The sequence below is a fragment of the Roseivirga spongicola genome, from assembly GCF_034376045.1.
Taxonomy (GTDB): Bacteria; Bacteroidota; Bacteroidia; order Cytophagales; family Cyclobacteriaceae; genus Roseivirga; species Roseivirga spongicola.
This window is the reverse complement of sequence record NZ_CP139724.1, coordinates 519,043-634,385: the sequence shown is the minus strand read 5'-3', so window position 1 is coordinate 634,385 and position 115,343 is coordinate 519,043. Positions and strand designations below refer to the sequence as shown.

At 40.0% G+C, this 115,343-nt stretch carries 106 protein-coding genes and 2 tRNA genes (2 of these 108 only partly in view); 53 read left to right on the top strand and 55 right to left on the bottom strand.

The window, feature by feature from the left end; all coding sequences use genetic code 11:
- The 4 genes from T7867_RS02850 to T7867_RS02835 form a co-directional block, all read left to right on the top strand.
- On the top strand, positions 1–569 hold the 3' portion of the coding sequence (locus T7867_RS02850) for an alpha/beta hydrolase (RefSeq protein ID WP_068215563.1). Its footprint begins 424 nt before the window's first position; 569 of the gene's 993 nt are visible here — the last part of the coding sequence; the start codon falls outside the window, past its left edge; it ends in the stop codon at positions 567–569.
- The gene (locus T7867_RS02845; RefSeq protein WP_068215559.1) at positions 569–1,267 is read left to right on the top strand and encodes an SDR family oxidoreductase; all 699 of its coding nucleotides are present in this window, start codon (positions 569–571) and stop codon (positions 1,265–1,267) included. The genes T7867_RS02850 and T7867_RS02845 overlap by 1 nt, the downstream gene beginning before the upstream one ends.
- A gap of 78 nt (positions 1,268–1,345) precedes the next feature.
- A complete protein-coding gene (locus T7867_RS02840) occupies positions 1,346–1,825 on the top strand; it encodes a hypothetical protein (RefSeq protein ID WP_068215557.1) in 480 nt (159 codons plus the stop codon).
- A gap of 67 nt (positions 1,826–1,892) precedes the next feature.
- Positions 1,893–2,393 (top strand): hypothetical protein, encoded by a 501-nt coding sequence (locus T7867_RS02835; RefSeq protein ID WP_068215556.1) that lies wholly within the window; start codon positions 1,893–1,895, stop codon positions 2,391–2,393.
- Between the two features lie 517 nt (positions 2,394–2,910).
- On the opposite strand, the gene T7867_RS02830 is transcribed toward T7867_RS02835, so the two are convergent.
- Positions 2,911–4,395: a bifunctional metallophosphatase/5'-nucleotidase gene (locus tag T7867_RS02830; protein ID WP_084375527.1), complete on the bottom strand. Its 1,485-nt coding sequence runs from the start codon at positions 4,393–4,395 to the stop codon at positions 2,911–2,913.
- A 157-nt stretch (positions 4,396–4,552) separates the two neighbouring features.
- Between T7867_RS02830 and T7867_RS02825 the strand changes: the two genes are divergently transcribed.
- Entirely contained in the window at positions 4,553–6,172 is a 1,620-nt protein-coding gene (locus T7867_RS02825; protein WP_068215552.1) for a fibronectin type III domain-containing protein, read from the top strand.
- Here the strand turns inward: T7867_RS02825 and T7867_RS02820 are convergent.
- Both T7867_RS02820 and T7867_RS02815 read right to left on the bottom strand, forming a co-directional pair.
- A complete protein-coding gene (locus tag T7867_RS02820; protein ID WP_068215551.1) occupies positions 6,153–9,182 on the bottom strand; it encodes a DNA polymerase III subunit alpha in 3,030 nt (1,009 codons plus the stop codon). The two genes, T7867_RS02825 and T7867_RS02820, sit on opposite strands and share 20 nt — an antisense overlap.
- A 2-nt stretch (positions 9,183–9,184) precedes the next feature.
- A complete protein-coding gene (locus tag T7867_RS02815) occupies positions 9,185–9,760 on the bottom strand; it encodes a 2'-5' RNA ligase family protein (RefSeq protein WP_068215549.1) in 576 nt (191 codons plus the stop codon).
- Positions 9,761–9,847: 87 nt separating this feature from the next.
- On the opposite strand from T7867_RS02815, the gene dinB reads away from it, so the two are divergent.
- The gene (gene dinB / locus T7867_RS02810; protein WP_068215546.1) at positions 9,848–11,059 is read left to right on the top strand and encodes a DNA polymerase IV; all 1,212 of its coding nucleotides are present in this window, start codon (positions 9,848–9,850) and stop codon (positions 11,057–11,059) included.
- Between the two features lie 2 nt (positions 11,060–11,061).
- Here dinB and T7867_RS02805 read toward each other — a convergent pair whose 3' ends face one another.
- Both T7867_RS02805 and T7867_RS02800 read right to left on the bottom strand, forming a co-directional pair.
- Positions 11,062–11,367, bottom strand: a complete 306-nt coding sequence (locus T7867_RS02805; RefSeq protein WP_157717466.1) for a hypothetical protein — start codon at positions 11,365–11,367, stop codon at positions 11,062–11,064.
- A gap of 404 nt (positions 11,368–11,771) precedes the next feature.
- Positions 11,772–12,326, bottom strand: a complete 555-nt coding sequence (locus tag T7867_RS02800) for a thioredoxin family protein (RefSeq protein ID WP_068215540.1) — start codon at positions 12,324–12,326, stop codon at positions 11,772–11,774.
- Positions 12,327–12,612: 286 nt separating this feature from the next.
- Between T7867_RS02800 and T7867_RS02795 the strand changes: the two genes are divergently transcribed.
- Positions 12,613–12,918, top strand: coding sequence for a helix-turn-helix domain-containing protein (locus T7867_RS02795; RefSeq protein WP_068215539.1), 306 nt, complete (start codon positions 12,613–12,615; stop codon positions 12,916–12,918).
- A 2-nt stretch (positions 12,919–12,920) separates the two neighbouring features.
- Positions 12,921–14,198, top strand: coding sequence for a type II toxin-antitoxin system HipA family toxin (locus T7867_RS02790; RefSeq protein WP_068215538.1), 1,278 nt, complete (start codon positions 12,921–12,923; stop codon positions 14,196–14,198).
- Between the two features lie 51 nt (positions 14,199–14,249).
- Here T7867_RS02790 and T7867_RS02785 read toward each other — a convergent pair whose 3' ends face one another.
- The 4 genes from T7867_RS02785 to T7867_RS02770 form a co-directional block, all read right to left on the bottom strand.
- Positions 14,250–14,468 (bottom strand): redoxin domain-containing protein, encoded by a 219-nt coding sequence (locus T7867_RS02785; protein WP_084375525.1) that lies wholly within the window; start codon positions 14,466–14,468, stop codon positions 14,250–14,252.
- Positions 14,469–14,561: 93 nt separating this feature from the next.
- The gene (locus T7867_RS02780) at positions 14,562–15,353 is read right to left on the bottom strand and encodes a phospholipase D-like domain-containing protein (RefSeq protein ID WP_068215537.1); all 792 of its coding nucleotides are present in this window, start codon (positions 15,351–15,353) and stop codon (positions 14,562–14,564) included.
- Positions 15,354–15,450: 97 nt separating this feature from the next.
- Entirely contained in the window at positions 15,451–16,806 is a 1,356-nt protein-coding gene (gene mgtE, locus T7867_RS02775) for a magnesium transporter (RefSeq protein ID WP_068215536.1), read from the bottom strand.
- A gap of 80 nt (positions 16,807–16,886) precedes the next feature.
- On the bottom strand, positions 16,887–17,834 hold the full coding sequence (locus tag T7867_RS02770) for a succinylglutamate desuccinylase/aspartoacylase family protein (RefSeq protein ID WP_317038742.1): 948 nt from the start codon (positions 17,832–17,834) through the stop codon (positions 16,887–16,889).
- Between the two features lie 377 nt (positions 17,835–18,211).
- On the opposite strand from T7867_RS02770, the gene T7867_RS02765 reads away from it, so the two are divergent.
- A complete protein-coding gene (locus tag T7867_RS02765; protein WP_068218380.1) occupies positions 18,212–19,354 on the top strand; it encodes a cytochrome-c peroxidase in 1,143 nt (380 codons plus the stop codon).
- Positions 19,355–19,484: 130 nt separating this feature from the next.
- Here the strand turns inward: T7867_RS02765 and T7867_RS02760 are convergent, their stop codons facing one another.
- The 3 genes from T7867_RS02760 to T7867_RS02750 all read right to left on the bottom strand — a co-directional run bounded on the left by T7867_RS02760 (position 19,485) and on the right by T7867_RS02750 (position 23,404).
- Positions 19,485–22,052: an ATP-dependent Clp protease ATP-binding subunit gene (locus tag T7867_RS02760; protein ID WP_068215532.1), complete on the bottom strand. Its 2,568-nt coding sequence runs from the start codon at positions 22,050–22,052 to the stop codon at positions 19,485–19,487.
- A gap of 105 nt (positions 22,053–22,157) precedes the next feature.
- Complete coding sequence (locus tag T7867_RS02755) at positions 22,158–22,781, bottom strand: WbqC family protein (protein ID WP_322299812.1); 624 nt, start codon at positions 22,779–22,781, stop codon at positions 22,158–22,160.
- Positions 22,781–23,404, bottom strand: a complete 624-nt coding sequence (locus T7867_RS02750; RefSeq protein ID WP_288339466.1) for an L-threonylcarbamoyladenylate synthase — start codon at positions 23,402–23,404, stop codon at positions 22,781–22,783. The genes T7867_RS02755 and T7867_RS02750 overlap by 1 nt, the downstream gene beginning before the upstream one ends.
- Before the next feature lie 51 nt (positions 23,405–23,455).
- On the opposite strand from T7867_RS02750, the gene mltG reads away from it, so the two are divergent.
- The 6 genes from mltG to pfkA all read left to right on the top strand — a co-directional run bounded on the left by mltG (position 23,456) and on the right by pfkA (position 27,205).
- Complete coding sequence (mltG, locus tag T7867_RS02745) at positions 23,456–24,490, top strand: endolytic transglycosylase MltG (protein ID WP_273277370.1); 1,035 nt, start codon at positions 23,456–23,458, stop codon at positions 24,488–24,490.
- Position 24,491: 1 nt separating this feature from the next.
- Complete coding sequence (locus T7867_RS02740) at positions 24,492–24,899, top strand: acyl-CoA thioesterase (protein ID WP_273277372.1); 408 nt, start codon at positions 24,492–24,494, stop codon at positions 24,897–24,899.
- The gene (locus tag T7867_RS02735; protein WP_273277374.1) at positions 24,896–25,846 is read left to right on the top strand and encodes a YihY/virulence factor BrkB family protein; all 951 of its coding nucleotides are present in this window, start codon (positions 24,896–24,898) and stop codon (positions 25,844–25,846) included. Before T7867_RS02740 ends, T7867_RS02735 begins: the two co-directional genes overlap by 4 nt.
- Positions 25,847–25,911: 65 nt before the next feature.
- Positions 25,912–25,996, top strand: a tRNA-Ser gene (locus tag T7867_RS02730).
- 8 nt (positions 25,997–26,004) lie between these two features.
- Positions 26,005–26,076 (top strand) — tRNA-Glu (locus tag T7867_RS02725).
- Between the two features lie 145 nt (positions 26,077–26,221).
- Positions 26,222–27,205 (top strand): 6-phosphofructokinase, encoded by a 984-nt coding sequence (gene pfkA / locus T7867_RS02720; RefSeq protein WP_068215522.1) that lies wholly within the window; start codon positions 26,222–26,224, stop codon positions 27,203–27,205.
- On the opposite strand, the gene T7867_RS02715 is transcribed toward pfkA, so the two are convergent.
- Entirely contained in the window at positions 27,202–27,591 is a 390-nt protein-coding gene (locus T7867_RS02715; RefSeq protein ID WP_322299811.1) for a DUF1801 domain-containing protein, read from the bottom strand. The genes pfkA and T7867_RS02715 overlap by 4 nt on opposite strands.
- Positions 27,592–27,594: 3 nt before the next feature.
- Positions 27,595–28,164: a DUF4287 domain-containing protein gene (locus T7867_RS02710; protein WP_068215519.1), complete on the bottom strand. Its 570-nt coding sequence runs from the start codon at positions 28,162–28,164 to the stop codon at positions 27,595–27,597.
- Positions 28,165–28,258: 94 nt separating this feature from the next.
- On the opposite strand from T7867_RS02710, the gene T7867_RS02705 reads away from it, so the two are divergent.
- Positions 28,259–29,359: a DegT/DnrJ/EryC1/StrS family aminotransferase gene (locus T7867_RS02705; RefSeq protein WP_157717465.1), complete on the top strand. Its 1,101-nt coding sequence runs from the start codon at positions 28,259–28,261 to the stop codon at positions 29,357–29,359.
- Positions 29,360–29,415: 56 nt separating this feature from the next.
- Here the strand turns inward: T7867_RS02705 and T7867_RS02700 are convergent, their stop codons facing one another.
- Together T7867_RS02700 and T7867_RS02695 are read right to left on the bottom strand one after the other, a co-directional pair.
- A complete protein-coding gene (locus T7867_RS02700; RefSeq protein WP_157717464.1) occupies positions 29,416–32,103 on the bottom strand; it encodes a TonB-dependent receptor in 2,688 nt (895 codons plus the stop codon).
- Positions 32,104–32,130: 27 nt separating this feature from the next.
- Entirely contained in the window at positions 32,131–32,991 is an 861-nt protein-coding gene (locus T7867_RS02695; RefSeq protein ID WP_068215514.1) for a GLPGLI family protein, read from the bottom strand.
- A 125-nt stretch (positions 32,992–33,116) separates the two neighbouring features.
- Between T7867_RS02695 and T7867_RS02690 the strand changes: the two genes are divergently transcribed.
- The 9 genes from T7867_RS02690 to T7867_RS02650 all read left to right on the top strand — a co-directional run bounded on the left by T7867_RS02690 (position 33,117) and on the right by T7867_RS02650 (position 45,334).
- Positions 33,117–34,721 (top strand): sensor histidine kinase, encoded by a 1,605-nt coding sequence (locus tag T7867_RS02690; protein ID WP_157717463.1) that lies wholly within the window; start codon positions 33,117–33,119, stop codon positions 34,719–34,721.
- Positions 34,708–35,385 (top strand): response regulator transcription factor, encoded by a 678-nt coding sequence (locus tag T7867_RS02685; RefSeq protein WP_068215509.1) that lies wholly within the window; start codon positions 34,708–34,710, stop codon positions 35,383–35,385. The genes T7867_RS02690 and T7867_RS02685 overlap by 14 nt, the downstream gene beginning before the upstream one ends.
- 107 nt (positions 35,386–35,492) lie before the next feature.
- Positions 35,493–36,032, top strand: a complete 540-nt coding sequence (locus T7867_RS02680; protein ID WP_157717462.1) for a hypothetical protein — start codon at positions 35,493–35,495, stop codon at positions 36,030–36,032.
- Between the two features lie 81 nt (positions 36,033–36,113).
- Positions 36,114–38,519 (top strand): TonB-dependent receptor plug domain-containing protein, encoded by a 2,406-nt coding sequence (locus tag T7867_RS02675; RefSeq protein ID WP_068215507.1) that lies wholly within the window; start codon positions 36,114–36,116, stop codon positions 38,517–38,519.
- 355 nt (positions 38,520–38,874) lie between these two features.
- Positions 38,875–41,769 carry a carboxypeptidase-like regulatory domain-containing protein gene (locus T7867_RS02670; RefSeq protein WP_068215506.1) on the top strand — a complete coding sequence of 965 codons (2,895 nt, stop codon included), beginning with the start codon at positions 38,875–38,877 and terminating at the stop codon, positions 41,767–41,769.
- Between the two features lie 17 nt (positions 41,770–41,786).
- Positions 41,787–42,620, top strand: a complete 834-nt coding sequence (locus tag T7867_RS02665) for a fimbrial biogenesis chaperone (protein ID WP_157717460.1) — start codon at positions 41,787–41,789, stop codon at positions 42,618–42,620.
- Positions 42,621–42,774: 154 nt separating this feature from the next.
- The gene (locus T7867_RS02660; protein ID WP_068215501.1) at positions 42,775–43,368 is read left to right on the top strand and encodes a hypothetical protein; all 594 of its coding nucleotides are present in this window, start codon (positions 42,775–42,777) and stop codon (positions 43,366–43,368) included.
- 125 nt (positions 43,369–43,493) lie between these two features.
- The gene (locus tag T7867_RS02655) at positions 43,494–44,048 is read left to right on the top strand and encodes a hypothetical protein (protein ID WP_068215499.1); all 555 of its coding nucleotides are present in this window, start codon (positions 43,494–43,496) and stop codon (positions 44,046–44,048) included.
- A gap of 233 nt (positions 44,049–44,281) precedes the next feature.
- Positions 44,282–45,334: a M42 family metallopeptidase gene (locus T7867_RS02650; protein ID WP_068215495.1), complete on the top strand. Its 1,053-nt coding sequence runs from the start codon at positions 44,282–44,284 to the stop codon at positions 45,332–45,334.
- Here the strand turns inward: T7867_RS02650 and T7867_RS02645 are convergent.
- The 6 genes from T7867_RS02645 to T7867_RS02620 form a co-directional block, all read right to left on the bottom strand.
- Positions 45,331–45,669, bottom strand: a complete 339-nt coding sequence (locus tag T7867_RS02645; RefSeq protein ID WP_068215493.1) for a DUF5615 family PIN-like protein — start codon at positions 45,667–45,669, stop codon at positions 45,331–45,333. The genes T7867_RS02650 and T7867_RS02645 overlap by 4 nt on opposite strands.
- Complete coding sequence (locus T7867_RS02640) at positions 45,666–45,887, bottom strand: DUF433 domain-containing protein (protein WP_068215489.1); 222 nt, start codon at positions 45,885–45,887, stop codon at positions 45,666–45,668. The genes T7867_RS02645 and T7867_RS02640 overlap by 4 nt, the downstream gene beginning before the upstream one ends.
- A 105-nt stretch (positions 45,888–45,992) precedes the next feature.
- Positions 45,993–46,367 carry a fluoride efflux transporter CrcB gene (crcB, locus tag T7867_RS02635; protein ID WP_068215488.1) on the bottom strand — a complete coding sequence of 125 codons (375 nt, stop codon included), beginning with the start codon at positions 46,365–46,367 and terminating at the stop codon, positions 45,993–45,995.
- Positions 46,364–46,804: a hypothetical protein gene (locus T7867_RS02630; protein WP_068215486.1), complete on the bottom strand. Its 441-nt coding sequence runs from the start codon at positions 46,802–46,804 to the stop codon at positions 46,364–46,366. Before T7867_RS02630 ends, crcB begins: the two co-directional genes overlap by 4 nt.
- The gene (locus tag T7867_RS02625; RefSeq protein ID WP_068215484.1) at positions 46,801–47,400 is read right to left on the bottom strand and encodes an acyl carrier protein phosphodiesterase; all 600 of its coding nucleotides are present in this window, start codon (positions 47,398–47,400) and stop codon (positions 46,801–46,803) included. Before T7867_RS02625 ends, T7867_RS02630 begins: the two co-directional genes overlap by 4 nt.
- 18 nt (positions 47,401–47,418) lie before the next feature.
- A complete protein-coding gene (locus T7867_RS02620) occupies positions 47,419–49,899 on the bottom strand; it encodes a DUF5916 domain-containing protein (protein ID WP_068215482.1) in 2,481 nt (826 codons plus the stop codon).
- A gap of 226 nt (positions 49,900–50,125) precedes the next feature.
- On the opposite strand from T7867_RS02620, the gene T7867_RS02615 reads away from it, so the two are divergent.
- Positions 50,126–50,872 (top strand): class I SAM-dependent methyltransferase, encoded by a 747-nt coding sequence (locus tag T7867_RS02615; RefSeq protein WP_221405958.1) that lies wholly within the window; start codon positions 50,126–50,128, stop codon positions 50,870–50,872.
- Between the two features lie 74 nt (positions 50,873–50,946).
- Here T7867_RS02615 and T7867_RS02610 read toward each other — a convergent pair whose 3' ends face one another.
- The gene (locus T7867_RS02610; RefSeq protein WP_068215480.1) at positions 50,947–52,731 is read right to left on the bottom strand and encodes an ABC transporter ATP-binding protein; all 1,785 of its coding nucleotides are present in this window, start codon (positions 52,729–52,731) and stop codon (positions 50,947–50,949) included.
- A 140-nt stretch (positions 52,732–52,871) separates the two neighbouring features.
- On the opposite strand from T7867_RS02610, the gene T7867_RS02605 reads away from it, so the two are divergent.
- The 7 genes from T7867_RS02605 to coaE all read left to right on the top strand — a co-directional run bounded on the left by T7867_RS02605 (position 52,872) and on the right by coaE (position 57,971).
- Positions 52,872–53,975: a Glu/Leu/Phe/Val family dehydrogenase gene (locus tag T7867_RS02605; RefSeq protein WP_068218375.1), complete on the top strand. Its 1,104-nt coding sequence runs from the start codon at positions 52,872–52,874 to the stop codon at positions 53,973–53,975.
- A 63-nt stretch (positions 53,976–54,038) separates the two neighbouring features.
- On the top strand, positions 54,039–55,217 hold the full coding sequence (gene nusB / locus T7867_RS02600; protein WP_068215478.1) for a transcription antitermination factor NusB: 1,179 nt from the start codon (positions 54,039–54,041) through the stop codon (positions 55,215–55,217).
- Between the two features lies 1 nt (position 55,218).
- Entirely contained in the window at positions 55,219–55,524 is a 306-nt protein-coding gene (locus T7867_RS02595) for a YtxH domain-containing protein (protein ID WP_068215477.1), read from the top strand.
- An 11-nt stretch (positions 55,525–55,535) separates the two neighbouring features.
- Positions 55,536–56,066 carry a DUF1573 domain-containing protein gene (locus tag T7867_RS02590; RefSeq protein WP_322299810.1) on the top strand — a complete coding sequence of 177 codons (531 nt, stop codon included), beginning with the start codon at positions 55,536–55,538 and terminating at the stop codon, positions 56,064–56,066.
- A gap of 6 nt (positions 56,067–56,072) precedes the next feature.
- Positions 56,073–56,393: a preprotein translocase subunit YajC gene (gene yajC, locus T7867_RS02585; RefSeq protein WP_068215474.1), complete on the top strand. Its 321-nt coding sequence runs from the start codon at positions 56,073–56,075 to the stop codon at positions 56,391–56,393.
- A gap of 2 nt (positions 56,394–56,395) precedes the next feature.
- Positions 56,396–57,364, top strand: a complete 969-nt coding sequence (locus T7867_RS02580; RefSeq protein WP_322299809.1) for a YbbR-like domain-containing protein — start codon at positions 56,396–56,398, stop codon at positions 57,362–57,364.
- Positions 57,357–57,971, top strand: a complete 615-nt coding sequence (coaE, locus tag T7867_RS02575; protein WP_273515754.1) for a dephospho-CoA kinase — start codon at positions 57,357–57,359, stop codon at positions 57,969–57,971. The genes T7867_RS02580 and coaE overlap by 8 nt, the downstream gene beginning before the upstream one ends.
- On the opposite strand, the gene T7867_RS02570 is transcribed toward coaE, so the two are convergent.
- Both T7867_RS02570 and T7867_RS02565 read right to left on the bottom strand, forming a co-directional pair.
- Positions 57,945–58,208, bottom strand: a complete 264-nt coding sequence (locus T7867_RS02570) for a hypothetical protein (protein WP_068215471.1) — start codon at positions 58,206–58,208, stop codon at positions 57,945–57,947. The two genes, coaE and T7867_RS02570, sit on opposite strands and share 27 nt — an antisense overlap.
- 30 nt (positions 58,209–58,238) lie before the next feature.
- A complete protein-coding gene (locus T7867_RS02565; RefSeq protein WP_068215469.1) occupies positions 58,239–58,616 on the bottom strand; it encodes a hypothetical protein in 378 nt (125 codons plus the stop codon).
- A gap of 255 nt (positions 58,617–58,871) precedes the next feature.
- Between T7867_RS02565 and T7867_RS02560 the strand changes: the two genes are divergently transcribed.
- The 5 genes from T7867_RS02560 (at position 58,872) to T7867_RS02540 (ending at position 66,001) form a co-directional block, all read left to right on the top strand.
- Positions 58,872–59,666: a pentapeptide repeat-containing protein gene (locus T7867_RS02560; protein ID WP_322299808.1), complete on the top strand. Its 795-nt coding sequence runs from the start codon at positions 58,872–58,874 to the stop codon at positions 59,664–59,666.
- A gap of 174 nt (positions 59,667–59,840) precedes the next feature.
- Entirely contained in the window at positions 59,841–61,322 is a 1,482-nt protein-coding gene (locus T7867_RS02555) for a xylulokinase (RefSeq protein WP_322299807.1), read from the top strand.
- Positions 61,323–61,333: 11 nt separating this feature from the next.
- Positions 61,334–62,659: a xylose isomerase gene (gene xylA / locus T7867_RS02550; protein ID WP_273515757.1), complete on the top strand. Its 1,326-nt coding sequence runs from the start codon at positions 61,334–61,336 to the stop codon at positions 62,657–62,659.
- A gap of 87 nt (positions 62,660–62,746) precedes the next feature.
- Positions 62,747–64,168 (top strand): sugar porter family MFS transporter, encoded by a 1,422-nt coding sequence (locus T7867_RS02545; RefSeq protein ID WP_089082256.1) that lies wholly within the window; start codon positions 62,747–62,749, stop codon positions 64,166–64,168.
- A gap of 171 nt (positions 64,169–64,339) precedes the next feature.
- Positions 64,340–66,001: a sodium:solute symporter gene (locus T7867_RS02540; RefSeq protein ID WP_068215461.1), complete on the top strand. Its 1,662-nt coding sequence runs from the start codon at positions 64,340–64,342 to the stop codon at positions 65,999–66,001.
- 71 nt (positions 66,002–66,072) lie between these two features.
- On the opposite strand, the gene T7867_RS02535 is transcribed toward T7867_RS02540, so the two are convergent.
- Positions 66,073–66,609 (bottom strand): YceI family protein, encoded by a 537-nt coding sequence (locus T7867_RS02535; RefSeq protein WP_068215459.1) that lies wholly within the window; start codon positions 66,607–66,609, stop codon positions 66,073–66,075.
- 201 nt (positions 66,610–66,810) lie between these two features.
- On the opposite strand from T7867_RS02535, the gene T7867_RS02530 reads away from it, so the two are divergent.
- Positions 66,811–70,020, top strand: a complete 3,210-nt coding sequence (locus tag T7867_RS02530) for a PAS domain S-box protein (RefSeq protein ID WP_068215457.1) — start codon at positions 66,811–66,813, stop codon at positions 70,018–70,020.
- Here T7867_RS02530 and T7867_RS02525 read toward each other — a convergent pair.
- Both T7867_RS02525 and T7867_RS02520 read right to left on the bottom strand, forming a co-directional pair.
- Positions 70,017–70,502 carry a GAF domain-containing protein gene (locus T7867_RS02525; protein ID WP_068215455.1) on the bottom strand — a complete coding sequence of 162 codons (486 nt, stop codon included), beginning with the start codon at positions 70,500–70,502 and terminating at the stop codon, positions 70,017–70,019. The two genes, T7867_RS02530 and T7867_RS02525, sit on opposite strands and share 4 nt — an antisense overlap.
- A 54-nt stretch (positions 70,503–70,556) precedes the next feature.
- On the bottom strand, positions 70,557–71,771 hold the full coding sequence (locus T7867_RS02520; RefSeq protein WP_157717459.1) for a hybrid sensor histidine kinase/response regulator: 1,215 nt from the start codon (positions 71,769–71,771) through the stop codon (positions 70,557–70,559).
- 67 nt (positions 71,772–71,838) lie between these two features.
- On the opposite strand from T7867_RS02520, the gene T7867_RS02515 reads away from it, so the two are divergent.
- A complete protein-coding gene (locus tag T7867_RS02515; protein ID WP_068215451.1) occupies positions 71,839–72,936 on the top strand; it encodes a response regulator in 1,098 nt (365 codons plus the stop codon).
- 8 nt (positions 72,937–72,944) lie between these two features.
- Here the strand turns inward: T7867_RS02515 and T7867_RS02510 are convergent, their stop codons facing one another.
- From T7867_RS02510 to T7867_RS02495, 4 genes are read right to left on the bottom strand one after another with little or no spacing between them, the layout of a single operon-like run.
- Positions 72,945–74,246 carry a glycosyltransferase family 2 protein gene (locus tag T7867_RS02510; RefSeq protein ID WP_068215448.1) on the bottom strand — a complete coding sequence of 434 codons (1,302 nt, stop codon included), beginning with the start codon at positions 74,244–74,246 and terminating at the stop codon, positions 72,945–72,947.
- A complete protein-coding gene (locus T7867_RS02505; protein WP_068215444.1) occupies positions 74,246–75,718 on the bottom strand; it encodes a TackOD1 domain-containing metal-binding protein in 1,473 nt (490 codons plus the stop codon). The genes T7867_RS02510 and T7867_RS02505 overlap by 1 nt, the downstream gene beginning before the upstream one ends.
- Positions 75,718–76,752 (bottom strand): HlyD family secretion protein, encoded by a 1,035-nt coding sequence (locus tag T7867_RS02500; protein WP_068215442.1) that lies wholly within the window; start codon positions 76,750–76,752, stop codon positions 75,718–75,720. Before T7867_RS02500 ends, T7867_RS02505 begins: the two co-directional genes overlap by 1 nt.
- 8 nt (positions 76,753–76,760) lie before the next feature.
- Entirely contained in the window at positions 76,761–79,025 is a 2,265-nt protein-coding gene (locus T7867_RS02495) for a LysM peptidoglycan-binding domain-containing protein (protein ID WP_084375522.1), read from the bottom strand.
- Positions 79,026–79,461: 436 nt separating this feature from the next.
- Between T7867_RS02495 and T7867_RS02490 the strand changes: the two genes are divergently transcribed.
- Positions 79,462–81,504, top strand: a complete 2,043-nt coding sequence (locus T7867_RS02490; protein ID WP_068215439.1) for an LVIVD repeat-containing protein — start codon at positions 79,462–79,464, stop codon at positions 81,502–81,504.
- Between the two features lie 318 nt (positions 81,505–81,822).
- Complete coding sequence (locus tag T7867_RS02485) at positions 81,823–83,160, top strand: tyrosine-type recombinase/integrase (protein ID WP_084375521.1); 1,338 nt, start codon at positions 81,823–81,825, stop codon at positions 83,158–83,160.
- Position 83,161: 1 nt separating this feature from the next.
- Here T7867_RS02485 and T7867_RS02480 read toward each other — a convergent pair whose 3' ends face one another.
- From T7867_RS02480 to T7867_RS02470, 3 genes are all read right to left on the bottom strand, one after another.
- Complete coding sequence (locus tag T7867_RS02480) at positions 83,162–83,965, bottom strand: hypothetical protein (RefSeq protein ID WP_068215435.1); 804 nt, start codon at positions 83,963–83,965, stop codon at positions 83,162–83,164.
- 77 nt (positions 83,966–84,042) lie between these two features.
- On the bottom strand, positions 84,043–84,390 hold the full coding sequence (locus T7867_RS02475; RefSeq protein ID WP_068215433.1) for a hypothetical protein: 348 nt from the start codon (positions 84,388–84,390) through the stop codon (positions 84,043–84,045).
- 53 nt (positions 84,391–84,443) lie between these two features.
- Positions 84,444–84,806 (bottom strand): hypothetical protein, encoded by a 363-nt coding sequence (locus T7867_RS02470; RefSeq protein WP_068215431.1) that lies wholly within the window; start codon positions 84,804–84,806, stop codon positions 84,444–84,446.
- 218 nt (positions 84,807–85,024) lie between these two features.
- On the opposite strand from T7867_RS02470, the gene T7867_RS02465 reads away from it, so the two are divergent.
- On the top strand, positions 85,025–86,131 hold the full coding sequence (locus T7867_RS02465; protein ID WP_068215429.1) for a Fic family protein: 1,107 nt from the start codon (positions 85,025–85,027) through the stop codon (positions 86,129–86,131).
- A 397-nt stretch (positions 86,132–86,528) separates the two neighbouring features.
- Here the strand turns inward: T7867_RS02465 and T7867_RS02460 are convergent, their stop codons facing one another.
- The 15 genes from T7867_RS02460 to T7867_RS02390 form a co-directional block, all read right to left on the bottom strand.
- A complete protein-coding gene (locus T7867_RS02460; RefSeq protein WP_068215427.1) occupies positions 86,529–88,538 on the bottom strand; it encodes a copper-translocating P-type ATPase in 2,010 nt (669 codons plus the stop codon).
- 5 nt (positions 88,539–88,543) lie between these two features.
- On the bottom strand, positions 88,544–89,764 hold the full coding sequence (locus T7867_RS02455) for a permease (protein WP_068215426.1): 1,221 nt from the start codon (positions 89,762–89,764) through the stop codon (positions 88,544–88,546).
- Between the two features lie 10 nt (positions 89,765–89,774).
- Entirely contained in the window at positions 89,775–90,362 is a 588-nt protein-coding gene (locus T7867_RS02450; RefSeq protein WP_089082255.1) for a DUF2911 domain-containing protein, read from the bottom strand.
- 10 nt (positions 90,363–90,372) lie between these two features.
- Complete coding sequence (locus T7867_RS02445; RefSeq protein ID WP_068215424.1) at positions 90,373–91,059, bottom strand: hypothetical protein; 687 nt, start codon at positions 91,057–91,059, stop codon at positions 90,373–90,375.
- A gap of 8 nt (positions 91,060–91,067) precedes the next feature.
- Positions 91,068–91,562: a YybH family protein gene (locus tag T7867_RS02440; protein ID WP_068215423.1), complete on the bottom strand. Its 495-nt coding sequence runs from the start codon at positions 91,560–91,562 to the stop codon at positions 91,068–91,070.
- An 18-nt stretch (positions 91,563–91,580) separates the two neighbouring features.
- Positions 91,581–92,024, bottom strand: coding sequence for a heme-binding domain-containing protein (locus T7867_RS02435; RefSeq protein WP_068215421.1), 444 nt, complete (start codon positions 92,022–92,024; stop codon positions 91,581–91,583).
- 2 nt (positions 92,025–92,026) lie between these two features.
- Positions 92,027–92,599, bottom strand: a complete 573-nt coding sequence (locus T7867_RS02430) for a DUF3347 domain-containing protein (RefSeq protein ID WP_322299806.1) — start codon at positions 92,597–92,599, stop codon at positions 92,027–92,029.
- Positions 92,600–92,628: 29 nt separating this feature from the next.
- The gene (locus tag T7867_RS02425; RefSeq protein ID WP_322299805.1) at positions 92,629–94,452 is read right to left on the bottom strand and encodes an efflux RND transporter periplasmic adaptor subunit; all 1,824 of its coding nucleotides are present in this window, start codon (positions 94,450–94,452) and stop codon (positions 92,629–92,631) included.
- A 2-nt stretch (positions 94,453–94,454) separates the two neighbouring features.
- On the bottom strand, positions 94,455–95,699 hold the full coding sequence (locus T7867_RS02420; protein ID WP_273275715.1) for a TolC family protein: 1,245 nt from the start codon (positions 95,697–95,699) through the stop codon (positions 94,455–94,457).
- Positions 95,696–99,514 (bottom strand): efflux RND transporter permease subunit, encoded by a 3,819-nt coding sequence (locus T7867_RS02415; RefSeq protein ID WP_273275717.1) that lies wholly within the window; start codon positions 99,512–99,514, stop codon positions 95,696–95,698. The genes T7867_RS02420 and T7867_RS02415 overlap by 4 nt, the downstream gene beginning before the upstream one ends.
- A 113-nt stretch (positions 99,515–99,627) precedes the next feature.
- The gene (locus T7867_RS02410; protein WP_322299804.1) at positions 99,628–100,047 is read right to left on the bottom strand and encodes an HYC_CC_PP family protein; all 420 of its coding nucleotides are present in this window, start codon (positions 100,045–100,047) and stop codon (positions 99,628–99,630) included.
- A gap of 95 nt (positions 100,048–100,142) precedes the next feature.
- Positions 100,143–100,358, bottom strand: coding sequence for a heavy-metal-associated domain-containing protein (locus T7867_RS02405; RefSeq protein WP_273275721.1), 216 nt, complete (start codon positions 100,356–100,358; stop codon positions 100,143–100,145).
- Positions 100,359–100,389: 31 nt separating this feature from the next.
- A complete protein-coding gene (locus tag T7867_RS02400) occupies positions 100,390–102,633 on the bottom strand; it encodes a heavy metal translocating P-type ATPase (RefSeq protein ID WP_322299803.1) in 2,244 nt (747 codons plus the stop codon).
- Between the two features lie 95 nt (positions 102,634–102,728).
- Positions 102,729–103,283: a helix-turn-helix domain-containing protein gene (locus T7867_RS02395; protein ID WP_322299802.1), complete on the bottom strand. Its 555-nt coding sequence runs from the start codon at positions 103,281–103,283 to the stop codon at positions 102,729–102,731.
- A 345-nt stretch (positions 103,284–103,628) separates the two neighbouring features.
- Complete coding sequence (locus tag T7867_RS02390) at positions 103,629–104,309, bottom strand: hypothetical protein (RefSeq protein WP_322299801.1); 681 nt, start codon at positions 104,307–104,309, stop codon at positions 103,629–103,631.
- Positions 104,310–104,379: 70 nt separating this feature from the next.
- Here T7867_RS02390 and T7867_RS02385 point away from each other — a divergent pair, with 70 nt between their 5' ends.
- Positions 104,380–105,252: a hypothetical protein gene (locus T7867_RS02385; protein ID WP_322299800.1), complete on the top strand. Its 873-nt coding sequence runs from the start codon at positions 104,380–104,382 to the stop codon at positions 105,250–105,252.
- 850 nt (positions 105,253–106,102) lie between these two features.
- Complete coding sequence (locus T7867_RS02380) at positions 106,103–107,071, top strand: hypothetical protein (RefSeq protein ID WP_322299799.1); 969 nt, start codon at positions 106,103–106,105, stop codon at positions 107,069–107,071.
- 2 nt (positions 107,072–107,073) lie between these two features.
- On the opposite strand, the gene T7867_RS02375 is transcribed toward T7867_RS02380, so the two are convergent.
- Positions 107,074–107,628, bottom strand: coding sequence for a hypothetical protein (locus tag T7867_RS02375; protein ID WP_322299798.1), 555 nt, complete (start codon positions 107,626–107,628; stop codon positions 107,074–107,076).
- A 395-nt stretch (positions 107,629–108,023) separates the two neighbouring features.
- On the opposite strand from T7867_RS02375, the gene T7867_RS02370 reads away from it, so the two are divergent.
- The 7 genes from T7867_RS02370 to T7867_RS02340 all read left to right on the top strand — a co-directional run bounded on the left by T7867_RS02370 (position 108,024) and on the right by T7867_RS02340 (position 111,794).
- Positions 108,024–108,263, top strand: a complete 240-nt coding sequence (locus tag T7867_RS02370) for a helix-turn-helix domain-containing protein (RefSeq protein WP_322299797.1) — start codon at positions 108,024–108,026, stop codon at positions 108,261–108,263.
- Between the two features lie 176 nt (positions 108,264–108,439).
- A complete protein-coding gene (locus T7867_RS02365; protein WP_322299796.1) occupies positions 108,440–108,793 on the top strand; it encodes a hypothetical protein in 354 nt (117 codons plus the stop codon).
- A 220-nt stretch (positions 108,794–109,013) separates the two neighbouring features.
- The gene (locus T7867_RS02360; RefSeq protein ID WP_322299795.1) at positions 109,014–109,454 is read left to right on the top strand and encodes a single-stranded DNA-binding protein; all 441 of its coding nucleotides are present in this window, start codon (positions 109,014–109,016) and stop codon (positions 109,452–109,454) included.
- A gap of 51 nt (positions 109,455–109,505) precedes the next feature.
- Positions 109,506–110,411: an ArdC family protein gene (locus T7867_RS02355; RefSeq protein ID WP_068215384.1), complete on the top strand. Its 906-nt coding sequence runs from the start codon at positions 109,506–109,508 to the stop codon at positions 110,409–110,411.
- Positions 110,412–110,413: 2 nt separating this feature from the next.
- Complete coding sequence (locus T7867_RS02350) at positions 110,414–111,148, top strand: N-6 DNA methylase (RefSeq protein WP_273275741.1); 735 nt, start codon at positions 110,414–110,416, stop codon at positions 111,146–111,148.
- Between the two features lie 24 nt (positions 111,149–111,172).
- Complete coding sequence (locus tag T7867_RS02345) at positions 111,173–111,340, top strand: hypothetical protein (RefSeq protein ID WP_157717456.1); 168 nt, start codon at positions 111,173–111,175, stop codon at positions 111,338–111,340.
- Positions 111,324–111,794 (top strand): JAB domain-containing protein, encoded by a 471-nt coding sequence (locus tag T7867_RS02340; RefSeq protein ID WP_322299794.1) that lies wholly within the window; start codon positions 111,324–111,326, stop codon positions 111,792–111,794. Before T7867_RS02345 ends, T7867_RS02340 begins: the two co-directional genes overlap by 17 nt.
- 41 nt (positions 111,795–111,835) lie before the next feature.
- On the opposite strand, the gene T7867_RS02335 is transcribed toward T7867_RS02340, so the two are convergent.
- Together T7867_RS02335 and T7867_RS02330 are read right to left on the bottom strand one after the other, a co-directional pair.
- Positions 111,836–112,072: a hypothetical protein gene (locus T7867_RS02335; protein WP_068215378.1), complete on the bottom strand. Its 237-nt coding sequence runs from the start codon at positions 112,070–112,072 to the stop codon at positions 111,836–111,838.
- Between the two features lie 2 nt (positions 112,073–112,074).
- Positions 112,075–113,067 carry a hypothetical protein gene (locus T7867_RS02330; RefSeq protein WP_068215376.1) on the bottom strand — a complete coding sequence of 331 codons (993 nt, stop codon included), beginning with the start codon at positions 113,065–113,067 and terminating at the stop codon, positions 112,075–112,077.
- A gap of 712 nt (positions 113,068–113,779) precedes the next feature.
- Here T7867_RS02330 and T7867_RS02325 point away from each other — a divergent pair.
- Positions 113,780–114,826 carry a tyrosine-type recombinase/integrase gene (locus T7867_RS02325; RefSeq protein WP_068215375.1) on the top strand — a complete coding sequence of 349 codons (1,047 nt, stop codon included), beginning with the start codon at positions 113,780–113,782 and terminating at the stop codon, positions 114,824–114,826.
- Positions 114,827–115,085: 259 nt separating this feature from the next.
- On the opposite strand, the gene T7867_RS02320 is transcribed toward T7867_RS02325, so the two are convergent.
- Entirely contained in the window at positions 115,086–115,337 is a 252-nt protein-coding gene (locus T7867_RS02320) for a hypothetical protein (RefSeq protein ID WP_068215373.1), read from the bottom strand.
- On the bottom strand, positions 115,337–115,343 hold the end of the coding sequence (locus T7867_RS02315; protein WP_068215371.1) for a DUF2958 domain-containing protein. It continues 395 nt past the right edge of the window; the window shows 7 of its 402 coding nt (coding positions 396–402); its start codon lies off the right edge, out of view; the stop codon is at positions 115,337–115,339. Before T7867_RS02315 ends, T7867_RS02320 begins: the two co-directional genes overlap by 1 nt.

Genomic DNA, 115,343 nt, shown 5'->3' with positions numbered 1-115,343 from the left:
GAGGAATGGGAGTTTGTGCAAGTGGAGGCTATATGGCCGAGGCTGTAGGGCAAACAGATCAGTTTAAATCTTTTGCGGCAGTGGTTCCTTGGTTCAATACAGATGAGGTTGTTAATGCTTTTTATGGTGGAGAATCTGGAATTAAAGAACGAATTGAGAAAAGCAGAGCTGCAGTCAATAAATTTCAGGAAACTGGAGAAATGGAGTATCAGCTTACTATTTCAGATAGTGACCCAACAGCAGCAATGTATGGCCCTTTTGAATACTACCTAAACCCAAATATTGGACAGGTAGCGAATTGGTCGCACGATAAGTTTGCGGTAATGAGTTGGGAACCATGGCTAACTTACCGACCAGTTGGAGCAGCAAAATCCATCGATATACCTACACTAATCATTACTTCCGAAGGGGCCGCAACTCCAAAGGCCGATCAAGAGTTTTTCGAACTTTTACAAGGAGAAAAAGAGTTGGTGTGGCTAGAAGGTGGTCAGTTAGATTTCTACTACAAAGATGAGCAAGTGAATGCTTCTGTTGAGAAATTGGTTGAGCATTTTAGAAGAACACTTTAATGAAGAAATTAGCATTGGTCACAGGCTCTTACAGAGGCCTTGGACTTGAAACTGTAAAGCAATTACTCGAACTAGAGTATGAAGTAATTTTAACCAGTAGGTCTAAGGTTAAGGCTAAAGAAGCTTTAGCTTCACTCGAGCATTTTGGTAAGTACTTACACTTTCATGAGTTAGATGTTGCAGATCAAGCTAGTGTTGATGCATGTTTTGCTTGGGTGCAATCGTCTTTTGGAAGGTTAGATGTCCTTGTTAATAATGCGGGTATAAACTATGATACTTGGCATAATGCGATAGATGCCGATTTGCAAGAGGTGGCTCAAACGATGGATGCCAACTTTATGGGGGCTTGGCGAACAGCTAAAGCCGCCATACCTTTAATGAAGGCATACGGCTATGGCAGAATTGTGAATGTATCGAGTGGAGCGGGAGCTATTACAGAAATGGCTGGGGGAACGCCTGGATACAGTGCGTCTAAAGCTGCTATGAACGTGCTGACTATCAAGCTAGCTACCGACTTATCTGGCACGGGTATTTTGGTGAATTCTGTTTGCCCTGGTTGGGTAAGAACAGACATGGGAGGAGATGCAGCACCTAGGTCTGTAGAAGAGGGTGCCCAAGGAATTGTCTGGGCAGCTACGCTGCCTGATAGTAGCCCTTCTGGTGGTTTCTTTAGAGACGGGAATAGAGTAGAATGGTGAAGAATCCTTTTAAGCCAACCTGTCCCCTCTAATCATATATTAGTGGTAGCTGAGTAAATTGTGTCGCTATTATTGAATATGGAAGACTTCAAGATTGTATCGGAAGAGCTAAAGAAAAGGGCAGAGGTAGAAGAAAGTAAAGGAAATAAGACCTTAAGAAAACGCTTAAACTATACTGCCAATATTTATATAGCACTAGACGATAAGGGAGTGAAGCCAGCTGACCTTAACGACCAATTAAAAGAACTGAGAACGCTGCTTGATCGGCCCCTCCTAAAACCATCTGAAGTTACTCGCTATTACACCAAGCTTTTATCGGCAGTACAGAAGCAATTCGGATATGTTCCAGAAAAGTACCATCAGAATCAATGGATGGCCATAGGGATGGCAGCATTCGGAATGCCATTTGGAATTTTGTTTGGCTTCGCGCTAGATAATATGGCTTTTTTAGGAATAGGGCTACCGATAGGAATGCCGATCGGGATGGCAATTGGTATGCAAAAAGATAAGCAAGCCAAGGAGCAAGGGCTCCAGCTTCAGATCAGTTGTGACTTCTAACTAGCTGATAAATGTCAGTTAATATGTTTGGGGCAGTCTGTAAATTGGAACTGATTTCAATTCAGCCATGTCGAGTTTAAGAATAAGACCCAGATTCCGCGAGGAGCTTCCGTTGAGTATTTCTGAATACAAACTTCAATTGAGTAAGGCACTAGATGAAAGCTCGGAGTTCAGTGGTTTGGTTTCGGAACGATATGCAGTTATAAAGATTCCCCCGGCAGAAAGGCATTACTGGTCTCCGCAGTTGGCTTTGACCATTGAGCCCTATGAAGATAAAGAAGGTATCTTCATTAGGGGCTTGTACGGTCCTAAGCCCAGTGTTTGGGCAGTGTTTTTCATGTCATACGCAGCATTGGGGGTGCTGTCTCTCTTTGTGGGTGTTTTTGGCCTGTCGCAATTATTGTTGGAGAAGCCTGCGCCAATTTTATGGTTAATTCCGCTTTTTGCTCTAATAGCACTTTTACTCTACCTTGTTGCTCAGGCTGGTCAGAAAGTAGGCGCTGAACAAATGTTTAGAATACATCACTTTTATGAAGGGCTGTTTAGAGATAAGGTCAGAATTAGTTAGAAAGAAAAAAGCCCCTTGCGGGGCTTCTTACTTACCTTTTCGGTAATGATCCACAAGTATATCTCTCACTGAAACGCGCTGGTGATTGAAACTTTGTGAACTTCTCTCGTGAGATATGCCTGAACTAGTTTTAACCTTTTCATTTTGTGACATATCCACTTGATTAGACTTTAATGTCTCCATCTAGTTTACTTTACTAATAACCAAAATTCGCCTGCTAAGGCTTAACTCCATTTCTGCATCAAAACTATGCAATCGTTTGCACATACCAAAGCAACTCCAAGAAATTTAGAAAATTCAATCAGAAATTCTTGGGTTTATATATTCAGTACTCATAATGTTTGGACTACCCTACCTCTTCATAAGGTTTCTCCTGTTAATGGTGTTCTTGTCCAAAGCTAATTCTGAGGTGTTTAGCTGCTTTTAGGTACAAACTTCTGTTTTGTATTAAATTATCTCTAAATCTCTAACTGATACGCTGTTGCGAGCAATGTTTTAGAAAACGTTTGACGCTTTTTTAATTGCCTTGAGGTAGCTGTCTGAAGTAAGCCATAATAATATCTCTTACGTCATTTTTCACTTCCTTAAAACTGTCTGGGTTTTGAGATTGATTTTGATAATTCTTGAGAAATTCCAAATTCGCTTCACCTCCGCCCATTACAAACTGAGGTAGTGCCATCTTATAAGTTTTACTGGCAGATAGCTTTTCTCCTTTAATGTACCAGCCATCATTTCTCTTTTCTGCGTTGGCTAACTGTAAATAGCCGCCAATACCAATATTCGTAATTGTTCCTGTTTCCAATACTCTTTCAACTACATCTCCTTGCAGGTCTACTAATGAAATTCCACCACCAAACGGGAAAGATCGGAGAATGTCATATTCGGTAATGGTTCCAGTCAGAATATCGTCCAAGCGAATAGATCCTGAATTGAAAATGGCTAAGTCTGCCTCTGGCGCCACAAAAAGGAAAGATTCTGCAGTCATTATTGGGTAGTTGGTTGGCTTGTAGCGAATGCTACTTTCACGGCCGTCCAGAGTGTCTTTAGTAACCATCACTATTTCATCTGGTTGGTAGCCCATATTAGCCATGCTCTCGTTGCTGATGTTTACCCATTTGTCTACTACTTTTTTTACAGTAGGGTCTTCAGCTATGGTCTCATCAATACTTACCAATTCTGATTGGATGGTTGTTTTACCTGTAGCCTTATTGTAGCTCACTCTGTGTACATAAACGGTTTTTGCATTAGCATCGGCTTTGGTCATTATCACATCTCCGTACTGATGCTTCATGTTTACATGGTCATGGCCTCCTAAAATTAGGTCTAGCTCAGGTACGAAATAGGTGGCTAATGAGTCGTCCATGTCTTCCTCTAAATGAGTTATGCCAATGAATACTTCCGCTTCGTCTTTTAGCTTTTCATAAGTGGCTTTTACAGATTCATATTTGTCTGTGTAACTCACATATTCTTTTTTATTGAAGGGAACCGTAGAGCCAAAAAAGGCGATGTCAACACCATCTATTGAATAAATTACATGGTCAGGAAAGGGCTTTCCATTCTGTTCCCAAGGCACAATTTTTCCGTCTACCTTATGAAAGCAGTTTGTTGTAATCCACTGGAAATCTGATTCAGCAATTCTTTTCAGATGTTCATCTTCCTTAATGTCATATTCGTGATTACCAGGAACTACATAGTCTACGCCAAGGGCATTCATTACTTCAACCATCTGCTTTCCTGCAATTTTCTCTCCTTGGTAAGTGAGTGTGCCGATTAACGAAGGGCTTACAAAATCGCCAGAAAGGGTGGTGATTACATGCGGATTTTCTTCGAGAAGCCGATTTCTCAGTGTGGCTACACGTGCCATTCCGCCAGCTTTGCCGCCTTCTACAGGGGCTATTTCATATACATCGTTCATTTGTAGAATAATGAATTCTACGGGTTCATTTTGCTTGCATGAGAAAATGAAAAGAACAAGAAAACTAAGGCTTAATATCTTTTTCATAAGAGAGGTGTTTATGGCTGGAAAGTTAAGAAAGAAGGGCGGAAAAGCACTTCACAATGTCTTAACCATTTCAAAATATACTTGAGACAGTGCCGCATATCTCCATTATCTATCTTCGTAAAGTATTCTCTTTCGATCACTTTTTATTTTTAGAACCATGCCTCTTTCGTTTAGAAAGCTCTTTTTTACTGTTTTGCTAATTGCTCCGCTGTGTGCCTTTGCACAGAAAAAACCAACATTTTTGGTCTATCCGTTTCTACAAGATGCTCAACCAAACAGCATTGTTATCAAATGGGAAACATCGTTTGGTGAAGAGAGTGTGGTGGAATGGGGCGAGACCAACCGTTTAGGAAATAAAGCCAAGGGCAAGGCTGAAAGCATAAATTTTGGCGAGTCGAGAATTCATGAGGTGCAGCTTACTGGGCTTGAAAGGCTGACTACCTATTACTACCGAGTAATTACCGATGGGCTGAGATCAGATATTTATCAGTTCAAAACGCCTCCTTTTCCTAAAGACGATATTTCGTTCAATATGGTGGCTATGAGCGACATGCAAAGAGACCATAATGAGCCAGAAAAGTTTGCTGAAATGGTGAATGAAGGAGTGCTCAAATACATGAAAGATACTTATGGAGGTGAGGTGCCCGAGAATTTAGCCTTAGTTATGATTCCGGGCGATTTAGTGGTTACAGGTTCTGTTTATTCTCAGTGGCAAGAGCATTTTTTTAAACCTGCGAAAGATTTATTTACTCAAGTTCCAGTTTATCCGGTTTTGGGTAATCACGAACAGAACTCACTGTTTTACTTCAAGTATTTCAGCTTACCAGAAAATGGAACTGGGGCCTATGCTGAACATTGGTGGTTTAAAGATTACGGAAACACCAGAATTATTGGTTTAGATTCTAACGATGGTTACCGCGATATTGGTCAGCAATTGAGTTGGCTGAAAAATGTGCTGGCAGAAACAGCTAAGAATGACGACATCGATTTTGTTTTTGCTCAAATGCATCACCCACATAAGTCTGAGTTGTGGATTCCGGGCGAAACTGATTTCTCCGGAAAAATTGTAAAGATGCTAGAAGATTTTTCTACCGCAACAGGTAAGCCGAGTGTGCATTTCTTTGGTCATACTCATGGCTATTCTAGAGGGCAATCTAGAGACCATAAACACCTTTGGATAAATGTTGCTACTGCTGGTGGAGCTATTGATAATTGGGGCGAATTTGAAGGAAGGGACTACGATGAATTTACAGTTACAGAAGATGAATATGGTTTTGTAATGGTAGAGGTTGAAGGAAATGCAGACAATCCAAAATTCACAGTTAAGAGAATTAGCCGAGGTAATCAGGAAAATCCAAAAGACAATGTGCTCACAGATAGTGTAACTGTTTTTAGGTTGAGCGTTAAACCTCAGCAGCCTTCATTAAACTTCCCTTCTGAAAGCTCAAGTGTAAATCCACTTAATTTAACTTTGAAGGCTTCTCAATTCCAAAGCGATATGAGCGAAGCATTCCATGCGGCTAGTAATTGGCAAATTGCTGAGAATACAGGCTTTGAAAGAGTGGTTTTCGATAGTTGGAAGCAGCATGAAAACTGGTACTACAAAGAGAATAGACAAGAAGGGGATGATCTAACCGATGAAAAGGTAACTGAGAGATTAAAACCTAATACTACTTACTACGTGCGAGTTCGATACAGAGATCAAAACTTAAACTGGAGCGACTGGTCTGAAGTGGTGAGTTTTAAGACTTCAGAAACTAGCTCGAAACGCCCATAGTTGCATGCCTGGCTTCGGTGGCAAGCCTTGGGTCGTGAATGTACTGCAGCTTTCGCATGGCTGTAATTTCCATGCTGAGGAAGTCGAATTCTTCCACAATTTTTCCTTTGAGCTCATAAATACCCTTTCCTCTAAAAGGATACTTAGCAGCTATTGGGGGGAAATGAGTGGTGTCTATAAAATGCCCTTCTCGGTCTAGCCAAGTACCAAACTGCATACGCTTGCCGCCAGAAGTGTTGGTGTTTTTAATGTGGATGAGGTAACCAACCATTGTTACTTCCTTGTTTTTATGTAGCCCCATTTCTCGAACCATTACTTCTTCTTCAGGCCGATCTTTAAGCATATCGAAAGGGTTACCAAGCGGAAAACCAAGGAGTTCAATCTGATCGAAAGCGTCTTCTAGGTGGTCATAGCTGAGTTCGGGAATTTGGAAGCGCTTCACCCCAAAGTCGAAAAGCATTTTCTCAGGGCGTGATTTTTTGCCATTCCCCAACCTAAAGTGAGCGTCCCAAAGCAGCTCTTTTTTGCCAATGCCCGTAAAGCGAAAGGCATTGATGCGTATTAGTAGGCTGAGCTGATCTAGAGAAATGGGTACTCGTTTCATAAAGTTATCGAAGCTCATGAATACACCATTTTCAGAACGCTCTTCAAGTATAGCCTCCATGGTGCTGTGCTCTAATTCGCTAATAAAGGCAAAGCCCATAAATATGCTTTTGCCATAAATAGTGCAAAGCTGTTCGCTTTGGTTTACGCAAGGTGCCTGTATGTCGGCTCCATGCATAAAAGCTTCGTGAGCATAGAGTTCTACCCTATAAAATCCACCGCCATTATTAATAGTGGCTACCATATATTCTAGCGGATAATAGGCTTTGAGGTAGAGGCTTTGGTAGCTTTCTACGGCATAGCTGGCTGAGTGCCCCTTGGCAAAAGCATAGCCAGCAAAGCTTTCAATTTGTCGCCAAATGTCTTTTGCTAGCTCAAGTGAGTAGCCTTTTTTCTGGCAGTTGACAAAGTACTTTTCCTGAACCTTTTGAAACTCTGCGCGCGACCTGTATTTGCCAGACATGCCTCTTCTCAATACATCGGCTTCGGCTAGAGTGAGGTCGGCAAACATGTGGGCAACTTTTATTACATCTTCCTGATAAACCATTACGCCATAAGTTTCTGGCATAATTTCGCGCAGCTTAGGGTGAGCTTCGTTTCTTCTTTCAGGTTCGCGAAAGCGGAGAATATATTGGCGCATCATGCCCGATTTTGCTACTCCGGGCCTAATCACCGAACTGGCTGCCACTAAGCCCAAATACTCATCTACTCGGAGTTTTTTCAGCAACATCCGCATGGCGGGCGACTCCACATAAAAACAACCAATGGCTTTCCCTTCTTTAAGCATGGTTTTTACGCGTTCGTCTTTCTTGAATTTGGCGATGTTATGTATATCTATCGCTTCATCTTCAGGGTGGTTTCTAGCGATAATGTCTAGACTGTCTTTGATTTTGCCCAAGCCTCGTTGACTCAGAATATCGAACTTATAAAGGCCAATATCTTCAGCAATAATCATATCGAAATGGGTGGTAGGGAAACCCTTCGGGGGAAGATCTGTGGCGGTGTAATAATGAATGGGTTTCTCGGAAATGAGAATGCCTCCGGCATGAATGCTGAGGTGGCTAGGGAAGCCCTCGATGTACTTTCCGTAGCGAAGCACCAGCTTTTGGGTTTCGTCTAGCTGATTGTAGCTGGTGGCCTGAATATGTTCAATTTCATGGGCGGGTAGGCCAAGTACTTTTCCTAGTTCGCGGATAACTGCCCTAAACTGAAAAGTACTATAGGTAGCAAGGAGCGATACATTTCCGCCTTCTCCATGCTGAAATTCTTTAAAGATGAACTGCGTAATATCTTCTCGGTCTTTCCATGAGAAATCTATGTCGAAATCGGGTGGGTTTTGGCGATAGAGGTTGATGAATCGCTCGAAATACAAATCGAGCTCAATTGGGTCTACATCGGTAATGCGTAATAGGTAGGCGACAATGCTATTAGCGCCACTGCCTCGGCCAACGTAGAAATAGCCTTTCTCTCGAGCATATTTGCAGAGTTTCCAGTTAATGAGAAAGTAAGACATAAAGCCCTGCCGCCTGATTACATCCAACTCCGTTTTAATTCGGGTTCTAATTTTTTCAGATGGATTAGGGTATCGGTAGGGAAGCCCTTCTTCACAGAGCTTCTCCAGTTCTTGGTAGTCTTTCTCTGGCGATTCGGTAAAAGACTTGAGGTTCTTATTTAGGTTCTCTCCTTCAAAGTCGAAGTGAATGTGGCATTGACTAAGTAGCTCTTCCGTATTCTCAAGCATATAGAGGTGGGCGGAATAAACCTCCTTCAACTCCTCAGTCGGGTAGATGAAATCTCCCGGGTCGGCCTCTTCGGTTTTGGGTAGTTTACTCAACAAGGTGTTCTTGTCGATGGCCCTTAGCAGACGATGGGCATTGAAGTCGCGTTTCATAACTACACGTTCTCCTGTCTCCTTATCTATTTTACTGCGAAAAGTAGCAGTGGGCATGGCTACCAATTTCTGTTTATCCATTTGGTGAGGCGGGTAAACCAACTTGGGTAGGTCTTTGGGTTTTACTCCAATGAACTCTAATTTTTTTAGCTCAAAGCCTGTGTACTTGCTAAAAGGATAAACCACAAAAGCATGCTGAAATGCTGGAGCTCTCGGAGGAATTTCTTCCTTGCTGTGCAGATATTTCGACAAGTAATCATTCAGTTCTTTGAAGCCTTCATTGTTCTGCGCAATAGCTACAAAAAGCTGATCTGCCCCATTTCTAAAGTCTATTCCTAAAACCGGCTTAATCCCAAACCTAGGAGCTAGTCGGACAAAGTTGATGCTAGCGGCAGTGCTGTTAATATCGGTAAGGGCAAAAGTATTTACCTCTGCTTGCTGCATAATTTCAAGCAGTGATTTGGTATTTATAGTGCCGTATTTAAAGCTGTAATATGAGTGGGTGTTGAGGTACATAATCAATAAACTACAGCCCAATCTTCATTCTTAAGAGGTAAGTATAAGCTCTCATAATGGGAGTCACCTATTTGACTGTACAGAATGGCAATGTCGTTTACTCTAAATTTTTTAGAATAGACCTGTCTTTCAAATTCATAATATGCTTCCGAAAACTGCCTATGGCTAAGAGTTCTTCCTATAGTCATATGAGGAGAAAAGCGATAGCGACCTAGATATGAAATCGGTTTAATCATCTTAAGCTGTGTTGTGATGAGCCGTTGAAGGTTTGCTAAGTGAGAACTCTCTTCTATAGAGACAAAGAATGTGTTGCTCTCGAAAAAGAAATCATAATTGTTAAGGTGTAAGTCGAACGTGTAATAAGTAGAGAGTTCTTCTTTTAAGCGGTTTATAAATTTCTTGAGTTCTTTACCATCTAAAAACTCACGATTTAAAGTGATGTGAGCTGTTGATCCATAGCCCCCATACTCTCCATGCTTAAGCTTAAAACTTCTTTTAATAGCCTTAATGTCTTGACAAATCTGATTTTCAGGATTAATGACAATCAGGCAATAGTATATGGATGAATTCGAAATCAAAGCGCGTAAATTTTTATCTAAATTACTAATAAAAATAGTAAACTAAAATAATTAGATTTGGGTTCTAATTCTGTAACAACCTAAGCAGTGGAGAATACGATTTTACATCTGGATCTCGACACATTCTTTGTGTCGGTTGAGCGGTTATATGATAACCGTTTGGTAGGGAAGCCTATACTTATTGGTGGAAGTTCCGACAGGGGAGTTGTGGCTTCATGTAGCTATGAAGCACGAGCTTATGGTGTGCATTCTGCAATGCCCATGAAGCGAGCTAAGGAGCTGTGCCCCGATGCTATACAAATTAGAGGGAATTCGGGTGCTTACACTAAGCATTCTGAAGCCGTTACAGAAATTATTAAAGAAACTGTGCCTCTTTATGAAAAGACCTCCATTGATGAGTTTTATGCAGACCTTACGGGTTTAGATAAATTTTTCAGTAGCTATCAGATGGCTAAAGAGCTTAGGGTGCGAATAAAAAAGGAAACGGGTCTTCCTATATCTTTTGGTCTTTCTAGGAATAAAACGGTTTCGAAGGTGGCGACTGGAGAAGCAAAGCCCGATAATGAAATTAGGGTAGACAATGGCTTGGAAAAGCCCTTTTTAGCTCCCCTTTCTATTAGTAAAATTCCTATGGTGGGGCAAAAGACCCAACTGACTCTTTACAGTCTTGGTGTTAAAAAGATACAAACCATTCAGGAGATGCCTGTTGAGCTGATGGAAAAGGTGTTAGGTAAAAATGGTGTGAGCATCTGGAGAAAGGCTAATGGACTAGATAATTCTCCTGTTATACCATACAGCGAGCGTAAATCTATTTCTACAGAAAGAACTTTTGATAAAGATACTATTGATGTTCATAAACTGAAGGGTATTCTGTTGGCTATGGCAGAAAACTTAGCTTTTCAGTTGAGGAGGGGGCTTAAACTTACGGCTTGCGTAACGGTGAAGGTTCGTTATTCCGATTTCAATACTTACACCTTGCAATCGCGCATTCCTTACACTTCTGCAGACCATGTACTGATTCCTAAAACATTGGAACTCTTCAATAAGCTTTATAATAAGCGATTGTTGGTGCGCTTAATTGGGGTGCGCTTTAGTCATTTGGTGGAAGGAGGTTTGCAGATTAACCTTTTCGAAGACAATGAAGAGATTATCAACCTTTACCATGCCATGGATAAAATCCGTGACAAACATGGTGACCGGAGTGTGCTTAGGGCCTATGGTATGGAGGCAAAAACCATCAGCCGATTTAACCCTTTTAATGGAGAGCCGCCACCGTTGTTGGCGAATAGAAGGCGGTAAGATTAATCTACCTCAATGTAATCTTTAAAAACCTCTTGAACGTATTGAATATTAAGGGTAGTATTTTGGGTGTTTAGCAAAAAGTAGCCGCTAATATTTTCATCTGTATAGTGCTCCCAGTCAATAGGGTTATAGTGTCTTGCTGCGTAGAGGAGGTAGACCAGAAACCGCTTGGTTCTGTACCTAGGCTCCCCAATCCTAGGCTCTCCTAGAAAACCAAATGATGCTCGAGGGGATAGATTCAGTATGTGACCAGCAATTGATATGCATGTGTCAAGCACTCTTTTGGCATCAAAATCATTAGCCATTAGTCTAAATCTATTCTTGGAGTGTCTGTGGTTCTTTAAAAAGAATTTGACAATGAACATTTCACTGTCAAATTCATCTGCGTAAACAATATAGGTTCTATTGTATTTAGTTTTGAAACTAAACTGATGCCGGACGAACTGTTTTTCCTTCCGTTTTCCTGTGTGTGTAAATTCGTAAGGGTAAAGCAAGTATTAGAATGTATAAGGATAAGCCGAACTTCTATTGGCCTCTACTTCTCTTTGTGTGAGTTTTTTTAGAGTAAAAGTCTTAGAGTTCTTTGAAGCCTTGCTTGATGGGCTGTTTGTTCTACTAGATTTTTTACTCGTTACTGTTTTCATGGTAAACTGCTGTGCTATTTATAGTTACGCAAAGATAGTGTAATTGTTTGAATAAGGGGATGTTACTACTTCCACTTAATATTGCAGCCCAAGCTTGGGATTTGCGGAGCGGAAACTTCTTTGCCTTCCAATATTTCATCTAAAGCGGCTCGCAGGTCTTTGCCTGTAACTGGCTTGTCATTGCCAGGACGTGAATCATCTAACTGACCACGGTAAGCACATTTTAAATCTTTGTCGAATACGTAGAAATCTGGAGTACAGGCAGCATCATAAGCTTTGGCTACTTCTTGGGTTTCATCGTAAAGGTAAGGGAAGGTATAACCCACTTTTTCCGCTTCTTCCTTCATTAACTCAGGAGAGTCTTGCGGATAGTTCTCCACATCGTTTGAGCTGATGGCAATAACAGAAACTCCCTTGGCTTGATAATCTTTAGTTAGCGATACAATGGCCTCATCTACATGCTTTACAAAAGGGCAGTGATTGCAGATAAACATAATCACCGTTGCTTTGTCAGACTTCAGTTCATCCAGACTCACCGTTTTGCCAGAAACAGTATCAAGAAGAGTGAAATCAGGTGCCAGAGTGCCCAGCGGTAGCATATTAGAAGGAGTACGTGCCATGGGTTAGTTAATTTGGTAGTTGGTTGATTAGTTAATCAGTTAATGATGTGTATGGTTCAAGCGTTTTTAAAAAAAGTGGCTCAGGCAATGGGTTGTACCCATACTGTCAAGGTTCTTCTGAAGAATCGGATATTATTTTAAATATTAGGCAAAATTAATGAAGATGCAGTTGCTTACAACAATTGTATCGGATGGATAAACGCTCTAATCATGAGTACTAGTTTTTAATGATGTATTGAGTATTCATAAAATAGTATATTTGTATACTCATGTAATCATTATTGTTATGAAGACTCCAGTGTTAACACCTAAACTTGAAAGACTATTAGAGGGTGTTGGTGAACAGATAAAACTTGCCAGGCTTAGAAGAAAGCTAAGTAGTGAACAGGTAGCAGAGCGTGCCGGAATTAATAGAGGAACACTTGCTAAAATTGAGAATGGGTATCCTGGGACTTTAATTGGTAATCTTTTGAATGTACTCAAAGCTTTGGGATTAGAAAGTGACATTCTACACTTAGCAAGTGATGATGAATTGGGTAGAAAAATTCAAGATGCTAATCTTAATGTAAAAAACAGAGCCCCAAAACGATAAAAATGCCAGCTTCCACATACCATAGAGAAATTTTGGTTTATGCCGATTGGGAACCCTTGGGAGAGCCTCAATTCATGGGGGTATTGAGCTCTGATCGGGTACGGGGCAATGAAGTATTTTCATTTAGTTATCATCAAAACTGGCTGAGCAACCCGTATGCTCAGGTGATTGATCCTGACCTACAGCTTTTTGCAGGCCGGCAATACCTAGCAGAAGGTACTAAACCCAACTTTGGGGTATTTACAGATTCGTCACCGGATCGTTGGGGGCGCGTATTAATGCGCAGGAAGGAGGCGGCTATCGCCAGACAGGAGAAAAGGCCTTTCCAAACGCTCTTTGAAACGGATTATTTACTAGGGGTGTATGATGAGCATAGGATGGGAGCTTTGCGATTTAAGCTGTTAGATGATGGCCCTTTTTTAAGCGATGATAGAAATCTGGCATCTCCTCCATGGACTTCCATTCGACAATTAGAAGAGATCAGCTTAAAACTGGAAGAGGATGATGCGGTTGATGACCCTGATTATCTTAATTGGTTAAATATGCTGATAGCACCTGGTTCTTCCTTGGGGGGTGCCAGACCTAAGGCTAGTGTAGTCGATCCAAATGGACATTTGTGGATAGCTAAATTCCCCAGTAAATATGATGATGAGAATACGGGTGCATGGGAATGGGTAACCTATCAATTAGCAATTGAATCAGGGATCAACATGGCAGAAGCTCAGGCCAGAACATTTTCATCGCAGCATCATACATTCTTGGCCAAGAGGTTCGACAGAACAGGTCAGGGACAGAGACTGCACTTTGCTTCCGCCATGACTATGTTGGGGTATGCAGACGGGGCATCTCACCAAGAAGGGGTTAGCTACCTTGAATTGGTAGATTTTATTACTGCTTCAGGGGCAAAGGTTAAAGAAGATCTGGCGGAATTATGGAGAAGGATTGTTTTTAGTATTTGTGTTTCCAATACTGACGATCATCTGAGAAATCATGGTTTTATGTTGACAAATTCTGGCTGGATTTTATCTCCGGCCTATGATATCAACCCAGTAGAAACGGGCACCGGACTAAAATTGAACATCACTGAATACGATAATGCCCTAGATCTGGATTTGGCTATGGAAGTGATCCCTTATTTTAGGCTGAAGGAGAATGAGGCCAAGAAAATTATTGATCAAATCAAAGGGGCAGTAAGTAATTGGCGACTAAGGGCTGAAGAAATTGGCATATCGAGAAATGAAATTGAATTAAAGGCTAACGCCTTTAGGTTAGTGAACTAATAAAAATCATTGAGCAATATTTACTAAAGTTTCTGTTCCTTATTTTACTTCCTAAGAAACTCCCTTGGCTTGATAATCTTTAGCTAGTGATACAATGACCTCATCTACATGCTTTACAAAAGGGCAGTGATTGCAGATAAACATAATCACCGTTGCTTTGTCTGACTTCAGTTCGTCTAGACTCACCGTTTTACCGGAAACAGCATCAGGAAGTTTGAAATCGGGTGCCTGAGTGCCCAGCGGTAGCATATTTGAAGGAGTACGTGCCATGGGTTAGTTAATTGGGTAATTGGTTGATTAATTAATGGTCTGTTATACCAAATAGTTCGGATTTATATTCAAACATCAGATAAGACTGGTTCCCTAATTACTCTTATCCAAGTCCAAATCTTCGGGGTAGACAATATATTTTGAGGTTTCATTTTCCTTTTTCCAGACCCTCATTGATAGACCTGCTGACTTACCTTTCGAAGTGATTACTTTATCATCAACTAAGCCTAGTGATTTAATCTTTTGGTCAAAATCAGACTTAGAGATCCCAAGCTTCTTGGAAAGCTTTGTTGCAGATAGCTTGCCAGTAGGTAGGTTGTCTTCAATAATTACCCCATTCTCTTTTTTAAACTCTGGTTTCGAGATTCTAAACAAATGTGGCAACTCTTTGAATGGGTCGACTCCAATTTTAGTTTTACCTAAGAGCTTTCTTGAAATTAAATCTGCAGTATCCGTTGCTATTTCACCTAAACTCTCAATAGGGTTTCCAATGATTCCCTTATTATTATAGCCAATCTTAACTCCAAATTCAATATTATGAAGTATAGAATGAGAGTATAGATTCATGCTAGTTATAAGTATATCGAAATCATTTACATAAACTTTCGCATGAAGATTTTCATTGGATCTAATTTCAATATTGGGTAGTTCACAAAATAATTTCTGACTTTTTAGAGCGAAGTCTTTTTCCTGTACTGACCTACACAAAACCTTAACTTTCCAGTTACTTGAGTCTATTCGCTTTCTTAGGGCGTATTCAAATCTCTGATTAAGGTTTATATATGGTGTAAATAACCACAATTCCTTTTTTGACTCAATAATTAGTTTCTCTAGTTCATTCACTAGTTCATTTTGTGTGAAAAAGAAAACATCATCCCTTGCCATTCTAATACTTTTAGGTTTAAAATAACTCAAGCATAAATTAGCACTTTTGTCAGGTGAATCCTTTTACGTGCTCACTACTAATGTCAATTTAATTCCCTCACACCAAATAGTTCATCGCTGCACCGGCAAATGTTAGGGCTAGGAAGAAGCCTAGCATATCGGTAATAGTGGTTAGAATTGGACCTGAGGCTAAGGCAGGGTCGGTATTCATCTTCTTTAAGAAGAGAGGAATTGTACCCCCAATACTAACTGCGACAACGGTGTTAATTGCTAAAGCTCCTCCAACTACCAGGCCGAGATAAGCATTGCCCATGTAAATGTAAGCCGCTATACCAATCAAAATACCGAGCACGGTTCCGTTAATTAGTCCCACTTTAACTTCTTGCCAGAGTACACGAGCTAGTTCATAAGGCTTTACCAAGCCCAGCGAAAGCTCTCGCAAACTCACTGCTACGGCCTGATTTCCTGAGCAGCCACTCATGTCTGAGATTACTGGAAGGAAAACAGCTAATGCAATTACTTCTTCCAAAGTATCTTGATAAAAGGCGATAACACTGGCAGCTATAATATTGAGTAAGATGTTTACCGAAAGCCACGAAAGTCTCCTTTTCGACCTCAGCAAAACAGGCATAGAACGCAGCTCTTCACCACCAACAATACCTTGGGTTTCTAGTAATTCTAAGTTCGATCTTTCAGATTCGGCCTCTCTTAGATCTTTCCTAAGTACTATTCCTAAAAGCTGATCTTCACCATCTACAATGGGCACGCCAAAAAAGTCGTACTTATCGAAGAAGCTAATGAGGTCTTCCAAGCTTGCTTCAGGAGGCATAGAAAAGGCATTTCTAATCACAATGCTAGAAAGCTTGGTATTAGGGCGAGAGAGCAGTAAATCTCTCATTTGAAGCACACCTGCAAACCTGTTGTTATTAGTTACATAGATGTATTGCACATGATAGTCTTCATATTCTTCGGCTTTTTCTTGCAGGTGCTTAACGGTTTGTCCAACCGTCATGTCAGACTCAAAGGCCAGATACTCAGTGACCATTAACCCACCAGCAGACTCAGGATCATACTGAATCAGTCGCCTTACGTTTTCCGCTTCTGCCGGAAGCATTTCATCCAGGATGGCCTCCGCATCTGTAGAATCTAGCTCGGCAAGAATATCTACTTGGTCGTCACTATAAAGCTCATTTAGGATGGAAGCTGCTGTTTCAACTTCTGCGTTTTCAATGGCTTCAACTGCCTGGTTCTGTGGGATTCTCTCAAGGAGAGTGGCGGCATCTTCAGGGCTCAAAAGGTTGATTAAGGAGGCCTGGTCATCTTTTGAAAACCTATTGTAGGCATACACCAAGTCTTCAGTTTTTAGACGCTCTATTAAGTCGTGTAAGGCTGCTTCATTCTTGTCTTTAATGAGACCTAACAAATCTTCTAAAAGTGTCGCTTCCTTTTCCATCCTTCGTATTATTTTTTTCGCTTCCTGCTTTTTGTCTCGATTCTATGAGTCAAAAAAGCACATCCCTTTCAACCTAATGATTATTTGTTAACTCCTATGTGCATAATAGCATCGCCCTGATGCACAATTGGATTGTTGTTGAGCCCGATGACATAGCCGTTTGCGGGACTCTTAACTTTATGCTTGAACGAACCAAATGGCTCCGCTACGTAGCCGATGATTTGATTCTTTTCTATTAGCTCTCCCGATTTTACTTGAGATAAAAAGATACCTGAGTATTTAGCCCTTACCCAAGAGGAATGATATATAACTTGTGTTTTGTGCAGAGGTTCAGGAGCTCTTTCGCGCATGCCTAAATGTTTCATTACTCGCATAGCACCATTAACTCCTACCTGAATGGCATGTTCATCGAATCGGGTAGATTCACCTCCTTCGTATACCAAAATGTGCTTACCCATTCTAGCGGCTGTTTGCCTTAACGATTTTGATCTAAATGGTGAATTCAGAATAAATGGAGGCTCAAATGCTTCTGCAATCGCTCTGTTCTTAGGGTCCTTCATTACACACCTAATCTGCGGATAGTTAGTCCTTTCAGCACCACCTGTATGAAAATCTATACCCACATCTATTTTAGGAATGATGTTATTAGTGAGGTAATGGGCAACTCTGGCGGCCAAAGAGCCATTCTTGTTTCCAGGAAATGAGCGGTTTACGTCTTTTCCATCGGGCACGTATCGGCTAAAGTTGATGAAGCCAAACATGTTGATGATGGGGATGCAGATTACTGTTCCGATTTTAGGCTTGTGCTGATCTTTTTCAATGATTCGCCTTACAATTTCTACTCCATTTATCTCATCTCCATGAAGCCCACCGCTGAGCAATAAAGTTGGGCCATCTTCTACGGCTCGGGCTACAGTAATTTTCAAATTGATATCTGAATGGGAAGGTAAACGTGCAATATTCACATTGATTACTGCTTCTTCGCCAGGCATAACTGGCTTCCCGCTTATGATAAATGGTGCTCTCAATATTTATGGTAATAGTTCGGGATAAATCTACGCACAAAGCGCGAATGCGCTTAGTCCAATTTAACATTTCCTGCCTTTAGCTACTCGCAAACCATTGCATAGAGCGATTGAACTAGCAAGGAAAGGGGGAGTAGGTCAGATGTTTAATAGCTGTTTTTATCTGCTTGAAAATTTATTTGAAGATGGGGGTGGGGTTATTCCAAGTGAGCCGGATTTAAAGACAAACCCAGCGGTCTTAATGGCTTAATTTCTGTTGATTATGAGGAAAAACCGACCAAAGAAGGAGCGTTTATGCTAATTCTTAGTTACTCAGTTAACAATAATAAATGCGGTAAGATCTGTGGGTTTTAGTCAAAGTAGAACTAAAACTTATGTGGATGAGAAAGAAATGGATAATAATGCTTTTGGCCAGCGCATCAATGTTTGCTTGTCAGCAAGAAGGTGAAGATCTTGATCTAGATAGTGATTTTTCAGAGGTGATCAGCTTACCAGATGAGCCCTACAACTACTCCAATATAGACTTGCCAGCTCATTTTGTAACTAATGAGGTTAGAGCGATTGATAATACTCCTGTCGATAATCTGGTAACAGACGCTGGTGCTACCTTAGGGAGAGTGCTTTTTTATGATAAGGCTTTGAGTGCAAATAATACTGTAAGCTGTGCGTCTTGTCATGTTCAGTCTAGCGGATTTTCGGATAATAGAACCTTAAGTCTAGGCTTTGAAGGTGGAGAAACAGGAAGAAACAGCATGGGCTTAGCCAATGCGAGGTTCTATGATAACGGCCATTTTTTCTGGGACGAAAGAGCTGGTAGTTTGGAAGAACAAGTTTTGATGCCTATTCAAGATGAAGTAGAAATGGGACTGACTTTAGATGAACTGGTTTCGAAAATTCAAGATCAGACATTTTATGAGCCTCTTTTCCTGGAGGCTTTTGGAAGCGAATCGGTAACCACCGGCCGAGTTGCCAATGCGCTCGCTCAATTTGTTCGCTCCATGGTGTCATATCAATCTCAGTTTGACGAAGGTTTGGTCGCTGTAAATGGCAATGAAGAGATTGACTTTCCAAACTTTACGGAATTAGAAAACCTGGGCAAAGACCTTTTCTTTAGTGGGAGAACACAGTGTTCTGCTTGCCATGAAACAGTTACGTTTAGCGGAGATGAAGCACGTAACAACGGCCTAGATGCAATGAATATTGATTTAGGCTTGGGCGCTGTTACTGGCATTGTGCGCGACAATGGAAAGTTTAAAGTTAACTCTCTCAGGAACATTGCACTCACTGCTCCTTATATGCATGATGGAAGGTTTGAAACTTTAGAGGAGGTCCTCGGGTTTTATGACCGTGGAATTCAAGACAATCCCAACCTAGACCAAAGATTAAGGGTCAATAATGGTAATGTAAGGCGAATGAATTTGAACCCTCAAGAAAGAGCTGCTCTTGTAGCGTTTCTTAGAACACTTACTGATGTAGAATTTATCACTGATGTGAAGTTTTCAGATCCATTTAATGAAGAATGAATTTATAGTTAAATACTATATATTTTGGTTGAAGAATGAGGGCTCATAAGGAGTCCTCATCGTTTTTTGAGCATAAAAAAAGCCACGTCCGAAGTACGAACATGGCTCTGTATATCTGTGAAATAGGCTGCTATTCTGCAGAACCTTCTTCCTCTTCTTTCTTCTTAGAAGACTTTCTCTTTTTCTTGATCTTGATAGTCAGCTCTGTGGCATCTTTCGTGTGATCTGCCAAAAGTGTATCGCCTTCATTGATATCTCCTTTCAGAATCTCTTCAGCAATTTGGTCTTCCAAATATTTCTGAATGGCCCTGTTCAAAGGCCTTGCACCATACTGCGGGTCGAAACCTTTGTCTGCCAAGAAGTCTTTTGCAGCTTCAGTCAACTTAATTTCGTAACCCATTGCTTCAATTCTGCTCAATAGCTTCTTCAAAGAGATATCGATAATCTTATGAATATCTTCTCTAGAAAGTGAATTGAAGATGATTACATCATCAAGTCTGTTAAGGAACTCAGGGCTGAAGGTTTTCTTCAAGGCCTTCTGAATGGTGTCCTTAATCATAGCATCCTCATTGTCACGCTTCAGCTGTGTTGAGAACCCGATTCCTGTTCCGAAATCTTTCAGATCTCTTACACCAATATTTGAAGTCATGATAATGATGGTGTTTCTGAAGTCTACTCTTCTTCCAAGGCCATCGGTCAAAATACCATCATCCAAAACTTGGAGAAGTATGTTGAATACATCTGGGTGAGCTTTTTCAATCTCATCAAGAAGCACTACAGAGTAAGGCTTGCGTCTTACTTTTTCAGTAAGCTGACCGCCCTCTTCGTAACCAACATAGCCTGGAGGCGCTCCAACCAATCTCGATACCGAGAATTTCTCCATGTACTCACTCATATCAATTCTCACTAAAGAATCTTCTTTGTCGAATAGATAAGTAGCAAGCACTTTGGCTAATTCAGTTTTACCAACACCAGTCGGTCCAAGGAACACAAATGTTCCAATTGGCTTAGCTGGGTCTTTCAAACCAACTCTAGTTCGTTGAATGGCTTTGGTAAGTTTCTTAATCGCCTCTTCTTGGCCAATCACTTTACCGCTCAATTGCTCAGACATGCCTACCAACTTGGCTTGCTCTTTCTGAGCAACGCGTTTAGTAGGAATACCCGTCATCATAGCAATTACCTCAGCAACATTGTCTTCATCGACAACATATCGCTTCGATTTGCTTTCTTCTTCCCAACGAGCTTTCGCTTTGTCTAGCTGATCGATTAGCTTCTTCTCTTTATCTCTAAGTTGTGCAGCCTCTTCATACTTCTGACTCTTCACAACTCTGTTCTTTTCTTTCTTAATGTCCTCGATAGACTCTTCGAGCTTCACAATTTCTTCAGGAACGTGAATGTTGTTGATGTGAACTCTGGCTCCAGCCTCATCCAGAACATCAATAGCCTTATCTGGTAAGAATCTATCAGATATATATCTGTCAGATAAAGAAACACACGCTTTGATGGCCTCCTCAGTGTAATTTACATGGTGGTGGTCCTCATAACGCTCCTTAATGTTATCGAGAATCTGAATAGTTTCCTCAGGAGTGGTAGGGTCTACCATTACCTGCTGAAACCTTCTGGCCAAAGCACCATCTTTCTCAATGTACTGACGATACTCATCTAGGGTAGTAGCACCAATACATTGAATTTCGCCCCTAGCTAATGCTGGTTTGAACATATTAGAGGCGTCTAAAGAGCCTGATGCTCCGCCTGCTCCAACAATGGTGTGTAGCTCATCAATAAAGAGAATCACTTCTGGAGATTTTTCTAGCTCGTTCATTACGGCCTTCATTCTCTCTTCAAACTGACCTCTGTATTTTGTTCCTGCTACAAGCGAAGCTAAATCAAGAGTTACTACTCTCTTATTGAAGAGAACTCTAGATACCTTCTTCTGAATGATTCTCAGGGCAAGACCTTCAGCAATGGCTGACTTACCTACACCTGGTTCACCGATTAGAATAGGGTTGTTTTTCTTTCTTCTCGAAAGAATTTGGCCCACTCTCTCAATTTCTTTTTCACGACCTACAATTGGGTCGAGTTTATCTTCTTCTGCATACTTGGTAAGGTCTCTACCAAAGTTATCTAGTACAGGAGTTCTAGATTTCTCTGAACCTTTACCAGAAGATCTTTCAGAAGAACCTCCTCCAGAACCACCGCTGCTGAACATTCTTGAAGAATCATCATCAGGGTCTTCTGTATCTGAAGAAGCTATTGGGTTGTCAGTCTGATATTCCAACATTTCTTTCACTACTTCATAATTCACATCGAATTTCTCAAGAATCTGAGTGGCAATATTGTCTTCATCTCTTAAGATTGAAAGCAATAGGTGCTCAGTTCCGATTAATTGACTTTTGAAAATTTTAGCTTCTAGGTAAGTGATTTTCAAGACCTTTTCAGATTGTCTTGTCAGTGGAATGTTGGCCAAGTTTTTAACATTATGATTGGCCGTTCCTTTTGTAGCACGCTCAACTGCTTCTCTCAACTCCTCTAAAGAAGTTCCGAGTTTCTTGAGTATGCTCACTGCTACTCCTTCACCCTCACGTATCATCCCCAAAAGCAAGTGCTCTGTTCCTATATAGTCGTGGCCTAAGCGCAAGGCTTCTTCCCGACTCAAGGAGATCACTTCCTTTACTCTATTAGAAAATTTTGCTTCCATTTAACGCCTTTCTATTGGTCTAATGTTTGGCTATTAAACCTCAAATCAATATAACAAGATAAGCCCGAGATTTAATAGAAAACGCTTTCAAAAACCTATTGTTTCTTAGAATACACCTGATTTCTTTAAAACCACTAGGGAATCGGGTCCCATGCAAAACAATAAATCCAGAATGCTCATGTTAGGTACAAAGTCTTTGCCAAAAACCTGATAGTACGTTTCTGGCCGAAACCATGCCAGCTGTTCAGTTTCCTTTTTAGGATGAATAACCGACCTGTAATCAAAAATGTCTTTTGCTGGAGTTAAATCATACTTTTCAGTAAAATTTAATTTGTTCTGCAGCCCAAGCATTTTAAGACATAATGTCAGAAGCCTACTGTTTAGTTCAAAAATGGTTTCTGAAGGTTTGAATAATTCCTGGTGAATATAATCGGAATAGTAGTCAAAAAAGGGTGCCTTTCCATAGGCCGATTGAATAGATCTCCAATGGTTATTAACCCATTTTTGTCTGTGGTCTATTCTCATTTTTTGAATAGGGAGGCCACTATTAGCTGAGTGGAGAGGAACGGTCAGCCTTTGAATGTTATTCGCACCCAATATTTCACATCTGTTTCGGTAAGTTTGTTTTTCGAAACTTTCATGTGCTTCAATCCATATTTGGTTTGAATGAGCCAGAAGGGTAAAGTATGCTACCGAAGGCAAGTATTGTGATTCAATCAGAACATTCATTACAGATAGGCTTCAATATCTCCTAGGCCTTCTCGAATTACTTCGAAGTAATCGCCAGAACAGTCTACAACAGTAGAGGGAACGTTACTGCCATACCCTCCATCAATCACAACGTCTACTAAGTTTTCGTACTTCTCGTAGATCAGTTCAGGGTCGGTAGAATATTCAATTACTTCGTCCTCATCTCTTATAGAAGTGGTGATAATTGGTTTGCCAAGCCTCTTTACTAATTCTCTCGGAATGTTGTTGTCTGGAACCCTAATTCCAACAGTCTTTTTCTTGGCGTTCAGTGTTTTTGGTACGTTACTGTTGGCAGAAAGAATAAAGGTGAATGGGCCAGGTAGAGCCTTTTTCATCACTTTAAATACTGGGGTGCTCAGGTGTTTTGTGTATTCTGAAATCTCGCTCAAGTCATAACATATAATCGAAAGTGCATTAGGCTTGGTGTTTTTGATCTGGCAAACACGCTGAACAGCTTTGGAGTTACTAAAATCACAACCTATTCCATATACTGTGTCGGTAGGGTATATGATTACTCCACCATCTCTCAAAACCTCAACTATTTGGTCTAGTTTATGCGATTCTGGGTTTTCCGGATATAGTCGAATGTACTCTGCAGACATGAGATTTAAATAAAACCGAAGTTAGGACAAATTCACTATTTTTGTGCCCTTATGAAGAAAAGAAAGCGTTTCGTGTTGGTGATGGTCATTTTTTCAGTGTTGTTGACCTCGTTTTCGTTTTATTTCTATCAACTCTTTTACGGAGCCAATGTTTTGACGGAAGCTGAGCCAAGGGAGATACTTATAGATTATGACGACAACTTCGATTCTCTAAGAAATCACCTTTATAATGAGGGGATCATCGAAGATGCGCTTTCATTCAGCTTTGTAGCTAAGGTATTGAAATATCCAGATCTTGTTAAACCTGGGGTTTATCGATTAGATTCTAAAATGACAAACCTTGCGGCAATTAGAATGCTGAGGTCTGGCGACCAAACACCTGTGAATATCACCTTCAATAATGTGCGGTATAAATCTGACTTAACGGAGAAGATTACATCAGGGATAGGGTTGAAGCCTGCAGAATTTGAAGCCCTTTTGAATGATGATGTCTATCTGGAGCAGTATGGTTTTAACAGCGAAAATGTGATGGCTATGTTCATACCAAATACATATGAAGTGTATTGGACGGTTTCTGCTGAATCTCTTTTCGAGCGAATGAACAAAGAGTACACGGCATTTTGGACACCAGAAAAGAAAGCTAAGGCAGAAGAGTTAGGGTTAACTCCAGTGGAGGTGTCAGCTTTGGCCTCTATAGTTCAAGATGAAAGCATTATGACCGATGAAAAGCCAACCATTGCAGGACTATACTTGAACAGGCTCAATAAAAATATGTTGTTACAGGCAGATCCTACGGTGAAATACGCTTTAGGTGATTTTGCCATTCAGAGGGTTTTGACTGCCGATACAAAAGTAGATAGTCCTTATAATACTTACAGATATAGAGGTTTGCCTCCGGGGCCAATTAACCTCCCTTCCATAAGTTCTTTGAATGCGGTTCTCAATTACGAAGACCATTCTTATATTTATATGTGCGCCAAGGAAGACTTTTCTGGTTATCATAGATTTGCCAAAACATTGGCAGAACACAATCGCAATGCAAGACTCTTTCAACAAGCCTTAAACAACAGAAGAATCTACAGGTAATATGTATGTAGCCGAAACTCAAGTTCGAGTTAGATATGCTGAAACCGATCAGATGGGGTATGCATATTATGGCAACTATGCTACCTATTATGAGGTAGGTAGGGTTGAAGCGCTGCGTCAGCTGGGTTTTCAGTATAAGGAGATGGAAGAAAATGGCATTATGATGCCTGTTACTGACCTGAAGTGTAAGTTTCTTAAGCCTGCCAGATATGATGAGCTTATAACTATTCGCGTAATCATCAAAGCCCTTCCTTCGGTAAGGATGTATTTCTACTATGAAGTTTTAGATGCTGATGGTAATAAGCTGAATGAAGGCGAGACAACATTAGTGTTTATCAATATGTCTAGCAATAGACCTTGTAAAGCCCCAGAGTATCTGCTTAAGAAGCTGAGCCCTTATTTTGAATGAAGCATCGAATAATCAAATATGTAACGAGTCACCCTATCTTTTTAAGATTAGTGTCTTTTCTGCAGAAGATTAAGCTGGGAAAAGAAAAGGTAGGGCTGTATGATGCAACGGTTATTTTTATTCAAAAGATAGGTGACGATGAAATTCTAGGTAGGGCAAATGCAGTAGCCTTTAGTTTTACAATGGCTATTTTCCCCGCTATAATATTTCTCTTCACTTTGGTGCCATACATTCAGATGTTCTTCCCCGATGTCACAAATGAAGAGATAATTGGGTTCATGGAGAATTTGCTGCCTGCCAACCTTTACGCTGCTGCAGATACAACCATTCATGACATCATTAACAAACAAAGAGGGGGCTTACTTTCTTTTGGTTTTATTCTTACGCTCATACTTTCTACCAATGGTATGAGTTCGCTAATGGATGCTTTCAATGCGTGTTATAAGACCAAAGAAACGCGTGGGTTTCTGAAAATGCGTTTTATAGCCACTATGCTCATTGTTATTCTATCGCTCTCAGTGATAGTGTCTATAGCGCTATTGGTAGTGGGACAGCAATTATTGCAGGATAATAAAGTCAGAGAATTCATTCAGGATGTTATTTCTTTAGATCTAATCATTGTTTTACGGTTTGTAGTACTGTATTTGGTTTTCCAGATAGCAATTTCATTTATTTATTATTTCGCACCGGCAGTTCATGAGCGCTGGCATTTTTTTAGTGCTGGTTCTATTTTTTCTACTCTGGCTTGTTTGGCTGCTTTCTTCGGTTTTTCATTCTATATCAACAATTTCGGCACGTATAATAAGCTTTATGGGTCTATAGGAGCGCTAATTGTGCTCATGCTTTTGTTATTCATTCTGTCGCTTATTTTGCTAGTAGGCTTCGAGATGAATGCTGCTTTGGATAAGGCCAAATTCGAAAAATTAAAAACTGAAGATAATATTTGAGCGAACTTGCTTGCAAATAAAAAAGTTACACTTACCTTTGCAATCCCAAACGGGAGATCACATCCAGAGGAGTGGCAGAGTGGTCGAATGCGGCGGTCTTGAAAACCGTTGTACCGCGAGGTACCGGGGGTTCGAATCCCTCCTCCTCTGCAATATCTGGTCCGTTCGTCTAGGGGTTAGGACGCCAGGTTTTCATCCTGGTAACAGGGGTTCGATTCCCCTACGGACTACGAAAAGCTCAGCAGTTTTGCTGGGCTTTTTTCGTTTATAGCTTTTTCAAAGCTTGTCTTTCTTCAATCGATTGCATGTGATTCGGACTGATTGACTCTGCTACATCTAAGGGAATAGAGTAATTTTGGCTATACTTAACCAACTATGGCAACTGAGATTAAGAAAATTGGAGTCCTAACCAGTGGGGGAGATGCCCCAGGAATGAATGCAGCGGTTAGAGCTGTAGTTAGAGCTTCTATCTATTACGGAATCGATGTTTTTGGAATTTATAAAGGCTATGATGGTCTAATTAACGGAAACATGGAGCAGCTGTATGTAAGGTCAGTTTCCAATATCTTAAGCCGTGGAGGAACTTTCTTGCTTTCGGCTAGAAGCAAGGAGTTTAGAACGAAGGAAGGCCGAGCTAAGGCCTACGAAAACTTCAAAGCTAACGGCTTAGATGCTCTGGTGGTGATTGGTGGAGACGGTTCATTTACTGGTGCAGATATCTTCAGCCAAGAATTTGATGTGCCAGTTATCGGTATTCCAGGTACAATTGATAACGATCTTTCTGGTACAGATTTTACCATTGGCTACGATACTGCCTGTAATACAGCCAGAGAAGCCATTGATAAAATTAGAGACACTGCTTCTTCTCATGAGAGGCTTTTCTTTGTAGAGGTGATGGGCCGAGATGCTGGGTTTATTGCACTCAATTCTGCTATTGGTGGAGGTGCTGTGGCCATGATTGTTCCAGAGCATAACTGGAGTATTGATGCTTTAATTAGTAGGTTGAAGAAAGGTGCGGCCAACCAGAAGGCTTCCAATGTGGTGATAGTTGCTGAGGGCTGTCACTTAGGTAGTTCTTATGATATTGCCGAAAAGGTAAAAGAACATATTCCGCATTATGATATACGAGTAAGTGTTCTTGGGCACTTGCAACGTGGAGGTTCTCCAACTACTCTTGATAGAGTATTAGCCAGTAGAATGGGTGTTGCGGCTGTTGAGGGGCTTCGAGAAGGTCAATCTAAAGTAATGGTTGGGGTAATTAACAATAAGATTTCCTACACTCCGATTGGCGAGGCTATTAAGACTATTAAGCGATTGGATGATGATGAATTTAGAATAGCTAAAATTCTTTCAATCTAAGTTTTTTGGTCAATCTCCAAAGCCTCAAATAGTAGGGCACTCATTTTATCGAACTCTATTTCTTGAGGCTTCTTAAAGATCTTTGTTCTTACATACTTTCTTTTTCCAGTTTCCAAATAACCATCATGAGATAGTAGGTGACCCTGCATAAAACCGAACTGAACACCTTCAAAAGTTCCTCCCCATGGAACTGAACCTGGCCAAATGAAGCAGATGTTCCTTTTCAACCTAAAGAACGGAACATTATAACTTAGTTTTTCCTGAACTTCAGGAATACAATCATAAACTAGATTTCTAAGCACTTTGACTAGTTGCAGTTCTTCGTCTGGTATAAACTCAAAAAGATCGTCTAAGTCCTGAAAACCGATAGGCTGAAAACGGTTCATGGTTTAGCTATTAGCATCGTAGGCCTTTTGTAGCCATTCCTGAACTCCTTCTAGGTCTTCGAGTTGAGTAGCTTTTACTCTATGAGAAACCATTGAGTTCCAACTGCCCGCTGCTTCTACTTTTCCTTCGGGTTCCACACCCTTCAGGTTCAATCCAATATCTACTCTAGTTTTGGTGCTTGGCTGTAATAAAGCGAATTGCTTCCTTGGTGTGCGTAAACTGATATAAGTCTTTTTATAAGAGAATTCAACATCACCATCTATCGCTTCAAACATGGCTTTGGCTTTTTTGAATACCGGCATCATGTCCTCTTTTCCCTTAAGTAATTCATCATCTAAAGAGTCTTCAGATGAAGTCTTTGGAGCCATTAGTTCTGGCTTCAGGTATAGTTGAGCGATAGTGTTGGCGAAACCATGACTTACCCCATGGTCGCCTTTTAACACTTTCATGAGCTCTCCGTGCTTTTTAAAACCGGTAGCTTTTAAAGCAATGTGCCATTCTTCTAAAGACTTTCCAGTTTTTTCTGGCATGTTACTAATCATAGTTTTTAGTATTTCTTCTGGTGTGGCCATAGTGCTCTAATATTTGGATTGAATTTGAAGATAGTGAAGTGGTGTGCAACTCTCCACTTTCAGTGAGAAAATTAACTATCTTTCAAGCGTGAGAGTGCCATACTTAGATTTAAAAATCATACATGAATCGCTTCAAACGGAGCTTCAGACTATTTATTCGCAGGTAATAGATGAGTCTTATTTTGTCTATGGCAAGCAGGTGACTGAGTTTGAAAATCTTTTCTCAAATAAGCTCGGTATAAAATACTGTTACTCCACTGGCAACTGCACCGATGCACTTTTTATAGTGCTAAAGATGCTTGGGGTTGGTCCCGATGACGAGGTGATTGTTCCCGCTATGACATGGATAACAGATGCTGAAGTGGTTTCTAATTTGGGTGCTAAACCAGTTTTTGTAGATGTAGATTCAACAACTTATTGCTTAGATCCGAAGGCATTTGAACAAGCAATAACTCCACGCACAAAGGCTGTAATTCCTGTGCATCTTTATGGCCAATTGGCTGATATGGAGGCTATTTCGGAAATAGCAACTAGGCATAATTTTAAAGTGGTAGAAGATTGTGCTCAGGCACACTTTGCTAGTCATAAAGGAAGGTTTGCCGGTAGCTTTGGTGATGCCGCGGTTTTCAGTTTTTATCCCACCAAGAACTTAGGAGCACTTGGCGATGCTGGTGCTCTTGTTACCGACAATAAGGAACTTTATAAGGCCTGTAGAAAAATGGCCAACCATGGAGCTGCAGATAAGCACACGCATGAATTTCCTGGAATGAATAGCAGAATGGATACGCTTCAGGCAGCTGTACTTTCTTTAAAATTGAATTTCATTGACGAATGGAATGGGCAGAGAAACGAAATTGCTAAGAAGTACTCGGAGTCTTTGTCGGGCTGTGGCGATCTAGTTCTACCGAAAACAGCTGGGGGTAACAATCACGTTTTTCACATTTATAATGTGTTGACTTCAAGAAGAGATGAGTTGAAAAGCTTTCTCAATGAAAATGGCATTCAAACCCAAATTCACTACCCGAAGGCTCTTCCTTTTACTAAGGCTTATTTAGACTTCGGCCTTGAACCAACAGATTTTCCTGTTTCATTTAAACTTCAAGAAGAGGGACTTTCATTACCGATTTTCCCCGGAATGACTGATGATCAGCAGGAGTATGTGATTGATAAGGTAAGAACTTTTTTCGCTCGTTAATGAAATCTGCGAGCTTAACAGAGGTTTCCGTCAAGCTCGCAAAAGTACATTGGCTCCTACAAATCATACATGACTGTAAAAAGCCAGTAACGTTTCTGAATAAAGTATTCATAAGTGCTAATCAGACTTTCAGAAAACGAATCTCTTCTAATGCCTGTGGTGTTGAACAGGTTCATTCCTTCAACTTTGAACTCCCATGCTGAACCCTCTTTTCTATATCTTAACTCTGCATCCATCAAATCGAACTGTTGCGTAGGGTTTGTTTGAGATACATAGCTGTTGTATTCATAGTCTACTTCTAAAGAGAAGCCTTTCAGGAAGTTAAATTCTAGATTGGCAAAAGGTTGATGATTTTCAAATTTGCTGGAAGTGTTATTTCCTTCATAATTACTCAGAGAAACAGAGTAGCCGAAATCTAAGAATAGCTTTTTAAACAAGGTAGTACTGAGTTTGGCTTTGTAACTCTCCACAAAATTGATGTTCTCATTAGGGGTGTCGCTAATGATATTGTTGCTAATGCTTCTGCTCCAATTTGCATTAAGACTTGCTCTAAAGTCGTCAAAGCGCTTTTCTATATTGGCGTAGCCTGTTACGGCTTCGTTGGTAGTGTTAATATTGGTTGGGGTGTTTACTCTTTCTAGGTTATTGAATTCTACAATATTGGTAACATCATCTAGCCTTTTTGCATAGTTCAGCCCTCCATAAATATTGAGGAAGTTGTACATGTTAAAGTTGAAGTAGTTGATGTTTACTGTATGGTAAAGGCTATTCATCACGTTCACGTTTCCTCTAAAAAGTGAGTTGTAACTTCTTACAATAAGACCTTCGGCATAGTTCTGAATGTCGGTAAACTGAGCAGCTACATCGTAATTAAGTGTAAGTGAATGAGAGCTTCTGAAGTTATACTTTGCGTTTAGAGCAGGCAAAAGCATAGTTTTATCGAAGCCACCAATAAAGTTGTTTTGATCTGCATTTACCTGATACCTGTGTAGGTTTAGTGATGGAGTAAGTACAAGATCGTTGAACTTCGTTTTGTATAATAAGCCCACGTAGTAATCTTCAAACGTGTAGTCTACCATATTCATTAAATCAGTCTGATTGAATGTATTGGTAGTTCCATCGGCCAATCTTTCGAACATGCTTGAGGTCAGGCTCTGGCTAGAATATGTGTTTCCGACCTTCAGGTTGATGTGATTGGTCTTATTCAGTACACGATAGTAGTTGAGGGCAGCTTCTTGTTTATTGGTGGTTACCTCTTTTAGTTGAGTAAGGTCATACGGACTATTTCCTGTCATTGGAATAATTGAGGAGAAAGGCTGACCAGAATTAATAAGGTTATAAGTCGGGTCTTGAACCTCTCTCTGGTATGATCCTTCGAATGAAAAAATATTCTTCTCATTCTGTGCCCAAAATGCCCTCAGTTGTTGTTCAATGGAGTAGGGTTCCTGAGTGGTGTTTCCTTCAATGTCATTTGATTGATTGCCGAATGTAGAGTTCTGAGAACTGTAGTTTTGAATGTCTGCTATTCGGCCGAAGGCATTATAATCTACCTGCAAATTGGGGCTTGGAGTGTATTTTACCCCAGCTTTAAAGAGTCCGGAAGAGCTTTTTACTCTTTGCTCTGAGGTTAACACCTCTTGGTTGGCGTTAGGTTGAAGAATATAGGTTCTGTTGGAAATTGACCCCATGGTGTTATCTACACTAGACCCTATAGCAAAGCCAGAAATGTTCCATTTATTGCTTGGGGCGAAATTGTAATTAAGGGCAGCGAGCTCGTTTTTTAAACTTTGTGCATTGTTTCTTTCAGCCATAGGAATGCCTAATGAGTTGCTAGAAACCTGAAATGATGAGCCAGCTCCTCTAGCAAAACTTCCAAAGCCACCAGTAAACCTGAAATAGTCATTCATGGTAAATGCCAGTTGACCAACATTGTTGGCATCGGCAATCAGGTTGATGTTGGTTTTAGCATTATAAAAGAATGAATTAATGTGGCCTAAATACCTTTCTTCTGGGCCAGCGCCAGCTCTTATATCTCCAAAAAGTATGTTTTTCTTGTCTTCTTTAAGTTGAATGTTCAGTGCCAATTGCTCGCTGTTGTTTACACTGCTTAATGGACTGATGTTGTTGTAGTTTTGCAGTACTTGTACCTTGTCTACCACATTGGCTGGGAGGTTTTTAGTGGCTAGTTTTGTATCGCCTTCAAAGAACTCTTTGCCATCTACCAGCACCTTGTTAACTGATTTGCCTTGAATTTTTACACCACCATCTTCATCTACTTCAAAGCCTGGTAAGTCCTCCAAAACATCGCCTAGCTTGCGCTCATTGCCTTGGGTAAAAACCTCTGTTTTGTAAGTAATAGTGTCACCCTGAATGAGTACTGGCATTTCACTGACCACTTCCACATCTCCGAGGTTTTGGCTGTCTGCTGAAAGCTGAATGGAGAAAGGAACGGTATTGGTTTCTTTAGCTTCATAGAGTTGTTCAAAAGGCAGAAAGCCTACAAAGCTGACCTTGATGTTGTAGACTTTTCCCTTTTCTAATGGTATTCTAAAGCCTCCTTGTGGATTAGTTACGCTGAATCCGGCCATTTTTTTACTTAGGGTGTCAATGGCTAAGACATTGGCGTATTCTAAAACTGCGCCTTCTGAATCTCTGACTTCACCGCTAAAAATTACTTTTTCTTGAGCTAAACTCATGGTAGAGAAAGCAAGGCAAAGTGTTAAGAGTAGTATAAACCTTTTCATGTTGTGAGTTTTTGACCTTTGGACTAATTAATTGCCTCCTACTTTAATGCTGATGCCTCCTTTTCCATTGCTGAATTTTTCAGTCATTTCTGCGGTTTTGGCATCAATTTCTTCTCTCAATTCAGTACGGGTTACTTTCTTTCCTTTGGAAGGCCTTTTGATTTTTACCTCTTCTTCTGGGTTTAAAATTACCTTGGTGCAGGCGTAACTCATTTTGCCATCACTAACCTCAAGAATTAAACCTGGAAGTCCCCAGTATTCATCTGGTCCTTGAGAAACAGGAATTTGAGGGGTGTACCAAGCTTCTATTTTTATAGTGTCCATTTTAACCTCTGGCACCACTTCTTCATCGGTTTTCTCACCATCACTTTGGCTGTTGAATGAGATAGTTCGGCTTTCTCTCACATCTGTGAAAACTGCTTTGTAGGCTTGGTAATTGCCTATGGTTTTTTTTTCGTCTGTAAGCTCCCACTCTCTTTTACTTAGTGTGTCGTTTACTAAAAAAGGCTTGCTGAAAACCTCGGTTTCCTTCAGATAGAGATTCTCAGATGTGTTTTTGTAGGTGGTACTTCCTCCCCCTGCCATTCTTATTACTAAACCTCCTGCCGAAGCTGTTGCAGGTCCTCCATCTAGACTCTCAACTTCCGACCAAATAGATTCCTTAAGGTTGAATTTTAACTCATACTCTTTCTGGAATTGCTTTTTCATTTGCTCCTCTATTTGTGCTTGCATGGCGGGAGTCATCTGGTCGCTCTTAATAGAAAAGCCATTCATTTTCCTTGATGATTGATAGGTGGCAATACCCTGAAAGTTTTGGGCTGTTACGGAAATAAGGGTGGCTATCATTATTCCGATAGCTAGAACGAGTTGTCTTTTGAGATTTTTCATTGGAGTGATTTTAATACCCTACAAATCTGAATTGAATAGAGAAAACAATGAGTTAACCAGTGTTAACGTGTGTTAAGCTGCCAATCAACTGATGTTGAAGTCCGTATATTTGAAGCGTGAATGCATTGAAATTCAAGCGAATAATTTATGTGATAGCTGCTACCGCCATAGTTACTATTGGGGCGCAGGTGTACAGAAGTATTCAGAATTACCAGCTGAATAAGGAGCGTTTTGTTAATGATATGCAGCAGTCTTTAGATGTAAGCTTGGAGGCCTATTTTGCTGAAATAACCAAAGATCAACTGGGGCTTAAAGTGCAGAGACTAACTGGTAATACCGGGTCAAATCTTATGATTAGAGGTGCTTGGTCTACCAACAATGGAGCTCAAGATGTAGATAAAGTTGTGCATTATCTTAACAATAGAGATTCTATAAGAGGAGCTGTTCAAAAGATGGTAGACTCTAAATCTGTATTTGCTTTTGATACAGCCTTGAACCCCTCAATGATTGAGTCTATAAGCATTTCTAGTGTGGTGTCAGACTCCAGTTCTTTACCAGAAAACCATACATATTCCAAAAGCATGGAGATTGGCTTTACAGACTCTCTGAAAAGCCTAAAAGGCTTTGCTCAGAAAATAGTACTGTCTTTATCTGGCAAGGATATTAAGCTAGATACGCTAAACAACCTTCTAGAAGAGGAATTAGATAGACGGGATATGAAGGTGAGGCATGTATTGGTGTTGTTTACCAATAAACTCGGGCCGCTGGAGGTGAAGGTAGGGTTTGACGGTAATCAAATTATGGCTTTTAAAGAGGAGAGAGATACCGTCTATTCCGAACCAAACTTTAATAGCTCTGACTATCCGCTTACGGTTGAATCTAACAATACTTTTCTTTCGAAAGATCAGCGGATAGAACTCAGATTTGAGAATGCCTCACTCAATATTCTTAAACGAGGAGGGGTAGATTTACTCATTTCATTAATAATTACCATTGTGGTGATTGGGACCATGATGTATCTGTATGGAATTATAACTGAACAGAAACAATTGGCTGAGATTAAGAATGATTTAATCAGCAACATCACGCATGAATTCAAAACGCCAATAGCCACAATTTCAACGGCTATGGAGGGAATCTCCAACTTCAACCAAATGAATGATCCTGAAAAAACTGCTAAATATGTTGGAATCTCGCAGGGGCAATTGAAAAAGTTGAACGGAATGGTTGAAAAGCTGTTAGAAACAGCTTCACTAGATTCTAACGAGCTAGAAATAGCCAAAGAAGACGTAGAAGTAGTTGGCTTTACGCGTCAGATATTTGAGAAGTTTCATGTGATTAAGGGGAGTAAAAAACTCTCTTTTCAAACCGATTTAACAGAGCATTGGCTTGAGATAGATCCATTTCACATGGAAAATGCCATTGGTAACTTGGTAGATAATGCCATTAAATATGGAGGTGATGAAGTGCTCATTAGCTTGTCTAAAACCAAAGGGCAGTTAGTTTGGCAAGTAAAAGACAGTGGAGGTAAGATTGGTAAGCAGGAGCAGCAGCGCATTTTCGACAAGTTCTATCGAATACCTACCGGTAATGTGCATGATGTGAAAGGTTTTGGCATTGGCCTTTATTACACCAAAACTTTGGTAGAAAAGCACGGTGGTAAAGTTGGGCTTTCTGTGGAGCCTAATTCAACTCTTTTTTCAATTGAATTTAACGATGACAAAGCATAAAATTCTGTTGGCTGAAGATGAATTGGCCTTAGGGACTATTGTTAAGGAAAGTCTGGAGACCCGGGGCTTCGAGGTAGTTTTCTGTGCCGATGGAGAAGAGGCAAAGCTAAAGTACGAAGAGGAAGAACCAGAAATTTTGGTGCTCGATGTAATGATGCCAAAAAAAGATGGGTTCTCCTTGGTTAAAGAGATTAGAAGGAAAGATGATCGTATTCCTATCATCTTTCTGACGGCCAAAAGCCGTACTGAAGACGTTGTAGAAGGGTTCGGCTATGGGGCTAATGATTACCTCAAAAAGCCCTTCTCTATGGAAGAGCTCATTGTTCGTATCAAAGCATTAATTGACCGGAAAGGAACAAACGGAGCTTCTGAAACGGTGGGAATCGGGAAATACTCATTCAATTACTCTAGGCAGGTTTTGAGCTTCAATGGTACTGAAGAGTCTCTTACTCATCGTGAGGCACAATTACTGAATGAGCTTTACCTACATAAAAACGACCTTACAGAACGTACGCTCATTTTAAATACGCTCTGGGGAAGTGACGATTTCTTCAATGCCAGAAGTATGGACGTATTCATTACAAAGCTGAGAAAGAAGCTATCGAAAGATGATGCCATTCAGATACTTAATGTTCGGGGCTATGGCTATAAATTGGTCTGTTAAAAGGGTGCTTTAAATAATTCTTTCCGCAGGTTAAAGCAATAAACCTCCACCTGTCAGAGCAGTTGTAATTTATTGAACAGATGTTTTTACATTCGTAATGTTCCAAGATGAAGCAACGCTCGCGTAAAATATCATCCTTTCTTTTGCTAATGTGTTTTATAGCACCATTGGGGTTTACTTTTACCATTCTAAAAGTGAAACAATGGCAAGTAAGAGAGCAGATAGAGCGCGAAATTCTACAAGGAATGGACAAAGGTGAGCTTGTTCAGTTTACCTTCTCCAAAGCAGAGGCCGAGGCCCTAGACTGGGAGCATGAGCGGGAGTTTATGTACAACGGCCAGAGTTACGATGTTGTGGAGCAAGAAGAGGTTGGAGATTCTGTTACCTATTATGTTTGGTGGGATAAGGTTGAGACAAAAATCAAGAATAAACTGGCAGAGTTAGTAGCTATGGCAATGAACCAAGATGCCGATCAGCAACAAAATCAAAACCAACTCGAAAAACTTTTAAAATCGCTGCATTACAATGGTGGTGCCCCAGAAGAGCAACCTTTTATTTTTATAGAAAATAACTCGTTCAACGAGTATATCAATTCATATACATCTCTTCGTTGGGCTCCTCCAGTTCCTCCTCCATTATTTGTTTAAACATATTCTTACTACGTGTCTCTCAGTTCTTCTGAGTAGGCTCAAACACGTATTTTTTAATGTTTAAATAGATAATCTTAAATGAAGAAATTAATTTTTCTGCTCCTGTTTCTCATGAGTTTTTTCATGGCTCAGGCGCAGGTAATCACTGTTCTTGATCAAGAAAATGAAGCCCCATTAGAGTTGGTCATGATTGTCAGTGATAGAGATAATGTGGTGCTTACCACCAACGCTCGAGGTCAGGCCGATATCTCAGAATTTGGTGGCGCAGACTCCATTCAGATTCGAATGATTGGTTATGCCACCGTTACCATGAGTTACTATGAGCTAGAGAATCAAGGCTTTCAGGTTTACCTAGTGCCAAATTCTTTAGAGCTAGATCAATTTGTGGTTTCGGCTACAAAGTGGAATCAATCTAGTGCTGAGGTTCCGCAGAAAGTGATTTCAATTACTCCGAAAGACGTGGCATTCATGAACCCGCAGACTACCGCAGACTTACTTAGCGTATCCGGTCAGGTATATGTCCAAAAAAGTCAGCAGGGTGGAGGAAGTCCTATGATTCGCGGCTTTGCAACAAACCGGCTGCTTTACACTGTAGATGGTGTGCGCATGAATACCGCCATTTTCAGAGGAGGGAACATCCAAAACGTGATTTCTCTAGATGCTTTTGCTATTGAAAGCACCGAGATATCTTTTGGTCCGGGCTCCGTAATCTATGGAAGTGATGCCATTGGCGGTGTTATGAGTTTTCAAACGTTGAAGCCAAAACTCTCAGTTACCGATCAGTTAGAGGTAACTGGTAAGGCTAATATGCGCTATGCTACAGCCAATAAGGAGAAAACTGTTCATGCAGATTTTAACATTGGGTTAGACAAGTGGGCATTCGTAACCAGTTTTAGCGGGAATATTTTTGACGACTTACGCCAGGGCAGCAATGGCCCAGAAGATTACCTGAAGCCTTACGTAGTACAAAGGGGTGGGGGTGAGGATTTGGTGTTGGAAAATGAAGATCCGCGAGTACAGAATCCTAGTGGCTACACTCAATATAATATTATGCAGAAGGTTCGCTTTAAGCCGAACGAGAATTGGGATTTTCAGTATGGGTTCCACTATTCTCAAACTTCTAGTTACGGTAGGTATGATAGGCATAATAGAATGAGAAATGGACAGCCAAGGTATGGCGAATGGAGTTATGGCCCTCAGATTTGGATGATGAACAACCTTAATGTTTCTCATAACTCCAGTTCGGTCTTATTCGATGAGATGACTATAAGACTAGCTCAGCAACATTTTGAGGAAAGCCGCAGAGATAGAAGCCTTAATAGTACAGAAAGGGCAGTGAGGACAGAAGAGGTAGAGGCCTACTCAGCCAATCTAGATTTTATCAAATCGCTTAGCGCTAGAAGTAAACTGTTCTATGGTTTAGAATGGGTGTTGAACGATGTTACCTCAACAGGGATAGATCAAAACATCAGTACCGGAACATCGCAGCCTGGTCCTTCTAGATATCCGCAAGCAGATTGGGCGTCATACGCAGCCTATGTTACTCAAGAGTATAAAGCTTCTGAGATTTTGACATTGCAGGCTGGGCTCAGGTACAATCAGTTTACGTTAGATGCATCTTTCGACACTAGTTTTTACCCCTTTCCTTTTGAAACGGCAAACCTTAATGAAGGTGCACTAACAGGAAGTTTTGGAGCAGTATTAATGCCTTCTTCTTCGTGGGTGATCAATGCCAATTTAGCTACGGGGTTTAGGTCGCCAAATGTTGATGATGTAGGGAAGGTATTCGATTCTGAACCTGGTTCAGTGGTGGTGCCAAACCCTGACTTGGAAGCTGAAACGGCTTACAATGCAGACTTTGGAATAGCTAAGGTGTTTTCTGATGTGCTAAAGGTTGAGCTGACAGGCTTTTATACCTACTTGAATAACGCAATGGTAAGAAGAGACTTTCAGTTGAATGGCATGGATGAGATAATGTATGATGGTGAGCTCAGTAGAGTTCAGGCTATTCAGAATGCAGCAAATGCCACAGTTTATGGCTTTCAAGTGGGGGCAGAATTGAAATTGCCTGCTGGTTTTAGTTTTTCAACCATGTATAATTATCAACATGGTGAGGAAGAGCTAGACAATGGAGATAAAAGCCCGATGAGGCATGCAGCACCTGCTTTTGGTGTTAGTAGGCTAAATTATTCTGCTTACAAATGGAGGCTTAGCTTATATGCAGATTATCATGCGGAGGTATCTTTTGAAGATTTGCCAGAAGATGAAAAGGGGAAAACCGAGATTTATGCAGCCGATGCCAATGGAAATCCGTATGCTCCTTCGTGGTATACTTTAAACTTTAAAGCCCAATATTTACTGAGTAACACTTTTACGGTAACTACTGGCGTTGAGAATATAACAGATCAAAGGTATAGGCCATATACTTCAGGTATTTCTGGAGCAGGGGTCAATTTTATAATAGCATTAAAGGCTAATTTCTAGTCAATTCTGAGCTCATCTGGACGTTGTTCGGGTGGGCTCTCTTTTTTTCAAAAAAATGCTCTGTTTTACACGTAGTTCAGAGGCATAATTTTGAATCTGACCACAGATTTTGAGTTCAAAATTCTTCGGGTTGTCAAGTTTTTTGACAGCAGCTATGTGTTTTTAAATACATGAATAAGTAAGTTCTTACTAAAAATTGTCCGTTTGCACTTAAAATGCTCGGAATTACAATAAAATCGCCTCTTATCCATTAGGATGTTTTCTTACATTCTATTTATATTTGGATACCTAACACCAGAAGAACTAACTTATTTTGACTACGTGTAGCCCCAGACATAGGAGGTCATTCTCCTTTATGGTTAGCGCTAGCTGTATACTTCTTTGTCTGATATTTGCTCAAGCTAAAATTCAGGCGCAAGAAATTGCAGCGAGTGGGCTCACTCTCCAATTTATCAAATCCCAAACTAGTGGTTCTGTAGATGAGGTTGCCTCCAACGTTCTGAAGGTGGTTAATCGCACAGGTCGCAGATCGGTCTTTAAGATAGAAATAGCTACTCCTCCCAATTGGTCTAGAGTTCGTGCAGAAGATAGAATGTACAATGTGGCCAATAACGATAGCCTCTTTATTCCCATAAGAGTAGTGCCAGAGAAATCGGCAACAGGAAATGTCAATTATTTTATTAATGCTACTGCCTTAACAGGAAATGGAGTTCCGTTGGCTTCAACTCCATGGTCTATGCAAGTGGTTAAGGTGTCTAGGTGGTACGCTTCGCTGGTTAAATCGGAAGTTTATTTTCCGGCAGACAAAAAGGAGGCTCAATTTCAGCTTAAGTTGAGAAATGATGGGAATTCGGCCGAAGACGTTGTGGTTTTGTTCAACCCGAATGTGAAGGTCAAAATTTTAGACAATCAAGGCAATCCATTTGCAGACAATGCATTGCCTCTTAAGCTTCCCGTAGATATAGATACTACGCTAACTTTTACCGCTCAGCTTGACGAAGAGGCTAAGAAGGAAAATTTCTTTACTGCAGGGGCTATTGATTCAGAAGAAACAAATCAATCCGAATACAAAGTAAATATTCAAGTTAAAGATGTAGCTGGACAAAGGGCTAGCTGGGGAGGAAGAGTAGATTTTAAAAGGCTAGAACAAGAGCACAAGTTTAAGTCTGAGTATGGCGAATCTAGCATTCCCATCAACGTAGAGTTTAACACATACAATGTTTTGTCTCAATTTACAAATTTCAGTCTAGATCTCAGCGGGGAGGCCGATCTTGGAGAAGATCGCTTCCTTCGCTATTACTATCAGACTATAATTTCTAGTAATAGCATTGCTGGTACGCAGTTTTTGGGCTCCTATCGCTTTGCAGAATACAGAACACCAAAGTATGCCGTATCGGCAGGAGATATTGGCCAGAATATGGAGTTGTTACTCAATGGTACTGGTGTTAAAGGCTCTTATTACTTCGATAAACTGGGAGTTTCTGCCATCTATGTAACCAGGCCGCAAAATGGCAATGTAAACAATGACTTGAGCAGTATTGGAGGTTCGGTTCGCTATAGAGTTATGCAAGGCCTAAATGCTACAGCAGAGATAGTAAACCAAGACGATGAGTTCAATCAGGTAAATAGAAACTTAGCTACCTTCAGAGCTAATTACAGGTTGCCAAACCAAAGTATTTTAGATGTTAAGCTGGGGTACTCCATGGAAGATCATCAGCCAGTGAGTGGAGATGCCTTTAAGACCCCAGGTTTTGGTGCCACAGCCCGCTATACTGGCAGAATTCAAGGGGTAAGTATTTCTGCTCAAGGCCGATATAATTCGCCAAACTACTCTTCACAGTTTAGAGGTTCAACGGACTTTAACACCAATGCACGATACAATTTAACTGATAGTAAATTCTTAGGATTAAGGGTGAATATGAACAGCCGAAACCCTGAGATATATAGTAAAGGGATACTTTTTCCGAGACGTTATTTTGCCAGAAATTCTTTTGAAGGACAATTTGGTTGGTCTACAGAAAATGGAAATTTTGTGCTTTATCCTCGCTTTCAGTACGATGAAGTATTAGATCTAAGAACCACAACAACAGGTATGGGGCTGAGCTTTGCTACCAATAAAACGCAAGAGGCCAAGCTTTATACTAGGTTCTTTTCGGGCTTTACTAAAGCGCTAGATTATGAGAACAAGCCCTACATGGTGGCGAGATGGGAAAACACTTTACGCTACAAGAACCTGAATCTTTCTGCAAGATATTATTACGGCCCTTTTAATGTATTAGACAATCTGAGGGTGGTAGAAGATGGCATTAATCCTCAATCTTTATTCCTCAGCGCTTTTGCCCAGCTTAATTTCACTAAGGCTCGTGTATCGGTTCGGCCTATGGTAACAATGGCATACGAGTCGGTTCTGGCTAGGTGGAGAATGAATATGTCTCCTCAAGTTACCTACTTCTCTAAGAATGGTCTTGAGTTTAACATGACGGTAGAATACTTCAGTATAAAACAAGGGGAGAGTCCGTTGGCTAGTGTCAATGAGTTTGGTACTCAAGCGTTCAACCCTTTCAACCAGAGCAATGCGTTTCTGCGCTTAGGGCTTAAAAAGCAGTTCAACATTAAAAAGCCTGGTAAGAAGTCGCACGACTTGGAGGTGGTGGTCTTTAAAGACTTGAATGGAAACAATAAGAGAGATCAGGGAGAGGAGTTTGAGAAAAATGTAATTGTTAGAGTGAATGGGCAGGCGCTGATGACAAACGAGGAAGGTGTGGTTTACTTCAGAAACCTTCCGGAAGGCAAGTACTTGGTAGAAAATGAATTGTTAACCAATGCTGAAGGCTGGTTTAAGTCTAAGGGCATTGAGGTTGACATGAACTCTGACCAAGCAGTTTATATCCCGCTGAAGAGAGGCGTGCAGATTGTTGGAAATATACTACTGCAGAAGGCACAATATTCAGCTTTAGGAGAAGGAGGGATGAAGCTGAATGGTATTCGTGTAACGGCTACTGATGGTAGTGGAGAAACTTATACCAGCTTGACAGATCTCTCTGGTCAGTTCAGGCTCTATGTTCCTTTCGGTACTTACACCATAAGAGTAAATGAGCAGGCTATAGATAGTCAGTTTGAGTTTGCCCAGTCGTCTTACACCTTAGATGTAAATAATTTAGGAGGAAACTACCAGTTGGCTTTCTACCTGATTGAAAAGAGAAGGCAGCTGAATATCAAGAAGTTTGATAACAACAACGATAATAAGTAATAACGATCAACATAAGAATGAAAATTAATTATCAACACAATCGAACGAGGGGGGCAGCAGTAATTGTACTGCTGATGTTCCTATCATTTTTTGATGCTTTCGGTCAGAAAATCTCCACTTCGCCAACACGGTTGAACTACAAGGTAAGCCCGGGTGGGTCCTCGACTGGACTGATTACGGTGACGAACAATGCCGAACGTAGACAAACCTTTACGGTAGACTTTGGAGACTTTGATGCTTCACGTGCAGGTAAGAGTAAATTCCTTTCTAAAGGAGAGATGGCTCGATCTTGTGCAGATTGGTTAAGTGCCACACCGGCTTTATTTGAATTAGATCCGGGAGAGTCGCAACAAATTAGAGTTGTGATGGATGTTCCCCAAGATTCTACTGCTTTAATGGCTCGCTGGGCTGTAGCCTATATTAGGCTTAGCGAAGAGAGACAAGGGCAGCAAGAAACTGGTGATGGTCTAATTGTAAATTTAAATCAGGCGTATCGTTTTGGCGTTTATGTTTTCCAAACGCCTCCCAATGCTGTATATGCAAAAGGAGAGTTGATAGACTTCAAGCAAGACGAAGATCAGCTGATACTTAGGCTTAGAAATGTAGGAGAAACATTCTTGAAATGTAATTCTTACGCTGAGTTTACCAATCTGCAAACAGGCGAGATTAGCCGTCTTAAACCGAGAAACTTTACCGTGTTACCTGCTAGTAATCGCGATGTCACCTTTTTAATTCCTAAAGATTATCCACCGGGCAAATATTCTGTTCTGGGTGTGTTGGATTATGGAAATAGGGATGAAGTGGCGGCTGCGGAAATAGAAATAGAAATTAAAGAAAAAAGTAAAGAATAGATGGGCGCACTTGAATTTCTCATATGGCAGTTTTCAATACTACTCACTAAAAAAGGAGACGAAAAAACTGAGAAATTTCTAAGTGATATTTGTATATATGAATATAAGTCCATATATTCACATGTCTAAACTTTTAACCTAAACATTAATACTCATGAAAAGATTACTAAACATTAAGGCGTTTGCCGTAGCGGCAGTTCTTGCCCTAGTTTTATCGAACAGTGCAAACGCACAAGTTTTACCAGACGATAACGAATTCGTTTATGTAGCTATGGATCTTCAAGGTGTGTTGGATCTAACATTGGCTACAGACCCTAACGTTGAATTCACTTTCAACACTATTCCTAGCTATGTAAATGGTATCATTAAGCCAAACGTAACTGAACTAAGAGTAGAGTCTACTGTGCCTTGGGATCTTTACGTTCAGGCTGAGACTGCTAACTGGGCTCAGTTGCAAGCATTCTCAAGTGCTGGTACTTCTACAGTTCCTTCTACTTTGTTAGAAGTAAGAGTAATTGATGGTGCAGGTACTTCTGCTCTTCCAAACTTTACTGCTCTTACTGATACAAGATTGGATATTGTAGGTACTGTTGCTGCTGGTGACGGTGTTGCTGCTGGTTCTTACCTTACAACTCCTGATTCTCACTTCTTCAGAGTAGACTACAGAATTATCCCTACTTTGACTGCACAATATCAGGCTGGTTACTACGGTTTGAACGTGATTTACACGCTAGCTGAAGACCTTTAAGAATTTTAAGAAATACAGATTTACTAAGACGTAGTAAATAAGTTAGTTCGATTTATGTTGATTGGTAAAAGGGATAGCATCAAATGTTATCCCTTTTTATATATTTATATTGCTTAATTTCGCATATGATCAGAAGGTTGCTCCTTCTTACTGTCTTTCACCTTTTTGCCTCTTATTGTTTTGCCCAGTCATTGGACATTTCTATTACAAGAGGTACTGACTTAGACTTTACCTTTACCACAATACGCCAATATACCAATGGTGTTATTAGGCCAAATGCCACAGAGTTTAGAGTTGAGTCTTCTGCTGAGTGGGACCTTTACGTTGGTGCTCAAACTACCACCCCAGGTCAGTGGGATCTACTCACGGCTTATTCAAGCGCAGGTTCTTCAACCGTACCGGTTTCTATTTTGGAAATAAGAGCGGTAAGCCCTGGCGGAACCTCACAACAAAATAACTTCTTTCAACTCAGGGATGTATCTAACCCGGTTTACCTCATTGGTTCTGGAGCCGATGATGCACTGGTTAATTCGGGTGTAGGAACCAATGCCCCTGGTGATGGCTCTAATAATCCTTTCACCCACCGATTTAGAATTGATTACAAACTAACCCCTGGAATGGGCTATCAGCCAGGTGTCTATTCTCTGACTGTAGTCTTCACTATAGCTGAAGATTTGTAGTTCCCTCTTTCAAACACCTTTTACAAGCTTTATATTCGGCCATAAATCTAGAAGGAAGAAAAATCTCTGGATTGTATTTAAACCATAAAGTTGTTTTCATTGCTATAGGTTTCAACCCTAACCCTAAAGGGAAACCCAAGCCTATTGAATTGCCCCCTTTAGGGAATAGAAGGGTTGCTGCTTTCAACTTTATGGTTCGAATTTGTTGAATAGAACTTAATTGCATTAAAACTATGGCCATTAATATCTCTTTGTTAAAACGAATCTGTGAAGTTGCCGGTGCTCCGGGTTATGAAAAACGTGTTCGTGATTTGGTGATTCAGGAAGTGAAAGATCATGTAGATGAACTTCGTGTCGATAATCTGGGTAATGTAATTACCATTAAAAGAGGTAATAACAACCCTGAAGGAAAGAAAGCCATGGTGGCCGCACACATGGATGAGATTGGCTTTATTGTGACCCATATCGATGATAAAGGCTTCGTACGATTCCATACGCTAGGTGGCTTCGACCCGAAAACCCTAACCGCTCAACGAGTGATCATTCACGGTAAAGAAGATGTAATAGGTGTAATGGGTAGTAAGCCCATTCACGTAATGAGCCAAGAAGAGCGCCAAAAGGTAGCGAAGACCTCAGACTACTTCATAGACCTTGGAATGTCTAAAGAAGAGGTAGAGGCTGTTATTTCTATTGGCGATCCAATAACTCGCGAGAGAGAGCTAATTGAAATGGGTAATTGTGTGAACTGTAAGTCTATAGATAATAGGGTTTCTGTCTTCATACTCATTGAGGCACTGAAGAACCTTCAAGATCAGCCTTACGATGTTTATGGTGTATTCACTGTTCAGGAAGAAGTGGGAATAAGAGGGGCAAATGTTTCTGCTCACAGTATTAATCCTGATTTCGGTTTTGGTCTAGATACCACCATTGCTTTCGACTTGCCAGGAGCTCAGCCTCATGAAATGGTGACCAAATTAGGTGAAGGTGTAGCAGTGAAGATCATGGATGCTTCTACTATTTGCGATTACCGCATGGTAGATTTTATGAAGAAGACAGCGGATAAGAGAAATATTCAATGGCAGCCGGAGATTCTTACTGCAGGTGGTACAGACACTGCGGGGGTTCAAAGAATGGGCAAAGATGGAGCCATTTCAGGCGCTATTTCTATTCCAACACGCCACTTGCACCAAGTAATAGAAATGGCCGATAAAGATGATATTCAAGGAGCTATTGATCTACTGATTGCTTGTCTACAGGAGTTGGATGGGTATGATTGGAGTCATTAGTTTTTAATCAACTCAAGAATATCGTCTGTAGTTGAGTTCAAGTAATGTTGGATAGTAAGTAAATTATTCAGGATAAGTTCAGATATATTCTGAGTGGTGAGGTTTCCTGTATTCAGATAAATGACTTTGGGAGGTGTCCCATAAAGAGCATTCAAGTCCACAAAATCCGAATCGAATGTAACTACAGCAAAACCATTTCTTTTTGCATGTTCAAAGATTTTTAAGTCTGATGAATCTTCCAATCCTACAAATCTTACTTGAGTGCATTCCGAGAAATCGTTAGGGAGTTTCTTAAGGATTTTTGGTGATATGTTTTGATCAAAAAGGAGCTTCACTTAACCGAGATCAGTCTTCTTTCTTTATCTGCAGCGTAAGCCAGACATGCATCTATCATTTTGTCACTGATCTCTTCAAAATCAGACTTGATGTCTTCTCGGCTCATTCCATTGGATAACCAGTTGAGTACATCATAAACCGATATTCGAGTGCCCTTTATAGTGGGTTTACCAAATCGCTTATCTGCTCTGATTTCTAAAAACTCTTGATAGTTCATGTTAGTGAAAATACGAAATCTAATCTTAGAAGTTAATATAAAGTATAGATAACCTTGCTGTTAGGTTGCCTGCCTGTAGGAGTTGGATCAGTATAATTGGAGTCATTAAGATTTCCCCAACTTCAAGCCCAAATAAGCTAATCCCATTCCTACCATTACACTTAGTCCGATGTAGAGAATAGCTTGTATTGGTTTTTGCTCAAGTAGTAGGTTGTTGCCTTGCATGGCGAAAGTAGAGAAGGTGGTAAAGCCACCGCAAAAGCCTGAGATAAGGAGTAGATTGGTGCTTTCGGTCAGGTACTTTTCGCCCTGAGCCCAGCCCATAAATAGGCCAATAAGAAAACAGCCAAGCATGTTAACTGCAAAAGTGCCGTAAGGAGAAAAGTTGAGAATTTGCTTATGAAGTGCTTCTTGAACGAGAAACCTTAAAGCGCTGCCAAGTCCACCGCCAAGAGCCACTAAAAGCACATTCTTGATCATTCTTTTACCTCTAATTTAGGCGCTTTCTTCTTAATGTATTTATACACTTTATCGTAATCACTGTTTTCTTGGTTAGTGATTTTCACAAAGCCTTTGTTCTTGAAAACAAGCTTCAACTCTTTGAACTGAGTCTTGTTGGTTTCGATAATTACTTCTTGCCAGGCTCCAAGTTCTTTAATACCCTGAACCGACTTATAGAATCTGAAAGGATAATAAACATGGACCTGATCGTGACTGATCTTTAATACTTTATAGTTGAATAGCAGTTTGTAAAGTAAGACAGATGTACCTAATAGTAGAACGCCAAGCACAATGTACTTCCATGTGGCTGGTTCTTCTAGTACATGACGCATTAAATAAACGGAGCCCATTCCGCAGATAAGTGTGCTGGTTATTAAGGCGAAAATGGTTTGGCGTTTAGGGCGCGAGATAATCATAGCTTCGAAATAATTAAATCTTCCCTGAATTGGGAAATATGCGGCTGAATTTCATCAAAGAACTGCTTAAACTCTGCTTCGAACTCATCGTAGTGAGCCACTAAGTCTTGAATGGCCATTTCAAGGTTAGACTTGAATTTGGTCCTTCTCGATAGTCCAGTAAGCGCTCTGTGAAGACCTTCCTTTTTGGCGTAATTCGTCAACCAGTCTCCCCTAATCATGTAGGGGAGCATGTTCTGGCCACGTGGAGGAATTAAGTCCCAGTGGTTTTGCAGAAGCGCATACTTCTGTTGAGCAAACTCATTCAGCTTAAGAGAGTGATATTTATTGAAGTTGATAGCCAGAAAATGATCGTAGTACATGTCTACAATTACCCCAGCATAATGCCTGTATTTTTCGCGAAGCTTGTCTTTGCTTTTAAGTACTATGGGGTGGCTATCCGTATAGCTATCTATTTCTCTGTGAAGAATCACCCCTTTGGCTACCAATTCAGGTAGATAGTCTAACTGACTGCCTTTAACAAAGTCACCCATAAAGTTGCCTACGGTGAGTTCTTTATGGTTGTCTGATAAATAGAGGTGAGCTAAAAAATTAATATCTGAGTCTTTTGTTGATTAAGATTTTCGGAACACGTTCCTGATCTTAAGATAGTCAACAAAGTACACCATTCTTACAGTTATTGTATCAAAGTTTGATGCTGAAAATGTATTGCTGAAATTATTGAAGAAATCTAAATGAGTGTTTAGGTCGTCTGTGCCAATGGCTCTCTTCCAGATTACTCGAATTTCACTTCCTGGAAGAAACTGCCAATTATACTCCATATCTATATTAAACTGATTGAAGTTTCTGTTGTGCAAAGGATCTCCTGTTGTGGCATCAATTCCAGTATACTCAATGTCTCTAAGTTCATCATCTTCCGTGATTTCTAAGAAGTCGTTATACTCCACTCGGCTCCAATAGTGTCTCAAGCGGAAGGTTAGGCCCATTCTGTTGGTGAAAATATAGCTAGAAGAAAGTGTGTTGGTTAAGTTCCTAACATCTCTTACACCAATGACTACATTTTCAAGATTGCCACTATTATCGTATAAACGAGTTACGTAACCTCTTTCATTAGCACGGTTAGAGAATTCTATGTTGTGGTCTATCTCTGCTCTTGTTCCAATTCTTACTCTGCCTGAAATATTTCCGAATTGATCTGTTTGGTTCCAGTCTGGACGGTTCCAGTATCTATATCTGGTAGAGATCCGTACATTTTTACGACTGTCTGTGCTCAATCTGCCTCCTACTGAAAAGCTCTCTGGTCTTTCAAATACATAGCCCTCTTGTCTTGCTTCAAAGAAATCATAAGAAGTAGTTGGGGTAGTATTAGCATCTAAAGACACGCTCCAGAAGTTTTTAAACGTACCATTGAAACCACTGCTTATTTGGAATTCGGCAAACTGACTTGGGTTATATAGCCTGTTATGTTCAAACCTTAAGCTGTAGCTATAATTATTGAAAGCCCCTTTTGGCTCAAATTGAGTGTAAGAAAGCCTGGCATTATGTTCTAGTCTATTCGCTCTTCTTAAAAAACCTAGGTCATTAATGTCATAATCGTCTGTCTCTAGGTTTCTGCTTATGTTGAATTGAAAGTTGCCTCTTGTCTTTGAGAACTGTAGGTTGTATTTATAGCCAGTTTTGCTGGAGGTTGCACCGGTTTCTAACCCGTAAGAATTAATATGACTATAGGCATAGAAACCTCTAAGCCTCCATGTAAGTGTTTTGTCATTAAGGTTAAGGTTCACGCCAGTTACATTCGCATCATCAGCATTTTTGCCTCTCATTACGTTAGTATTAGTCAGCGTTACACTAGAGTTGTTCTTAAGGTTCTGGTCTAGAACAATCACATTAAAGTTGGTAAGTGGGTCGGCTTCAACTTCTCTAGTTTCGCCAGTCTCATTATTTTCAACCGTAACATAGGTTCTGTCTGAAATGGCATTGAAGAAGCCAATACCTAGTCCACCATTTGTTCGACCTGTAATTTTCGAGGCATTGATTAGTTGTGCTGCTTGAGGACGACTAATAATTGATTCGTTATCGTCAATCTTTTCCGTGATGTTACGAAAGGTACTTCCTATTCTTCTAGAATAGAATAGCCCCGCCTTGTTGAAGAGCTCTACTCCCTCTGTGAAGAACTGGCGGTTTTCATTGAAGCGTACTTCGAAGGGAGAAAGGTTCAGTACTTGGTTGTCTGATCTTACACCGCTAAAGTCTGGAATCAATGTAGCATCTAGAGTGAATGCATCATTAATGCCGTACTTAATATCCATTCCACCATTTAGTTGTGGGTCTACAAAACCTGTTTCAGAAGTTCTGCTGAACACTGTAGATACATATGGATAAAAGAATAGACGAGTTGGAGTTTCTATGTTCTTAAGGTTAGTAACTGAACCAGCTTGATTTAGGTAGCCATCAATCTGAGGGTCGATAGGGTTCCAAAATGAGTCTTCATTTAAGAAGGTAGATTTTCTCATGAAATTAATTCCCCATTGCTGGATTTCATCTGAGTTGAATCGAAGAACTGCATAAGGTATTTTGAACTCAGCTGTCCAGTGGTCGTCATTAATTTGGGTATTCGAAAGCCAAACGGCATTCCAGTCATTATCATTTCCCCAGACTCTTTCATTTCCACCGTTAGAGTAAAGTGCATCATATTGTACACCAGCAACGGTTACAAATAAACCCACACCGTTAAGTCCTGCCTGAAAGGGGTCTATGGTTACCCCAAAATAGTCTGAGTTACCGATGTTGTCTCTATTGGTTAGGAGGTTGAAGACTTGGTCGCGCTCCTCATATATTTTAGCTGCTATGTAAAGAGCTTCATCATCGTAAAGCAATCTTACTTCTGTTTTTCTTTCAGAAGGCTGGCCAGGGTTTGGTCTTCTTTGAATAAAGTCTCCAAGTATCGGAGCTTCGGCCCATGCAGCCTCATCAAATACCCCGTCTATTTTAATGTTGTCGGTCGTTCTTACCGCTTCAAAGGTCTTTTTTACCTGCTGGGCAGTGGCCTCTAAAACACTTAGACAAACAGCAATTAGTATTAGTAGTTTTTTCATTTTTCGTTCAGCGCATCCTATCAAGTAACAGGCAAAAAACGTATTTGTTGATTGCGCACAGAATTACATTTATCCAAATCGGTCAATTTACGGTTTGAATGGTTGCCGTTCATGTAAGTGTCTGTTATACTGATAATTAAGATTTAGCAGATGTGAGTTGCTTAATTCAGTTGAATCGATTGCAAATTGTACTTTTCCTTTTCTTATCACTGGACTCTTTTATTTAGTGCCGAATATTGTTTGGGCTGAAGAGCAAGGAAAAAATCAATACTTTTGCCCAATATTTATGATGGACGTTTACAGCAAAGCTCTGGCAGATTTTTACGCTGGAAAAACAGAAGATGGTTTATGGCTCAATACTTCTTATGGAGACCCAGAAGAAATGCCTTTGTGGTATTTTTTTAGATCTTATGAGGAAATGCCAGACTTAGAAAAAATGGCGCTTTCGGTTTGTGAAGGTAGAATTTTGGATGTTGGGGCTGGTACGGGCTGCCATTCTTTGGTGCTTCAGCATTTTGATAATGAGGTAACAGCTATTGATACAGCTGCTCATGCGGTGTCAGTAATGAAAGAGTCCGGTCTTAAGAATGTATTGCATCAAGATTTTTTTGAACTAGAAAATCAGAAGTTCGATACGTTGCTCTGTTTGATGAATGGACTAGGTTTTATAGGGAAGTTAGATAGGCTTGAGTCTTTCCTAAATAAAGCTGAAGAGCTGCTCTCCGAAGAGGGACAGGTTATTTTAGATAGTAGCGATATTTCTTATCTCTATGAAAATGCTCAAAAACCATCGGATAGATATTATGGTGAGGTAAGCTTTCAGTATGAATATAAAGGAGAAAAGGGAGAGTGGTTTGATTGGCTCTATTTAGACCAAAATACGTTAGTTGATAAAGCCGATAAGTTGGGCTGGCATACCTATATACTTCACCAAGATAACGACCAGTATTTAGCTAGATTAATAAAGAAATAGCGATTTCATTCATTTAGTGAAATCGCTAAATATCTATTTTACAGTGTGTTAAAAATCCTGTGGAGGTGTTCTGCTTAGGCGTTCTCCTCTTGCTTTAACTGTTTTTCGTAAAGCTCTTTGTACACCCCTCCTTTAGCTAATAAGGATTCATTGGTGCCATGCTCAATGATTTTACCTTCATCTAAAACGATAATTTTATCGGCAAGCTTAGCAGAGGAAACACGATGGGAAATAATTACCGTTGTTCTGCCCTTCATTATTCTAGATAAGCTATTCAGAATAGTGTTTTCGGTATTTGTGTCTACTGCAGAAAGTGCATCATCTAGAATAAGCACCTTTGGATTTCTAACAATAGCTCTGGCTATGGAGGCTCGTTGCTTTTGTCCGCCAGAAAGTGTTATCCCTCTTTCTCCCAAAATGGTTTGTAGCCCCTTAGGGAAATCAGTTATGTTGTCATAGAGGTCTGCATCTTTGGCGGCTTGTTCCACATCTGCCAAACTAATGTTGTCACTTCCAAAAGCAATGTTGTTCTGTATAGTGTCTGAGAATAAGAAGACTTCTTGCGGTACATAACCCATCTGACTTCTCATGCTTGAAATATCGAAGGCCTTAATGTCTTCTCCATCTACTGTAATAGAGCCAGATGTTGTGTCATACAGCCTTAACATTAGGTTGGCTATTGTGCTCTTGCCCGACCCAGTAGTTCCAATAATGGCAATTGATTCTCCAGCCTTTACACTAAAGGAGATTCCATCTAATGCTCTAATGCCAGAATCAGGATAGTCGAAAGATACATTGTTGAAGGCTACATCTCCTTTTAAGTCTCTTTCTAAGTTCTGAGTGCTCTCAATGTGATTCTTTTCTTTTAAGAACTGATTGATTCTTTTTTGAGAGGCTGCCGCTCTTTGGTTAATACTGGTTATCCATCCTAGGGCAGTCACAGGCCAAGTGAGCATGTTTACGTAAATCACAAATTCGGCAATGTTTCCATAGGTGATTTCTCCTTTTATCACTTGGCTACCGCCTACATATATGGTTAAGAGAATGCTTAGTCCTATTAGCGCCATTATTAGAGGAAAGAACAGCGAGTTCACAAAGGTGAGCCTTAATGATCTGTATTTGTACTTTTCACTTTCGGTAGTAAACTTTTCGGCAGAGTCTTTTTCACGAACAAAGGCTTTTAATACTCTTATGCCCGAGAATGCTTCCTGAACGTATGTTGAAAGATCAGACAAGCTCTCTTGAATTTTTTCAGATCTTTTGTTGATTACATTATTTACAAAATAGATACTGAGTGAAAGTATAGGCAGTGGAAGTAAAGCATATATGGTTAGCTCTACATTTACCTTCAACATTTCATAAATAACCATGGGGAACAACACCAATAGGTTAATGCCGTACATGATTCCTGGGCCTAAGTACATTCTTACCTGACTTACGTCTTCAGAAATTCTGTTCATCAAGTCGCCCGTATTGTTCTTTCTGTAGAAGCTCAGCGGAAGGTTTTGATATTGTTCGAAAATCTCATTTTTCAGATCATATTCTACCTTTCTACTCATTACAATAATGGTCTGGCGAACTAAAAACAGAAAGAATCCCCTTAAAAATGCCATCAATATCATAATGGCTCCCAGAATGAGAACACCAACTTCTAGCCTTTCAAAGACAGATTCACTTAAGCTTGTGCCTTCGTATAATCGATAAACTCTGTAGCTATCGGTAACATAGTCAATGGCGTAGCGCACCACTTTGGCAGGCCAAACTCCAAAATAGTTGGAGATAACCAGAAAAATAAAGCCCAGAATGAGTAGGTGCTTGTATTTGTAAAGGTACTTATTAAGGTGTCTGAGTTCTTTCACGATATTCTTAACAGCAGTGTTCCGTTAAAGGTTGCCTCGAATCAATATCCTTAGAAGATGTTAATCTTTTGGTTACTTTTGCGGCTGTGGCTAAAAACCGTAGCCGCGGCAAATATAAAGTAAACTATGTTATGAATGTAATGGAAGAAATTAAGGCCGAGGAGCAAGTCCGAAGTGTCTCAATTTTCAAAGAGGCAGCTAGTTTAGGGCACGAACAATTAGTGTTCTGTAACGATGAAGCTACTGGATTGAAGGCTATCATTGGTGTTCACAATACCGTTTTAGGACCAGCTTTGGGAGGAACAAGGTTCTGGAATTACGCATCTGAAGAAGAGGCTGTGATAGATGTATTGAGGCTTTCTAGAGGAATGACTTACAAGGCAGCGGTATCGGGTCTTAACCTTGGAGGAGGTAAGGCTGTGATTATTGGCGACCCTAAGAAGCTTAAGAATGAAGCTTTCTTGAGAAGGTTCGGAAAGTTTGTAAATAACCTGAATGGTAAATACATCACGGCAGAAGACATGAACATGAGTACCAATGACATGGAGTATATTGGTATGGAAACTAAGCATGTTACAGGTTTGCCAGTAGAAATAGGCGGAAGTGGAGACCCTTCTCCTGTTACAGCATATGGTGTTTACATGGGTATGAAGGCCGCAGCTAAAAAGGCATTTGGTTCAGACTCTTTAACAGGTAAGAAAATCTCTGTTCAAGGAGTGGGCCAAGTAGGAATGCACTTGGTAGAATACTTGGCTAAAGAAAATGCTCAGGTGTTCATTACAGATATTAATGAAGAAAGACTAGCCAAAGTGTCTAAAGATCATGGCGCTACAGTAGTAGGTATGGATGAAATCTACGATTTAGATGTAGATATTTATGCGCCATGCGCTATGGGAGCCACCATCAATGATGATACATTGAATAGAATAAAGGCTCAGGTGATTGCAGGAGCTGCCAACAACCAGTTAAAAGATGAAAATATTCATGGAAAAATGTTGGTTGAAAAAGGTATGGTATATGCGCCTGACTTTGTAATCAATGCGGGTGGAATTATTAACATCTCTTCGGAGCTGAAGGGAAGTTACAATAAGCCACAAGCGTATAGTTGGACCGAAAAAATATATGATACAACTCTCAACATCTTCAGAGTTTCTGAAGAAGAGGGAGTTCCAACTCAGCAAGCGGCAATGAAAATTGCAGAAAAACGCATCGCTGATGTCGGAAACGTAAAACTTTCCATTTAAATAACAGTGAGTGGTTGGAAAAACCACTCACTGCTGTTTATTTTAACATTCAGACACCTTGAAATGCTCAACCGGAGATCTCTTAGAGTAAAAGTAATGCAGACCTTGTTCGCACTCAGTCAGTGCAAAGAGGCAAATTTTAATATCGGACTGGCCGAAATTGAAGAGGCTTTTCAGCCCGATCTTAATTCAATGGAGCCACAAGACAAGGTTCAATTAAAGGCAGATAGCAAGCAGGCCAAAAGCATCCTTAATCATAGGGTGAATGGAGCTCCTCTTAAAGATTCAGAAGAGGTTTCTCCTAAAGTGGAGGCCGCTGCAGCACTTGCCTACAAGAATTATATTGAGAATTCTAAAAAAGATCTTGAAAGACTCAAGAAGGACATGTTCCTAGATGCGGAGTCTTTGATAGATTATTTTCTTTGGGTGATTGGCCTTGTTATCACTTGGTCCGACCAAAGCAAAATTGAAGCAGACAAAAAGCAAAAGCTTTCTCCAGAAAGATTGCTAAGCGGAGATTTCAATCTATCCAAAAACAGAGTTATAGACTTCTTCAGAAAAAGCTCCAAGGTTCAAGTAGCCATGGTTAAAAAGAATATTAGCTGGGAAGAGGAAGAAGATAATTATAAAAATTGGTACAAAGAGGTAGTTAAGAAAGACGAGACCTTTAGTGCTTACCGTAGAATTGCTAACCCTTCATTTGAAGAGGATAAGGAGTTGGTAGAGTACTTGGTGAAAGATCTGATTTTCAAGACAGAGGTTATTCTTTCTTTCTTTGAGGAGAAAGACATTCATTGGAAGGAAAACAAACCAATTGTAAGGAGTTTGGCAGCAAGATCTATCAGAGATGTTGAGGCAGACTCTGATCATAAAGATTTTGAGCTTCCAGACTTCTCCAACAACTGGGACGAAGACAAAGACTTCTTCGAAAAGATACTCGACAGCACTGTAGAAAGTGATAAAGAGTTTTCGCAGATGATAGCTGCCAAAACCAAAAACTGGGAAGTAGATAGGTTGGCAAATACCGATCAGATTATACTGAAAATGGCCATTGCAGAGATGTTGAATTTCAGGAATATCCCTGTTAAGGTCACCATTAATGAGTATATTGAGCTCTCAAAGAATTATAGTACCCCAAAGAGTAAACAATTCGTTAATGGTATTCTAGATGTTATTTCGGCAGAGCTGAAAGAGAAAGGGGAACTTAAAAAGACAGGAAGAGGACTCATAGATAATAAGTAATATGAACAGAGGTTCTAGCAATTTATTGGCGTTTGTTCTTGGTGCAGCAACAGGTGCCGTTATAGGTATTTTGTACGCTCCAGACAAAGGGTCGAATACGAGAGATAAGCTTAGCTATCAGTTAGATAAGTATAAAAAACAACTCGAAGATTTATTAGAAGACTTAGTGAATGGTAAAATCGAGGTTTCATCTATGGCAAAAGAAGAAAGCCAAAAGGTGGTAACTGATGCCAGAAAGAAAGCTGAGCAGTTGTTGACTGACGTAGATGACCTAATAGGCCAAATTAAATCAGGTGAAAAAGCATAAACTTTTATAAGATGAAAACTAAAATTTCTATTCTAAGCTTGGTAGCATTTGTATTAATGCTTTCTGGTTGTGGTAATGCAGAAATGGACAAAAGATTGGCTAACCTAGAAAGAAGAGTTAACCAATTGGAAAATGGAAACGTAGCCAGAGGAACTGTTTCTACTCCATCAACTACAGCTTCATCTCAAGCAGTTGAAAGCAACTTAACTTCAAACGCTTCATTCCAATGGGAATCTACAGTACATAACTTTGGTACTATTGCCCAAGGAGAAGTTGTGAATTACACTTTCAAATTCACAAACAATGGAACTGAAGATTTAAGAATCCAGAGTACTTCTGCTTCATGTGGATGTACCGTTCCTAACCACACTAAAGAGCCTGTACCTCCAAGGGGAACTGGTGAAATTGTTGTTAGGTTCGATAGTAAAGGTAAGTCGGGTCAGCAGAGCCCTGTAATTACTGTAGTGGCCAACACAAACCCTAAGCAAGTAAGGTTAAGCTTAAGAGGTTTTGTTCAAACCAACGCAGTACCTCAACCATAATTTTTAATGATTTATAGCATACTTGTACAGTCACAGACACCACAAGGTGGGGGTTGGGTGCAGCAGTTGGTTTTATTTGGTGGAATTGCTCTTGTATTCTATTTCTTCATGATTCGTCCGCAACAGAAAAAGCAGAAGGATCAGAAGAACTTTATCAATGAGATTAAAAAGGGAGACAGTGTAGTAACCATTGGTGGTATGCACGGAAAAGTGTTCGCTCTTACTGACGATACTGTAACAGTAGAGGTAGATAAAGGAGTGAAGCTTACTTTTGAGAAGTCTTCCATTTCATTAGAAGCTAGTAAAAGGGCCAATGAGAAGGCATAGTCTTGAGCAAGGCTGAAGAAATACTAGAAAAACTTAAAAGGTCTTTCAATACACCAAGTAAGAAAGACGAAAGATTAAAGGTGGTATTGATATGTGTATTCATATCTACCACCTTTTGGTTTTTTAATGCGCTGAATAAGAGCGACTATGTTACTCGCATTAATTATCCGATATCAATAGAGTTTGATGAGGATAATTACGTAGCTACAGCACCACTACCTACAAAAATCCCTGTTGAAGTTACAGGTGGAGGTTGGGATCTAATGGCCCGTTATTTTGGGCTAAAAATGAATGCGTTAGAGGTTAGGGTAGAAAGACCAAGCGAGAGCAGTTACGTTTTGGCTTCTAGTATACGCCCTGAAATTGCACCTAACTTGGAGCCTATTGTTATCAATTACTTCCTTCAAGATAGTATCAAATTTCAAATAGAAAGAAAGGTTACCAGAGAAGTTGTGCTGGCTTATGATACTGCTCAAATCTCGTTAGATGAAGATTTGGTTATGGCCTCTAAGGTAGAGCTATCTCCTCCAACAGTTGAGCTTACTGGGCCAGAATCTATGCTTAATGAATTAGGAGATACTTTATTCATTCAAGAAGAGATAAGCGATGTGTCAGAAGATTTTCAAGGTTCTGTGAATTTGCCAGAATTACCAGGGCTAGTGTCTACTTCTTTGAGTTCGGTGGAGGCTAGCTTCTTGGTAGTACAGTTACTTTCTATAGATGTCTCTATTCCTTTAGAAAAGAGAAACTTCCCTAGCAACTGGGAATTATTGCCCACTAGAGCTCAGGTTTATTACAAAGTTCCAGAAACTAGTTTCGATGTAGCCGATACCACAGGGGTTCGGGTTTTTGCTAATTTCCGTCAGATGAAAGCAGATTCAACCATTGCAATAGAATTTCAGGTGCTAAATAAAGAGTTTCGAGAGGTTCGTGTATTCCCTAAAACGGTTAAAGTAAAGAAGAATGAGTAAACCTGTTTTAGTAGGGATTACTGGAGGTATTGGCTCAGGGAAGTCGATATGTAGCCATTTGTTTCAGTTATTGGGAGTACCTGTATATAATTCAGATAATCAAGGCAAAAGGTTAATGGTAGAAGATACCCAGCTGGCTGATGCTATTAAGGCTGAGTTTGGCTCAGAAAGTTATTTCGATGACGGTTCTTTAAATCGCGAGTATTTGGCTGCGGAGGTTTTTCCTAATAAAGAGCGATTAGGAGTGCTGAATGCACTGGTACATCCTGCAGTAGGGAGAGACTTCGAAAATTGGATTAGTCAGAACTTGGGCCATCCTTATTTGCTTAAAGAGGCAGCACTGCTTTATGAAACAGGCATTTATCAGAAGTTGGATAAGAATGTTTGTGTGCTAGCTTCAAAAGAAGTTAGGATGGAAAGAGTGCTTCTCCGCGATGAACAGCGAGGTAAAGAACAGGTAGAGAACATTATGGAAAAGCAGGTTTCAGATAACCAGAGAAAGAAACTGAGCGACTTTTTAATCCAGAACTCTGGCGAGGAACTCTTAATACCCCAAGTACTCAAAATTCATCAGTCTTTATTAGACTTTTCTTCTAAGAGAGCTTAGGCTGATTTGATCTGCATAGAATTTCATTCTTGAATGGCCGTAGTCCAACGGTTGAATGGTTTCTATTTTATCTAGTTTGTGATTGTAGAAGACCTCAATGAGCTGATCTTCCATTAAGTAAAGGTTTACTTTATACCCGTAGTAGCGAATGGCCAACTGAAAGGTGCCATTTCTGTAAAGAGTCTGAATCTGTTCAGAGAGTGGTAGTTGGAAGAAATGATTAAGCCCCTTATTCATGCAACCGAAGATAAGGAAAACTGTAGAGGCTTAGAAGTGTAGTGTATGATAAAAGAGGTTTTTAGGAGGGCAAGGTGCTTTGTAAGTGAAAATGTAAGCGCCTTTTCCACAATATTCGTTCAAGGTAGATTTAAATATGAACGGATACTTAGTGAGCTTCATTACTAAACCCATCGAATGCTTGAAGGAATCGGTTCTCCAATACTTGAAGTGTTTGCATTCATAATCGTTTCTAACCTTGCCTGCAACTTTTACAATGTCTTCACTCGTGGCAATTCCTACTTTCCATATGTACTTCTGATCCATCACTAACATATTGGAATCAATCCACTGTTTGATTTCATCCAATAGGTTTTTATCGGTCAGGTTATAATCAAGCACATGTGACAAAGCATGAGTTGTCTTCATTAAGTCAGTCAGATTAAAATGAGTCAAATAAATTTTACAGGCGGCTACTCCAAAAGCAACTCTCACGAAAGAAAGATTTAACGCGCACAAAATCAAGTATATACATGCTTAATTTGAAGAAAATTTAAACACTTTTATAAGCGGTGAGTTTACAGCGCTCATGAAATCGTTTGCAATAAATACCAAGTTTTAGGTATTGAGAAAATTTCAATCTGTAACTATCTATGCATTTGTCGTTATAGAGGAGTGATATCAATGCTTAGGTCAACCGGTTATAAACAGCTTATTAGGATATTGAAAGGGGAAGATCTTGAATTCAGGATTACTCAATATGCTATTAAGATGCCTGGTGTCGTGGTGCTTGAAGATATGGTATTTCCTCATGCGCTGACCTTTCGCAATTGCCAATTCGATCAGGTTGAATTTAGAAACTGTAAGTTTCTTGGTGATATTTCTTTTAAGGGTTCTAGGCTCAACCGTTTAACCTTTTCTGGCTGCCAGTTGAAAGATGTGGATGTAGAGAAGTGTCATACCCAGAAGATTAGCTTGGTAAATTCAGTTCAGGTTCAAAAATTTCATATTGGTGCATCTGATATCAACCATATAGAAATAACAGGTAACCCCGCTTTTGAAGCTTTTGAAGTGGCTTGTGAAAATAATATTCTTACGGCACTGATAGAGAATAATGGTCAATCTTCAAAAAACAGTTTTAAGTCTACTATATATATATGCCCAGAGAGGTTCGATCAGATGACCTTAAAAAACAACAGGTCTGAGATTCTTCATGTTGGTACCATTGGGCAGTTTTCTTCTTTCGAAATTGATGGCTATAACGCCAATCTAGTATTGTTTTCTAATTGCAATGGAAATAATGCCAATGTTCATTTTCAAGGCCTACAGCCGATAGATGTAGATTCGGCCTCTGTGTGCATTGTAAATTCAGATAGGGTTTTGGAGCTAAGGCAGTCAGGTGTTTTCAATAGCTTTAGAAACATTAAGAATTACGAACAGCCACTTCAGCATCGCAATTACGCTCGTATAGCTGGTTAATTACTTTTATCGCTATACCAATTCCGCTATTCTTTATTAGAGCCTAATCAAGAACTCAAAATGTAGCTTTCCAATCTGCTCGAGTATCTTGCCATTCGGATATTTATCCATGGACTGATGGATAATCATCCTATATTTGATGAATAGCTATTCCAAAATACTGAAACGCGCAACATGTTCTGGATAGGATACGACATTGGTAGCTCCTCTATCAAGGCAGCTCTCGTAGATGCTGGCACGGGTAAAGTTCATAAGACTGTTCAATATCCCGAACAGGAAATGGTTATCCATTCGCCAAAAAATGGTTGGGCAGAACAAGACCCTGAGTCTTGGTGGCTCAACCTATGTCAGGCTACAAAGAAATTACTGAACGAGTCAGAGGTCAGCGGTACGTCTATTAAAGGAGTAGGTATTTCTTACCAGATGCATGGTTTGGTTTTGGTAGATAAGCAAATGGAAGTTTTACGGCCTTCAATCATTTGGTGTGACAGTCGGGCAGTTAAAACAGGTCATGAGCTGCTTCAATCCTGTGGGGAAGAAAAGTGCATTAATCGCCTTTTGAATTCTCCCGGAAATTTCACGCTTTCTAAACTGAAGTGGGTTAAAGATAATGAACCAGAGGTATTCGAGCAGGTGCATAAATTCATGTTGCCTGGAGACTTTATAGCATTAAAGTTAACAGGTACTTGTTCTACTACTGTTTCAGGGCTGAGTGAAGGTATTGTGTGGGACTTTAAGGAAGAAATGCCTGCCAATTGGCTATTAGAGGTCGCAGGCATTGACAGGAGTTTAGTTCCAGAGCTTGTAGATACTTTTTCAGAACAAGGTAAACTTAGCGAACAAGCGGCTAAAGCCACGGGGCTCCCTAAGGGTATTCCAGTAATGTATAGAGCTGGTGATCAGCCAAACAATGCAATGGCACTCAATGTAATGCAGCCTGGTGAAATTGCCGCTACGGGAGGCACATCAGGAGTTGTATATGCTATTACTGACCAAGCTACTACCAGGGAAGGCGAAAGAATCAATTGCTTTGCACACGTCAATCATAGCAAAGCTGAAAAGAGAATTGGTAAAATGCTGTGTATTAATGGTACTGGAATTCAGTATAGTTGGATGCGTAAACAAGTTGCGGCAAATAGCTCTTATCAGGAGCTAAACGCAATGGCTGAGTCGATTGGTATTGGCTCAGAAGGCTTAAGAATTCTGCCTTTTGGCAACGGTGCCGAAAGAATGCTTTACAATGAAAACCGAGGAGCAAGAGTGCTTAATCTCAATTTTAATTTGCACACTAAGCAACATTTGCTCAGAGCATCTCTTGAAGGGATAGCCTTTAGCTTTGTGTATGGCCTAGAAATATTGAAAGAAGATGGCGTAGCATTATCTTCTATTAAAGCAGGGAATGATAATCTTTTTCAGTCTAGCTTATTCTCAAATACTATATCGACACTAACAGGAACTTCTATCAAAATAATGGAAACTACTGGTGCTGTTGGTGCAGCAAGAGCTGCTGCAACAGCGTTTGGTGACTTTTCATCATTAGAAGAATCTGTACAAACAGACAAGCAGTGTGGGGTTTATGAACCTCTTGCAAATGAGCAAGAGTATTTAGAACCTTACCATCTCTGGAAAAGAGACTTAAACGAATATATCAACTAAACTTCTAGAAAATGACTTTGATAGGAAACGCGGAATATTTCAAAGGAATTGACAAGATTCAGTTTGAGGGAAGGGAGTCAGATAATCCTTTGGCCTTCAAATACTATGATGAAAATAAAGTGGTGGCAGGAAAAACCATGAAGGAGCACTTCAGGTTTGCTATTTCTTATTGGCACACATTTACTGGCGTAGGAGGAGATCCTTTCGGAGCACCTACCCAAAACTTTCCATGGCTTCAAAATACAGATCCATTGCAGCAGGCCAAAGATAAAATGGATGCTGCCTTTGAGTTTATCACCAAAATTGGTGCTCCATTCTATTGCTTTCACGACTTTGATCTAATTGCTGAAGGATCAAATTACGCAGAGTCTACTAAGAGGCTAGAGTTTATTACTGACTATGCACTAGAAAAACAGAAGGCTTCAGGAGTAAAATTGCTTTGGGGTACAGCTAACTGTTTTAGCCATCCCAGATATATGAATGGTGCGGCCACTAATCCTGATTTTGATGTGGTGGCTATGGCTGGCGCACAAATAAAGAATGCGCTAGATGCTACTATTAAATTGGGTGGAGAAAATTATGTATTCTGGGGTGGAAGAGAAGGTTATATGTCTCTTTTAAATACTGATATGGGTAGAGAGCAAGACCATATGGCACGCTTTTTACATATGGCAAAAGATTACGCCAGAAAGCAAGGGTTTAAAGGGACTTTCTTCATTGAGCCTAAGCCGATGGAGCCATCTAAACACCAGTATGACTTTGATGCAGCCACAGTTTTAGGGTTCCTGACTAAATATGATTTGTTGGATGATTTTAAGTTGAATATTGAAGTGAATCATGCTACACTTGCTCAGCACACCTTTGAACATGAGCTTCAAGTGGCTGCAGATAATGGACTACTCGGAAGCATAGATGCCAACAGAGGAGATTATCAAAATGGATGGGATACAGACCAATTTCCTGTAGATGTGTATGAGCTTACACAGGCCATGTTAGTTATTCTTCAAGCTGGAGGCTTTCAAGGAGGAGGTGTCAATTTCGATGCTAAAATCAGAAGAAACTCTACCGACCTGATAGACATTTTTCATGCACATATTGGTGGAATGGATGCCTTTGCCAGAGCTCTGCTCACCGCAGATGCTGTCTTGGAAAAATCACCTTACAAGAAAATGAGAGATGATCGATACGCTTCGTTCGATTCAGGGACAGGTAAAGACTTTGAAGCAGGAAAGCTTACGCTAGAAGATTTGGTAAGTCATGCTTCGGCCAATCAGAACATTCCTGCCAGAAGTGGTCAACAGGAGCTATATGAAAATATAATTAATCAATACATTTAAGCGAACGCTCAATAGAAGTGCAGATTTTTGGTGTCTGTGCTCTATAATATATCATAAAAAGATCTTTCGAACTAAACCTCGACTATTTTGAAAACTGAAGAAAAAGTAAATAATCTCTACGTTATCGGACTAACACTGGTAGCCACACTTGGTGGTTTCCTTTTCGGGTTCGATAGTGGAGTAATTAATGGAACGGTAAAAGGGTTGGAGTCAGCCTTTAATGCCGAAGATATTGGCAGTGGGTTCAACGTGGCCTCAATGCTATTGGGTTGTGCAGTAGGTGCCTTTTTTGCAGGGCGCTTGGCCGATTTGTACGGGCGTAGATCCATGCTCATTGTCTCGTCTGTATTCTTTATTATTTCCGCCTACGGATCTGGAATTGCAGGTTCTTCAGGTGAGTTTATAATTTATAGAATTCTTGGTGGCTTGGCTGTTGGTGCTGCTTCAGTAATGGCTCCTGCCTACATTGCAGAGATTGCTCCAGCTAAGTATCGTGGTGCTTTAGCGACTATTCAGCAGGTAGCCATCATTATTGGTTTATTCCTTTCTTTCTTGAGTAATTATCAGCTCGCAAATATTTCTGGATCGGCCGAAAACCCTCTTTGGTGGGATTTTGAAACGTGGAGATGGATGTTCTGGATGGAAATAATTCCAGCTGCTATCTTCTTCATAAGCTTATTATTCATACCAGAAAGCCCTCGATTCTTAGTGGCTAAACAAAAGCAGACCAAAGCAGAAAAGGTTTTGTCTAAGCTTTATGGAACTGTGGTTGGTAAGCGTAAAGTCACTGAAATTGATGCTTCACTGGCAAAAGATAAGCATAAGCCAAAGTTCTCAGACTTGTACGACAAGGTGAAGGGAAGAGTGAGACCAATTGTCTGGATTGGAATTGGTTTGGCGGTATTTCAACAGTTTGTAGGCATTAATGTAGTGTTCTACTATGGTGCGGTGCTTTGGCAAGCGGTAGGGTTTGGTGAAAGCGATGCCTTATTAATTAATGTTGTTTCCGGAGCATTAAGTATTGGGGCAGTGGCTGCAGCACTAGTTTTGGTAGATAGAATAGGGAGAAAGCCACTATTGGTTATTGGTTCAATAGGAATGAGTATCACATTGGCCCTTGTGGTTGTTGCTTTTGCTACAGGCTCTTTGGTGGCAGATCCGGTCACTGGAGAAGAAACTCTTCAACTTAGTGATGCCATGGGTATGATGGCCCTAATTGCTGCCAATGCTTATGTGGTGTTTTTTAATGCCTCTTGGGGGCCTGTTATGTGGGTTATGCTAGGAGAAATGTTCCCGAATCAGATTCGTGGTTTAGGCCTTGCAGTAGCTGGTCTAGCACAATGGGGCGCTAACTTCTTGGTTACCTTAACTTTCCCAATCCTCTTGGGTTCAGCTGGTTTGGCATTCGCCTACAGTTTGTACACTATTGGTGCGGTAGTTTCTATCTTCTTTGTAATAAAGTATGTATACGAAACCAAAGGAAAAGAACTAGAAGAGATGACTGCTTAAGCCTAAAGTGGTTAACCGTATAGAGAAGGTCTCCCTGAAAAGGAGGCCTTCTTTTTTGTAATGAACTACCGAAGAGATCAATCTTTTTTAGGCAAGTGTATTTAATGAATGATGAATACCTTAAATCTGTATATTTAGAGTTGACCTTTTTTTACAAAACATGAAACGCAAATGAATTCAGTATTAGAAACAGCTGACTGGGTTGTGCTCGGGCTATATTTCCTCGCATTGATAGGGGTGGCCGTTTGGGTAATAGTCCAGAAGAATAAAAACACGGAAGACTACTTTTTGGCAGGTAGAAACGTTGGGTGGTTTGTTATTGGTGCATCCATTTTTGCATCCAATATCGGATCTGAACACGTAGTTGGCTTGGCAGGAACTGGTGCCGAGTCTGGAATGCCAATGGCACATTATGAACTGCATGCATGGATTGTGCTGCTGCTTGGCTGGCTATTTTTGCCTTTTTACTTCAGAAGTAATGCCTTTACAATGCCAGAATTTTTGGAAAAGAGATACGATAGCCGTTCTCGATGGTTCCTTTCCATTTTTTCTCTTGTAGGCTATGTTATCACCAAGGTTTCAGTTACCATCTATGCAGGAGGTATTGTGGTGTCGGAGTTATTGGGTATTCCTTTTTGGTACGGTGCCATTGGAGTGGTGTTGTTCACTGGATTATATACCGTGATTGGCGGAATGAAAGCAGTGATCTATACGGAAACACTACAAACGGTTGTGCTTATTTTAGGCTCTGTAGTAATTACTGTTTTAGGTATGCAAGCCGTTGGTGGCTGGGATGAATTACAAGCAACAGTCCGTGCCACAAGCCCCGATCATTTTAATATGTGGAGGTCAGCTTCTGATCCTGATTTTCCTTGGACGGGTCTACTCATTGGCGGAACAATAGTAGGAGTGTGGTATTGGTGTACCGATCAGTACATTGTTCAGCGTACACTGGCTGCCAATAATATTAAAATAGGACGAAGAGGTGCTATTTTTGGAGCTTACCTTAAAATACTTCCAATCTTTATCTTTCTTATCCCAGGTATTATTGCCTATGCTTTAAATCAGAAAGGGTTGATTGAACTAGGTAGAGCAGATGAGGCTTTTCCAACTCTAGTGAAGGCATTGTTGCCTGTTGGGTTGAAGGGCTTAGTAGCTGGTGGTTTAATGGCTGCTCTAATGAGTTCGTTGGCGTCTGTTTTTAACTCATGTTCAACCATTTTTACAATAGATATTTACAAGAAACTCAAGCCTCAAGAGTCAGAGAAGAGATTGCTTACAGTAGGTAGGTATGCCACAGGTATAGTGGTTGTTTTAGGTATAGTGTGGATTCCTATTATGGATAAAATTGGCGGTGGGGTTATGTACCAGTACCTTCAAAGTGTACAGTCTTATATAGCTCCACCAATTGCAGCGGTATTTGTTTTAGGTATTCTTTGGAAACGAATGAATTCTAAGGGTGCAATTATTACGCTATTTGCAGGTTTAGTGGTGGCTATATTAAGAATTGCTTCGGAGTTAATTTATTCAGACCAAATAGCTCAGTTCAAAGAAACGGGTGTTCATGTAGCATCTGGAATGCTTTATCATTATGCTCGAATCAATTTTGCGAACATGGCTATTTTTATGTTCTTGTTTTCAGCAATTGTACTTATTGTGTCGAGCTTGGCCACTGCCAGCCCGAATTACGCCAATATTCAGGGGTTAGCTTTTGGCACGCTTTCCGATGAGCAGAAACAGCTCAAAAAGGGGAGTTTTACATGGGTGGATATACTTTTTTCAGTACTTCTTGTTATTGTTGTAATATCGATATTAACCTATTTTACTGGTTGATTACTGTAATTAGTTATAAAGTAAAAGGCTGTCTTCCTCAGACAGCCTTTTTTGTTATAAACAAGTAATTGTTATGCTTCAACTAATTGAATATTCAACTGAAGCTTCACATTATCCCCAACTACAACTCCTCCAGCTTCAGTAACCATGCTCCAAGTGAGTCCGAATTCTTTTCTGTTGATAGAACCTGAGATTTCGAATCCTGCCTTGTTTTGTCCGTAGCCATCTACCATGGTTCCTCCATGTTCTACATTTAACTCAACTTCTTTTGTTGTGTCCTTAATAGTTAAAGGGCCAACTAGCTTATACCCGTCATCCGATACCTTTTTTAGATTACCCTTGAAAGAAATGTTAGGGTGGTTTTCTGAGTCAAAGAAATCTCCGCTCTGTAAGTGAGCATCTCTGTCTTGTTGGTTAGTGTCAACACTAGCTGTTTCAATGGTAAAAGATGCTTCTGCACCATCAAAATCTTCTGAGGTGGACTCTAGTGAGCCATCGAATTTATTGAATGAGCCAGTTACTGTTGAAATAACCAAGTGCTTTACTTTGAATTGAACCTCGCTGTGCGTTGGGTCAACCTTCCATAGTGTTTTAGTTGTTGCTTCCATGTCGATAATTTTTAACTGTTGATTTATTATGCCTGTAAAACTGTATGTATGTACATATAGTTCAGTCGTTGAGGAAATTTTTCTGAATGGAACTACATTATCCTGAGTTAGATGCTTATTTTTCAATGATCTAACTGACTGAACCTTAAAGCGTAGACATAGTTAGAATTACGTATCTTTCAATTTGATCATCAGATACACATGAAAAAACCAGATATTCCACATAATGAAAAAGCAAGACTGAGCGCGTTGAAGAGTTACCAAGTGCTAGACACTTTGCCTGAGTCTGAGTTTGATGATATTACCCAAATAGCATCAGAAATATGTGGAACTCCCATTGCTTTAATCAGCCTGATCGATGAAAAAAGACAATGGTTTAAGTCGAGAGTGGGGCTAGATGCAGTCGAAACACCCAGAGAAATCAGTTTTTGTGGTCACGCTATTAATGAGCCTGATCGCATTTTTGAGATTCAGGACAGCAGAGAAGATGATAGGTTTAAAGACAACCCCTTAGTAGAAGATGAACCTAATGTGATTTTCTATGCGGGGTCTCCACTAGTAGATCCTAGCGGTCATGTGTTAGGAACATTGTGTGTTATCGATCATGAGCCCAATAACCTTAATGATGGTCAGAAGAGAGCACTTAAGTCTTTAGGCAGGCAGGTGGTTAAACAATTGGTTTTAAGAAAAGAGCTTGCTGAAGTTGAGAAGAATAAATCGCTTTTCCAGACCATGATTGAAGATGCTGGAGATTATGTATTCGAAACTAACCACAATGGAGTTTTCACCTATTGTAATCCTTTAATCTCTAGAGATACTGGCTACTCCGAAAAGGAGTTAATGAGCATGAGCTATCTAGACTTGGTTCATCCCGATGATATTGACAGGGTGCGAGGTTTTTATTTGAATGAGATTAAAAGTGGCAAGAGCGAGTCTTACATTGAATTTCGGATTCGCTTGAAGAAAGAATCCGATTTAGGCGGTCTAATTGTTGGTCAAAAATCTCAGATTAAGTATTCAGGCAAAAAAATGGCCAGTGTAAGAGCCATTGCCAGAAACATAACCGAAAAGCGTGAGCTTCAAGAAAAGCTCAACGAGAAGTCTAATTTACTTCAGATTATAACAGATACTTCCCAAGATATTGTTTGTCTACATGACTTGAGGGGACGCTATACTTATGTGTCTCCTTCCATTTATGAAAATTTAGGCTACAGTGCTGATGAAATTATAGGTAAAACGCCTTATGATCTTATGCACCCCGATGATAAAGGGCGAGCCATGGAAGAAGCGCATAGACCATTGTTAAAAGGGGATAGGCGTAATTACTTGGAGTACAGGTTAAGGCATAAGAACGGAGATTATATCTGGTTTGAGTCTATTTCTACAGCTATAGAGAATAGTGAGGGGAAAGTGACAGCCATCCGCTCCGCTACAAGAAACATTCAAATCAGAAAGCAACAAGAAGATATTATTAGCGATCAGAATTCGCAATTACAATCTTTCGTTTTGGCCACACCAGCGCCAGTTGCCATGTTCGATAATGATGTGAAGTACTTGGCCCATAGTAGAGAATGGCTTAAAACTTATGGGCTTGAAGGGCGAAAAGTAATAGGTGTGAGTCATTACGAGATTTTCCCTGAGATAGGAGAAGAATGGAAAAAGATTCATGAGGAGTGTCTTTCAGGGGTGACTCATAAGAAAGATGAGGATCCTTTTGAGAGAGAAGATGGAAGTATTCAATGGCTTAGATGGGAAGTGAAGCCATGGTACTTAGAGAATGGCGGTATTGGAGGGATTATAATGCTTACTGAAGATATTACAGAAAGTAAGCGTCAAGAAATTGAGCTGCGCGATGCCAAGGAGAGGGCAGAAGTGGCTTCACAGGCTAAAGCCAATTTCATGTCTGTAATGTCTCATGAAATTCGCACCCCACTTAACGCGGTAATTGGCATGTCTCATTTGCTAATGCAAGAAAACCCGAGAGAAGATCAGTTGCCTGGGTTAAAGATCATCAGGTTTTCTGGAGAAAATCTATTGAGTTTAGTCAATGACATTCTGGATTACAATAAGATAGAAGCGGGTAAGGTGGAGTTAGAAGAAATCAGCTTCAATCTGGAAGAGCTCATCAATAATATTAAACAGGCTCATTCATTCAGAGCAGAAGAACGGGCAGTAGATCTCAAACTGTTCTTCGATAGCGACTTGCCTAAAGTGGTTATGGGTGACCCTGCAAGACTCTCACAAGTAATTAATAACCTGCTCAGTAACGCAGTGAAGTTTACCAAAGAAGGAAGCGTTAGAATAACCATAGAGCAGACCAAAAGAAGAGATAATAAAGTAGAGGTCTACTTTGAGTTTAAAGATACTGGTATAGGAATTTCTGAGGCTAACCTGCAGAAGATATTCGATCGTTTTGTGCAGGCGGAATCTAACATTACCAGAAATTTTGGTGGCACCGGCTTAGGGTTATCTATTACCAAGAGACTATTAGAAGCAATGGGTGGAGAAATATCTGTGAATAGCAGGCTAAATAAGGGATCAACTTTCTACTTTAGCCTGATTTTTCCCATCAGTGAAGAATCTTCCATAGACTCAGAATTTAATATGCTTGGTGTGAATACCTCTGACTTACCTAAAATTGAAGGCCATGTGTTGCTTGTTGAAGACAATGCGGCTAATCAACTGGTAGCCTCAAAATTCCTCAATAACTGGGGTGTAGAGGTAGATATTGCCGCTAATGGTAATGAAGCCATTGAAGAGGTGACCAAAAAGAAGTACGACCTTATTCTAATGGATTTGCAGATGCCAGAAAAAGATGGGCTTACGGCATGCGGAGAGATTAGAGCCATGGATGGATCATATTACCGAGAAATCCCAATATTGGCTTTAACGGCATCTTCAGATAATAGTACCTTGGCTCGAATTCGTGATTTTGGAATGAATGATGTAATTATTAAGCCATTTAACCCGAGTGAACTCCATGCCAAAATCAAAAAGTTTATTTCCGGAATTCATGAGTTAAAGGCACAAGGTGTGCCTGCTTTAAACGATAGTTTGCCTGATAAAGAGAAGGTAAAGATGAACTTGGTGGCCATTGGTCAAGATGACTACGAGTTTATGGTTAGCTTACTTGATAACCTACTTGAGAATTTCGAAGAATTTATGGAGAAGTTTCCCAAGTTTATTGAGTCAAAAGATCCATCCGCAAGTCATTTGCTGATACACAAAATGAAGGTGACCTTTAGAACCTGTGACGCAGATAGCCTTTTAGATAGTGCAAACTTCTGTGTTCAAACACTAGACCATGAAGAACAAAGCCCAGTTTTGCCGAAGATCATGAGTACGTGTGAAACTTGTGTAAATGTGCTGAAAGAGTTGAGAAGCGACTTTCAGGCAAGTATAAAGAACTAATTATACTCTTGGCGTCTAGGCTCTAAGGCTTGACCTAACCATTCCGCTAAAAACTGGACAAAGTCCTTTTGCTTATCGCTAAACACTTGCTCTCTAGGTGGTACGCTAGAGAAATTAATGGTGCCTTTGATGTCATTTTCGATTCGGTAAACGTCTCCTATGTAAGATTCAATTTTGAAGCTTTTATAACAAGGGTGAAGTTTGTGTTCAGACCTAGACATGTGGTCTATGGTTACTAGCTCACCTTTTTTATAGGTCAAATCGCAATAAGTGTTGCCCAGCTCAAAAACCGTTTCTATTTCTAGCCCAATGTCTATGGGGTGAACAGATTTTACGGTGTAAGTTTCGCCTTTTATATTACTAATAATTCCAACATCGGTTTCGGTAACTTGGCAACCTAGCTTCAAGGCTAAATTCAGTTTGTCTTCTAATGAGCCAGACGACTCTAGTAGACTTTGTTTCAATGAAAAAATATTCTCCATAACAGAGTTAGTACTGGTTGAGGTTGATAAAAAAGTAGGCTCAGAAGCTTGATACTACTCCTGATTAACAGGTAGGCGTACTACAAATTCAGAGCCTTTACCAAGTTCCGAATTTATTTTTACTTTGCCACCTAGGGCGTCCAAACATCTCTTCATAATCGACATGCCAATGCCTGTTCCTTCTATAGAACCAACGTTTTCACCACGATAGAACCGGTAGAATATTTGTTCTATATCACTTTCAGACATCCCAATTCCCTTGTCTTTGAAAGACATAATTAGACTGTCCATTTCTCGGTGTACAGAAATTAAGACTTCATCTTGGGAGTATTTACAAGCATTCGAAACAATGTTTGAGATTATCAGACGGAAGAGCCTAGGGTCCGTTTCAATAAGCTCATCATCCAATTGTATATCAATATCAATTGTTCGCCCTTGGCATACCCCTAGCTTAAGCTCAGAGACTGTTGCTTTGAGAACTTCAGTAACATTTACCTGTTCAATGACCACGTTGTAAACTTCGTTTACGTTTTCTTCAACCATTAATATTCTGGTGAGCAGCTCTGCTAAATGATCTACAGCATCTTCAATACGTTTAGAATGCTTCACGTTCATTTTGTCGAATCGCTCTCTTTCAATTAGCGTTGTAAGGAATTGAGCAGAAGATCTAATGGTGCTCAGTGGGGTTTTAAACTCGTGAGATAGGTTGGAAATTATGCTCGACTTCAGTTTGCCGAACTTCTTCTCTTTGTTTAGCGACTCTTCTAATTGCCGCTGTACTTTCTCACGCTGAGCCATTTCTTTTACCAGCTCGCGAACAGTTTCATTCAGCTCTTTTGTTCTTTCTTTAACCTTTTTGTCTAGGCTACTTAGAAGCTCGTTGAGCTCATTTTCCTTTTTGTTTTTATAGAAAGCTAACTCTAATACAGCCCGAAGTTCTCGTTGTTCAAAAGGCTTCTGAATGTAAGCATCAGGCTTGGCATCCATTATCTTCTGGAGGCTTTCTTCATCTTCAGCAGAAGTAATGAATATGTTTGAGGTTCGCTTTATTTCGGCCAGTGCTAGAGATAGATCTCCCCCATCTAAATCTCCCTGTATATTGAAGTCCATGATGATAACATCTGGCAGCTCCTTCTTGAAAATTTCTATGGCATCGTGCCCATTTTGCACATTGCCAACAACCTCGTAGCCCAAACGTTCTACGGTTCTTTGAAGCACTGTGGCGCTGAAGCGTTCATCTTCAACAATCATTAACCTGCCTTTTGCCATCAAATCAGTATTTTGGGTTAACTTTTTTTATAACTTACTAAAGTATAAGTAGGGTTTAAATTTCAGTATGAAAAAAATACTTGTAATCGAGGATAATGAAGCTCTTAGAGACAATATAGAGGAAATTCTTGAATTGGAGGGTTTCGATGTCATCGCAGCGAGAAATGGAGAGGAGGGAGTACACAAGGCACAGGAGTTTCTTCCCGATTTAATTGTAAGCGATGTTAATATGCCTTTAATGGATGGCTTTGAGGTTTTGGCTGCCCTGAGAGACGATTCGTCACCTAAAACTAAAACCATCCCATTTATATTTCTGACAGTTAAAAAGACGCTTCAAGACATTCGAACTGGGATGAAACTTGGAGCCGATGACTATTTGCCCAAACCGTTTAATAACTCAGAACTAGTAGAAGCAGTAAATAAGCGCTTGAAAATGCGTCATGATATTGTCGCGGAAGAAACGGAGAAATACGATGAGTTGAAGAACGTAGTAGGCCTGCCAATAACCGAGGTTATTGATGAGCCACTAAAAAATATTGAGCGCCTTGCGAACCTGTTGAGCGGAGATACCGCAGAGATTATTCTCTCTGATGTGGCTGAAATTGCCAAGCTCATAGAGAATGATGCTCATAAGCTTAGAAAAAACATAATTAAGATCATTTACTTCTACAGGGTAGAGGCCCTTAAGAAAAATGAAGAAGAGTTGGCAACCCTTCGCGAACTGAAAACTGAAGAGCCAGCCAATCAAATAAAACTCATAAGTGAAGAGTTGGCTACCGATTTTGGGAGAAATACGGATTTGTATGTACATGCTGATAGCTCTACACTTCTTTTTCCGGAAGAGTTTTTAAGGTTCTGTATTAAAGAACTGGTAGAAAATGCCTTTAAGTACTCTGCCAGAAATTGCCCAGTAAAAGTAATGGGTTCAGTAGATAACGGGTTTTACAACATTACCGTGCAAGATCAGGGAATTGGTTTCGCCAGTTCGTCTATGGATCAGATTAGGCCTTATGCCAAGCTTTCTAAAAGTAAGTATGTAAGCGAAGGTCTTGGTTTAGGGTTGTACAATATAAAATGCCTAGTAGAGCTGTTCGATGGTTCCATTGAAATGGAAACTGAAAGTGGTGCTGGTACAGCCATATCCATATTGTTGAAAACAGCTTAAACAAAGCTTTATAGTTTACCGTGTTTCAGGGCTTTGTCAGAAGTTTTGGCAGGGTTCCATGCGTCTTTGTAAGACGAGTAAAAGTACATTTCTTTGATGTACGCCATCAGTCTCACTATCCTCATAAAATAGCCACTATAGATAGATTTAAGCGGAATGTAAAGTAGAAGCTTGGTCTCTTGCTTCCATCGCTCGGAAATGGCCAGTAGTGAGAAGAACTGCAAGAAATTGATGGCTGTATAAATAATGAGCTTAATGATAATGATGAAGACAATGGTTTCCGGAAAATGTATGATAATATCTATCATGTAGAATAGCCATAAGAAGGCAAATACTACATTGAAAAGAACATTTTCTAGAGAGGAGAAGAAGTTGAGCCAAGTGAAACTTTGGGTAGGTAAAAACACATCGATGTGTTTTCTGAGCCTAAACCTAATGATCGACTTACTCCATCTTAACCGTTGTTTTGCCAGCTTACTGAACTTTGTTGGTACGTTAGTCAGGCAAATGGCTCGGTCTTCAAAGACTACTTTATACCCCATTTTCCTGAATTTTTGGGTTACATCTCCGTCTAAACCAGGGCCTATATCCCAGCCTCCAATTCTTTTTAATGCATCGGTTTTAAAAGCACCAAAAGCACCAGAAATTATTCTATAAATACCCAAATAGGAGGTGATGATTCTACCAACAGATATGGACATAAGATACTCTATGGCTTGCATGGTAGCGGCCAAACTTTCATCGCTGTTTCTAACTTTCAGATTGCCACCTACACAGCCTATTTTATCGTCTAAATAAAAACGAGTGATTATTCGTTCGATGGCGTTTCTATCTAAAGAGCTGTCTGCATCTAGGTGTAAGATATACTTACCTTTAGCGTAACGTAGAGCAAGGTTGGCAGCGCTGGCTTTGCCACCTCTTACATGGTTTCTGATGAATAGGTCTATGAGTCCGGCTTTCTCTAGTGACCTGCCAATTATTGGGGTGTCGTCATCAGACCCATCATCCACAATAATAATTTCGTAGTTCTGATAAGTTTGCGCTTCGAGAGACTTTACAAGCTTATAGAGGTTTTTACCTTCGTTTTTTCCAGGGGCGAGTATGCTTACTAAGGGTTGGTCTACCCAAAACCTGTTTTTTGCTTCTCTATATACCTTTCTATCTGAAAACCGCCTCAAATAGAACATTATGAGAATGAAATAATCGAAAAGAAGATACCTCGGTACCTCTATAAAGAAGACATACCAATAAATTCTAATGAATTCATTAACTGATAGTTGGTCGAAATATTGGTAAATCTCTGACCACATTAGAAAATGTTCAGTCGCTCGTTAATCTGTTGTAGCACTGAGCTACCATCCTTGCTGCTATCTAACTCAAAGGTTTCCGAAATAATTTTGTCTTTTTTGCTTCCTTCAAAATTAGACTTCACCCAAATGAGTAAGGCTTGTTTGATCTCATTTATGCGCTGACTTACGGCTTCTTGGCCCTCTTCTGGAGAAATAACTAAGAAGCTATCGTCATTAATGAAGGTTACCACTTCGGTTGGCTTCAATTGAGACTTAAACACCCTTGCAATTTCTCTGCTAAACTCGTTGAAGTTTTCACTGTTCTGTTTTAAGGTAGATGGTGCCAACATTAAGTTTACATAAGTGACGGCACTTGTTTTATTGCTAAGTGACTGTCTCTGGATTTCCATTTGTAGGAAAGTCTTGAATACACTGAGCGACACAAAACCTTCTAGCTCTGTTGGTTCTTTTGTAACCTCTTTGGCTTTACCACTTACCGCAAGATTGGCCCCAGAAGCGGTAAGATTATATTCATTGATGGTGTGGCTTTTAAGTTCGTCTATTGCGCTTACTTGGTGGCAGTTAAAGCAATAGGCTTCCACATTGGGCTCTTGAAATACGTGGCCATTTTCGCACTCGGTAATAAGAGATGGTTTATCATAATCAACTCCTATGTGTCTGAGTTGACGATCGCACTTCGGGCAAGTGAGTTTGTTATTGTCCATAAAGTCCGACTCTGGCCCCACGTAGCCACATACAAAGTGGTGAATGGTGTGCTGAGATTTATGCTTACGCGAGCCGCATTTAGGGCAAACCTCTCTGTAGTTAAGAAAGCCACCATTACAATTTCCGCAAAGGTGAACTTTGTCCATAAAGTCGGCTTTCAACATCCCTTTCTCTTCGCCTACATCTAGAAGGTCAAATATCTCTTGATACTCGAAATACATAATGTTGGCTTCTAAAAATGGGTAAGAGTAACCAGTGTGAGCATTTCTGGTAGCCACTGGAGTTAGTGGTTTGTCTCTAGTGTATAAATAGCGAATGAGTTTAAGTAAAACTTTTCTTCCTGAGAAGTCTGACTTAACTCCTATAATCTCACTAATTCTAGTAAGAATTTGCTCAATCAGAGAAAAGTGAGAAATGACAGAAGGTTCTTTCAGTGCACCGTCAGACAAGGCCAAGTCTCTTGGACGGGCTTCTTTTTCATAGGTGAGTAAAAAACAAGGCATTAAGTACACCTCTTCATAAACGGATGCTCTGATGGCGCTGAGTAACTCAAACGCCCTCTGCTCAGCGTTGTAGTCTATCATAACTACATCGTAGGCAGCTAAGCTCGGTATTTTCACATCCTCATAGTTTTTAACGATGAGGATGTCTAGGCCTTGTTCGCGAAGCACAGCGTTTTGTCTTCTGTCAAAAGCTTTACTTACTTGAAAAACCCCTCCACCAGCTTCAGTGCCCTTCGGTTCAATTGATGTAGAACTATTGTCCATTAGAAAAACCTTCGTTTACGAATTTCAACATTCAGTTTGTCGTTAACCTTCCATTTTTTCTCTTGCTCATTATCTAGAGGTCTAACAATGGCTAGTAATGATCTAACGGAAGCTCGGGTGTCATCTTGATATTCTGGCGGTAGTTTTTCTAATCCGCTGTAAATTTTTTCGATAACTCCTTTGCCTTTTGTTCTGTCTGGGAACACAATAGTGACCAAGTCACCTTCGAAAATGGATCCGTACTCTTTTTGAGGAATATAAGCCCTGATGTAAGTTTCATCTAGTTCAATATTCAGTATGGTTTCGCCCTTATACACCAAATCGTACTTCCTGTAATTAATGTTGGCAATAACTCCAGAAATGGGGGCTTTAAAGGAGGTGAGGCCTCCGCTTTGGCCCATTTGTTCTAATAATGAGCTTTGATACTCCTGTCTGTATTGTGGAAGTTGAGCAAGGTAGCCTCTCCAGTATTTGATTTCTTCACGCAGTACATTGTTTTCGGCTTCTAACCTAATTAGCTCAGATTCATGACTGTCTATTCTACTGGCGTTAGAAACATCGAGAATTACCATGAGCTCTAGTTGCTCAATTTTGCCTCTAATAATCTCTTTTCTTTTCTCGTTTTCTGCTATTTCTATGGTTTTAACCTGAATATTCCGGTTGGCAGTAAAGCGCTCACGGGTTATCCATTCATCAATGGAGCGTGTGGAGTTGGCAAGGGTATTATCAGCTATTCTGAAATCTCTCTCAAAGGTTAATAGAGGTTGTCCTGCTTTTACTTCTTGGTCTTCTTTTACAAAAACATCATCGAGCCTAATGTCATAAGGAAAGAGAACTACATAGCTTTCTTTTACCACCTGGCCAGGGGCTGTTACGAAATAGAAATTTCTAATGAGGTAGAAGACTAGGCTACCCAATACAAAAAAGAGTATTGCCAAGTATACCAGCCTATCCCAGTTGATTCTTTTCTTCCGGATTGGTTCCTCTTCTTGGGCTATGTATTTCTCTTTTTTATTAAAGTCTATCTTTCTCAAAGCGTTGATTATTTACCGAGAATAGTTTTTTGATCTAGTTTAATCAGTGAATTCAAATCATGTACTACTACATTATTTATTCCTGTTCCATTAATTACTTCATTTAAGAAGTCTTCTAATTCCAAACGGTCATTAAACTCTTGGGTTCTTAAGGCTAAGCTTAGTTTTGGCCCAAGAATTTTTACTTCTTCCTGAATTGCATTTACGATTGACTCTAAGTTTTTACGCTCATAAGCCATTAGAACAACTTCATCTACCAGAGGTTCCAATTTGCTAAGAAAGTCTTCTGGGTAGAATACAGGAAGTGAAATTGAAACCTTCAAATACCCGTCTGCGGCTTGTTCGAAGGTCTGTAGAACCTGAATTATATTATTCAAGTAAACGTCTTTTTGACTGTCCCAATCATTGAAAGTGTGTGGTTCAATATCAAATTGGACTCCATCGAAACCTTGGAGAATAATGGTCTCTGCTAGTTCTTTTACACCGTCAGGGTCTGGATTCTCCGCTAGGGAATTTTTGCCAACTAAACGATATACAGAAGCTCCTTCTCTTTGGTAATTCTTGACGGCCTGTAGCACTACTTCATTACTTAATTGACCTTGAGAAAGGAATAGGCGGTCGAATTCATTATTCAACGCATACTTAATCAGAAATTCGGTCTCATAATTCTGCAGGCTTTCCGACCATACATAAACGGCTCTATTGCCGGCCATTTTATCGAATAAATGACTGAATTGAATTGGCTCAGAGATGTCTCTAATATCGGTTGCATCTAAAAGTGAGTATATTTTAAGTAGCTTTAAATAGAGTTTTTGCTTTAAATCTAGTAGCTCGTAATCTATGGCGTAGAGCTCATCTAGATAAGTGACAGTGTTTAATGGGGTGAAGTTGGGGTCGTTTAGGTAGTCTTTGGTGAGCTCTCGCCTCAGTTTTTCTTGTGCTAGCTCCTTTTTTCCTAAAAAGTCAATGTATTGTTTTAGTGTGTATTCGTACTCATAATAATGATTCATTAGCTCATTATTAATAGTAGTCACCTGTTCTTGCATTTCAGATTTAATCACAGCTAGCTCCTTTTCTTGCAGTTCCTCTCTTCTTTTTTCCTTGAATAAAGGAGCGGTAAATGTGGCGCCAACCGAACCGAAAGTTCTTATGGTTGCATCGTCAGAGTCGAATAAGTTATACCTAGCATATGTTCTTAGGTTAAAGTCTTTGTTCTTTCTGTAGTTTAATTCTAGTCTTTGTTGTTCCAGCTCAAGAGTTCTGTCTTGTAGACTATCCATCGATACTCCAGAGAACACCTTGCTAGGGTCAATTTCCATAACAGGTAAGTAATTGGCATTTAAACTTCTGTCGAAGTTGAGCTCTACATAAGCACTATCAAAACCCTGATTGTAGTTGTTCAGGTTCTTCAGCATACTTTCAAGGCTTGCCCTCTTGCTCTTTAGCTCCAGTATTCTTTCCCACGGCATGGCTCTTACTAAATACAGGTCGGAAGCAAGATCTAGAAAGTTATCTATGAGTTGTTTCCTTCGTTCTAAATGGACAATCTGAGCTTTGTTGAAGAGGTAAATAATGTAGTTGAATGTATAAACGTAATTGCTAGATTTGGCATCTTTCTGCTGCAGTAGCTCATTGAGTTCGTTCTCAATTTCAATTTGCTTAACAGCATCCTTATTGGCTCTTAAGCCACTTCCCAAAAGTCTCCAGTCTAAACCAATACTAGCTCTGTTTCTAAAGAATAAGTCTTCGCCATCGAACACCCCAGGCCTAAAGTTGTAAGTGTATGCTGAGTAGAACCCAAGACCTATATCACTTTTCAAGGCAGATGCGCGGCTGTCATTAAACTGCTTAATTAGCTCGTATTTGGAAGTTTTTGTATAGTTCCCTTCAAAAACACGGGCTACACTCTCAAAGCCTGTGGTATCCGTTTTCTTTGGAAGGCGCACAACGGATTCATAGTAAAGTGCTTCTGCATTTTCTACCATTCGCTCTAGTCTCTGAAGGTAATCTGGGACTTTGTTTGGTAGAGGGGTATTCATTTCTTCGTTTAGCTTGTAGCCAACAAAAAGATTTTGTCCCGTACGAATAGCGTTTGAATTGAGGTTATTTAATTCCCTTAGTTTGGAAACTGGTATATCGTATTTTAATGAAATACGGTATAGGTTTTCACCTAGCTCTACTTTGTGAACAAGGCGCACAGAATCTGTCTGCCCCAAAACGAATTGAAATGAGGAGGCAAGTAGCAGTGTTAAAAAAAACGTCTTTCTATTCAATAAAAACTAGGTTTCGGAATATCTGAATAATTATAAATATACGCTTAGTTTTTCAATGTGTTTGAATACACCTTTGTTCAAAAAACTTGAAAATTCTCCCAAGAGTACTTTTTGCAGAAGGCTACATCGCCTCATTTCTGTCCGAAAATATGAAAAGCCAAGCTGTAAAAAGTAAGAAAGCTGTAAAAAGCAAAATTTATGCTCTAACAGAATTCTTCTTTGGTTTGGGTAACGAATAAATGACTTTAAATTGTGTTTGAAGGGGCTTTTTGCCCCAATTACTAAGAAAGAATATACCGCTTTATTGGTTAGATTCACGTCTCACATTTAATACTTTAGTCTCAAATTGGGAGGAGTTGCTGAACTAAACCCTTGATTGCCAGCGTTGGGTGACATGGTGTGATTTATGTACACTTAAAATCATTGAATTAGACATATGAATAAAAAGATTATAGCTGCTGTTTTAGTGTTTGTTGGTATAGTGGGGTGCGATTCGCCTGAAGATGATATCAACGTAGGTGAGGAGATTAAGGTAGGAGAGGCTGTAGAAAGCAATAGAATTGTTTTGCTCAATGAGAAAATCAACATTGCTAACGGAGATGGCGCTTCTGTAGGAGGGTTTGTCAATGGCAATTATGCTTTTGCTAGTGCTGCAAATCAGGATTACGACTGTGATAGAACTATATCATCTAATACTAATGGAACTACTATTGATAAGAATGAAGTAGTTTGTGTTGATGCTGGTGTTACACTCTCTGGTAACATCAATATGAAAGGAGGGACTCTGGTTGTTTATGGTACGGCCAACTTAAGCAATATCAACGGTAATAAAGGAACGTTAGTGATTGCTGAAAGCGGTAGTTTCAGTATAAATAACCTCAATATTAATAATCAATTCTTGGTTATTAATCACAGCCATAATTTTAACACGAGTAATCTGAATGTTTCCGGAGATATGGAGAACTACGGAGATATTCAGCTGAACCAGATAAATATTAATGGGAATGGTTCTTTCTCTAACCATGGTGCACTTATTATCAATAACAGCCTACAGGTAAACAAAGACTTTTACAATTATGCTTCTTTGACTGTAAATGGCGACCTAACTATAAATGGAGGCGCTGAGTTTGTGAATGACTGTAAGGTGATAATCCAAAGGAACTTTACAGTGAATAAGGATATTGAAACTAGCGGTTACATAGAGGTTGGTAACACACTTACCGTAAATGGTGGTGGAGTAATTACAATGGCAGAGTCGGCTTACATTAAAACCACAGACTTAATGCTAAACAATATCATTGAAGGGTCCAATGCAGGTTTCGCTAGAGTAGATGTGGCAAATAGAACTACAATAAACGGTGGAGGACGCCTCAAAAATAGAATAGACTTTAACGATGCTAATGGAATTGAAGTAAATACTGGTCAGATTGAGTCAGCCGTAACATTGAATCAAGATATCTACTTGGCACCAACAGCTTGTAACCCAGGAACCGCTGGTGTACTTGCTGAGCCAGAATATACTTTAGTGGCAGATATCAGTGTGCCGCAAGTAAAGGGAGTTAATTTGAGTGCGACTGATGTTACTTATGCCGATGGTCTAGCATTCATTAGCTATCACTTAAACGGAAATCAGTATGCGGGTGCTATTGATGTGCTCAATTTGGCAAATGTAAATGCTCCTTCGTTCACGGTAAATTATACCAGTGAATCTCGAGAGTTTAATGCCTTAAATATTTATGACGATCAGTTGGTGTTGGCAGGTCAACGCAGTAAAGAAGAGTCTGGTTATACGGCAAATTCTACCAATGGTGCCTTGCTCTATGTAGTAGATGTTGTAAGTGGCGATCAATTAGAAAATTCAATTGATTGGCAAGAAATACCTATGCCAAGTTTCAGCGGCAATAGTGTAGATAAAATTGATAACAATACATTGCTCTTTGCCTCGGGAGCTTCGGGAGGTGGATTCTTCGAAGTGAATTTACAGTCGGGGTCAATTACTGCTTCTGAGGGAGAGAATTACGCCAAGTATGTGGAGGTAGTTGATGGAGTCAAATACAAACTAGTAGGCGGCAATGGAAATGCATCGTTAATTATTGAAGGAAATAGTGGTGTGACTACCATAGACCTTGGAGCTTCAGCAATGCCGGTTGATGGAAAGAATGTAATAGCGGTTTATGACAATAAGGCCTACGTTACTTTAGGTGAAAATGGTCTAGTGATAGTTAGTCTAGCCACTAACGAAGTAGTGGGGACGTACAACTATGATGGTCCAGGGCTTGCCAATGGAGTAGCGGTTGATGAAGATTTCATTTATTTGGCAAATGGTCAGTCAGGTTTAATCTTGTTAAGAAGGAGAAGCTTAAAGTACTACGGTCAATATAAGTATGATGGTAGTGCCAACCTGGTAGACGTTACAGATAATGTAATTCTTATTGCAAACGGTATTGGAGGAGTAAAGCTTTTGCTGAGAAATCAGTAAGCTAAAGTATAAAGATGGTATAAAGCCGGTTGCACTCGTAACTGGCTTTTTTATTCTAGGAGCACTTTAGAGGCAAAACAACTAGCCTCCAAAGGACATAAAAAAAGCCCTTCAAATGAAGAGCTTTTTAAAGGGTGGAAGATGGGACTCGAACCCACGACCTCCTGAACCACAATCAGTATCAGTTGAGTTTCATTGTAATCAATATGGCCTTATTTGCGGTAAATAAGGCTTTTTTCTTTTTATTTGATCCCAGTGAAAGGCGATGAAACTCAAAAAAGCACGCCGAAAGCACGCCGAAAATAGAAAGGAGTATCTATGGCCAAAGTAAAAGTAACCTTGGACAAAAGAGAGGATCATCGTCACAAAGACGGGAGGTGTCCTTTGGTTTTGAGAATATCTCACAAGCGTAAAACAAGAGATATCCCCTTTGATATCTATGTCTTGGAATCCCAGTTTAATCCTGACAAAAGAGAGATAAAAGGTGTAGTCAATGCTGTTCGAAACTCAAAACGTATCCAGAAAGCTTATAGTGATATTGATTTATGGCTCGATGAGAATAAGGCTGAAATAAAGCTTTGGGATATTACTAAGCTCAAAGATCAAATAGAGCGTAAATTCTTCAAGAAGCAATCCGAACTCAATCTATTCGAACATGCGGCTGATCTATTCACACGATTTCGTATGAAGGGAAAATACTCCACCATATCTTCCTATGAAGATGCTCTTAAGATTGTTGTGAAACATGGCATGAAGGCAAAAAGAAAGAAGGATACAGTTATCATCAAAACACTCTTTTCATGGAATGAGAAGGACGAAAAATATGAGGTGTTGAGTGAATACAGTATCTACGACAAACCAATAAAGGCTATTGATAAGAGTTTTGCCAAAAAGTTAGAAGCCTATATGAGCTCTCGGTTTAACTCGAAAAACACTGTGTTTATTCATCTAAGAAGTCTTCAGTCAATCATTAGTGATGCCGTTGATTCCTATGATGAGCTTAAGGGCCACAAGCCTTTTGAAGGTATTAAAAAAGTTAGTGTCCCGAATAAACCTGTGGTCTTGACCAGAAGCGAAATTGATAAGATCAGAAAGCTTAGACATGAGTTTGATAAAGCAAACCCGAAATACCATGTGATCAATTACTTTCTTTTCATGTTCAATAACATGGGTATGAACTTCGCTGATCTGGCACTGGCAAAAGTAAAATCATTCGATGGAGAGCGCTTCAACTACACTAGAAAAAAGACAGAAGAAGAAGGAGATCATTTCTCAATTCTTCAAAATGAAGAAAACCTTGAAATCATCAAGTTCTATAAGGGTAAGAAAAAGGGAGATGAGTATTTATTTCCTATCATCTCATTAGACACAATTGAGGAACGTATTTTTCGAGTAAGAAAGCAAAAAACCAAATGGTTTAATGATCATTTCAATGAAATAGCCTCTAAGCTGGAAATTGAGAAGAATATAACCACATACACCGCAAGAGATACTTGGACGAATATGGGGCTAAGCATGGGTATTGATATTCGTAAAATCTCTAAAGGTCTAGGTCATGCCAATGTAGAGACAACAGAAAAGCACTATCAACAAAGCATGCAGTTTAAACTACTTGATGAGATGAATGCCTGGATAACCGGAGATAAACAGCCCTAGCCTATCTTAAGGTGATAGGTAAATATGGTGGCATGAACCATGTAAGTTCATATCGTAACTTATTCATAATGTCATCTGGGCACTCTGTGTTTAAATCTACGAGGATACTGTAAGGTGCTATAAAACGCTCTTGGGATAAAAGACCAAAATTAGGTTGTGCCTCAGGCACGAATTCCTTAATGAATTTTACAACAAGAGATTTAACATACTCTGGGAAAAACTTAGGATTAGGTTCACCAATCGAAATCTTATCACTATTTGATTTCTCTGCTTCAAATGGGCTCTCAGGCTTTACGGATAGTGCATCCAAATATTCCTGAATTGTGTTTGGAGCACCACCAAGCTCTGAAAACTCTTTATACGCCCATACTGCACCGAAACGGACTGTAGCTTCAGGAGGCTTATTATTGTTGTCGTCAGGTCTTAATATTGCGAGCCCTAGTTCGTTTTCAAAAGCATGATTGATGATTTTTATAAACTCAACCTCTGAAATTGATTGATCATTTTTGGGAAGTAACTCCAAAACTTGATAGTGGTTATTATTGCATCCAAAAATCCTATTAGGATTGAATTTTACTTTCGGCAATGTTTTTAGGAAACTAAATTCCCATGCCGTGTTGCGGCTTTCTTCTGGTATATCAAGTAGTGCATTTAAATGATCTTCTGGTATTTCATGATCTCTTTTGAGTTCAGTGATGAGAGCCTCATCCCTAGAAACTTTGTGATATTTAACTCCTGATTCCTCAACGGACTTTACATCATGGCCACCAATTTGGAGTTTTCCATCCTTGATTGAGAATACCATATGCGCTCATTTCGCTTTTTGTATGAGTTGAATTTCACTCTTTTGGCTCTTTTACATTTAGTTGACGATTTTTCGACCTAAGGGTATGTCCAACCAAGTAGTTCTCCTGTTTTAGGATCAAACCTATATTCTCTCTCATTATACCCTGATGCCCAATAATTTCCATCTTCAAGATACAGGGCATGAAAACCTGAAGCTCTATAACCGCTTATTCTCCATATTACATTCCCATGGGTATCTACTTTAAGAATGTTGTCTTCTTGTAGCTTCATGCCTTTTGCCCATCCAAGTTCCTCAATTTTTCCTTCTCCGTCATAGATGAAAATAAACCCTTCATCATGTTCATGACCATAGATTATTTCTCCAGGTGCTTCGTAGATGACTGAGTTATTTGAGATAATAGAATTTCCATCAATTTTGAACATCTAATTGCCTCCAAAGGCTTTTTCTTTTTTTGGTTTTTCTTTTAGGAGTTCATTCAGTTGTTTTCTGAAGGATAGCCCCAACCTAGTGTTTTTCCCGTTTCAGGATCGAAAATGTGTTTTCTGTCATCGAATCCTGCAGCATAGAATTTTTTGTTCTTAATGTAGATGGCCCAAAATCCATAAGCTTTTTCACAATCGCTTATCTTCCAAATTTCTTTACCAGAACTACTAACTCTTAAAACATTGTGGTTTCTGATTTCAAGTCCAATAGCTTTCTCGTAATTATCGAAAACATCTTTCACATCATAAACCAGAATCAGGTCTTCATTATATAATATGTAATCTAACACTCTTCCAGGAGCTTCGTAGATTATCACACTGTCAAAAAGAACTTGATAGTCATCAATTTGGTACATTGCGTCTCCTATTAGAGGCCGTTGATTTCTAGCTGACTTAAAATAGAATAAGCACTTCTGTTTAGTTTAACAAACCTATTTATTGAGTGTTTCTTAATCGTTGATCTATAAGTAATCATTTTATAGATCAATTAATAATGGTATAATGATTTATATATGGTATATTTATAGATCACTATTAAGCCATTTAGTGATTAATAAAGGTGGAGATATAAATCATGACTTGGAATTGGCAAAATAAGAATTGGCCTCAATTCATTTATAACGAGGATGATTTCAAAGAATATGAACTCAAATTCTTCGAAAATGCAGGAGTGCTATACGGTAGCCTTCAACATGTTGATGAAGGTGAGCAAGAGGCTTTAAAAGTCAATCTAATCAGTGATGAAGCCTATAAGACCTCAGAAATTGAGGGTGAAATTCTGAATAGAGATTCTATTCATTCCTCTATCAGACGGCAATTAGGTTTACAGGTTGATCATCGTAGAGTGCAACCAGCAGAACAAGGTATTGCCGAAATGATGGTTGATCTTTATCGGAATTATAAAACTCCTTTAGATCAAAATGGTCTTTGCCTCTGGCATAAAATGCTCACAAATGGGAGGAGAGACCTGCAAGATATTGGGCGATATCGAACCCATGACGATCCCATGCAAATTGTATCAGGCCCAATAGGTCGGTCGATTATTCATTTTGAAGCCCCACCCTCAAAGGACGTATCTAAACAAATGACGAACTATATCAATTGGTTTAATAGCACCAATAAGGGCAATGCTAATGAATTACCTCTCCTCATTCGTTCTGCTATTGCTCACATATATTTTGAATCTATACATCCTTTTGAAGATGGTAATGGACGTATAGGTAGAGCGATTTCAGAAAAATCACTGTCTCAAAGTTTGGGAAAGCCAACATTGATTGCTCTTTCGCATACCATACAAGATCATAAAAAAGACTATTATGAGGCACTTGAAAAGAACAATAGAGATTTAAAGATATCAGACTGGATTGCTTATTTCTGTGAAATGGTATTGAAAGCTCAAAGCTTCACTCAAAAGACAATTAATTTTGTGATCGAAAAAGGTAAGTTTTATAAACGATTTGAAGATCAAATTAATGAACGCCAAGCCAAAGTCATTGAAAGAATCTTTCAAGAAGGGATCAAAGGGTTTGATGGCGGGTTAAGTGCCAAGAATTACCAAACTATCTCGGGTGCTCCAAGTGCCACAGCCACTCGTGATTTAACACGGTTAGTTGAGATTGGAGCCTTTACTAAAACAGGAGAGCTCAAAGGCACACGTTATCATTTGAACTTCAAGGCGTAAAATAAAGGTGCCAGCTTAATTTCTTTTCTTAAAAGAAGTTCCATTCTTCGATAGCTGAATACGGTATTAATTGAGATTTTTTACGTGTGTATCGATTTCTTGACTATCGTTCTTCAACAAGTCAGCACTTTAAAGTAAGGGTAAGAGATCTATTTTGCACAGCCTGAATTTGAGAACCTAGCCACTGGTAGTATATATAGCTTTCTTTGTTTATTAAGAGTGTTGTTTTTGTTGCAACGACATAGCTATAAGAAATACCCTTCTTCTAAGGCGAATTGATCGAGTATGACTAATATCGCTTTATAATTCTATTAAAGCATGCCCCGAGAGATTCCCTTTTCTTATTATTCCTTATTCACACAGCTTAATATTTCATATACTTATTATAAAACTAAGATCAATTCTTTAAGTTCAATCTCAATAGCTGTGCATTAGCCGCACAGACAATGGTACTTAAGCTCATCAATGCGGCACCGATTGCTGGGTTGATCATGATGCCTTGATAAAACAAGACTCCTGCAGCAAGTGGTATCGCCACAACATTATAACCAGTCGCCCAAACCAGATTTTGCACCATTTTCTTATAAGTTGCTCTTCCGAACAAGATCAAATTGGCTATATCAGATGGGCTACTCTCGGTCAAAATAATATCGGCTGTTTCAGCAGCTACATCCGTTCCTGAACCGACTGCAATTCCAATGTCTGCTTTGGCCAATGCGGGAGCATCATTCACACCGTCTCCAGTCATAGCTACAAACTCTCCCTCACCTTGAAGCTTCTCAATCAGTTCAGACTTCTCATGCGGTAGCACATGGCTGTAGTAACCATCCAGTTTGAGTTCGTCTGCCACCGCTTTGGCGGTTTGTTCATTATCACCAGTGGCCATGAGCACCTTAATTCCTTTATCCTTCAAAGTAGAAATAGCATCCTTACTTTCACCTCTGATTTGATCTGATAAAGCAATGAACCCGATCAATTTGCCTTCCTTCAAAATGAAGACCACCGTTTCAGCTTTGTCAGTATTAGCTCCTTCCGGTGGGTCAATTCCTTCTTCTTTGAGATAACCAGGGCTTACAATCTGATACTGGGAACCATCTACTTTTGCGCTTACTCCTTTACCTTTGGTAGAGCTAAAATCAGAAGCTGAAGGAAATTTAAGATCACGCTTTTTGGCTTCATTCACTATACCCCTCGCAATAGGGTGTTCTGAGCTTTGCTCAACCGCTCCGGCCAAAGCCAATAATTGATCTACCGAACTGTCATCAAGAGATTCGATACGGTTCACACCAAAGTTACCTTCTGTGAGTGTACCTGTTTTATCGAATACAATAGCAGAAATTTTTCGACTGTTTTCAAACGCTGTACGGTTTCTTATGAGCAATCCATTCTTGGCTGACAAGGCAGTTGATATGGCGACAACCAATGGCACGGCTAAACCCAGAGCATGCGGGCAAGTAATAATCATCACCGTTACCATTCGCTCTAGGGCAAAGTCCATCCCCTGAGAACTAAAAAAGGCCCAGGCGATAAATGTGATAAGACCGACTCCAATAGCAATATAAGCCAACCAGCCAGCCGCTTTGTTGGCGAGGTTCTGAGTCTTAGACTTAGTCTGTTGTGCCTCCTCTACCAGCTTGATAACCTTATTGAGATAGCTATCTTCACCAGAAGATTTCACTTCGACTTTTATACTTCCATCACCATTGATCGCCCCTCCAATGACTTCATCACCTTTAGTTTTCTCTACTGGCTTACTCTCACCAGTCAATGCACTTTCATTCAGATCACTATCACCTTCTACAATCTTACCATCTGCAGGTACTTTCTCACCTGGCTTGATAAGGATAATATCGCCTTTCTTAAGCTCACTGATCTTAACGTCATGAATGTCATCACCATCTACTTTGTGCGCCTCAGAAGGCATTAATTCTGCTAATTTCTCTAAGGCCTTTGATGCGCCCATAATGGATCGCATCTCTAGCCAATGGCCTAAGAGCATGATGTCTATTAAAGTCACCAACTCCCAATAGAACACCTTTCCGTCCAGCCCCAATACAACAGCACTGCTATATGCCCAAGCTACTGTTATCGCTATGGCAATCAGTGTCATCATGCCTGGACCACCTTCTGAAAGCTCGTCTTTCAAGCCCTTTAGAAACGGCCAACCCCCATAGATGAAGATGAAAGTGGCTAACGCAGCAGCCACGTATCCTATACCGGGAAAGCTAAATGAAAAGCCGAGGAAGCCTTGGATCATTTCTGAGAAAGCTAATACAGGGATAGAAAACGCAGTATTGATGTAGAAACGCTTTTTAAAATCCTCGATCATGTGGGCATGATGGTCGTGATGACCACCCGAATGATTACTATGATTATGGTGATTTTCTGAATGTTTGTGATGATCCATGAGAATTATAGAATTATGAATTTTAAAATCAAACCAGTTGAGAGCCACAGATAGCAGGCAATCGCTATGTATTTCAATATGGCTTCAAGTAAAGGACTCTTTGGAGCCATTTCACGATGGTGTTTCACATCTTTTCCTTTAAAAAATCCGAAATAGATTAGAATGCCTGAAATGACTATAAAGGCGATATTCAACCAGAAAGTATAATCAATCTTAAAGTGTTCTTTTTGAGTAATACTCACCGAAGAAGCATCAGGTAACATCCCCAATAGGTCTAATCCATAGTGAAGACTTAGTGCCGTACCGATCAGAGAGGTGAAGAGGAGGAACAGTATAAATAATGACATTTTCCATCCATAGTATTTGGCATTTATTCTCAGTACTGGAAACACCACTAAGTCACTAAAAATGAATGCCATGACCCCTGCAAAGCTTACACCTTTGGTAAATAAGAGAGCCGCTAATGGAATATTACCCATAGAACCGATAAAGGTTAAAAAGGCAGCGACAGGCCCCACTATGACATGCTCTAATAGCTCTAAGAAGGTAAAGGATTCTACATCTGTTCCTGAATTGATAAATAGAGTTTGAAAAAAGGAATCTGGGACAAACGCTGATGTAATCCCTGCTATAGTAAAACCAATCGTAACGTCCTTCCATACCATCTTCCATTCCATAGCATATTGCTTACCCACTTTCGCCCAACTTTGATAAGATTTGATTTTATCTGAAAAACTTTCGTCTGATTCCTCATCAGAGCTTGCTTCTCCTAGATTCTTCCTTGCTTGCTCTATAAGTTTTCTAGGTCTAATTATTTTTATGAGTAGCCAGCTAAAGAATATGAGCATTAAGCCCCCAACATATTCACCGACTACAAATTGCCACCCAAGGAAGATAGAAATGATAATTCCCAACTCCACCACCAGATTGGTAGATGCAAGCATGAATGCAATGGATGAAACAAAACTTGCACCTTTTTGAAAAAGAGACTTGGTGGTTGCTAATGCTGAAAAACTGCAAGAACTAGAGATAAATCCAAAAAACGTACCCAGAGAAATGCTTTTCCACCCCTCGTCTCCCATTGTTTGCTGCATTCGTTTCTGGGTCACAAAAATTTGGATCATGCCGCTAACAGCATAACCTAGAATAAAGGCCCATAAGGCCATCCAAAAAAAACCAGTAGAGGTATAAGCAGCTTCGCTCCATTGATTCAAGAATTCAATCATAGCCGTTTCCTTATGCGTTTTTGACAGTAAAAGAGACACTCACATCATCCCATGAAATGACAATTGTTCCTGTTTTAGCATCTTCGGCTATCACTTCATAGGTCAGAGATTCTACTGGTTCTTCGAGTTTTTCAGGAGTGACCTTGAGTCTGACTATATCTTCTGCTTCATTATATTCATCAACTAAGTGTTGATCCCAATTTTTGTTAATAATGACAGTCCATTCGTCCTCTCTAGGAATAGTGAACAATGCGTACTTGCCTTCAGGGATTTCAATTCCACCTATTTCCACATCCTTTGAAAAGCGGATAGATGTAGCATTGTGCGCTCCTGTGACCCATACCTCTCCATAGGCAACTAGTCCGCCAAATATTTGACGGTCTCTTTTGCTTGGCGAATGATATTCTATGTGTACATGGTTTTCACCGATAATGCTCATTGCTTGACTGGCTGGACTTTTTGACTTTGGTTGCTCTTTGCCTTCAGCCATATGAGCGGAATGATCTACTTCGTCTGACTTCTCTTCTGTTTGCTTATCGCCAGAAGCAGAACAAGCGGTCAAAAGCAAGGCTAGCATGATTGCATATATGTATTTCATAGTTTTAATATTAGGTTCTAAGTCTTCTTCTTTTCCTTCTTGTAGTGATAAAGAATAGGGTAAATCCAGATGCTACGGTGAATAACCCGAACAATGAAAATGCCCGTAGTAGAAGGTTATTGAAGTCATCCCTTCCCTGATAATCCATGGTATGAGACATCCATAGGAAATCGAAATAACGCCAAGATTGATGCCTTACGCGTTGGAAGCTACCATCACGTTCTGATATATATGCTATCAGCTTATCAGAACTATCAAATTTTACCGCCCAGGCTGGTAATGGTCTTCCCCTGTATTCATGGTGAGCATTAACTTCAGTGAGCAGTGAGCTTGATACGATTTCAAAATCATCCCTCACAAATTTTCTTGCAATTCGTTCTGCTTCATTTTTTGTAACACCTTGTTTTTGTATTCCAGTCTCTGAGTTGATGAGTAAGGAATCATTTACCCATAAGTAAGCTTTGCCATCAATCATTCGGAGAGCCAGTTCACTCACCATTAGTGAGTCAGGAATGTTGAGTGCTTCTAATTTTACCGACTCACTAACGGGTTCCAAAAAATGATCACCATGGATTTTGTCTATGTCTGTCCAACTAAAGTAAAGTCCACTTATCGTCCAAAACATGAATTGAATGCCAATGATTACACCCAACCATCGATGTGTCTTCCTAATATAGTATTGATTGTTTTTTCTCATTGGAAAATTTAATTCATAGCTCTTGAAGAACTGTGCGTTTTAATGATTTTCCAGTTGCCATCGATCTTTTTTAGCACGGACGTTGCAGTTGCTTTTCTTTCAACTTTTCTAGCTTCTTCCTTTAGGACAATGTTGTAGATATACGATTCAGTGGTGAATGCATACGGCATGTCCACGATAACACTGATCTCATAATCGCTGAATGTAAAGGATTCGAAGTGTCCTAATTCCGGGCCGATGTGATTTGCAATATAATCACGATAGGTACCTTCAATTTTACCTTGCTCTAGTACTTCCGAGTTTTCAGTAAAAAGTGCATAGGACTTGGTTACATCGAGGCTTTCAAGCGTTTCCTTGTAGGTCTTCATCACTTTTTTAACAGCGCTTTCTTCTGCTACCTGATCAACAATTACTTCGTTCTTCGCCTCATCTTTTGTCTCTAAACTTGAAGTTGAACAAGAGGTAAGGGCTATAATGGTTAGTAGGTATAATATCTTTTTCATGGCGTAAGGTTGTTTTAATTATTGGGTATTGAGATTTTCAAAAAAATCAATTAGCCGCGCAGTTTCTGCTAGTGACAATTTGGCCTCAGAATGCATCCAGAGATATTCTTCCAGAGGCATTTTACCATCTCTCAACTGAGATATCACAGAGCGAATTTTCTCTCTCTGCATACGCCCTGAGTATTCCTGAAAGGTTGAAAAATTCAAGTCATCTTTTCCTTCTCGGATGTGCTTTTGGAGAAACCAAACGAATGGACGTACACGACCGTACCATGGATAATTTGTGTTGTTGCTATGACAATCATAGCAAGAGGATTCAACCATCGTCTGGATATTGATCGGAGCCTCAATGTGTTGAAAGAAATCGGTTTTAAGAACTTCATCATTCTGATTAGTGGGTACTGGGACGAATTGAATCCCAATACCCACAACTAAAATGACTAAAAGTGTCTTTTTGAGCATAATTATAACTTAATCACTTCTTCTACCCGTCCACATTTAAGCATTGACGAACCAAAAAGTGGATTTCGGACTTCCTCATTCGCACTAAGCCACATACCACCTTTGTTGCCGTCATACATGGGGCAAAACTGGTGATAAAGTGTTCGATCTGTGCCTATAATTCCTGCCAGATCCTTAACATCCTTGCTCAAAGCTTCAAAATGTTCTCTCTGGTGTCCGATTTCACTCTCAGAAATATGCTCACCGTGGTTTTTAGCCACTTCAACAATATCTTTAAGTTCTTTCTGCTGACTAGCCGGGAATACTGATAAATCAAGTGATCCTAAAGCTACTGCTAATGTTCCACCTGCTTTGGCAGCACCTTCCTGATTATCATTAACCAATGCATCTTTTACATTCAGGTAGGCATTAAGTACTGGGGTTAATGCGTTTCCATTCGGGTTTTCAACGGCAGCCGCTTTGCTAGATTTAGCTGCTGGTTCAGCCTTCTTTTCGGATGTTGTTTCATCTTTTTTTGTTGATCCACAGCTCACGATTAGGGCTGCAAATCCCATTGCGAATAGTACTCTTTTCATTTTTCTAAAGGTTAAATTTTATGTTTTGTTTAATTAAGGTCTTCGGTTATTTCTCCACATGTAAGCATAGCGTCACCGAAATAGGGATTTAATATTTTTTCTGAATTGCTCAGCCAAAATGCTCCTTGATTGTTTTTTGCCATTGGGCAGAATTGGCGATACCCTCCAATTTTCACTTCAAATTTCTTTAGTGAATGATAGAGTTGGTCACTCAATGGGGAGAGCATCATTCGAGCCTTTTCAATATCCGATTCACGAACTATGCCTTCTGTAGATTCTTGGAGCACTTCCAGATCTTTCATCCATTCGATATGTCCTTCTCCTTTGACTAACTTCATATTTACCTTGTCAATTGTGGCTTGGAGATTCTCTGCTTCTTGACTCGCTGTTTTTGCATCACTTTGGATGAGTGCATCTTTTACAGGTAAATAGGCATTGAAGACGGCTTGCAATTGGCCTTGAAACTTCGGATCGCTGGCATAGGTCTGATCAAATTTATTGACCTTTAATTGCTCACTCAATAGATGTTTAGAGTGATCCATCTGCGATGAACTTTGGTTCATTTCTCCATGATTATGACCTATCATTGCGGCTCCACCTTCGGGAGCCATCATTGAAGGCTTACCAGAAAGCTGAGCAGCCGCATCAATTGAGAATGCCCCACTAACGGCAATCTCCTCTCCTGCTACTAAGCCACTTTCCACGATGTAAGAATTTTCTAAAGATGGACCTAAGACGACCTCTCGCATCATAAAATGAAGCCCTTTACCCTCAGATGTTTTGACGTAAACCACTGAGCGTTTACCCGTCCATAGCACTGCTGATTCAGGTATGATCAGTTGGTCTTTACGTTCTTCCAACTCAGCTTTTATAAGTCCTGAGGCAAACATTTCAGGCTTCAGCTTTTTATCGATATTGTCGACAACAACACGAGCTTGTGCCACACGAGTTTGAGGGTTAATAACAGGGTCGATAAAATCTAATTTTCCCTCAAAGGTCTTTCCAGGAAGTGAGGCAACCGTGAAGTATACAGAATCTCCTCTGCTTATCCATGGGAGGTCACTTTCGTAAATATCAAACAGTACCCATACCTGAGACAGGTCAGCAATTTCGTAGATGGCCTGCCCAGCCTTCACATGATCTCCGAGGTTGATATTTTTTGCAATGACATACCCTGAATGATCGGCATTAATAGGAAATTCATCCTTGGCCTCGCCAGTATTAATCACTGCATCTATTTGGGCTTCTTCAAGTTTCCAGTTTTTCAGCTTTTCACGAGCAGCCTTATATAGATTGGGTTGTTTCTCTCTGATCTTATAGGCCTCAAAAAGTTCTTCTTGTGCTGTGACCAATTCAGGGGAATAGAGGTAAGCAATAGGTTGGCCTTTTTTCACATATTCTCCTGTAAAATTGACCATCAGTTTTTCAATCCGACCTGGGAAATGAGAGGTTTGAGAATAAACCAGTCGTTCATCTTCTTGAACTTTCCCATTTAATTGGATATTCTTGACAGGCCTTAAACTTCCTGCTTGGGCAGTGGCGACACTGGCAAGCTGCATTGCGGTTGGTGACATCGATATGGCCATTGGATCAATCCCATCACCCTCGTCCTCTTCAAGTGGAATAAGGTCCATCCCACATATTGGGCACTGGCCAGGCTCACCCTGTCTTATTTGAGGGTGCATGGAGCATGTCCAAACGGTTTCCCCATTAATAACCTCAGTATGGGAATGATCATCAGCCGAGAGATTTTTAACAGAAGTACTTCCGCTAAAAATAAACCACCCAATTAATAGCCCCGCACTCAGAATCACAAGGCCTATTACTATTAATTTTTGAACAGATATTTTCATGATTAAAACTTCTTTGCTGTTAAGTACTGGAGCTTTGCCAGAGAAATATGATATTTCATAAGTGCTGTAGCTTTCATTTTTTGATATTTTAGAAGCTGCTGTTGTACACGCAGCACTTCTTCGAATTCTTTACCTGAATTACCGTAAGCGGTGAGCAAAAGGTTTAATACTTGCTTGGTTTGATCAATTTGCTCATGGTAAAGAGCTACTAATTGGCTTTGTTGTGATAATTCAAAAACACCCATCTCATATCCAGATGTAAGGGTGTTGATGGTATTTACCCTTTGGAGTGTGTAGGCCTGCTGCTTTAATTGCGCTTCTTTCTTTGCAGCTCTGTATTTTCCTCTGTAAAGAGGGATACTAAATGAGACCATCGGCATTAAGGCGTCCTGACCATCATCGGCTATACTTGTGCCAGAGGCTAGATCATCTCTTGTACCAACGATCATATAGTCCAGTCCCAGGCCAAGCTTCGGTAGCCCTTGCTTTTCAGCTAGAATTTCTTGGGCTTTACTAGCATTGATCTTATACTCTAATTCCTGAATAACAGGATTGTTTTTGTAGACTGAATCTTTTGGATAGACTTCAGGATCATCAGGAATCAAAAGTGAATCTGGTGTTTCAACAGGTTCAAATTCATCTCTGTTGAGCAATTGATTAAAGAGACTAAGAAGTGGTAGTTTCTTCTCCTCTAAAATTTCAATATTGGTTTGCGAATCCTTCAACATCAAATCGACACGAAGTGCATCTACCAATGAGCCTTCAGTATTCTTAAATTTTGTGGTAGCTATCCTTTTATAAGACTCCAAAATCTCAGCATTTTCTCGTTCCAGTTCCAGCCATCTGTTTAGCTCATATAGAGGGTAGAAGGCAGCAGCGACCTTATAGTAAAGCTTGTTTCGTTCATCAAGAAACGACTGATATTGTGCATCAGCATTTAATGCAGCAACGTCCCCGCTTGCTTTAAGTGTCCCAAACCACGGAAACATTTGGTTAAATGATAACCTTGCTCGCTGTGGCCCAACACGGGTTTCAACCGGAGATATGAAATATCCAAAAGATAGTGTTGGGTCTGGTAAACTGTTAACCTGAGGTATTTTTTCCAGCAATGCTTCAAATGATTTGTATTTGGCCTGAAGGCTAGGATTATTTTTTGCGGCTTGGACAAAATATTCCTCTAGTGTTTGAGCTTGAACTTGCAAACTCAAAAGCATGATAAGGCCTGATAAGCATATGATCTTCTTCATGATTCTTTCCTAAGTTTTCGTTCTTCTCTTAAACAGTATAGCACAGGGACAATGAAATACGTGATTGCTGCTACTAGCATGCCCCCGAAGGCTGGTATGGCCATTGGTATCATTATATCTGATCCTCTACCCGTAGATGTTAGGATCGGGAGCAAGGCAATTACTGTGGTGGCAGAAGTCATTACGGCTGGTCTGATCCTGCGTAAACCTGCCTCAATAACAGCCTCACGTATTTGCGGTACTGTTTTGGTTTTGTTTCTGGCAAAGCTTTGGTCGAGATAGGTACCCATTAGTACCCCGTCATCAGTGGCAATTCCAAAAAGGGCGATAAAGCCTACCCAGACCGCCACACTTAAATTAATTGTCTTCATTTGGAAGAGATCACGCATGTTTGCTCCCAATAGCTCGAAATTGGCAAACCAGCCTTGCCCGTAGAGCCAGATCATGATGAAGCCGCCTGTAAAGGCCATCGCAATTCCAGTGAAGATCATCAATGAGGTACTTACCGATCGGAATTGGAAATAGAGGATCAGAAAAACTATTCCTAGAACAACAGGTACAATGATGGATAACCGCTTTTCGGCTCTCACCTGATTTTCATAGCTACCAGAGAATTTGTAACTAATACCGGCAGGAACATTTAGATTTCCAGCACTTATCTGATCTTTAATAGCGGCTTGAGCGTCATTGACAACATCTACCTCCGCATAACCTTCTCTCTTATCAAACAGTACATAACCTACTAGGAAGGTCTCTTCACTTTTTATGGCTTGTGGCCCTCTTACATATTCTATGTCGACTACTTGTCCGAGTGGAATCTGTGCGCCTGTAGGTGTGGGAAGGAGAATGTTCGATAAAGTATTTGGATTATCCCTTAACTCCCTAGGATAACGTACCCGAACAGGAAAGCGCTCTCTACCTTCCACGGTAGTGGTGATTTTCATGCCACCAACGGCCGTTTCGATAGTCTGCTGTACATCTTCAATTGTAAGGCCATACCTTGATATCTCATCACGATTGATGTTCAAATGCATATAAGGCTTGCCCACGATCCGATCCGCAAAAACGGCTTCTGTCTTAACAGAGGGCACATTTTTCAATATATCTTCTAGTTGAATACCAAAGTCTTGGATGGTTTTCAGATCGGGGCCATACACTTTGATTCCCATAGGTGCTCTCATTCCTGTTTGCAGCATGACCAGCCGTGTTTCTATAGGCTGAAGTTTTGGAGCGGAGGTTACACCGGGGATTTTGGTAACCTTTATAATCTCATTCCAGATGTCGTCTGGCGATTGGACATGAGGCCGCCAGTTTCGGAAGTACGTACCATTGTTGTCTTCTATAAGATCAGATGAAGTTATTCCTTGCAGCAACGCTTCGTCATTAGTGATTTTGTCACCTGAAGCAAGAACAAAATGACCATCTTTATCAGTTTTAAAGCGTTGGCGATGACCTTTTTTATTGGTAGCATATTCGGGCTTATAATTGATAACGTTTTCATACATGGAAATAGGAGCAGGATCGAGTGCTGATTCCACTCTACCTAGTTTACCGACTGTAAGGGATACTTCAGGGATGTTGGTGAGCAGCATATCTAGTTGACCAACTACCCTTCGATTATATTCAACACCGGAATGCGGCATAGAAGTCGGCATTAATAAAAAGCTCCCTTCATCAAGTGAGGGCATAAACTCTTTTCCTATCCCAGGAAAAGCATGAGTCAAAGATGACCAGACTTTGTTGGTTTGAATTTCGACACCCACTTTGTCAAAGCCTTTCTCTACAAAACCAAAAACCGCACTGAAACCCAGCCATATATTAATACCGAACAGAATTAGAAAAAATGGGATGATTAAGAATTTCCATTTATTGCCCAAACACCATTTAAGAATAGGACGGTAGTAATGTTCTAGTGCGTTGAATACGATCAGTATTGCCCCAACCAACAAGGCAACAAACAATACATTGGTCAATAGGCTCTCACCAGCACCGAGAGGTAGCCAATATTTGGCCAATAGCCAAACCACACCTAAAACCACAATGATAAGATCAAGGTGAGCTATTATACCTGAATACCATTGCTTAGACCTATCTTCTTTCTCATACCAACTTTTGAAAAAGGAGCTGAGGGCAAATAGAATGAGCATAATTCCAGCCCACCAAGACGATAGCCACAAAGCCACAATACCTAAACATACAAGCCCTAGATTCGCAAGTTTGACTATGCGTCTGCTCTTAATCTTAAAACCAAAAAACCAGTGTGCCAATGTAGGTAAAATCAAAAGTGAAACAACCAATGCTGCCACTAAGGCGAAGGTCTTAGTAAATGCCAACGGCCCAAAAAGTTTGCCTTCTGCCGCTTGCATAGTAAAAACGGGCACAAAGCTTACAATGGTGGTAGAAACAGCAGTAAGAATTGCATTAGATACCTCAGCCGATCCTTGATATATTGTTTTAATAAGCTTCTGCTCATCAGGAGCTTCTTCTATATGTTTAATGATGTTTTCAGAGAGGATGATCCCTAAATCCACAATGGTACCAATGGCTATCGCTATCCCTGAGAGTGCAACGATATTGGCATCTACCCCAAAATACCGCATGGCAACAAAGACCATTAAGACGGTAATAGGCAATATGCTAGCGATAAGTAGAGAGGCTCTAAGGTTATAAACCATAATCACCACAACCAATATTGAAATCAGTATTTGTAAGGAGATAGCCTCTTCTAAGGTGCCAAGTGTTTCATAGATCAACTGCGAGCGATCATAAAAAGGCACAATCGTCAACTGGCTAACAGTTCCATTACTTAAGGTTTTCTTGGGTAGTCCCGGAGCGATTTCCTTGATCTTATCCTTCACGTTGTTGATCACTTGAAGTGGGTTAGCTCCATAGCGGGCAACCACTACACCACCGACCACTTCAGCACCATCTTTGTCCAACAAGCCCCTTCTGGTGGCGGGACCAAGTGTCACTTTCCCAATGTCTTGAATCCTTATCGGTACATTTGCATTTACAGCGACAACTGATTTTTCTATGTCCTCTACCTTCTTAATATAGCCCAAGCCACGCACCAGGTATTCTGCCTGGTTGATCTCAATTGTCTTTGCACCAACATCTTTGTTGGATTTTTGGACGGCCTGCATTACGCGGTGTAATGGGATATTATAGGCTTTTAGGGCATCCGGGTTAACATCTATTTGGTACTCTTGCACGAAGCCACCAATAGAAGCTACTTCAGAAACGCCTTCAGTTGCATTGAGACCATATTTGACATAGAAGTCCTGCACGGTTCTGATTTCATGCAAATCCCAGCCACCAGTAGGATTACCATCAGGATCTCTTCCTTCTATTGTGTACCAATACACTTGACCAAGAGCAGTGGCATCTGGACCTAAGGTCGGTTGAACACCACCTGGTAACAAACCCGATGGAATAGAATTGAGTTTTTCCAAAATTCGAGACCGACTCCAGTAAAATTCAATGTCTTCATTGAAGATGATGTAGATACTTGAAAAGCCGAATATGGATGAACTACGGATAGACTTAACCCCAGGAATACCCAGTAGATAAGTTGTTAGCGGATAAGAGATTTGATCTTCAATATCCTGTGGGGAACGTCCTTGCCATTGTGTGAAAACAATCTGCTGATTTTCTCCAATATCAGGGATAGCGTCAACTGGAACAGGATCAGAGGGTAAAGCACCAACCTGCCAGCCAAAAGGAGCTGTCACAATACCCCAGGTTATAAGGCCTAATAGAAGGAGTACAGTAACTAGTTTATTCTCTAAGAAAAATTTTATTATTCGATTTAACATGTATTTCGTTTTGATGACAAATAACACAGAGTGTTGGTGTGTGCTTAAAAAAGACACACCTTCTTAGCTCTGGTTTGCGTTAAAGCAACCAGCTCTAGCTTATCATCAAAAGATCAAATGCGAAACACCTGATAGAGCACAGCAATATCCTGTTCTATCGGAGGAGCGGAATAATTTGTGTTGTAAGAAGAAAAGTTATTAGAAGAAATCGTCCAGCCTAAAAAGGAGTGAACAAAAGCAACTACAAAGTCTAAATTGATACCACTGACAACAGATCGCTCAAAGTTTTCCTCTAATTCCAGAAACTGGTATTCATTAACACAGCAATCTTGCTTTGCTATTTCCTGAGTGTGGGAAGGTTTTGACTTACACGGTTTCTGATCCATGTCAGACATACCACAGTCTAGCTCACCTTGTTGTAAAGTCAATTTAAAGTCTACAGCCAAGCCGGCACAATAGTGAGTCACTACAGCAAAGCCCATATTGCTTGAGAGCAATAAAAATGCAAGGCATATGGAGACAATTCTCTTCATCAATATTCAAAATAACGAATATTTTTTCAATTAGTTCAATGCGAGTCTTTAAAATTGAGGGAGAGTGGTATCTCACCACACTCCACTCACTTTTGTTAGTCTTCTATCAATTCAGCCTTAAAACCCACTTTACTTACCGTTTTTTGTACTTCTTCGGCACTTAAATCGTTGGTTTCTACCGTTAAGATACGGTCGTCATGCTCCAGGTTTACATCCCATTGCTGAATCGCTTTTTCATCGTTCAACACAGGAGTCACTTTAGATAGGCATCCTGTACAATTGATATTGGATTTGAATTTTAATGTATTCATTTTGATCTAATTTATTTGAATTAAAAATTGATTAAAGTTTTGCCGCTCTCAGTCTCAAACTATTCGCCACTACCGATACTGAACTGAAAGCCATTGCAGCTCCGGCAATCATCGGATCGAGCAGGAATCCATTGTAGGCATATAAAACACCAGCAGCGATTGGAATACCGATTACATTATAGATAAATGCCCAGAATAGATTTTGCCTAATGCCCTGAACGGTTCTTCTAGACAGCTTCAACGCCTTTGGAATGGCTTGTAAGTCTGAAGTGATGAGTGTCATCTTAGCCACATCCATTGCTATATCTGAGCCTTTGCCCATAGCTATACTTACATCTGCTTGAGCAAGCGCATGAGAGTCGTTGATCCCATCACCCACCATCGCCACCACTTTACCTTGTGCTTGCAATTCCTTTACGAAATCAGCCTTATCGGACGGCATTACTTCGGCCTTGAAGTGATCAATACCTACCTGGTCAGCCACGGCTTTTGCGGTTTGCTCATTGTCACCTGTAAGCATGTATACTTCAATACTTCGACCTTGCAGCGTTTTGATAGCAGCAGCAGAGCTTTCCTTCAGTTCGTCAGCTATCGCTAGTATAGCCAGAGCTTTTGCTTGGTTCGCAAAAAAGATGACCGTTTTGCCTTGATCCCTCCATGCACCGGCTTGATTGTCCAGAGTAGGTGAAATTGTAATGCCTTTATTATTTATCAAGCGCTGATTACCGATGTAAAACTTTTCGCCATCCGAAGACTGGGCTTGTGCCCCCATGCCTGTGATGCTTTCAAAGCTGGTAATAGCCTCTGGTTTGTAACCTTTTTCTTTCAATTCGGCTACCACGGCATCTGCCAGAGGATGTTCAGATTGTGACTCAATGGCCAATAGCACTTGTTTGTAGTAGTCATTGTCATTTTCCCATTGCCAGTCGGTAACAGTCGGTTTACCTTTTGTTATCGTTCCGGTTTTGTCCAGTACGATGGCATTTGTTTTGTGACCAAGTTCCAGACTCTCTGCGTCTTTGATCAGGATATTGTTTTCAGCACCCTTTCCAATGCCCACCATAATGGCGGTGGGAGTAGCCAGACCCAAAGCACACGGACAAGCGATTACCAAAACCGCAACCGAGGTGAGTAGGGCGTGGGTAAACGCATCATCTCCACCCACCAGCATCCAGGTAATGAAAGTCACGATAGCTATGGCGATTACAATGGGAACGAAAATCCCTGCAATTTTATCAACCAGTTTCTGAACCGGGGCTTTGCTTCCCTGAGCTTCCTGCACCATCTTAATGATCTGCGAGAGCAGCGTTTCGCCACCTACTTTCTTTGCAATAAATTGGAAGCTTCCTTTTTGATTGACTGTACCAGCAAAGACTTCCGTACCTTTCGTTTTCTCTACAGGCACAGGTTCCCCTGTAATCATGCTTTCATCCACAAAAGAATTTCCTTCAGAGACTTCACCGTCTACAGGTATTTTTTCTCCCGGTCTTACAACAATGGTATATCCTTTTTGAACAGATGAAATAGGCATTTCCACTTCCTCGCCATTTTGGATTACTTTAAGTGTTTTGGGTTGTAATCCCATCAATTTCTTAATGGCTGAAGAAGTATTGGACTTGGCTTTTTCTTCTAATAGCTTACCTAAAGAAATGAAGGTGATAATAACTGTAGCTGCTTCGTAATACACATGTGGGTGGATTCCTCTTGCATGCCAGAAATCAGGAAAGAGGGTATTGAATACACTGAAAATAAAAGCGATACCTGTACTGAGGGCAACCAATGTGTCCATATTAGCTTTGCCATGTTTGGCTTGCTTCCAGGCATTGATGTAAAAGCTTCGGCCAAACCAGAACAGAATAGGAATACTAAGCACCATTGAAATCCACCTGCCGGGAACCCAATCCATGTAGAACATGCCGAGTATGAATACCGGAAGTGTAAGAATAGCTGACCAAATCGTGCGTTGCTTTACATCTTCGTAGTGTTGTTTTTGCAGGGTTTCCTGGGCTTCCGAGGGGTCTTCGGCATCAACGATCAAATCATAACCTACTGATCGCAAGGCATTTTGCAGATCAGAAGGTTCTAAGGCTGTATCATACTCTACCAGTACAGAAGAAGAAGCAAAATTAACATTGGCATTCGTTACTCCCTCTGTATGCGATAGAATAGATTCTACACTACCCGCACAAGCAGCACAGGTCATACCCGTTACTGGAAATGACTGTTTTGTTATTCTCGATTTAATTTTATGTGTTTCTCTATCTGTAGTCTCCATATTCTCCTCCTCATTTTCGGATACTACAAAGAACGGAAGACTACCAGAGCTAAGTTTTACAGAATCTTGGGTAAGATTTACATGATTCTGGTTAGTTATATAGAGTCGATAGATTTGCGGTTAGGTCGTGTCTTTTTGAATAGGCTTGGAGTCATGCCCGTTTCCTTTTTAAATTGAGCAGATAAATGAGCAACACTGCTATAGCCTAACTGATAGGCTATTTGAGACAGGCTCATTTCATTGTAAAAAAGTAATTCCTTCACTTTTTCTACCTTTTGTTGAAGAATATACTTCTCAATAGTAACTCCTTCGACTGATGAAAAAAGCTTACTCAAAGAGCTATATTCCTGAGCCAGCTTGTCACTGATCAAGGTTGAGAAGTTCGTATCAATTGGTTTTTCGCTGTGATGAACTTGCTCGATAATAATGGCCTTGATTTGACTAATTTGCTTTGACTTTTGATCTTCCAAAAGCTCAAAACCTTTGGATTTTAATTGTTTGGATAGCTCCTCTTTTTTAGAGGGTGTTAAGTCATTATCAAGTATCACCTCACCTAATTCTACACGCTTAGGATGGATATCAAGCTGGTCAAACACATGCTTAACCGTCTCAATACATCGTGGGCAAACCATATTTTTTATATAAATCATTTGCTGTCCTTTCGAAGGTTCAAGTGGTCAAATTTAATTCCATTATAAAATCTATCAGCTTATAAAGCGAAATTAAGAAATGTTTTGATGTCTGCCTTCATGCAGGGCACTCACCTTTGTGCAATAACCGGCTCTATGCCTAGCTTCATTTTAGGTCAACCAATTTCTTCTCCCTTAAGGCAAAGCTAGCCCCGCACAATTGAACATCAAGAGACTACGGCATAAAGCCTGCCCTACAAGCCCTTCTCGTTTATTCCGTTTCCTCTTGCCTTATCACTTGTGCTTAGCAATTAGCGGCCTAAGGAAAGAAAATGGGATGCTGTGATTGATTGGTATTTATATCCGTCACCTACTCTTCCAAAGCTCTTTGAGTAATTCAATATGTTCTTTTTTGGCTGTTTTTGCTTTTCCATTCTTGCCGAGGATGCGATAGATGATCCCTGAAGTGAGCCCTATCTCTTTAGCTTTTGTATTGCCTTTCAAGGCTCTTTGAGGCCCTAGTCCCGTTCTGTCTATTTCTGATTGAATAAAGTCTCTTAATTCCTGGCTAATGGGTAAAAAACCATCATCTGATTGAAGAGCATCATAAATACGGACCTTTTTAGGAGGTTCATAGCTCTCAAGGAATTGCATTACGCCTTTTAAATGGCTTTCCTTGGCTGTTTTTATATCCCCTGTTAACCATGTTTTGAGAATACTAACGTTGAAGCCCTCATACCTGGCGAATGATTTCGATATCTCTGCTTTTGGGATGTTCTTATCAGCGATAAGCTGTTTGATTTTATCAATTTTTGGCTTGGTTAGTTTAACCCTTTTCTCATTCGGAAAGAGAGCGTACCGAGACATAATAAAGTCATATTCTTCCTGACTGATGTTTTTAATCAAACCATATAGGATGTTAGTGACGCGCGTTTTGCTGAGTCCCTCAGGAAGGCTACTATACTCCAAAATGGACTCAACACCCTTTCCAGTTCGAAGTCTTTCGCTCTTAATATCTTCCAAATAGTCTTGAGATTTAGAGGTCATATGTTCTTTAGCGTTCAATTCTACCGAGAGCTAGTTCTAGACAAGCCGTCATTTATTATGGTAATATCCGATGATGAGCTGGAGATCCTACAAGACATTATTAAAGCCTATTTTTAAGGCTATTTCAAAGCCTGGTATAGGTAATCCACATACGCCTTACGAAGCTGAGCTCATGGCTATTGGAGCAAAGCCGGTGGCAATAATGAGTCCCTCCGATATCACCCCTGATCTTCAACTTGCAATTGATAAAGGAGATGTTGTTAAAACAGGAGAAAAGCTGTTTAGGGAACATTTTCGCATCTACCACAGAAATGATCAAAATGCTGAAGCTGCTCTCATTTCCAATATCCTTTCTCATGCATGGAATAATCATGAGGACTTGAATGAACAACAAGCCGAGCAAGTTGTCGCATTCTTTGCCCTTGATAGCACTAAAGGTAACTCTGATTGGAACGTCCTTTTACATGCTGAAATGAGTGAGCATCTTAACTCACTCAAAAACTCAGATCGTTATTTAAAGGCAGGTTTGTTACTTGAGGGACATATGAAGGGACTTGCACCTGTTAGAATAGATGAAGGCTACCCGGAAAATAAACAACTGGAAAAGTTGGTTCAAACAAAGCGCATTTCTGCATTAGACTTCAATACAGAAAGCTGTGTTCAAGTCTATGCTCAAGCAGCTAAGGTAGAAGATGGGAGAGAGCTATTTGCTAGATATTATAATGAAGGTGTAGAAGATTATACAGAATTAGACAATTTCGAGAGCCATAAGCGCGTGGCGCACTTATTAGGATTTACAGAAAATGATTTTGCCTGGTTTTGGGGAACCAAGTATCAAAACCCCGTGATCAAAAGATTGATGTATTCAACTAATCAAATCAGAGCAAAGGCACGTAGGGAGTATATGAAATCAAACATCAGCCATGATCTATCCTGTGAATAGGACAAGGGTTGTTTAATCACCAATGCCCTTGCTCGTTACAATAAAGCTACCCTTTCCGTTACAGTCAGGGCATGTCATACCAAAAGAAACCGTACCCGTTCCTGAACAATAGTAGCAGGTAACCAGCTTTTCTTTTGAGTTATCAAGTATTTCTGATTTGATTTCAGGTTTCTCTCTTTTGGGTTCAAGAGGTATTGGATTTTTTTTACGGTTCTTTCGCTCAATCTTTCTGTCCAATGCTGCTTTAATTGCTGAAACTGAAGTAAGGTCTGGGTATTTTTTGAGTAGTTCTTCAATCCCTCAAAAAGACTGCTCCTCTCCCTTGTCCAACACATGCCATAGTTTTCCTACTTGCTCATACCAAACTTTTAAATCCTTATAGCTATGTACTTTTTTAGCTTTCATTTTTGAAATTCAATTGGAATTAGATCAACTGGAGCTGAACGCTCATTGAAAATTGATCTTATCTACTCGCCCATGCAGAACAGGAAAGATCCGTGTATGTTTTTCAAATTGTTAAAAACAATATGTGATTTATTTTACAACTCCTCAAAAGTTAAGACACAAACATTGTTCATTCTCAACATATCAAGATATTCGGTGATCCTTGAAAGCATTCATTAAGGCTCTAGTTAGTCTTTAGACTAACTCATCATTCTTATGGTTAATGACACCTTAATTATTGATAGAATTTGAATCAAATAAATATCAAATACCTTAGTTTAATAACCTTTTGTAAACCATTGAAAACTATATACAATTTTATCTAAAGTTAAACCTGTATTTACCCTGTTTTGATACTCTTATTGTGTCCTTAATGGACATTTAGGGGGCAATAAGGGGTAAAACCGTGTCAGATCAAGACTATAGAAAGCTCGATAACGATTTAGCTATCAAAACCCAGTCAATGGGTGTTGATGCAGCTAAAAAATATGGGCGCATTGGTACTAGCACACAAGAGACCGCCATGGGCGAGGATGCTCTGGATGATGCTGGTAGAAAGAAAAAAGACAAGGAATTTGAAATGCTTCTATTCCTTGACGAGATACAACGCCTGGAAGATGAGGTGCGCAGACACTTGGATCAAATGCGTGAGATTCAAAGCAAGATGGATACCCTCCTCGATGATATCGACCAAGACATTGACCTAGCCAAGGATCAGGCCAATAAGATTACCAATTATTTAGATGCCATGAAGCATAAAGATGTCGATCAAATGACTGAGTTTATGCTGATTTCAGGGCTCTATGATATGGATGAACTTGATGCGATGAAAGAGAATGGCTCTTTCCTACATGAGTATGAGCAATTCGTTGAAAATGCCATTTCTGAGTATGATCAAATCCTTAATCGGTTGAATGATGGCCAACAGAAGTTTGAACAGCTTCAGGAAGACTATAATAACGAGAAGACTGAGCTAGAGGCTAAAATAGAGCTCGCTCAAGCTGCAGGAAATGATGAGTTGGCAAGTAACCTTCAAGAGGAGCTGGATCAATCTACTGATCAATTTAATCAGCAATCCTCTAGGTTTGCTGAACAGGCTTTGAATATTGAAGGATTAGAAAACTCGGAAGTACTAAGAAGTGCGTTGAGCGATTTTATAAAGTCTAATAAAGGTGATCTAGATTGGTCCAAAGTATTAATGGATAATAGGCTAGAAGAAGCACCGAAACCGCAAGTTAGTGAAGGATTAAGCATCAAAGAACTGTACAACCAAGCCTCTTCTGGTATGGATTTCAAAGAGCCTGAAATCAAGGAAGATTTAGAAGTCTCTACAGTTCCTTCTGTTACACCCAGTATGGGTGGCCCTGCCTGGTAGTTCTATAGATCGTTAGATGCCACTAAGACCGGGTCAACGGTTGCCGGGATAATCTTACTCTTCCCATGCTCTTTCACATAGTCAGCCATTACCAAGGGAATGAGCTTCCAAGCATCATTTGGACTAAAAAATTCATGGCCTTTGTAGTCCCATTGTTCACCATCAATGAATATCGCTACGTATGAATTTTCTGCATCAGATTCTTTATACAGTGAGGATATATACATGGGATTTCCTCCTGTTTTATCACTCTGAGTAAAGGCATTGGCAAGCCCCTTAGCGTACCTAAATCCACTTATTGAATCGTTTTTGGAATGGTAAACCACAAGAGCGATATTTTGATCCCAAGATGATTGAACCACATCTAATGAAGATTCAGACTCCCTGACTACAGGTGCAGTTAGGTTTGCCTTTTTAGCAGCAGCCTCAGTTTTTGCACCAGAAGCCGTATTGAATGCCAATTGATTGTCATTCGAAACCTTCTGTGCATTAGCATTAAGGGAGAATATAAGACCTAATGCGGCTACTCCTGTTGCTATCTTTTTTGCTGTATTCATGGTCTATACCTTTATTAACCTTCTATTTGTATCATTTAAGGGCGCATTGCGCAATGAAATCATTAAATTCCCTTAAAATCTTAACCATTATTGTGTATGTATTATTGGAGAGATAGGGAGTCACATTTGTGGCTCCCCTTACTTACACGTCACACGCGCTAAATGTAGTTGTAGCCCTTGCCCTGACAGTCCGGACAAGTCCTCATTCCTTTACTCGTTGTGCTGATCACGCTCCCCGTACCAGAACACATTGTACATGTTACTTTTTTCATGATGTTGTATTTAAACTTTATTTTCGATTGCGTTCTATAAGACGCAATATAGGAAATAAACTTGAATTGCGTTTTATAAAACGCTGATTTTAAAGACGCTTTTATCCTCTTTTGGTTCATTGTATGGAGGGAATAGAACCGATAGATGATACATTAAAGGCTATAGGTAATCGCCTTAAGGAGTTGCGTGAGACAGGTGGCTTTGAAGGCGGCTATGTCGGTTTTGCAATCCATCATGTAGATATGCAACCTAAGCAATACTGGAAGCTAGAGACTGGTACAACCAACTTTACGATTAAAACTTTGCTTCGTGTTCTTGCTGTTCATGAACTCAGTCTCGAAGAGTTTTTTAAAGGTCTATGATTTTGATCTATTTCATAACCTCACAACTAAGAACAAAGCAAGATTTTAAATAGAACGAATAGTGAACATTTTTCTTGACTCCCTGGACCCATCACTCTAAAACCTTTTAAACGAAATCAGGAATAGGATTTATTTCCTATAACGATATTAACATTTAAGAGCAAGGAGCAAGAGTAATGAGTAGTACAAAACTTTATTATGGTGAAATAGTAGCAAGGATTTCTGGAAAACTCTATTCAACTATTAACATATCCGACAGCAACATTTTCCTGAAAGAAAATGATCTGACCAATGAAGATATGATTTGCTCTATTAGTGCAGATGCTGGGCGAGTTTTTGATTGCCTAGAGGACCTATCTGGTGAGCATTTTGTTAACTGGAATCACGCCCTTGATAATTACATTAAAGCATTACATGGAGCCATTAGCGATGGTCGCACTCCTAATATGGCAGACATGATGTCCATGGCAACCACAAGCATTGATCAATCTAGAGCAACTAGGCTCAAAGAAGCGATAGACTTGCTTTAGGCCGTTCCTCCTCACGCAGGTAAGGCTTTCACGAGCTGAATAAACCGTATCCCCATTTTTCCGTGCCCTACTCGGGCGTGTGCAAAGTGGGTGATCCCCCTCGGTTCATTCAGGCCTTCCCTTTGTTCACCCCCTGTTCGCCACATGGCAGGGGTTATGGCGAGCCCATAACCCTTTTGCCAAAGGGTGTTTTTAACCAACTGACATAAAGGAGAAAAACATGTCAAAACCACAAACAGAAGCAAAACAAGCACAACCAACTAAATCAGCCGAAGAGCTTTTTTCGGATACCAATGTGACCATGAAAACAGGTCGGTTGGTCAAGGATGCTGAAACTATCTCAGATGGGAAATTTGTCCGTATCAGATTAGCCACCAATAAAGAATATCTCGATGCAAAAGGTGAATTACAGTCAACAACCAATTATTTCAATGCACTTGTTTCAAGCAATCTAAGTGATGCATTTTCTATTGCTCAAGACCTAAAAAAAGGAGACTGGATTTATTTAAAAGGCGAGGATGGAAGCCAATCTTTTGACACCCCAGAAGGCTACAAGCAAACAGCCGTTACAACATTTGCCTATAAGGTTGTTCTAAAACACAAACAAGAACAATCAGATCAATCTGAGGCAAATACTCAGACTTCAGCCCCTTCCCCTTAAACCTCTAGGGAAGGCGGCTTTCGCCTTCCCTTTTTTTTCGGAGTTGAATCCATGACATATGCGAAGAATAAAATTGATATTCATGAACAAGTGACCAACCAGATCATTGATCTTCTTGATCAAGTTGATCTAGACAACTACCAGCCCCCATTTGCAAGTCTTGCCGCAAAGGGTCTACCACTAAACCCAACAACAAAAAATCATTATCAAGGGGTCAATATCCTCAATCTTTGGTTCAACCAACAAGCCAAGAAATTCAGCTCAAATCACTGGGCGAGCTTTAAACAATGGAAAGATAATGGAGCCAAAATCAAAAAGGGTGAAAAAGGAACACGCATTGTTTTTTATAAGACACTCACCAAAACTGAGGAAAATAGCTCAGGAGAGACTGAAACTCATAAAATCCCAATGCTGAGATTATATACAGTCTTCAATGCCAATCAGGTCGAAAATTATAATCAAGATGCTATAAAAGTGCCCGAACAAGATAGAGTTGAACGCATCTCTTTGGTTGAAGAATTTTGCTCAAAAACAGGTGCAGATATTCGACATGGGGGAGATGAAGCATTTTTTGCTCCTGATGAAGACTTTATACAAATGCCGGAGACAAGGCTTTTCCTAGATACTGAAGAAGCTTCGGCCACTGAAAACTACTATTCAACCCTACTCCATGAACTTACACATTGGACGGGATCAAAGCATAGATTGAAGCGCGACTTGGCCCAAAACCAAAAGGAGCGCGAGAAATATGCCTTTGAAGAATTAGTAGCTGAACTTGGTGCAGCCTTCCTCTGTGCACACCATGGTATTGCACAAAATCATCCACCTAATCATGCGCTCTATATCAAAAGCTGGCTCAAGGCTTTACAAGATGACAAAACCTTCATTTTCAAAGCCTCCGCGCAAGCCGCTAAAGCTGTTGATTTTCTTGATCAACTCGTCAGGGGAGAACCCTGATTATGAGAGATTACTTCAATGAACTCACAAAACAGCTCACCCATTTAGGTCGCAGGCATGATCTTTCACGCATCTTCAACGATCTTTTGACAATAGGTGTTTGCTCATTTCACAAAACCAATATCCAAAGCCGATTAAAGGAAAAAGATGAGAGTAATGAGCAGCTCTATTTACAAACAATCAAACCCTATGAAAAGCATGAAATCGAAGAATTAGGGAAGACACTAGGTACTATTCAGCTCAATATTTTAGATAACCCCTACTCTGATATCCTTGGCGAGTTCTTCATGCAACATATTACCAAAGGACAGAATGGTCAGTACTTCACGCCTGAACCGATCTGCGATTTTATGGCTAAAATCAATCTTGAGGGCATCCAAGGAGAAGGCAACAGGGTTTATGATCCTGCCTGTGGGAGCGGTCGCATGTTGCTCAGTGCCGCAAAGATTAATCATCGCAATTTCTTTTATGGCGTAGATAGCGCACATAGCTGCGCTCAAATGACTGCGCTTAATTTTTTCTTCAACGGATTAAAGGGTGAGGTTGCTTGGATGAATTCGCTCAGCAATGAATGGTTTGGCGGTTGGAATATCAATATGGATGGTCTCGGCATTCAGCCTATCCAAAAAGATCAATCACAAATTTGGAGAGAGGTTCCCAAAGCCAAAACCGCAGAGTTTGAAACGAGATCTAACAGCACTCCATCAAATCCATCACACCAACTCACACTTTTTTAAACTAAAACCGATAGGGAGATAAATATGAAAACATTCATCGCCAAAGCTGAGATGTGTACTTATTTACAAGTCAGGATAAGAGCCAGAACGCAAGAAGAGGCAGAAGAGAAAGCTCAAAATATGTGTGGAAGTGCATTTTCTGAAATTGACGGAACTGGGAGTTGGGAGGTTTATAATGTCGAAGAAGAATAAAACAGATGTATCAAATCAGTTTGAAGAGGTGAGTTTAGTCTACCGCAACAAAACGAGAGCTATTGATAGGCCTAAAATTGAAAGTGCGGAGTGCGCTTATAGAATATTGAAATCAACATGGGATCAAGATCAAATATCTCTAGTTGAAGAAGCGAAGGTGATGTTTCTCGATAATCAATTAAGGCTCATGTCTATATCAACCGCCTCAAAAGGAGGGATGTCGGGAACAGTTATAGATCCGAGAATCGTCTTTGCTACAGCTCTAAAGAGGCGAAGCTCGACAATCATTCTCTCACACAATCACCCTTCCGGGAATTTAAAGCCCAGCCACGCAGACCTATCTCTTACCAAGAAGTTCTATGATGCTGGAAAGCTTCTAGAGATTACCGTTGCAGATCATTTGATCATCTCAAGTGAGGGGTATTGCTCTCTAGCTAATGAAGGATATATCTAGATCGCACAACTGTAATTGTCGATTTCTAAAAATGAAAGAAACTAAGGGACTAGGTCACTTGAAGATAAGTTGGAAGGTGCAGGCGATTCTTCCTCAAACTTTTCTTCTCCTTGGTAGTATCTTGAGCCAGTAATAGAAAATAGGAAAGAAACGAATCTTTTGTGCTTCTCAAGGTTGGCAAATGATGGCGTTTTACCATCAATAAAATTGACGCCAATTTCAGGGCTATCAATCAGTTCTTTTCGAGCATCTTGCTCTTTCGTTAATTCATCAGTCATTATTACGCTCCTTTTTTTACTTTTTCCTCGAGGTAGAATAAGGTGTTCAATAGATCATAGAATACATCTGAATAGGCTTTAAGGCAATTTAAACAAATCAAGTCAGATAATCCTCCTTTCATATTATCAACAGTAAGGAAGCCTATTGTATTGTTTCCAACCATCCCATCACTTCCTTTAACAGGCTTTTGAATAGGTGTTGATATGACCGCTTTAAAAAACTTATCCCACTCTGGTATTCTATCGTGAAAATGCTTTAAATCGTTACAGTCCTCACATTGAAAACTTGTTAAACCATTTTCATTAGAAGTAATTTCTTTAAATGGGAAAAACTCCTTAGCTAAATATCGTTTTCGTTTTTTATCAATATGTTGCCTTTCTACATATGAAGTCGGATCTCTGAAAAATGTTTCGCAGTATTTATCTTGTGGGTCCGCACTCTCATCAGTCAACATTGTGATATAAATGGCACATTCATCGCCAGTATGCTTATCAAAGAAATTTTTCAAGTTTGCTGTGTAAAAAACTAAAAAGCTTTTTACATCTGTTTTAATGGAATGATAGTCACTCGTATTATCTGAGGCGATTGCAATTAATATCCTGTTTTTCAGAATTTTAAGTTCATGAGTGATTGCCTTATTTGATTTTGTTAAGGCTGTAATTGAGGCTTGCATAAAGTCAATTTGATCCCTTAAATCCTCATTATCATCTTCAAGTATTTTTAACTCAAACTTATGCTCTTTTCGAAGGTTTTCCCCCAGCCTCCTAGCATTGTCATTTCTCTTTATAAGTCTCATCAAGGCGAAAATGAGGCCTAGATTTACCACATTCACAGCAATTACTGTTGAATAAAAAGGAAGTTCACTTCCGTTAAATTCATTGCCATTTTGCATTAAGGTGACAAATACAATTAAGGACTGAATGATGGTTAAGATTGCAGCTATAATGCTTATTTCATCAGCCCTTACTTTTTTATACCACTTCTGAGAAGACAATATCCGTGTGTTTTTTTAAAATAATCGATAAAAATAGCTGTTTTGACTTTTAAACCAAATCTTATTTGTGGCTCCAAATACTCTCTAAGCGAGATTGACTCAAAAATCTACTTCACCTAAACTTAAACTTCCCACCTGTTGAAATTGCCATGGAGAATTATTCTTCATGGCAATTTTTATGGATTACAATAGCACATGATATTTTCATAATACTCAGGATGAGTCTCCTTTTGGATTAAAGATTGACTGAATACATGGCTCAAGATTTTAGGTCCAACCTCCTTAAGTTTTAATGAAATCATGATGCAACTTCGATGAGTTAATTGACGCGTTTTTGCACCTCTTGAAAAGAGATCGGATTCATCAATTTTTCTACAGACATCACGTCAGAGGAGATCAAACCCCTGAATTAAAGCCTGTGTCATGAACTCAAAGTGAACTATTTCTGAAGGAACAAAATAGGAACATACGCTTGACACAAAACTTAATTAGGATTATAGTCCTACGCCAAAAACAAGCGAGGCATTATGTTACCAGAGTTATACACACCAAAAGAAATTGCGCTAAAGTTAAAGCTGTTCAACGGAGGAAGGCCGAATGAGAGCTTTGTTAAGAGACTAGTCAATCACGGAGAGCTTGACTGTATTAAAATCTCAAAGAACAATATTCGAATCACTGAAAAATCACTGGAAGACTTTGTTAGGAGAAAGACGTGTCAAAAAGAAACAAAGGGCCGCATGTTGCCAAAAGAACAGACCGAGGTTGGTGGGGAGTTAGAGAATTTATTAACGGACAAAGACATTGGATCATTGGCGGCTGCCCAAGCGAGCAAGAGGCTCAGGATGAACTTATCGAAATCCTTATCCAAAGAAGGCAAGGAAGAACAAAGCTAAAAGACATTAGGGTCGGAGAAGTTCTTGCTTATTATCTTGATAACCATATTCCACATACAGCCAGGCCACAGCGTGGGCTAACTTATCACGATACACTTACACCCTTCTGGGCAAAATTGATGGTTCAGGAAATTAATAAAGCGAAGTGTCAGAACTACATTCAGATAAGAAGGCAGCAGTTTAAGAGCAAAAGAAATAGGGATATTTCCAATGACTCGCTTAGGGCTGAAATCGAGCATTTGAATGCTGCACTAAATTATGCCCATGACAACAATTATATCGAGGTGCTGCCAAAGCTTTGGAAGCCACCGAAGGCACCAGCAAGAGAACGATGGTTAAATAGAAATGAACTTGCGCTTCTATTAAACGCAGCCAGAAAGAGTAAGGCAAAACACTTATCACTATTCATATTACTGGCCTTATATACGGGCGCTAGGTCAGGAGCTATTCTGGATTTAAAATGGACACAGGTAGATTTGAAGAATGGAATTATAGATTTCAGGCCATCTCAGAAATCTCAAACGAAAGGATATTCTATTGTACCCATTCCGCCCAAACTCAAATTTTTTCTCGAAAGATCCAATAGACAGAGCGAGTATGTTATCCATATTCATGGTCAACCGATAAAGAGCGTGAAAACAAGTTTTGAATACATCAGAAAAGAAGCCCGTTTAGAAGGAAAAGTCACTCCTAATACCCTTCGTCACACCCATGCCTCACTTCTTAAACAAGATGGGATCGCATCTGCCTTTATCGCTGAAAATATGGGGCATTCAACACCGGATATGGTGGACAGAACCTACGGACATATGAGCAAAGTATATTTAGATATAATCAAGCAAGCACGATGGGGGAAAGCGGCTTAACTGTACCCATGACTGTACCAAGGTAGAAACTTTAAAATTGAAAATCTTTGTAAGTCTTAGTGGGTGTGGTGGGCCAGGCCGGACTTGAACCAGCGACCAATCCGTTATGAGCGTATATTATCTATTAAAAACTAAGGGTTTTTGCGAGTTTTCGAACCTCCATTTACCCAGATTTCATTCATTTCAGACCGCTTAACTGTACCATGACTGTACCAAGTAAAAATTACTCAAGGTGTTAAGAGAGCATATGTGAAATACTTTATTCATTGTAATCCTGATCCCATACCCAAGCGGTTTCTTCGAATACTTTCTCTGGCAATTTCTTACCATCAAATATGTACCCATAGGTCATTTTTCCCGTTGTTTTTCTGTAATTTTCAAAGAACTCTTTAGACTCACTAAGACTCCAGCCTCTTGTTTCACGGAGCCATTTGATAGCTGCCAAAGGAAGAGCGGGATATGACCGAATTGTTTCCTCGTCTGGGATTCTATTTTGATATTGTCTATTCATTAAGAC

What these genes read in the sequence shown, in the direction of transcription:
- T7867_RS02845 (WP_068215559.1), top strand. Translation starts at nt 569, where the DNA reads ATGAAGAAATTAGCATTGGTCACAGGCTCTTACAGAGGCCTTGGACTT.
- T7867_RS02840 (WP_068215557.1), top strand. Translation starts at nt 1,346, where the DNA reads ATGGAAGACTTCAAGATTGTATCGGAAGAGCTAAAGAAAAGGGCAGAG.
- T7867_RS02835 (WP_068215556.1), top strand. Translation starts at nt 1,893, where the DNA reads ATGTCGAGTTTAAGAATAAGACCCAGATTCCGCGAGGAGCTTCCGTTG.
- T7867_RS02830 (WP_084375527.1), bottom strand. Translation starts at nt 4,395, where the DNA reads ATGAAAAAGATATTAAGCCTTAGTTTTCTTGTTCTTTTCATTTTCTCA.
- T7867_RS02825 (WP_068215552.1), top strand. Translation starts at nt 4,553, where the DNA reads ATGCCTCTTTCGTTTAGAAAGCTCTTTTTTACTGTTTTGCTAATTGCT.
- T7867_RS02820 (WP_068215551.1), bottom strand. Translation starts at nt 9,182, where the DNA reads ATGTACCTCAACACCCACTCATATTACAGCTTTAAATACGGCACTATA.
- T7867_RS02805 (WP_157717466.1), bottom strand. Translation starts at nt 11,367, where the DNA reads ATGGCTAATGATTTTGATGCCAAAAGAGTGCTTGACACATGCATATCA.
- T7867_RS02800 (WP_068215540.1), bottom strand. Translation starts at nt 12,326, where the DNA reads ATGGCACGTACTCCTTCTAATATGCTACCGCTGGGCACTCTGGCACCT.
- T7867_RS02795 (WP_068215539.1), top strand. Translation starts at nt 12,613, where the DNA reads ATGAAGACTCCAGTGTTAACACCTAAACTTGAAAGACTATTAGAGGGT.
- T7867_RS02790 (WP_068215538.1), top strand. Translation starts at nt 12,921, where the DNA reads ATGCCAGCTTCCACATACCATAGAGAAATTTTGGTTTATGCCGATTGG.
- T7867_RS02785 (WP_084375525.1), bottom strand. Translation starts at nt 14,468, where the DNA reads ATGGCACGTACTCCTTCAAATATGCTACCGCTGGGCACTCAGGCACCC.
- T7867_RS02780 (WP_068215537.1), bottom strand. Translation starts at nt 15,353, where the DNA reads ATGGCAAGGGATGATGTTTTCTTTTTCACACAAAATGAACTAGTGAAT.
- mgtE (WP_068215536.1), bottom strand. Translation starts at nt 16,806, where the DNA reads ATGGAAAAGGAAGCGACACTTTTAGAAGATTTGTTAGGTCTCATTAAA.
- T7867_RS02765 (WP_068218380.1), top strand. Translation starts at nt 18,212, where the DNA reads ATGAGAAAGAAATGGATAATAATGCTTTTGGCCAGCGCATCAATGTTT.
- T7867_RS02760 (WP_068215532.1), bottom strand. Translation starts at nt 22,052, where the DNA reads ATGGAAGCAAAATTTTCTAATAGAGTAAAGGAAGTGATCTCCTTGAGT.
- T7867_RS02755 (WP_322299812.1), bottom strand. Translation starts at nt 22,781, where the DNA reads ATGAATGTTCTGATTGAATCACAATACTTGCCTTCGGTAGCATACTTT.
- T7867_RS02750 (WP_288339466.1), bottom strand. Translation starts at nt 23,404, where the DNA reads ATGTCTGCAGAGTACATTCGACTATATCCGGAAAACCCAGAATCGCAT.
- mltG (WP_273277370.1), top strand. Translation starts at nt 23,456, where the DNA reads ATGAAGAAAAGAAAGCGTTTCGTGTTGGTGATGGTCATTTTTTCAGTG.
- T7867_RS02740 (WP_273277372.1), top strand. Translation starts at nt 24,492, where the DNA reads ATGTATGTAGCCGAAACTCAAGTTCGAGTTAGATATGCTGAAACCGAT.
- T7867_RS02735 (WP_273277374.1), top strand. Translation starts at nt 24,896, where the DNA reads ATGAAGCATCGAATAATCAAATATGTAACGAGTCACCCTATCTTTTTA.
- pfkA (WP_068215522.1), top strand. Translation starts at nt 26,222, where the DNA reads ATGGCAACTGAGATTAAGAAAATTGGAGTCCTAACCAGTGGGGGAGAT.
- T7867_RS02715 (WP_322299811.1), bottom strand. Translation starts at nt 27,591, where the DNA reads ATGAACCGTTTTCAGCCTATCGGTTTTCAGGACTTAGACGATCTTTTT.
- T7867_RS02710 (WP_068215519.1), bottom strand. Translation starts at nt 28,164, where the DNA reads ATGGCCACACCAGAAGAAATACTAAAAACTATGATTAGTAACATGCCA.
- T7867_RS02700 (WP_157717464.1), bottom strand. Translation starts at nt 32,103, where the DNA reads ATGAAAAGGTTTATACTACTCTTAACACTTTGCCTTGCTTTCTCTACC.
- T7867_RS02695 (WP_068215514.1), bottom strand. Translation starts at nt 32,991, where the DNA reads ATGAAAAATCTCAAAAGACAACTCGTTCTAGCTATCGGAATAATGATA.
- T7867_RS02685 (WP_068215509.1), top strand. Translation starts at nt 34,708, where the DNA reads ATGACAAAGCATAAAATTCTGTTGGCTGAAGATGAATTGGCCTTAGGG.
- T7867_RS02680 (WP_157717462.1), top strand. Translation starts at nt 35,493, where the DNA reads ATGAAGCAACGCTCGCGTAAAATATCATCCTTTCTTTTGCTAATGTGT.
- T7867_RS02675 (WP_068215507.1), top strand. Translation starts at nt 36,114, where the DNA reads ATGAAGAAATTAATTTTTCTGCTCCTGTTTCTCATGAGTTTTTTCATG.
- T7867_RS02670 (WP_068215506.1), top strand. Translation starts at nt 38,875, where the DNA reads ATGGTTAGCGCTAGCTGTATACTTCTTTGTCTGATATTTGCTCAAGCT.
- T7867_RS02665 (WP_157717460.1), top strand. Translation starts at nt 41,787, where the DNA reads ATGAAAATTAATTATCAACACAATCGAACGAGGGGGGCAGCAGTAATT.
- T7867_RS02660 (WP_068215501.1), top strand. Translation starts at nt 42,775, where the DNA reads ATGAAAAGATTACTAAACATTAAGGCGTTTGCCGTAGCGGCAGTTCTT.
- T7867_RS02655 (WP_068215499.1), top strand. Translation starts at nt 43,494, where the DNA reads ATGATCAGAAGGTTGCTCCTTCTTACTGTCTTTCACCTTTTTGCCTCT.
- T7867_RS02650 (WP_068215495.1), top strand. Translation starts at nt 44,282, where the DNA reads ATGGCCATTAATATCTCTTTGTTAAAACGAATCTGTGAAGTTGCCGGT.
- T7867_RS02640 (WP_068215489.1), bottom strand. Translation starts at nt 45,887, where the DNA reads ATGAACTATCAAGAGTTTTTAGAAATCAGAGCAGATAAGCGATTTGGT.
- crcB (WP_068215488.1), bottom strand. Translation starts at nt 46,367, where the DNA reads ATGATCAAGAATGTGCTTTTAGTGGCTCTTGGCGGTGGACTTGGCAGC.
- T7867_RS02630 (WP_068215486.1), bottom strand. Translation starts at nt 46,804, where the DNA reads ATGATTATCTCGCGCCCTAAACGCCAAACCATTTTCGCCTTAATAACC.
- T7867_RS02620 (WP_068215482.1), bottom strand. Translation starts at nt 49,899, where the DNA reads ATGAAAAAACTACTAATACTAATTGCTGTTTGTCTAAGTGTTTTAGAG.
- T7867_RS02605 (WP_068218375.1), top strand. Translation starts at nt 52,872, where the DNA reads ATGGAAGAAATTAAGGCCGAGGAGCAAGTCCGAAGTGTCTCAATTTTC.
- nusB (WP_068215478.1), top strand. Translation starts at nt 54,039, where the DNA reads ATGCTCAACCGGAGATCTCTTAGAGTAAAAGTAATGCAGACCTTGTTC.
- T7867_RS02595 (WP_068215477.1), top strand. Translation starts at nt 55,219, where the DNA reads ATGAACAGAGGTTCTAGCAATTTATTGGCGTTTGTTCTTGGTGCAGCA.
- T7867_RS02590 (WP_322299810.1), top strand. Translation starts at nt 55,536, where the DNA reads ATGAAAACTAAAATTTCTATTCTAAGCTTGGTAGCATTTGTATTAATG.
- yajC (WP_068215474.1), top strand. Translation starts at nt 56,073, where the DNA reads ATGATTTATAGCATACTTGTACAGTCACAGACACCACAAGGTGGGGGT.
- coaE (WP_273515754.1), top strand. Translation starts at nt 57,357, where the DNA reads ATGAGTAAACCTGTTTTAGTAGGGATTACTGGAGGTATTGGCTCAGGG.
- T7867_RS02570 (WP_068215471.1), bottom strand. Translation starts at nt 58,208, where the DNA reads ATGAATAAGGGGCTTAATCATTTCTTCCAACTACCACTCTCTGAACAG.
- T7867_RS02565 (WP_068215469.1), bottom strand. Translation starts at nt 58,616, where the DNA reads ATGAAGACAACTCATGCTTTGTCACATGTGCTTGATTATAACCTGACC.
- T7867_RS02560 (WP_322299808.1), top strand. Translation starts at nt 58,872, where the DNA reads ATGCTTAGGTCAACCGGTTATAAACAGCTTATTAGGATATTGAAAGGG.
- T7867_RS02555 (WP_322299807.1), top strand. Translation starts at nt 59,841, where the DNA reads ATGTTCTGGATAGGATACGACATTGGTAGCTCCTCTATCAAGGCAGCT.
- xylA (WP_273515757.1), top strand. Translation starts at nt 61,334, where the DNA reads ATGACTTTGATAGGAAACGCGGAATATTTCAAAGGAATTGACAAGATT.
- T7867_RS02540 (WP_068215461.1), top strand. Translation starts at nt 64,340, where the DNA reads ATGAATTCAGTATTAGAAACAGCTGACTGGGTTGTGCTCGGGCTATAT.
- T7867_RS02535 (WP_068215459.1), bottom strand. Translation starts at nt 66,609, where the DNA reads ATGGAAGCAACAACTAAAACACTATGGAAGGTTGACCCAACGCACAGC.
- T7867_RS02530 (WP_068215457.1), top strand. Translation starts at nt 66,811, where the DNA reads ATGAAAAAACCAGATATTCCACATAATGAAAAAGCAAGACTGAGCGCG.
- T7867_RS02525 (WP_068215455.1), bottom strand. Translation starts at nt 70,502, where the DNA reads ATGGAGAATATTTTTTCATTGAAACAAAGTCTACTAGAGTCGTCTGGC.
- T7867_RS02520 (WP_157717459.1), bottom strand. Translation starts at nt 71,771, where the DNA reads ATGGCAAAAGGCAGGTTAATGATTGTTGAAGATGAACGCTTCAGCGCC.
- T7867_RS02515 (WP_068215451.1), top strand. Translation starts at nt 71,839, where the DNA reads ATGAAAAAAATACTTGTAATCGAGGATAATGAAGCTCTTAGAGACAAT.
- T7867_RS02510 (WP_068215448.1), bottom strand. Translation starts at nt 74,246, where the DNA reads ATGTGGTCAGAGATTTACCAATATTTCGACCAACTATCAGTTAATGAA.
- T7867_RS02505 (WP_068215444.1), bottom strand. Translation starts at nt 75,718, where the DNA reads ATGGACAATAGTTCTACATCAATTGAACCGAAGGGCACTGAAGCTGGT.
- T7867_RS02490 (WP_068215439.1), top strand. Translation starts at nt 79,462, where the DNA reads ATGAATAAAAAGATTATAGCTGCTGTTTTAGTGTTTGTTGGTATAGTG.
- T7867_RS02485 (WP_084375521.1), top strand. Translation starts at nt 81,823, where the DNA reads ATGGCCAAAGTAAAAGTAACCTTGGACAAAAGAGAGGATCATCGTCAC.
- T7867_RS02480 (WP_068215435.1), bottom strand. Translation starts at nt 83,965, where the DNA reads ATGGTATTCTCAATCAAGGATGGAAAACTCCAAATTGGTGGCCATGAT.
- T7867_RS02475 (WP_068215433.1), bottom strand. Translation starts at nt 84,390, where the DNA reads ATGTTCAAAATTGATGGAAATTCTATTATCTCAAATAACTCAGTCATC.
- T7867_RS02470 (WP_068215431.1), bottom strand. Translation starts at nt 84,806, where the DNA reads ATGTACCAAATTGATGACTATCAAGTTCTTTTTGACAGTGTGATAATC.
- T7867_RS02465 (WP_068215429.1), top strand. Translation starts at nt 85,025, where the DNA reads ATGACTTGGAATTGGCAAAATAAGAATTGGCCTCAATTCATTTATAAC.
- T7867_RS02460 (WP_068215427.1), bottom strand. Translation starts at nt 88,538, where the DNA reads ATGGATCATCACAAACATTCAGAAAATCACCATAATCATAGTAATCAT.
- T7867_RS02455 (WP_068215426.1), bottom strand. Translation starts at nt 89,764, where the DNA reads ATGATTGAATTCTTGAATCAATGGAGCGAAGCTGCTTATACCTCTACT.
- T7867_RS02450 (WP_089082255.1), bottom strand. Translation starts at nt 90,362, where the DNA reads ATGAAATACATATATGCAATCATGCTAGCCTTGCTTTTGACCGCTTGT.
- T7867_RS02445 (WP_068215424.1), bottom strand. Translation starts at nt 91,059, where the DNA reads ATGAGAAAAAACAATCAATACTATATTAGGAAGACACATCGATGGTTG.
- T7867_RS02440 (WP_068215423.1), bottom strand. Translation starts at nt 91,562, where the DNA reads ATGAAAAAGATATTATACCTACTAACCATTATAGCCCTTACCTCTTGT.
- T7867_RS02435 (WP_068215421.1), bottom strand. Translation starts at nt 92,024, where the DNA reads ATGCTCAAAAAGACACTTTTAGTCATTTTAGTTGTGGGTATTGGGATT.
- T7867_RS02430 (WP_322299806.1), bottom strand. Translation starts at nt 92,599, where the DNA reads ATGAAAAGAGTACTATTCGCAATGGGATTTGCAGCCCTAATCGTGAGC.
- T7867_RS02425 (WP_322299805.1), bottom strand. Translation starts at nt 94,452, where the DNA reads ATGAAAATATCTGTTCAAAAATTAATAGTAATAGGCCTTGTGATTCTG.
- T7867_RS02420 (WP_273275715.1), bottom strand. Translation starts at nt 95,699, where the DNA reads ATGAAGAAGATCATATGCTTATCAGGCCTTATCATGCTTTTGAGTTTG.
- T7867_RS02415 (WP_273275717.1), bottom strand. Translation starts at nt 99,514, where the DNA reads ATGTTAAATCGAATAATAAAATTTTTCTTAGAGAATAAACTAGTTACT.
- T7867_RS02410 (WP_322299804.1), bottom strand. Translation starts at nt 100,047, where the DNA reads ATGAAGAGAATTGTCTCCATATGCCTTGCATTTTTATTGCTCTCAAGC.
- T7867_RS02405 (WP_273275721.1), bottom strand. Translation starts at nt 100,358, where the DNA reads ATGAATACATTAAAATTCAAATCCAATATCAATTGTACAGGATGCCTA.
- T7867_RS02400 (WP_322299803.1), bottom strand. Translation starts at nt 102,633, where the DNA reads ATGGAGACTACAGATAGAGAAACACATAAAATTAAATCGAGAATAACA.
- T7867_RS02395 (WP_322299802.1), bottom strand. Translation starts at nt 103,283, where the DNA reads ATGATTTATATAAAAAATATGGTTTGCCCACGATGTATTGAGACGGTT.
- T7867_RS02390 (WP_322299801.1), bottom strand. Translation starts at nt 104,309, where the DNA reads ATGACCTCTAAATCTCAAGACTATTTGGAAGATATTAAGAGCGAAAGA.
- T7867_RS02385 (WP_322299800.1), top strand. Translation starts at nt 104,380, where the DNA reads ATGATGAGCTGGAGATCCTACAAGACATTATTAAAGCCTATTTTTAAG.
- T7867_RS02375 (WP_322299798.1), bottom strand. Translation starts at nt 107,628, where the DNA reads ATGAATACAGCAAAAAAGATAGCAACAGGAGTAGCCGCATTAGGTCTT.
- T7867_RS02370 (WP_322299797.1), top strand. Translation starts at nt 108,024, where the DNA reads ATGGAGGGAATAGAACCGATAGATGATACATTAAAGGCTATAGGTAAT.
- T7867_RS02365 (WP_322299796.1), top strand. Translation starts at nt 108,440, where the DNA reads ATGAGTAGTACAAAACTTTATTATGGTGAAATAGTAGCAAGGATTTCT.
- T7867_RS02360 (WP_322299795.1), top strand. Translation starts at nt 109,014, where the DNA reads ATGTCAAAACCACAAACAGAAGCAAAACAAGCACAACCAACTAAATCA.
- T7867_RS02355 (WP_068215384.1), top strand. Translation starts at nt 109,506, where the DNA reads ATGACATATGCGAAGAATAAAATTGATATTCATGAACAAGTGACCAAC.
- T7867_RS02350 (WP_273275741.1), top strand. Translation starts at nt 110,414, where the DNA reads ATGAGAGATTACTTCAATGAACTCACAAAACAGCTCACCCATTTAGGT.
- T7867_RS02345 (WP_157717456.1), top strand. Translation starts at nt 111,173, where the DNA reads ATGAAAACATTCATCGCCAAAGCTGAGATGTGTACTTATTTACAAGTC.
- T7867_RS02340 (WP_322299794.1), top strand. Translation starts at nt 111,324, where the DNA reads ATGTCGAAGAAGAATAAAACAGATGTATCAAATCAGTTTGAAGAGGTG.
- T7867_RS02335 (WP_068215378.1), bottom strand. Translation starts at nt 112,072, where the DNA reads ATGACTGATGAATTAACGAAAGAGCAAGATGCTCGAAAAGAACTGATT.
- T7867_RS02320 (WP_068215373.1), bottom strand. Translation starts at nt 115,337, where the DNA reads ATGAATAGACAATATCAAAATAGAATCCCAGACGAGGAAACAATTCGG.